We start from the raw sequence: 112,822 nt of genomic DNA, 5'->3' as shown, positions 1-112,822 counted from the left end.
GACGTCGTGGTACTCGGCGAACTTCCCGGCGTCCTGCGCGCACGCCGCGGCGTTGGCCGCCTTCAGGGAGCCGGTGCCGCGCATGTTGCCGTCGATCAGGGTCACCAGGTGGTACTCGACATTGAGCAGCCCCCTGTTCTCCAGGTCGTGGACGGTGTCCCGGTAGTTGTCCTCGAAGGCCTTGCAGGCGGGGCAGCGGAAGTCCTCCCAGACGACGAGGGTGGACTTGGCGCCCTCCTTGCCCGTCCGGATGGCGAGCGCGTCCTTGCCCGTGGCCCCCGAGGGGGCGGCGACGGGGCCCGCCCCTGACTTGTCGCTCTTGCCGGTGTTGGCCGCGATCACGCCGACGACGGCGGCCAGGCCGAGTACGCCGACCACCGCCCCGCCGACCAGGAGGGCGCGCCTGCGCTTGTCCTTCTTCTTCTGCTGCTCGCGCTCCGCCTGGAGTCGCTCCCGGGCCGATCGTTTCGTCGCATCGCGGTTCGCACCGTCGTTCTTCTCGCTCACGTTCCGCCAAACGAAGCGGGGAGGCACTCGCGTGCCTCCCCGCTCCCGATTCCACCCGATCGGGCTACAGAACCCCGTTCCGGGCCCGTCCCGCGTCAGGACCTGCGTACGCCTTCCGCAAGGTCGCCCGCCAGGGCCCGCACGGCCTCCAGGCCCGAGGGCAGGTCCGGCGCGTCCAGCAGCAGCTTCACGAAGGCCGAGCCGACGATCACACCGTCGGCGAAGCCCGCGACCTGCTTGGCCTGGACGGCGTTGGAGACGCCCAGGCCCACGCAGACCGGGAGCTCGGTCGTGGCGCGGGTGCGGCGGACCAGTTCCTGGGCCTCCTGGCCGACCGACTCGCGGGTGCCGGTGACCCCCATGAGGGAGGCTGCGTAGACGAAACCGGAACCGGCCGCCGTGATGGTGGCCAGGCGCTCGTCCTTGCTGCTGGGGGCCACGACGAACACGGTCGCCAGACCGTGCTTCGCCGCGTGCTCGCGCCACAGCGCGGACTCCTGGACCGGCAGGTCGGGCAGGATGCAGCCGGCACCGCCGGCGGCGGCGAGCTCGGCGGTGAACCGCTCGACGCCGTAGCGGTCGATGGGGTTCCAGTACGTCATGACCAGGATCGGGACCCCGGTGGCCTCGAAGGCCTCGCGCACCGTGCGCATCACGTCCGCGATCTTGACGCCGCCGCGCAGGGCGATGTCGTCGGCGGTCTGGATGACGGCGCCGTCCAGGACCGGGTCGCTGTGGGGCAGGCCGATCTCCACGACGTCGGCGCCGCCGGCGATGACGGCCTTGACGGCCTCGATGCCGCCGTCCACGGTCGGGAAGCCGGCCGGGAGGTAGGCGACGAGGGCGGCGCGGTCCTCGGACGCGGCCTTGGCGAGGGTCTCGCCCAGCAGCTGAAGGTTTCCCGTGCTCACTTGTTCTCCCCCTCGGGCTCCGTGCCGTCGTACAGCCCGAAGTAGCGGGCCGCCGTGTCCATGTCCTTGTCGCCGCGGCCGGACAGGTTGACCACGATCAGGCCGTCCGGGCCCAGCTCCCTGCCCAGGTCGAGCGCGCCGGCCAGGGCGTGGGCCGACTCGATCGCCGGGATGATGCCCTCGGTGCGCGACAGCAGGCGCAGGGCCTGCATGGCGGCGTCGTCGGTGACGGCGCGGTACTCGCCGCGGCCGCTGTCCTTGAGGTAGGAGTGCTCGGGGCCGATGCCCGGGTAGTCCAGGCCGGCGGAGATGGAGTAGGGCTCGGTGATCTGGCCCTCCTCGTCCTGGAGGACGTAGGAGCGGGAGCCGTGGAGGATGCCGGGCTCGCCCGCGGTCAGGGTGGCCGCGTGCTCGCCGGTCTCCACGCCGTGCCCGGCGGGCTCGAAGCCGACGAGGCGGACGTCCGCGTCGGGGATGAAGGCGTGGAAGAGGCCGATGGCGTTGGAGCCGCCGCCGACGCAGGCCGCGACGGCGTCGGGCAGGCGTCCGGCGCGCTCCAGGATCTGGCGGCGGGCCTCGACGCCGATGACGCGGTGGAAGTCGCGGACCATGGCCGGGAAGGGGTGCGGGCCGGCCACGGTGCCGAAGAGGTAGTGGGTGCGGTCCACGTTGGCGACCCAGTCGCGGAAGGCCTCGTTGATGGCGTCCTTGAGGGTCCGGGAGCCGGACTTCACGGCGATGACCTCGGCGCCGAGCATCCGCATGCGGGCCACGTTCAGGGCCTGGCGCTGGGTGTCGATCTCGCCCATGTAGATGGTGCATTCGAGGCCGAAGAGGGCGCAGGCGGTGGCGGTGGCGACGCCGTGCTGGCCGGCGCCGGTCTCGGCGATGACGCGGGTCTTGCCCATGCGCTTGGTGAGCAGCGCCTGGCCCAGCACGTTGTTGATCTTGTGCGAGCCGGTGTGGTTGAGGTCCTCGCGCTTGAGGAAGATCCGGGCGCCGCCGGCGTGCTCGGCGAAGCGGGGGACCTCGGTCAGGGCGCTGGGGCGGCCCGTGTAGTTGACCATGAGGTCGTTGAGCTCGGCGGCGAAGGCGGGGTCGCCCTTGGCCTTCTCGTACTCGACGGCGACCTCGTCGACGGCGGCGACGAGGGCCTCCGGGATGAACTTGCCGCCGAAGTCGCCGAAGTAGCCCTCGGCGTTCGGGACGCGACCCTCCGGGTCCGGGATGAAGAACGAGCTGGTGGACATGCCACTACTCCTACGTGGTGCGGAATGCGATGCCGACGGGTGGCTGGGATGCACCGTATTGCGCCGTCGGTCCGTCGCCCGCGCACCCCGCTGGAGGGGGTGGGGGCACGGACGGAGCGGCCCTCGCCGGGAGCCGGTGGCCCGGGGCGCGGGGCCGTACGCGGTCGGCCGCGCCGGCACCCGGGGGTGCCGGACGGGCGGAGCCGTCGTTACAGCGCGGCTCCGCCGCGCCATCGCATGCCGTTGACCTGACCGGGCTCGGAGCCGATCACGTAGCGCACCCGCCGGCCGTGGACGCGCCGGGCCGGGGCGCGGCAGCCGCGGGGGCGGCAGCCGCGCGCCAGGGGCGCGTGCGCCGTCGGCACGCCGGCCGGGGCGTGGCCCGGGCGGGTGCGGACGGAGGGGCGGGAGGGGGCCATGGGAGGGGTCAGCTCCGGCCGTGGCGCAGGGCGGGGTGGGCTCCGGCGGCGACGAGGTCGGCCACGGCCGCCTTCGGGTCGCGGCCGGTGACCAGGGACTCGCCGACGAGGACGGCGTCGGCGCCCTCGTTGGCGTAGGCGATCAGGTCGTGGGGTCCGCGGATGCCGGACTCGGCGACCTTCACGATGTGGGGCGGGATCTCGCCGACGACGCGCTCGAAGGTGGAGCGGTCGACCTTGAGGTCCTTCAGGTTGCGCGCGTTGACGCCGATGATCTTGGCGCCGGCGGCGACGGCCCGCTCGATCTCCTCCTCGTCGTGGACCTCCACGAGCGGGGTGAGGCCGATGGACTCGGCCCGCTCGATGAGGGAGACGAGGGCCTCCTGGTCCAGCGCCGCCACGATCAGCAGCACGAGGTCGGCGCCGTAGGCGCGGGCCTCCCACAGCTGGTACGCCGTGACGATGAAGTCCTTGCGCAGGATCGGGATGTCGACGCGGGCGCGGACGGCCTCCAGGTCGGCCAGCGAACCGCCGAAACGGCGCTGTTCGGTGAGGACGGAGATGACCGCCGCACCGCCCGCCTCGTAGTCGGCGGCGAGCCCGGCCGGGTCGGCGATCGCGGCCAGCGCGCCCTTGGAGGGGCTGGAGCGCTTGACCTCGCAGATCACCTTGACGCCGTCGCCGCGCAGGGCCGCGACGCCGTCCTTGGCCTGGGGCGCCTTGGCGGCACGCTCCTTGAGCTCGTCGAGGCTCACGCGGGCCTGCCGTTCGGCAAGGTCTTCGCGGACCCCTTCGATGATCTCGTCGAGCACACTCACGCGAGCGGCCCCCTTCCGGGTCGATGACGTTCGGCCGCCTTGCGGACACGTACCACTGCAAGGTCAGCACTCAAATGGTATCCGCAGGTCGCCACGGCCTCCGCACGGACTTCGGCGTTTCCCAGGGACTGGACACTCGGAATATGGGCTTCCTCCAGTCCCCCTGCGGGCCCCCCAAGGGGTCAGGGGGCCAAAGCGGAACCGATCGGTAGGTTCCGGACGATCGTGAAAGCCAGCAGCAGGGAGCCCAGGGCCCACCACCAGACCGGCCTCAGGACGATCCGGGGCGCCGGGCCGCCGCGGAAGGCCCGCACCAGCCACAGCGCCGTGAAGGCCACGAAGACCAGGTAGGCGGCGACGGCCGCGGCGTTGTCCCCGAGGGCCGTGACCAGGTCCCCCCGCGCGAAGGCGTGCGCGCTGCGCAGCCCTCCGCAGCCGGGGCACAGGACGCCCGTCAGCCGGAACAGCGGGCAGACCGGGTAGTGGCCGGGCTCGTTGGGGTCCACGGCGCCCACGTACGCGAAGGCCGCCACGACCCCCGCCAGGGTGAGCACCGGAGCGGACAGGCGGCGCGCCCGGGAGGCCCGCGGGGGGCCCGGGACGGGCGCCGGGCCCGGGCCGTGCGCCGGGCCCGGCAGCGGCGGGGCGGCCGGACCGGGGGGACTGCTGGAGGCGCTGCTGGAGGCTTCCACCCGCTGATTCTCTCCGCTCATGACGAAAGGCGCAGCCCGACCGGGCCGCGCCTTTCGTGCGCCAGGGGTCCGGCTCAGGCCTTCGCGGCGAGCTGGTTGGCGGCGATGACCTCGGCGAGGTCGCGGTAGGCCGGCTTCGGCGCGCCCATGCCCGCGGCCTTCATCGCGAGGCCGACGACACCGCCGAGCGCGACGACGACCATGCCCGCCCAGAACCCGACCGGGTTCGCCATCACCATGAAGGCGCCGGAGATGCAGAAACCGATGAAGGAAATGACGACACCGGTCCAGGCGGCCGGGGTGTGTCCGTGGCTCGTGCCCGCCATGAGTTGCTCCTCGTTGATCTGTCGGGCGTGACGTCTCGCACGCTCGGTGCCATTGTCGCGCACGCGGCGTGCGCGTTCCCCAGCGGGTGGCCCGTCCCGGGGACGGGACGGGCGCGGGAAGCGGTCCCCCGGGGGCGTGCGCCCGCGGCCGGGGTCTCAGCCGGTCGGGTCCTCGCCCCGGTCCAGGGCCTTCCACAGGTCCTCGGGCCGGTCGGGGTCCACCGCCGCGGGCGTACGCCTGCGGGGGCTGCCGTCCCGCTCGTAGCGGCCCCCCATCGCGGGCCAGCTCCGGCCGAAGCGCAGGGCCAGCAGCCCGGCGAGCAGGATCAGGGCCGCGCCCGCGGCCGTGATGTACGGCCAGGCCGTATGGCTGAGCTCCACCACCCGTGCGGCGGTGTCGGCGGTCGCCACGGCGGCCCGCTCGTCCAGCGCCCGGCGGTCGTCGGCGGCGGCCACCGCCGACAGCCCCGCGCCCAGGCCGCTCAGCGCGAGCAGCCCGGAGACCAGCAGGCGGCTCCGGCCCCGTACGGCGAACACGGCCACCAGGGCCGCGAGGCCGACGATGGCCAGGGCCGCCGGCAGGCCGGTCACGGCCCGCCCGTCGGCGGTCAGCGGGAGCGAACCGCCCCCGACGGCGGCGCTGCCCTTGGCCCAGACGCGGCCGGAGGCGAGCAGGACGACGGTGGCGCCGAGCGCGCCGAGCAGCAGGGCGACGGCCACCGTGCGGCGGCCCGCGCCGCTCTCGGGGGCGTCGGCGTTCGGGGACAGGGGTACGGCACTCACGTACCCCACTATCCCCTACGCCCTCAGCCGCGGTGGAGGCGGTTCGCCGCTCCCACCGCCCGGAGCACGGCGGCGGCCTTGTTCCGGCACTCCAGGTCCTCCAGCTCGGGCACCGAATCGGCGACCACGCCCGCCCCGGCCTGGACGTACGCCGTCCCGTCGCGCAGCAGCGCCGTACGGATGGCGATGGCCGTGTCGGAGTCCCCGGCGAAGTCGAGGTAGCCGACGCAGCCGCCGTACAGGCCCCGGCGGGAGGGCTCCAGCTCCTCGATGATCTGCATGGCGCGCGGCTTGGGCGCGCCGGAGAGGGTGCCGGCCGGGAAGCAGGCGGTGAGCACGTCGAAGGCGGTCTTCCCCTCGGCGACCCGCCCGGTGACGGTGGAGACGATGTGCATGACGTGCGAGTACCGCTCGATCGACATGAAGTCGACGACCTCCACCGAGCCCGGCTCGCAGACCCGTCCGAGGTCGTTGCGGCCGAGGTCGACGAGCATCAGGTGCTCGGCGCGCTCCTTGGGGTCGGCCAGCAGCTCCTCGGCGAGGTCGTTGTCCTCCTGCGGGGTGGCGCCGCGGTGCCGGGTGCCGGCGATCGGGTGGACCATGGCCCGCCCGTCCTCGACCTTCACCAGCGCCTCCGGGCTGGACCCGACCACGTCGAAGCCGTTCTCGAAGCGGAAGAGGTACATGTACGGCGACGGGTTGGTGGCCCGCAGGACGCGGTAGACGTCCAGCGCGGACGCCCGGCAGGGGGTCTCGAACCGCTGCGAGGGCACCACCTGGAAGGCCTCTCCGGCCCGGATGCGCTCCTTCACGTCCTCCACCGCGGCCTGGTACTTCTCGCCGCCCCACAGGGCGTCGAAGGGCGGCAGCTCGGACTCGGGCAGCGCGGCGGGCGCGTAGGGGGCGGGACGTGCGAGGTCGGCCTCCATCGCGTCGAGCCGGGCCACGGCGTCCGCGTACGCCTCGTCCACGCCCGTGTCGAGGTCGTTGTGGTTGATCGCGTTGGCGATGAGCTGGACCGTGCCGTCCCAGTGGTCGAGGACCGCCAGGTCGGAGGTGAGCAGCATGGTGAGCTCGGGGAGCTTCAGGTCGTCCTCGGTGTGGTCGCCGATGCGCTCCAGGCGGCGGACGATGTCGTAGCCCAGGTAGCCGACCATGCCGCCGGTGAAGGGGGGCATGCCGCCCGCCAGGTCGCGCGGCGTGTGCAGGGCCTCGACGGTGGCGCGCAGGGCTTCCAGGGGGTCGCCGTCGACGGGGACGCCGACGGGCGGGGTGCCGATCCAGTGGGCCTGCCCGTCCCTGGCGGTGAGGGTGGAGTCGCTGCGCACGCCGACGAAGGAGTAGCGGGACCAGGAGCGGCCGTTCTCGGCGGACTCCAGCAGGAAGGTGCCGGGGCGTTCCGCGGCCAGCTTGCGGTAGAGCCCGACCGGGGTGTCCCCGTCGGCGAGCAGCCGGCGGCTGACGGGGATGACACGGCGGTCGGCCGCGAGCTTGCGGAAGGTCTCGAGATCCATGGGGTGGGACCCTAACTGGCTAGTCGGCGTCGCTGAGCAGGACATCGGCGTCGAAGCAGGTGCGCGCGCCGGTGTGGCAGGCGGCCCCGACCTGGTCGACCTTGACGAGCACGGTGTCGGCGTCGCAGTCGAGGGCGACGGACTTGACGTGCTGGTAGTGGCCGGAGGTGTCGCCCTTGACCCAGTACTCCCGGCGGCTGCGGGACCAGTAGGTGCAGCGGCCGGTGGTGAGGGTGCGGTGCAGGGCCTCGTCGTCCATCCAGCCGAGCATGAGCACCTCGCCGGTGTCGTACTGCTGGGCGATGGCCGGGACCAGGCCGTCGGGGGAGCGCTTGAGGCGGGCGGCGACGGCGGGGTCGAGGGGGGACGTACTCATGGGCCCCATTGTGCCGCGCCGCGGGACCCGTTATGGATCTCCGTCCGCCTGATGGGCAGCCGCGGGGCGGCTTCCGGCCGTAGGCTGGCCGGCATGTCTACCCATGCGAAGCGCGAACGCCTGCTCTTGGCCGATCTGTTGGAGGCCGCCGGGCCGCAGGCCCCGACGCTGTGCGAAGGCTGGACCTGCCGGGAGCTGGCCGCGCACGTGGTGGTCCGCGAGCGCCGGCCGGACGCGGCGGGCGGCCTGGTGCTGAAGGCCCTCAAGGACCGCCTCGACCGGGCGATGGCCGAGTACGCGGCGAAGCCGTACGAGGAGCTCGTCCAGCTGATCCGCACCGGTCCGCCGAAGCTGTCCCTGTACGCGCTCAAGCAGGTCGACGAGGCGGCGAACGCGGTGGAGTTCTACGTGCACGCCGAGGACGTCCGCCGGGCCCAGCCTGACTGGTCGCCCCGGGAGCTGGACCCGGTCTTCTCGGACGCGCTCTGGTCCCGGCTGGAGCGGCTCGCCCGGCTGACCGGCCGCCGCTCGCCGGTGGGCCTGGTGCTGCGCCGCCCGGACGGGCGTACGGCGGTGGCGCGCAAGGGCGTGCCGGTGGTGACGGTGACGGGCGAGCCGGGCGAGCTGACGCTGTTCTGCTTCGGCCGCCAGGCCGCCGCCTCGGTGGACCTGGAGGGCGACCGGGAGGCCGTGTCCCGCCTGACGGTGGCCCAGCTGGGCATCTGAATCCTCGACGCGCCGCCCGCGGGCGGGTCACTGCGCGTGTCCGACCGCCCGGCGGAGCACGGTACCGCCGGGCCGGTGAAAACGGGCATGGCGCCCCCGGGGAAAAGGTTTCCGCACGCCTCCCCGTCCCTACGCTCCGTCACGGATGCCGACCGGTTCGGTGTCGTCCCCGTGGAAGGAACGGAAGCCCCCATGCGTCTTCGCACCACCGCCGCCGCCCTCGCCGGAGCCCTCGCGCTGGTCCTCCCCGCCGGAGCCCAGGCGTTCGCCGACGACGGCAAGGCCCTCAACTACGTGTACGTCGACCAGAGCAACGCCGAGAAGAACGGCCAGATCAAGGACATGGGCGCGGACAAATGCCACGCCCTGCCGTCCGCCGCGTCCAACGTCGTGGAAGCGGTGAACGAGACCGACTCGGTGGCCCTGCTGTTCGCGGAGGAGGAGTGCGGCGGCGAGCCCGTCGCCACGCTCCAGCCGGGCGAGAGCGCCGGTGACTTCCACGCCACCTCCGTGGTCTTCCAGCAGGCGCGCAAGCCGGAGCAGCAGCAGGCGGACAAGCAGCAGAAGCCGGAGCAGGAGCAGCAGGAGCACGACCAGCACGGGCAGCAGGACGGCGCGGACTCCTTCGACGACGTCCGCTAGCCGCCCGGCCGCCCGGCCGGGGGACCCGGGGAGCTCCCCCGCGTCCCCCGGCCGGTGCGGCGGTCAGCGGACCGGGTGGCCCGCCTCGCGCAGGGTCGCCTTGACCTCGGAGATCCGCAGGTCGCCGAAGTGGAACACCGACGCCGCGAGCACCGCGTCGGCGCCCGCCTCGATGGCGGGCGGGAAGTGCTCCAGCCGGCCGGCGCCGCCGGAGGCGATCACCGGGACGGTGACGTGCTTGCGGACGGCGGCGATCATCTCGGTGTCGTAGCCGTCCTTGGTGCCGTCGGCGTCCATGGAGTTCAGCAGGATCTCCCCGGCGCCCAGCTCGGCCGCGCGGTGCGCCCACTCGACGGCGTCGAGGCCGGTCCCCCGGCGGCCGCCGTGGGTGGTGACCTCGAAGGAGCCGGACCCGGTACGGCGGGCGTCGACCGACAGCACCAGCACCTGGCGGCCGAAACGCTCGGCGATCTCCCGGATCAGCTCGGGGCGGGCGATGGCGGCCGTGTTCACGCCCACCTTGTCCGCACCGGCCCGCAGCAGCTTGTCCACGTCCTCGGCGGTGCGCACGCCGCCGCCGACCGTGAGCGGGATGAAGACCTGCTCGGCGGTCCGGCGCACCACGTCGTACGTGGTCTCCCGGTTGCCGGAGGAGGCGGTGATGTCGAGGAAGGTCAGCTCGTCGGCGCCCTCGGCGTCGTACAGCCTGGCCATCTCCACCGGGTCGCCGGCGTCGCGCAGGTTCTGGAAGTTGACGCCCTTCACGACGCGGCCGTTGTCCACGTCCAGGCAGGGGATCACCCGTACGGCGAGGCTCATCGCGCGACCTCCTTGAAGGCCTCGACCTCCACCTCGACGACCATGCCCGGGTCGACGAAGCCATTGACGATGATCATGGAGGCGGCGGGGCGGACGGTGTCGAAGAGGGTCTTGTGGGCGCGGCCCACCTCGTCGACGTCCCGGGCGTGGGTGAGGTACATCCGGGTGCGGACGACGTGCTCGGGGCCCATGCCGGCCTCGGCGAGCGCCTTGAAGGCGACCTCGAAGGCCTTGACCGTCTGGTCGTAGGGGCCGCCCGCGTCGGCCGCGGTGCAGCCGGAGACCAGGACCAGGCCGTTGGGGAGGGCGACGGCGCGGGAGTAGCCGATCACGTCCTCGTAGGGGCCGCCGGAGGAGATCCGGCGTACGTCGGAGGAGCTCATGCGCGGACCGCCTCCAGCGCCTCTTCCAGGGTGAAGGCCTTGGCGTACAGGGCCTTGCCGACGATGGCGCCCTCGACGCCCAGGGGGACGAGCCCGGACAGGGCCCGCAGGTCGTCCAGGGAGGAGACCCCGCCGGAGGCGACGACGGGCCGGTCGGTGGCCGCGCAGACGTTCTTCAGCAGCTCCAGGTTGGGGCCGCTGAGGGTGCCGTCCTTGCCGATGTCGGTGACGACGTAGCGGGCGCAGCCCTCGGAGTCGAGGCGGGCGAGGGTCTCGTAGAGGTCGCCGCCCTCGCTGGTCCAGCCGCGGCCCTTGAGGGTGGTGCCGCGCACGTCCAGGCCGATGGCGATCCGGTCGCCGTGCTCGGCGATGGCCTTGGCGGCCCACTCGGGGGTCTCCAGGGCGGCGGTGCCGAGGTTGACGCGGGTGCAGCCGGTGGCGAGGGCCGCGGCGAGCGATGCGTCGTCGCGGATGCCGCCGGACAGCTCGACCTTGATGTCCATGGCGCGGGTGATCTCGGCGACCAGGGCGCGGTTGTCGCCGGTGCCGAAGGCGGCGTCCAGGTCGACGAGGTGCAGCCACTCGGCGCCGGAGGCCTGCCAGGCGAGGGCCGCCTCCAGCGGGGAGCCGTAGGAGGTCTCGCTGCCGGAGACCCCGTGCACGAGGCGCACGGCCTGGCCGTCGCGGACGTCGACCGCGGGGAGGAGTTCGAGCGTGGGTGCGGTCATCACAGGGTCTCGATCCAGTTGGTGAGGAGCTGGGCGCCGGCGTCGCCGGACTTCTCGGGGTGGAACTGGGTGGCCCACAGGGCCCCGTTCTCCACCGCCGCGACGAAGCGCTCGCCGTGCGTGGCCCAGGTGACCTTGGGGCCCCTGATCCTGGGGTTGGTGACCTCCAGGGTCCAGTCGTGGGCCGCGTAGGAGTGGACGAAGTAGAAGCGGGCGTCGGCGTCCAGGCCGGCGAAGGCCTGGCTGTCGGCGGGCGCCTCGACGGTGTTCCAGCCCATGTGGGGGACGACGGGGGCCTTCAGCGGGCCGACCGTGCCGGGCCACTCGTCCAGGCCCTCGGTCTCCACGCCGTGCTCGATGCCGCGCTCGAAGAGGATCTGCATGCCGACGCAGATGCCCATGACGGGCCGACCGCCGGAGAGCCGGCGCCCGATGATCCAGTCGCCGCGGGCCTCCTTGAGGCCCTGCATGCAGGCGGAGTAGGCGCCCACGCCGGGCACGAGGAGGCCGTCGGCGTCCATGGCCCGGTCGTAGTCGCGGGTGATCTCGACGTCCGCGCCGACGCGCGCGAGGGCGCGCTCGGCGGAGCGGACGTTGCCGAAGCCGTAGTCGAAGACCACGACGTTCTTCGTTGCGCTCATTCCCAAATCCCCTGGATTCGCAGGATCCCCGCGGCCAGGCACATGGCGGAGCCGAGGGCGAGCAGGAGGATCACCGACTTGGGCATCTTCTGCTTCTGGAAGGAGTAGACGCCCCCGGCCAGGAACAGGCCGAGGACGATCAGGACGGTGTTGAGGCCGTTCACGTCTAGAGGGCGCCCTTCGTGGAGGGCAGGATGCCGGCCGCGCGCGGGTCGAACTCGGCGGCGTAGCGCAGGGCGCGGGCCAGGGCCTTGAACTGGCACTCCACGATGTGGTGGGCGTTGCGGCCGTACGGGACGTGGACGTGCAGGGCGATCTGGGCCTGCGCGACGAAGGACTCCAGGATGTGGCGGGTCATCGTCGTGTCGTACTCGCCGATCATCGGCGCCATGTTCTCGGGCTCGGTGTGCACGAGGTAGGGGCGGCCGGAGAGGTCCACGGTGACCTGGGCGAGGGACTCGTCCAGGGGCACGGTGCAGTTGCCGAAACGGTAGATGCCGACCTTGTCGCCGAGGGCCTGCTTGAAGGCGGCGCCCAGCGCGAGGGCGGTGTCCTCGATCGTGTGGTGGCTGTCGATGTGCAGGTCGCCGTCCGTCTTGACCGTGAGGTCGAAGAGGCCGTGGCGGCCGAGCTGGTCGAGCATGTGGTCGTAGAAGCCGACGCCCGTCGAGACGTCGACCTGCCCGGTGCCGTCGAGGTTTATCTCGACGAGGACCGAGGTCTCCTTCGTGGTGCGCTCGACCCGTCCGATGCGGCTCATGCCTGCTGCTCCTTCTTCAGTGCGCGAACCGCTTCCAGGAACGCGTCGTTCTCGGCCGGGGTGCCCGCGGTGACCCGCAGCCGGCCCGGTACGCCGTTGTCCCGGACCAGGACGCCCTGGTCGAGGATCTTCTGCCAAGCGGTGTGGGAGTCCTCGAACTTCCCGAACTGGATGAAGTTCGCGTCGGACTCCGTGACCTCGTAGCCGAGGGCCCGCAGCTCCTCGACGAGGCGGTCCCGCTCGGACTTGAGCTGCTCGACGTAGCCGAGCAGGGTGTCGGTGTGCTCCAGGGCGGCCAGGGCGGTCGCCTGGGTGACGGCGGACAGGTGGTAGGGCAGGCGCACCAGCTGGACGGCGTCGACCACGGCGGGGTGCGCGGCCAGGTAGCCCAGGCGCAGGCCGGCGGCGCCGAAGGCCTTGGACATGGTCCGGGAGACCACCAGGTGGGGGCGGCCCTCGATCAGCGGGAGGAGGGAGTCGCGGTGGCTGAACTCGACGTACGCCTCGTCCACGACCACCAGGGACGGCTTGGCCGCCTGGGCGGCCTCGTAGAGGGCGAGGACCGTCTCCGCCCCGACCGCGGTCCCCGTGGGGTTGTTGGGCGAGGTGATGAAGACGACGTCGGGGGCGTTCTCCGCGATGGCCTGCTCGGCGGCCTCCACGTCGATGGTGAAGTCCTCCCGGCGGGGGCCGGAGATCCAGCCGGTGCCGGTGCCGCGGGCGATCAGGGCGTGCATCGAGTACGAGGGCTCGAAGCCGATCGCCGTGCGCCCCGGGCCGCCGAAGGTCTGGAGCAGCTGCTGGAGGACCTCGTTGGAGCCGTTGGCGGCCCAGACGTTCTCCATGGCCACCGGGTGCCTGCCGGTGCGGGTGAGGTACGCGGCCAGCTCGGTGCGCAGCTCGACCGCGTCCCGGTCGGGGTAGCGGTTGAGGGTGCGGGCGGCCTCGGCGACGCGCTCGGCGATGCGGCGCACCAGGGGCTCGGGGAGCGCGTAGGGGTTCTCGTTGGTGTTCAGCTGGACGGGGACGTCCAGCTGGGGGGCGCCGTAGGGGGTCTTGCCGCGGAGCTCGTCGCGGATGGGCAGGTCGTCGATGCCGAGGGTGCTCACTGGTTCGGCACCTTCCATCCGAAGCGGGCCTTCAGGGCGGCGCCGTGCGCGGGCAGGTCCTCGGCCTCGGCGAGGGTGACCACGTGGTGGGTGACCTCGGCGAGCGCGTCGCGGGTGTAGTCGACGATGTGGATGCCGCGCAGGAAGGACTGCACGGACAGGCCGGAGGAGTGGCAGGCGCAGCCGCCGGTGGGCAGGACGTGGTTGGAGCCGGCGCAGTAGTCGCCGAGGGAGACGGGCGCCCAGGGGCCGACGAAGACCGCGCCGGCGTTGCGGACGCGGGCGGCCCACGCCGCGGCGTCGGCGGTCTGGATCTCCAGGTGCTCGGCGCCGTAGGCGTCGACGACCTTGAGGCCGGCTTCCAGGTCGTCGACCAGGACGATCGCGGACTGCTTGCCGGCGAGGGCCGGCTTGATCCGGTCCTCGACGTGCTTGGTGGCCGCGACCTGGGGTTCCAGCTCCTCCTCGACGGCGTCCGCGAGCTCGGCGGAGTCGGTGACGAGCACGGCGGCGGCCATCGGGTCGTGCTCGGCCTGGCTGATCAGGTCGGCGGCGACGTGCACCGGATCGGCCGTGGAGTCGGCGAGGACGGCGATCTCGGTCGGGCCGGCCTCGGTGTCGATGCCGATCTTCCCGGTGAAGTAGCGCTTGGCGGCGGCGACCCAGATGTTGCCGGGGCCGGTGACCATGTTCGCGGGGGCGCACTCGTCGGTGCCGTACGCGAACATCGCGACGGCCTGGGCGCCGCCGGCCGCGTACACCTCGTCCACGCCGAGCAGTGCGCAGGCGGCGAGGATGGTGGGGTGCGGCAGGCCGCCGAACTCCCTCTGCGGAGGGGAGGCGAGCGCGATGGACTCGACGCCGGCCTCCTGGGCGGGGACGACGTTCATGACGACGGACGAGGGGTACACGGAGCGGCCGCCGGGCGCGTACAGGCCGACGCGCTCGACCGGAACCCACTTCTCGGTCACGGTTCCGCCGGGGACCACCTGGGTGGTGTGCTCGGTGCGCCGCTGGTTGCGGTGGACGATCCGGGCGCGCCGGATGGACTCCTCCAGGGCGGCGCGGACGGCCGGGTCCAGCTGTTCCAGGGCGGCCGTGAGGGCCTGCGCGGGTACCCGGACCTGCGTGAGCTCGACGCCGTCGAACTTCCGCGCGTACTCGATCAACGCCGCCGTGCCACGATGATGGACGTCCTCGCAGATGGGCCGCACCTTCTCCAGGGCGGCTTCCACGTCGAACTCGGCACGGGGCAGCAGATCGCGCAGGGCGCCACCCTCGGGGAGGGCGTCACCGCGCAGGTCGATACGAGAGATCACCCCCCAATTCTCTCAGACCGGCTCCCACCACCGTCCGCCCGTATCACTGGCTGATACACGCCCCGGACGTCACCGCCTCCCTCTAGCGTTCCCCTACACGGAGATGACGGCGGGGGGCTGCCATGGCGGACACGCAGGCACGGGTGCACGCGGACGGGCGTCCGGACGACCTCACGGAGCCCGAGCGGCGCATGTGGGAGACCTTCCGGGCGGGCACGGTCTGCGATCTGAGCGCCCGCTCGGCCGAACGGGACGACCCGCACGAGGGGCCGCCCTGGGGCCCCGAGCGGCGGGTCCGGGCGGCGGTGGTGGCCCACCTGCTGCTCGCCGGGCCCGCGCCGGTGCCCGGCCGGGTCGGCTGCCTGAAGCTGCGCGGCGCGCAGATCACCGGCCGGCTGGACCTGTCCGGCGGCACGGTCGCCCCGTACGTGGAGATCCGCTCCTGCCGCTTCGACCAGGAGGTCCAGCTGTCGGAGACCCGCTTCGGCACCCTGCGGCTCGACAACTGCGCGGTCCCGCGTCTGGAGGCGGCCCGGCTGCACACCGAGGGCGACCTGCACCTGGCGCGCTGCCGGGTGGCGCGGGGGATCCGGCTGACCGACGCGCAGATCGGCACCGACCTGCTGCTCGGCGGCTCCGTCGTGCAGCGGGACGGGCGGGGGCGGGCGATCGCCGCCGACGGGCTGGTGGTCGCGCAGGACCTGCAGGCCGATCTGCTGGAGACGAACGGCGAGGTCAGCCTGCGCGGGGCCCGGGTCGGCGCCTCGATGAGCCTGCGCGGGGCCCGGCTGCGCAACCCGTACGGCCGGCGCGCCCTGAACGCCCCCACCCTCACGGTCGAGCGCACCCTCTACCTGACCTCCGCCGCCCTGGGGCCCGCGACCGGGGACCCGTCGCGCCCGTACGACTGGAGCGCGACCCCCACGCGGGGCGTCCCGACGCGGCCGTTCGAGTGCCGGGGCGGGCTGCGGCTCGACGACGGCCGCTTCGGGGACTCCGTCGACTTCCACTCCGCCCGCTTCGAGCTCCGACCGGAGCAGGAGGTCGCGCTGCGGCGGATCCAGACGCCGGAGCTGCGCTTCGTCGGGGAGGCGCCGGAGCAGGGCCGGGTGGTGCTGTCCGGGGCGAAGGTGGTGCGGCTGGTGGACCGCTCGACGAGCTGGCCCGGTCCGGGCCGGCTGTCCATGGAGGGCTTCGTCTACGAGACCCTCGCGCCCCGGGGGCACTTCCCGCTGGCGCGGCGCCTGGAATGGGCCGCCGCGGCCGGCCCGGACTACTCGCCGGAGCCGTACGAGCGGCTGGCCGCCGTCCTGAGGGCCCGCGGGGAGGACGCGGACGCCCGCGAGGTGCTGCTGGCCAGGGAGCGCCGGCGGCGGGCCACGCTGTCGCCCGCCGGGCGGGCGTGGGGGTACCTCCAGGACTGGACGGTGCTCTACGGGTACCGGCCGGGGCGGGCGGCGCTGTGGATGGCGGTCCTGTGGGCGGCGGGCACCCTGCTGTTCCTGCGGCACCGCCCGGAGCCGCTCAAGGCGGACGAGCACCCGGCCTGGAACGCGGCCCTGTACGCCCTCGACCTCCTGCTGCCGGTGATCGACCTGGGCCAGGAGGGCCAGTGGAAGGCGCAGGGGGTCTGGCAGTGGGCGTCGGCGGCGCTGGTCCTGCTGGGGTGGATCCTGGCCACGACGGCGGCCGCGGGCGCGTCGCGGCTGCTGCGGCGGGGGTGACGGCCCGGCCTCCGCGGCCACTACCCTGTGGGTCGTGACCACCGTTCGCCTGCCCCTCTTCCCACTGAACTCGGTACTGTTCCCGGGCCTCGTGCTGCCGCTGAACGTCTTCGAGGAGCGGTATCGCGCCATGATGCGCGAGCTGCTGAAGCTCGGTGAGGACGAGCCGCGCCGGTTCGCCGTCGTGGCGATCCGCGACGGCCGGGAGGTGGCGCCGACCGCGCCCGGGCTGCCCGACCCGACGGCCCTGCCCGAGAAGGGCCCGGCGGCGGGCTTCGGCGCCGACCCGATCCAGGCGTTCCACCGGGTGGGCTGCATCGCGGACGCGGCGACGATCCGGGAGCGGGAGGACGGCAGCTTCGAGGTCCTGGCCACGGGTACGACGCGGGTGCGGCTGCTGTCGGTCGACGCGTCGGGGCCCTTCCTCGTCGCCGAGCTGGAGGAGCTCGCGGAGGACGCCGGGGAGGGTGCGGGCGCCCTGTCCGAGGGGGTGCTGCGGGCCTTCCGCAGCTACCAGAAGCGGCTGGCGGGGGCGCGGGAGCGGTCCCTGGCGGCGGCGCCGGACCTGCCGGACGAGCCGTCGGTGGTGTCGTACCTGGTGGCGGCCGCGGCCGTGCTGGACATCCCGGCGAAGCAGCGCCTCCTCCAGGCGCCGGACACCGCGACGCGGCTGGCGGAGGAGCTGAAGCTGCTCCGTACCGAGACGGCGGTGATCCGCCACCTCCCGTCCCTTCCCGCGGTGGACCTGACCCGCGCCCCGACGAGCCCGAACTGAGGCCATGGCGAAGAAGAAGCAGCAGACGGCCGGTACCCCCGCCATCACGGCGCTGACGGCGTCCGGCGTCGCGTTCACCACCCACGCCTACGAGCACGACCCGTCGCACCCCTCCTACGGCGAGGAGGCCGCCGAGGCCCTGGGCGTGTCGCCGGAGCAGGTCTTCAAGACCCTGGTCGCGGAGGTCGACGGGGCGCTGACGGTGGCGGTGGTCCCGGTGTCGGGGTCCCTGGACCTGAAGGCGCTGGCGGCCGCGGTGGGCGGGAAGCGGGCGGCGATGGCCGACCCGGCCCTGGCCGAGCGCACCACGGGGTACGTCCGGGGCGGCATCTCTCCGCTGGGGCAGCGCAAGCGGCTGCCGACGGTCCTCGACGCCACCGCCTCCGGCCACGCCACCATCTGCGTCTCGGCGGGCCGCCGGGGCCTGGAGGTCGAGCTGGCCCCGTCGTCCCTGGCGACCCTCACGGGTGCGGTACTCGCCCCGATCGCCCGCGCCTAGCGCCCCGGGAACGAGGAGGGGCGGGGCGGGGAGCGGAACGGCCCTCAGCCCTGCGGCGGCTTGGAGTCCGCGTGGACGTGGGGCGGGGGGTACGTGCCCTCCCAGGGGGAGGGGACGGGGTCCCGGGGGCCGAAGGCGGCCGTCAGGCACAGGTGGGTCAGGGTGGCGGCCATCGGCCAGCCCAGCAGCACCCCGTACGCCAGCAGCTGGAGCGGCGCGTCGAACGGCACCCCCTCGCCGGCCTTGGCCGCCGCGACGGCCACGTCGGTGCCCGGCCCGAGCCAGAGTCCCATCCGCCATCCCAGCAGGGCGGCGAAGCACGAGCCGACGGTGAGGCCGATCACGAGCGCGACGCCCCCGCGCCGCCGCCACAGGAAGACCGCGAGCCCGCTCAGCGCGCCCAGGCCGAGCGACAGCAGGAAGAAGGTGCCGTCGGCGCCGATCCGGCCCTCGCCCTCGGTGTTCTTCAGGAAGACGGCCTGGCCGTGGGCGACGTACTGGACGCGCGGCGCGAGCCATACCCACAGCAGTGCGAGGAGCGCGCCGGAGGCGCCCACCAGCAGGGTGATGGCGGCCCCGTCGCGGACGTCCGCCGGGGTGACGGCGGGCTCCTGGTCGGGGAGGCCGGCGGGCGGCGGAGGCGGCGGCATCGGGGTCACGGCTTCGGTCACCCCCACATCGTGCCAGGTCTTGTAAAGGAGGGACCGCCCGGCCGTGGTGTCAGCGGACCGCCGCCCGCCGGTACGCCCAGGTGGCGACGGCGAGGGAGAGGACGCCCACCGCGGCGCACACGCCGAGGTCGGCGAGGACCGCGGCCCAGTCCGGGTGCGGGGCGAAGGTCCGGGCGAAGGCCTCCACCCCGTACGTGGAGGGCAGCAGGTCGCGCGCCCAGACGACGACCCCGGGCATCCGCTCGGCGGGCAGCACCCCGAGCAGCAGCGCCGCGGACATGCCCAGCTGTCCGGCCAGGGTGGCCAGCTCCTGCCGGGGTGCCAGCAGGCCCAGGGCCGCGCCGAGCCCGGCCAGCGCGGCCCCGGCCAGCGGCACCACCGCGGCCAGGATCCACAGCCCGCCCAGGGGCAGCCCGAAGAGCACGCACCCGAAGACGGCGGTCACCAGGGTCCCCGGCAGGGTGAAGGAGGCGTACGCGGCGGCCGCGCCCAGCACCACGGAGGCGGGCGGGACCGGCAGGGTGGCGTAGTGGTCGAGTCCGCCGCCGGCCCGGAGCTGGCCGAAGTACTGGGCCAGGAGGTTGAGGGCGACGAAGGCGACGACCAGGACCGAGGAGCCGGCGACGACCGCCCGCGCCTCGGAGCCGCCGTCGACCACGCCCCGCATCAGGACCATGATCCCGACGGACTGGAAGGTGGCCACGAAGAGCAGCGGGATGCGCGACACCCGCGCCCGGGACAGCTGGGCGCGGTAGACGGCCGCGAGGGCGGGGAGCAGCCGCGCCCGGGGGCCCAGGGCGGCGGGGGCGGGGGCGGCAGCGGCGGTCACGACTTGACCAGACCCTTCATCCGACCGCCCAGCGCGAGGTACACGTCCTCCAGGCTCGGCGTGGCCAACGTGAAATCGTCGAGGGCGGCGAAGGCCTTGCCGCCGGTCACGGCGGCGACGGCGGCGCGGGCCTCGTCCTGGCCGAGCCGCAGCACCCAGCGGCGTCCGGACTCGGCGGCCAGCGGGGCCAGCGCGGCGACCTCGGGCACCTCCAGCGGGGCGGCGGTGCGCCACACCAGCTCCAGGCGGACCTCGTCGGAGACCCGGGCCTTGAGGCCGGCCGGGGTGTCGCAGGCGATGACCCTGCCCTGGTCGATGACGGCGACCCGGTCGAGGACCGTCTCCGCCTCGATGACGTTGTGGGTGACCAGCAGCACGGTGGTGCCGGTGCGGTCGCGGCGCCGGTCGACGGCGGCCCAGACGGCGCGCCGGGCGACCGGGTCCATGCCGGTGGTGGGTTCGTCGAGGACGAGCAGCGGCCGCTCCCCCACCAGCGCGGCGGCGAAGCAGGCGAGGCGCCGCTGGCCGCCGGAGAGCTTCTTCAGGGGGCGCCCGGCGATCCCGGTCAGGTCGAGCTCCTCCAGGACCTCGTCCCGTGCGGCCCGGGCGGCGCGGGTGTCGAGGCCGCGCAGCCGGCCGGTGGTCTCGGCGGCCAGCGCGACGGTGAGCTCGTCGAGGGCGGTGGACTCCTGGCCCAGGTAGGCCAGGAGGCGCGAGGCCCGCTCGGGGTGGCGGACGATGTCGTGGCCCAGCAGGGTGACGGAGCCGGCGTCGGGGCGCAGCAGCCCGGTCAGCTGGCGGACCAGGGTGGACTTGCCGGCGCCGTTGGGGCCGAGGAGTCCGAAGATCTCGCCGCGCCGGACTTCCAGGGAGATCCCGTCGGTGGCCCGGGTCTCGGGCAGGGCGGGCGCGCCGCGCCGGCCGCGTACGGCGGGGTACGTCTTGACGAGGTCACGCACCGCGCAGACCACCCCGGAAACCGCCCCTGCGGCCTCTGCCGTGGTGTGCCCTGCCTGTGCTGTGCCCGTACTCACGAGGGAGCAGCCTACGCGGCTTCCGCCCCTACTCGGCCGCCGGGGTCATCGGCGCCACGGATACGGAGGCGCCCGCTCCGCCCACGTGCTCGGCCGCGGCGCGCACGTCGATCTCCCTCCAGAACCCGGCGCGGATGGCGTAGCGGTCGTGCTCGTCGATCTGGTCGTCCTTGTGCGCGAGGAGCCCGAAGCGGGCGGCGTAGCGCAGCAGCTCCCCGTCGATGCGGTGCGGGACGCGCGGGTACATGGTGGCGAGCTTCTGCAGGTGGACGGCTTCCGGGAGGCGTTCCATCCAGCGGCGGGCGAAGACCTGTCCGACCTCGAACGGGTCGCCGCCGACGGTGGTGATGTCCTCCTCGCGGTCGGCCCAGCGCTGTTCGGCGCTGGTGAGCTGGGCCAGGGTGGGCAGGGAGGCGGTCTCGGCGGGTTCGCCCAGCGGGCCGGGGCGGTCGATCCAGCCCTTGTCGGAGGACCAGCGCAGGGCGCTGCCGGCCGGACTGGCGGTGGGGTGGGCGTGGGCGGCGTGCCCCTGGCCGGGGGCGCGCAGGGCGGCGAGGTCCTTGGGGGTGGGAACGGAGGGCTTGGGTCCCTCGCCGGCGGGTGCCGGGACGGCCGGGGCTCCGGTCGCGGAGGGTGCGGGGGCGGGCGGGGCGCCGTTGCGGGCGGCCTCGGCGAGCGCGGCCTCGGGCAGCGGGGCGGAGAGGATCGCGGCGATCTCGGGGCGCGGGGCGGGCGGCGGGGGGCAGAGTCCGGCGAGGTCCCGGGCGCGGACGGCGCGGGTGATCCAGGCGCGGTCGAGGACGCGGCGCTCGTCGGCCTCGGCGACGAGGTCCTCGGACTGGTTGTAGTCCCCGTCGGCGGCCTGGACGGCCCACAGGTGGACGGCGACGCCGTGTTCCTTGGCGGACATCAGCCCGGGCAGCAGGTCGCCGTCGCCGGTGACGAGGACGACGTCGGAGCAGGCGCGGTTGCGGGCGAGTTCGGTGAGCTCGGCGTGCATGGCGGCGTCGACGCCCTTCTGGGCCCAGCGGCCGTCGCTGCGGGTCAGGGCGCCCAGGCGGACGGTGACGCGGGGCATGACGCGCAGCCGGCGGTGCTCGGGCTGGGGCACCCGGTCGGGGGCGCCGTCGAACCAGTAGATCCGCAGGAGGGGCTGCTGGGTGTCGGCCTCGGCGCGCTCGCGCAGGCCCTGGATGAGGGCGGAGTGGTCGACGGTGATGCGGGAGCGCGAGGGTTCACCCGCCAGGAGGCTCGCGGCGGCGCCCAGCAGGTATCCGGCATCCACCAGGACGACGCAGCGGTCCACGCGTTCCACCCTCTTCCGTGGGGGTCCTCGACAGGTTTTCCCCGAGTCTGCCCGACCGCAAGGGCGTTGACGGCCGGAACTGGATCACCGGCGTGGCGTATCTCCCGGGAAGCCCCGCGGGAGGGGCCACTACGCACGGCAATGATCCAAAATGCGCGCTTTGTTGCGGTGTGTGAGGGTGAAGGCGGCCCTGGCCCCTACACCCCCCACGGAGGCATCCCATGGCCAAGAACAAGAACCAGAAGCAGCCGGCGAAGCAGCAGCCGCGCTCGGGCGGGCAGGACATGCCGAAGGGCTCGACGGAGACCTCGGACGACCGCCCGTCGCAGTCGCCCAGTCCGCTGGACATGGCGCACAAGAGCAAGTCGAAGCGCTTCGGCCACAACTGACGCCTCCGCGCGAACGGTGACAGCGGAAGGGGGCCCGCCCCGGCAGTGCCGGGGCGGGCCCCCTTCCCGTGCGTGCGGCGGGCTCTTCGCCCGTCCGGGCTAGCCGGCCAGGCAGGAGGGGCCGAGCAGCACCTTGAGGTCGCCGAAGAGGGCCGGGTCGGGCTGGACCCGGTGCCGGTCGAGGCGCAGCACGGTGGTGGTGCGCGGTCCCTGGAGCTTGATCCGCACCTCGGTGTTGCCCTTGTGGTGGCGCAGGATCTCGCCCAGTCGGGTGACCATCGGCGGGGTGACCTTGACGGTGGGGATGGTGAGGACGACGGGGGCGTTGGTGCCGGCGGAGGAGAGGTCGGGGACCATCATCTCCATCGCGACCAGGCGGGGGACGTCCTCGCGCTTGTCGAGGCGGCCCTTGACGAAGACCACGGTGTCCTCGACCAGCTGGGTGGAGACGAGCTGGTAGGTGGCCGGGAAGAACATGCACTCGATGGAGCCGGCGAGGTCCTCGACGGTGGCGATGGCCCAGGCGTTGCCCTGCTTGGTCATCTTGCGCTGGAGGCCGGAGATGATGCCGCCGATGGTGACGACGGCGCCGTCGGAGTGCTCTCCGCCGGTGAGCTGGGAGATGCCGGCGTCCGTCTTGTCGGAGAGGACGTGCTCCAGGCCGAAGAGCGGGTGGTCGGAGACGTAGAGGCCGAGCATCTCGCGCTCCTGGGCGAGCAGGTAGGACTTCTCCCACTCGACGTCCGAGAACTCCACGTCGAGGCCGAACCCGGGCTCGCTGCTCTCCTCGTCACCCATTCCGCCGAAGAGGTCGAACTGTCCCTCGGCCTCCTTGCGCTTGACCGCGACCACGTTGTCGATCATCGATTCGTGGTGGGCGACCAGGCCCTTGCGGGTGTGGCCCATCTCGTCGTAGGCGCCGGCCTTGATCAGCGACTCGATGGTGCGCTTGTTGCAGACGACGGCCTCGACCTTGTCGAGGAAGTCGGGGAAGGAGGAGTACTTCCCCTTGGACTTCCTGGTCTTGATGATCGAGTCGACGACGTTCTGGCCGACGTTGCGGACGGCGGTCAGGCCGAAGAGGATCACGTCGTCGCCCTGGGCGGCGAAGTTGGACTCGGACTCGTTGACGTTCGGCGGGAGCACCTTGATGCCCATGCGCCGGCACTCGTTGAGGTAGATCGCGGACTTGTCCTTGTCGTCCTTGACCGAGGTGAGCAGGCCCGCCATGTACTCGGCGGGGTAGTTCGCCTTGAGGTAGGCGGTCCAGTAGGAGACCAGGCCGTACGCGGCCGAGTGGGCCTTGTTGAAGGCGTAGCCGGCGAAGGGGACCAGGACGTCCCAGAGGGCCTGGATGGCCTGGTCGGTGTAGCCGTTCTTGCGGGCGCCCTCCTGGAAGATCGTGAAGTTCTTCGCGAGCTCCTCGGGCTTCTTCTTGCCCATGACGCGGCGCAGGATGTCGGCCTCGCCGAGCGAGTAGCCGGCGATGATCTGGGCGGCCTTCTGGACCTGCTCCTGGTAGACGATCAGGCCGTAGGTGACCGCGAGCACCTCTTCGAGCGGCTTCTCCAGATCCGGGTGGATCGGGGTGATCTCCTGCTGCTTGTTCTTGCGCAGGGCGTAGTTCGTGTGCGAGTTCATGCCCATCGGGCCCGGGCGGTAGAGCGCGGACACGGCGGAGATGTCTTCGAAGTTGTCGGGCTTCATCAGGCGCAGCAGGGAGCGCATGGGGCCGCCGTCGAACTGGAAGACGCCGAGGGTGTCGCCGCGGCCGAGGAGCTCGAAGGTCTTGGGGTCGTCGAGCGGGAGGGCCAGGAGGTCGATGTCGATCCCCTTGTTGGCCTTCACCATCTTGACGGCGTCGTCCATGATCGTGAGGTTGCGCAGGCCGAGGAAGTCCATCTTCAGCAGGCCGAGCGACTCGCAGCTCGGGTAGTCCCACTGGGTGATGGTCACCTGGTCCGTGTGCCGGACCCAGACGGGCACGTGGTCGGTGATCGTCTCGCTGGACATGATCACGCCGGCGGCGTGCACGCCCATCTGGCGGACCAGGCCCTCGACGCCGCGGGCGGTGTCGATGACCTTCTTCACGTCGGGCTCGTTCTCGTACATCCCGCGGATCTCGCCGGCCTCGCCGTAGCGGGGGTGCGAGGGGTCGAGGATGCCGGAGAGCGGGATGCCCTTGCCGAGGACGTCGGCGGGCATGGCCTTGGTGAGGCGGTCGCCCATGGCGTACGGGTAGCCGAGGACGCGGGCGGAGTCCTTGATCGCGTTCTTGGCCTTGATGGTGCCGTAGGTGCCGATCATGGCGACCTTGTCCTGGCCGTACTTCTCCGTGACGTACCGGATCACCTCGACGCGCCGACGCTCGTCGAAGTCGATGTCGACGTCGGGCATGGAGACGCGCTCGGGGTTCAGGAAGCGCTCGAAGATCAGGCCGTGGGTGAGCGGGTCGAGGTCGGTGATGCCCATGGCGTACGCGACGATCGAGCCGGCCGCGGAGCCTCGGCCGGGGCCGACCGCGATGCCCTGGTTCTTGGCCCACATGATGAAGTCGGCGACCACGAGGAAGTAGCCGGGGAAGCCCATCGAGATGATCGTGTCCATCTCGTACTCGGCCTGCTTCATCCGGTCGTCCGGGATGCCTCCGGGGTAGCGGCGGTGCATGCCGCGCATGGTCTCCTCGCGGAACCAGCTGACCTCGGTGTGGCCCTCGGGGATGTCGAACTTCGGCATGAGGTTGCGGAACTTGAACATGCCCTCGGTGTCGACCTGCTCCGCCACCAGCCTGGTGTTGGCGCAGCCCTCCTGCCAGGCGTCCGAGGAGTCGATGGCGTACATCTCGTCCGTGGACTTCAGGTAGTAGCCGGAGCCGTCGAAGCGGAAGCGGTCCGGGTCGGAGAGGTTCTTGCCGGTCTGGATGCAGAGCAGGGCGTCGTGGGCGCCGGCCTCGTGGGCGTACGTGTAGTGGGAGTCGTTCGTGACCAGCGGCGGGATGCCGAGCTTCTTGCCGATCTCCAGCAGCCCGTCGCGGACCCGGCGCTCGATCTCGATGCCGTGGTCCATCAGCTCCAGGAAGTAGCGGCCCTCTCCGAAGATGTCCTTGTAGTCCGAGGCCGCCTTGACCGCCTCGTCGAACTGGCCCAGGCGCAGTCGCGTCTGCACCTCGCCGGAGGGGCAGCCGGTGGAGGCGATCAGGCCCTCCGACCACTGGGCGATGGTCTCCTTGTCCATGCGGGGCCACTTGGTCAGCCAGCCCTCGGCGTAGGCGTCGGAGGACAGCCGGAAGAGGTTGTGCAGGCCGGTGCTGTTCGCCGCCCAGATCGTCTTGTGCGTGTAACCGCCGGAACCGGAGACGTCGTCCCGCTTCTGGTGCGGCTGGCCCCACTGGATGCGCCGCTTGTTGCGTCGGGACTCGGGCGCGACATACGCCTCGATACCGATGATCGGGGTGATCCCGGCCTTCTGGGCGGAGTGGAAGAAATCGTACGCGCCGTGAAGGTTTCCGTGGTCGGACATCGCGATGTGCGACATGCCCATTTCATTGCAGGCGGCGAACATGTCCTTCAGCCGAGCGGCACCGTCCAGCAGCGAGTACTGGGTGTGGACGTGCAGGTGCGTGAACGGCGTCTTGGACACGGTGGGGGCCTCCGGAGGAGAGAGGGGCGGCAGCTATGAATCCTACGTCCCACGAGTGACAGATCCGGGGCACGGAGCGATACGGTCGGGCGTTGCAGAACCAGGAACACACGTCCGACGTCCAGTCGGTCAGAACCCGTACCACCCCGTGCACCAGGAGGCATCCGCCATGGCGGTTCCCGAGACGACCGACGAGCAGCGCGCCGAGCAGATACTCGATGTGTTCGACACCGCTTTCGGTGAGCTGCTCGCCGCCGACCCCTCGGCCTTCCAGGTCAAGTTCCGGAAGATGGCGGCCTCGGCCTTCGCCTTCTACCGGGGCACGGCCTGCCTCTTCTACGCCGACCTGGAGCGCGACCGCCACGGCGGCCCCTTCCTGGACGAGCGCACCGGCCGGGTCTGGATCCACGGCGACCTCCACGCCGAGAACTTCGGCACGTACATGGACTCCAACGGCCGGCTGGTCTTCAACGTCAACGACTTCGACGAGGCCTACGTCGGCCCCTTCACCTGGGACCTCAAGCGCTTCGCCGCCTCCGTCGCCCTGATCGGCTACACCAAGGCGCTCAGCGACGAGCAGATCAGCTCCCTGGTGCGGACCTACGCGGCCGCCTACCGCGAGCGCATCCACCAGCTGGCGACGGGCGCCAAGAACGAGGAGGTCCCCTCCTTCACCCTGGACACCGCCGAGGGCCCCCTGCTGGGCGCCCTGCGCGACGCCCGCGCGCGCACCCGCTTCGCCCTGCTGGACTCGATGACCGAGATCCGCGACCACGAGCGCCGCTTCTCCGAGGGCGGCGGGGCCATCGAGCTGGACGCGGCCACCCGCTACAAGGTGCTGGCCGCCTTCGACGGGTACCTGGAGACCCTCCCGGAGGAGTCCCTCGTGCGCCCGGACTCCTACCGGGTCAAGGACGTGGTGGGCCGCCGGGGCGTCGGCATCGGCTCGGCCGGGCTCCCCTCGTACAACATCCTGCTGGAGGGGCACAGCGACGCCCTGGAGAACGACGTCGTGATCTACCTCAAGCAGGCGCAGACCCCGGCCGTCTCCCGGCACGTCACCGACCGGGCGGTGCGCGAGTACTTCCAGCACGAGGGGCACCGCACGGTGATCTCCCAGCGGGCCCTCCAGGCGCACGCCGACCCGTGGCTGGGCTGGACCGAGCTGGACGGGGCCGGGCAGCTGGTCGCGGAGGTCTCCCCGTACGCGGTGGACCTGGACTGGTCGGACCTGGACGACCCGGAGGAGATCGCGGCCGTGGTCGCGGACCTCGGCCGGGCCACGGCCACCATGCACGCCTCGGCCGACGAGGCGGAGAGCGGCCAGTCCCTGGTCCCCTTCTCCACCGAGCGCGCCATCGACGCGGCGATCGCCGCCGACGAGGAGGGCTTCCCGAAGCTCCTGGTCGACTTCGCCCACGCCTACGGGGCCCGGGCGCGCGCCGACCACCAGATCTTCGTGGACCTCTTCCGCAACGGCCGGATCATGCCGTAGGCCCTGCGGGGCCGGGACCCGGTGCGGGGGCCGTGCACCGGCCGGATCGGGGGGCGGGATCCGGCCGACAGGGCACCCCGTCCCCGCGCCCTCACAGGAACCCATGACAGACTCGCGGCGATGGACATATCAGGGGCGAGGATCCGGGGGCTGCGGGCCGCGCTGTTCAGCGCGCTCGTCGTGCTGCTCTCGGCGGGCTCCCACGTGCTCCTGTCCCGGGTGCCGCTGCCGCCCGCGCTGATCGGCGGCGCCTTCGCCGGGGTCTTCGCGATCGCCTACTCCCTGGCCGGCCGCGAGCGGGGCTTCGGGCCGATCGCCGGGCTGCTGGTCCCGCTGGAGCTGGCGGCCGACACGGTCTTCACCGCCGGGCAGCGCGTCTGCTACGGCCCCGCCGGCGGGCCGGTCTCCGGGCCGCTGCACGCGCTGGGCCTGGACGGGCTCTGCGGCGGGACCCCGGTGGGCGGGCGGCTGGCCGAGGTGGCCGGGCCCGCCGGCGATCCGGCCGCGCTGCTGGCCGCCCCCGGGCCGTGGACGCCCTGGCTGCTGCTCGGCGCCCACGTCGGCGTCGGGCTGCTCGCCGCCGCCTGGCTGCGCCGCGGCGAGCGGGCCCTGGTGCGGCTGCTGCGCGCCGTGGCCGCCTTCGCCTTCCGGCCGCTGCTGCTGGCCGCCGCCTCGGCGGCGGCCGGGCCCGGCCGGGCCCGGCGGGCGCTGCGCCCGCCGCTTCCGGGCACGGCGGCCCGCACCCGCTTCCCCGCGCACTCCGTGGGCCGGCGGGGACCTCCCGTACGGACGGCGCTCGCGAGCGCCTGACCGTACGCAGGACAGTCCCCTCCCACCCACCTCCCACGGAGATCACCATGAGTTCCCGCAACAGCCAGCAGAACAAGGCCGCCGCCCGCGAGAAGCTGCGCGTCGAGCGCGAGAAGCAGGCGAAGAAGGACAAGGCCCGCCGCCAGGTGTTCGTGGCCGGCGGCGTCGTCGCCGCCCTCGCCCTGGCCGGCGGCGTCGGCTACGCGGTCGTGCAGTCCAACCAGCCCGGCTACTGGGAGAAGGCCGCCACGGCCACGCTGGTCAAGCCGAAGAACACCGAGGGCGAGGACGGCCTGACCGTGGTCATCGGCAAGCCCGAGGCGAAGAAGACCCTGGAGCTCTACGAGGACCCGCGCTGCCCGGCGTGCGCCGCCTTCGAGCAGTCGGTCGGCGAGCAGGTCAAGAAGGACGTGGACGCGGGCAAGTTCAAGCTCCACTACTACGGCGCCACCTTCATCGACAACGGCGCCAAGGGCGAGGGCTCGAAGAACGCGCTGAGCGCCCTGGGCGCGGCGCTGAACGTGAGCCCGCAGGCCTTCCTCGACTACAAGGCCGCCCTCTACTCCAAGGCGCTGCACCCCGACGAGCGGGTCGACAGCTTCGCCAAGGACGACTACCTGCTGAAGGTCGCGGACACGGTCCCGGCCCTCAAGGGCAACGCCGAGTTCAAGAAGGCCGTCGAGGACGGCACCTACGACCGGTGGGCGATGGACATGTCGAAGGCCTTCGACAAGTCCGGCGTGACGGGCACCCCGACGCTGAAGATGGACGGCAAGAAGATCGACACCCCGGCCACCCCGGAGGCGTTCACCGCGGCGATCGACAAGGCGCTCGCGGGCTGACCGGCCGGCAGGCGGGCCCTTCCTCCGCATTACCGCCGATAACGGGCGGGCGAACTCCCAAAGTTCGCCCGCCCGTTGTCGTTCAGTGACTGTTCCCGGCCACATACCGATCAGTAATATGACCACCCGTGACCAGTCATCTCACCCCCCTTTCCCCTGCGGCGGATTCCGCCGCGGGCGCGGCGCACCCGCGCCGCCGCACGGTCGTCCTGGCCGCCGCCGCCACGGCGGCCCTGGCGCCGATCGCCCTGGGCGCCACCACCGCCCGGGCGGCCGGGTCCGCCCCCGCCTTCCTGCACGGCGTCGCCTCCGGCGACCCGCTGCCCGACGGCATCCTGCTGTGGACGCGCGTCACCCCCGCCCCCGAGGCCGTCCCCGGCTCCGGCCTGGGCCCGGACACCGCGGTGGGCTGGGAGGTGGCCGAGGACAAGGCCTTCTCCCGCGTGGTCGCGCGCGGCTCCGCCACCGCGAGCGCCGCCTCCGACCACACCGTCAAGGTGGACGTGCGCGGCCTGCGCCCGCACACCCCGTACTGGTACCGCTTCACCGCCGGCGCCACCGTCTCCCCGGTCGCCCGCACCCTGACCGCCCCCGCGGCCGACGCGAGCACCGCCGGCGTGCGCTTCGGCGTGGTCTCCTGCTCCAACTGGGAGTCCGGCTACTTCTCGGCGTACCGGCACCTGGCCGCCCGCACCGACCTGGACGCGGTCCTGCACCTGGGCGACTACATCTACGAGTACCAGACCGGCGAGTACCCGGCGGCCAAGTACGTCGTACGCCAGCACGAGCCGAAGAACGAGATCATCACGCTGGCCGACTACCGCACCCGGCACGGCCAGTACAAGACGGACCGCGACGCCCAGGCGCTGCACGCGGCCCACCCCATCGTGGCCATCTGGGACGACCACGAGTTCGCCGACAACGCCTGGTCCGGCGGCGCCACCAACCACACCCCGGCGACCGAGGGCGACTGGGCGGCCCGCGCGGCCGCCGCCAAGCAGGCGTACTTCGAGTGGATGCCGGTGCGCGCCTCCATCGCGGGTACCGTGTACCGTCGCCTGCGCTTCGGCAACCTGGCCGACCTGCACCTGCTGGACCTGCGCTCCTTCCGCTCGGAGCAGGCCAAGGCCGGCAGCGGTGCGGTGGACGACCCGGAGCGCACCATCACCGGGCGGGCGCAGCTGGACTGGCTGAAGGCCGGCCTGGCGGGCTCCACGGCCGCCTGGAAGCTGGTCGGCACCTCGGTGATGATCTCGCCGGTGGCCTTCGGCTCGCTCCCCGCGCACCTGCTCCAGCCCCTGACGCACCTGCTGGGCCTGCCCGAGGGCGGCCTCGCGGTCAACACGGACCAGTGGGACGGCTACACGGACGATCGCAAGGAGCTCCTGGGCCACTTGAAGGACCGGAACATCAAGAACACGGTGTTCCTGACCGGCGACATCCACATGGCCTGGGCGAACGACGTCCCGGTGAACATGGCGACCTACCCCGGTTCGGGCACGGTGGCGACCGAGTTCGTGGTGACCTCGGTGACCTCGGACAACATAGACGACACGCTCCACGTGCTGCCGCACACGGTCTCCCTGGTGGCGGAATCGGCCATCAAGGCCGCGAACTGGCATGTGAAGTGGCTGGACATGGACTCGCACGGCTACGGTGTGCTGGACGTGACGGCCGAGCGCTCACAGATGGACTACTACGTGGTCTCGGACAAGCGGCGCCAGGACGCGACCTCGTCCTGGGCCCGTTCGTACCGCACCCTGAACGGCACGCAGAAGGTGGAGCGGGTCGACCAGCCCGTCCGCTGATCTTCCTGACATACCGTCAAATCTCTTGCGCAACGGGGCTCCTGGTGCAGACCAGGAGCCCCGGATGTACCCCAGGCAACAAATCTTTAACTTCCGGGTACTTGCGAAGTGAATGACATGCACACATAAACTTCCGGCCAGCGTGAGGAAATACCTCACCCCCCACCACGCTTGCCGAGGAGTCACCGTGCGCGCTGTTGCCCGCATATCCCCCCTTCTCCGCCGCCGCCTCATGGGTACGGCCGTCCTGGCCTCCACCCTGGCGTTCGCCCCGCTGACGGCCCCCACCTCCGTCGCCGCGGCCCCCAAGACCGGCGCCGAGGCCTGTGCCGAGCAGGGCTCCGCCCCTGCCAACGCCCGTGTCGCGAAGCCCAAGGACAACCACGCGGCCGAGCCCAACGAGCTGTCCGAGGCCCAGACCAAGGCCATGGACGCGGACCTGACGAAGAAGCTCAGCCAGATGCAGCTGTCGCCGCAGCAGGTCTACGGCGCCCGCGAAGGCATCAGCTCCGTGGCGGCCGCCACCACCATCCCGGTGTACGTCCACGTGATCACGAACGGCACCCAGGGCAAGCTGACCGCCACGGACATCACCAACCAGATCAACGTCCTCAACGCCGCCTACAGCGGCAAGGGCAACGGCAACGTCGACTCCGGCTACCAGTTCTCCCTGGCCGGCACGGACTACACCGACAACGCCACCTGGTACAACGTCTCCGACGGCACCCAGGCCGAGACGGACATGAAGAACGCCCTGCGCAAGGGCGGCAAGAACGCGCTCAACCTCTACACCGCCAACCTCGGCGGCGGCCTGCTCGGCTGGGCGACCTTCCCGAGCTCCTACGCCTCCGCCCCGAAGATGGACGGCGTGGTCATCCTCAACTCCTCGCTGCCCGGCGGCTCCTCCGCCAACTACAACGAGGGCGACACCGCCACCCACGAGGTCGGCCACTGGATGGGCCTGTACCACACCTTCCAGGGCGGCTGCTCGGGCAGTGGCGACTCCGTCTCCGACACCCCGGCCGAGAAGAGCGCGGCCTTCGAGTGCCCGACCGGCCGTGACTCCTGCACCACCAAGGCCGGTGTGGACCCGATCCACAACTTCATGGACTACACGTACGACTCCTGCATGTACCAGTTCACCGCCGGCCAGGTGTCGCGCATGAAGAGCATGTGGAGCGCCTACCGCGCCTGATCGCGCGCACCGCTCCGCACACGACAGGGCCCGGCGCTCCCAGCGCCGGGCCCTGTCCCGTTCCCGCGTCCCCTACAGGCTGTCGAGGAACGCCAGCGCGATCCGCCAGACCTCCCCGGCGGCGTCCGCGTCGTAGTCGTCCAGGTCCGGGTCCGTGAACAGGTGCCCGGCACCCGGATAGCTGTGGATCTCCACGTCGGCCCCGGCCCGCCGCATCCTCAGGTACCAGGCGGTCAGCCAGTCGTGCGTCTCGAAGGGGTCCGGGTCCGCCATGTGCAGCTGCACCGGCAGTTCGTCGGCCGAGGCGCCGTCCTCCAGGTCCGCCGTGCCGTGCAGGAGCAGCAGCCCGCGCGCCTTGTCGTCGGCCAGCGCCAGGTGCTGGGCGACGGAGCCGCCGAAGTCGAAACCGGCGTAGACCAGGCCCTGGTCGGAGAAGGGCGCCGAAGCCAGCACCGCCCGCTTGAGCAGCTCGTCGCGGCCCACCTCCTCCAGGTGGGCCACGCCCTCCTCGAACGTCTCGAACGTACGGCCCTCGAAGAGGTCGGGCACCTGGACCCGGTGTCCGGCGGCGCGCAGCCGGTCGGCCGCCGCGTGCACCGCGGGCCGCAGCCCGTACGTCGAGTGGAAGAGCATGATGTTCATGGGTCCCATCGTGCCATTGCCCGGCGAAGGGGGGAGTCCGGCGGCGCCCGGTGGATAGGTTCTCCCGCATGGAGATGGAGAACGTCCTGCGTCCCGCCGCCGCCGTCTGCGCCGCACTGCTCCTCACCCTGCTCGCCGGCCGGCTCCTCGACCTGCTGCTGCGCCGGGCCGACGCCCGGCACCCCGAGACCCCGCTGTGGGGGCTGCTGCGCCGCTGCGTCCCGCCCTTCCGGCTCGTCCTGGCCACGGCCGCGTTCCAGGCCGCGTACCGGCCGGCGCACGTCCTGCCCGCCCACGCGGGCGCCGTGGGCCACGTCCTGACCCTGGTGCAGATCGCCTCGACGGCCTGGCTGCTCGTCCGCATCGCCACCGCGGTCGTCGACTCCGCCTGCGCCCGCTACGCCGCCTCCGCGCCGGACGACGCGCGGGTGCGGCGGGTGCGCACCCAGGTCGCGCTGATCCAGCGGGTGCTCACCGCCGTGGCCGTCGTGGTGGCCGCCGCCGCGATGCTGCTGACCTTCCCCGCGATGCGCACCCTCGGCGCCTCGGTGCTGGCCTCGGCCGGCGTCCTCGGCATCGTGGCCGGCATCGCCGCCCAGGCCTCCCTCGGGAACCTCTTCGCCGGGCTGCAGATCGCCTTCGGCGACACCGTGCGCATCGGGGACACGGTGGTCGTGGACAAGGAGTGGGGCACCGTCGAGGAGATCACCCTGACCTTCCTCGTGGTCCGCACCTGGGACGAGCGCCGCATCACGATGCCGGTCTCGTACTTCACGAGCAAGCCGCACGAGAACTGGTCCCGCGGCGGCTCCCAGATCACCGGGACGGTGCTGTGGCACCTGGACCACTCGGCGCCGGTCGCCCTGATGCGGGACAAGCTCGCGGAGCTCCTCAAGGACATCCCCGAATGGGACGGCCGCACCGGCGGCCTGGCCGTGACGGACACCACACCCAGCACGATCGTGGTCCGCGCCGTGGTCACCGCCAAGGACGCCGGCGACCTGTGGACCCTGCGGTGCGCGGTCCGCGAGCAGCTGATCGCCTGGCTGGCGGCCGAGCACCCGCACACCCTCCCCCGCGCCACCCCGCCGGAGCCCGCCCCGGACCGCAGCCCCTAGGCGCTCCGCAGACTGCGGACGTCCAGGTGCCGCAGCACCCGGTCGACGATCTCCGGGTCGGCACCCGGCTCGCTGCGGGCCGAGAGCACCTCGTGGCGGGCGGCGGACATCATCTCCCGCTGGATCCGCTGGACCTGCCGGATCCGCTCCACGCGCTTCGCGTACGCCTCCCGCCGCTCCTCGTCGACCAGGTCGGGGCTGATCCTCGCCCCCACGTCGTACGCGCGCCGGTACAGGACCTCGACCAGGTCCTCCGGGAGCTCCTCGACCTCCTCGATCTCCCTGAGCCGCCGCTTCGCCGCCTTCGCCGCGCGCAGCGCGAGCGCCCGCTCGGTGTCCCGTTCGGCGTCCGTGTCGGCCTCCACGCCCAGCCGCCGCACCAGCCAGGGCAGGGTCAGCCCCTGGAACACCAGGGTGGCCATGATCACGGCGAAGGCGGTGAAGATGATCTCGTCCCGGTCCGGGAAGGGGTCCCCGGCGTCCGTCCTGAGCGGGATGGCCAGGGCCAGCGCCACCGAGGCCACCCCCCGCATCCCCGCCCACCACATCACCACGCTCTCCCGCCAGCTCAGCGGGATCTCCTCGTCGTAGTCGCGCCGGCCGTGGAGCTTCTTCGCCAGCCAGCCCGCCGGCAGCAGCCACGCCAGCCGCACGGCGACCACCACGACGACCACGGCGGCGGCCCATCCGGCCATCTGCCACTCGCGGCCCTTCGCGACGCCGAAGACGTTGTGCAGCTCCAGCCCGATCAGCCCGAAGGCCACGCCGGTGACGAGGACGTCGATGACCTCCCAGAAGGTGTGCCCGGCCAGGCGCCCCAGCACGTCATCGGCGTCGGTGGCGTACTCGGCGAGGAACAGGGCGGTGGTCAGGACGGCCAGCACCCCCGACCCCTGGAGCTCCTCGGCCACCACGTACGAGACGAACGGCACCAGCAGTGTCAGGCCGATCTGGAGGGTGGCGTCGCCGAGCCGGTCCATCAGCCGGTTCGTGGCCCAGCCGAGCGCGAGCCCGACGGCCACGGCGACCACCGCGGACAGGACGAACTCTCCGAGCGCGGCGGGCCAGGAGAAGCTGCCGCTCACCGCGGCGGCGATGGCGACGTGGTAGAGGACGATCGCGGTGACGTCGTTGAAGAGCCCCTCGCCCTCCAGGATCGACACCATCCGGCGCGGCATCCCGAGCGACCCGGCCACCGCGGTGGCCGCGACGGGGTCGGGCGGGGCCACGAGCGCGCCGAGCGCGACGGCCGCCGCGACGGGCAGCCCGGGGACCACGGCGTTCGCGACGGCGGCCACGGCGGCGGTGGTCACGAAGACCAGGGCCACGGCCAGCAGCAGGATCGGCCGGACGTTGGCCGCGAACTGCCGCCAGGAGGTGCGCTGCGCGGAGGCGTACAGCAGGGGCGGCAGCAGCAGGGGGAGGATGTACTCGGGCGGGATGTCCACGTTGGGCACGGCCGGCACCAGCGCCAGCACGACCCCGCCGAGGGTCATCAGCACGGGGGCGGGCAGCCCCAGCCGGTCCCCGAGCGGGACGGTGACGACGGCCCCGAGCAGCAGCACGAAGAGCAGAGCGAGCTGATCCACCCGCTACACCCTGCCAGGAGGCCGCGCCGCACCCGGGGATTTGGGCCCCCGCCCCGCAGGGCCGCCTACTGGCTCTCGGCCCGGATCACGTCCAGGGCGTGCTGGAGGTCCGCCGGGTAGCCGCTCTCGAACTCCACCCACTGGCCGTCGGCCGGGTGCTCGAAGCCCAGCCGCACGGCGTGCAGCCACTGGCGGGTGAGGCCGAGGCGCTTGGCGACGGTCGGGTCGGCCCCGTAGGTCAGGTCGCCCACGCACGGGTGCCGGTGCGCGGACATGTGCACGCGGATCTGGTGCGTGCGCCCCGTCTCCAGCTTGATGTCCAGCAGCGACGCCGCCCGGAACGCCTCGATCAGGTCGTAGTGGGTGACCGAGGCCTTGCCGTCCTGGGTCACCGCCCACTTGTAGTCCGCGTTGGGGTGGCGCCCGATCGGCGCGTCGATGGTGCCGCTCATGGGGTCCGGGTGGCCCTGGACCAGCGCGTGGTACCGCTTGTCCACGACGCGCTCGCGGAACTGGTTCTTCAGCGAGGTGTAGGCGCGCTCCGACTTGGCCACGGCCATCAGGCCGGACGTGCCGACGTCGAGGCGGTGCACGATGCCCTGGCGCTCGGACGCGCCCGAGGTGGAGATCCGGTAGCCGGCCGCGGCGAGGCCGCCGATGACGGTGGTGCCGGTCCAGCCGGGGCTCGGGTGGGCCGCGACGCCCACCGGCTTCATGATGACCACGATGTCGTCGTCGTCGTGGACGATCTCCATGCCCGGGACCGGCTCGGCCACCAGCTCGACCGGCCGCGGCGGGGCGGGCATCTCGACCTCGAGCCAGGCGCCGCCGTGGACGCGCTCGGACTTGCCGACGACGCTGCCGTCGACCGAGACCTTCCCCTCCGAGGCCAGTTCGGCCGCCTTCGTCCGGGAAAAACCGAACATACGGGCGATGGCGGCGTCGACGCGCTCGCCTTCCAGGCCATCGGGAACGGGCAGGGTGCGGATCTCGGGAATCGTACTCACCCGTCGAGTATGCAGGACTCGGCGGAAGACCATTCCCGCGCGAGCCCCGCCCTCAGTCCTTGTGGACGGTGCCGTCCGGGTCCAGGCCCCTGAAGGAGAGCAGGACGATCAGGATGCCGCCGCACACGATCGCCGAGTCGGCGAGGTTGAAGACGGCGAAGTGGGCCGGCGCGATGAAGTCGACCACCGCGCCCCGGAACACGCCCGGCGAGCGGAAGATCCGGTCGGTCAGGTTGCCCAGCGCGCCGCCCAGCAGCAGCCCCAGGGCGATCGCCCACGGCAGGCTGTACAGCTTGCGGGCCAGCCGGATGATGACCACGATCACGGTCGCCGCGATCACGGTGAAGATGATCGTGAAGGCCTCGCCGAAGCCGAAGGCCGCGCCGGGGTTGCGGATGGCGTCGAACTTCAGCAGGTTCCCGACGATCTCGATCGGCGGCTGGTGCTCCAGCCGGGCCACGACCAGCATCTTGCTGCCGAGGTCGAGGAGGTACGCCAGCACCGCCACGACGAGCAGCGCCGTGATCCGCCTGCGCCCGCGGGGCGCGGCGGGCTCCGACTGCGGCTCGGCGTCGTCCCCGACCTCCGGCGTACCGATGATGCGCTCCGCCTCTGCCACGTGAGTCCCTCGAACTAGCCCGATCCCGACGAGACACGAGAGTACGTCAGGGTGCGTAGGTCCTGGCTAGTGCCGTCGCTCCTGCCTCTGCTTGCAGTCCACGCACAGCGTGGCGCGCGGGAAGGCCTGCATGCGCGCCTTGCCGATGGGCTTGCCGCAGTTCTCGCAGAGCCCGTACGTGCCCGCCTCCAGCCGTTCCAGGGCCCGCTCGGTCTGCTCCAGCATGGAGGTGGCGTTCGCGGCGAGGGCCAGCTCGGACTCCCGCGTGATGTTCTTGGTGCCGGTGTCGGCCTGGTCGTCGCCCGCGCCGTCGCCCGAGTCCCGCATCAGGCCCGAGATGGCCATCTCGGAGGCCTCCAGCTCCACGCGCAGCCGCATCACCTCGGAGAGCAGCTCCGTACGGGCCTCCGCGACCTCCTCGGCGGTCCAGGGCTCCTCCCCGGGGCGTACGGCGAGCTCGCCGGGGGTGGCGGCCGCGGGGCCGCCCGCCGTGTCCTCGGCCGTCTTGCGGGCCGCGCCCGCGGTCTTCTTCGCAACCACTTTCCGAGCTCCCGTCTTCCGCGCGGCCGGGGCCGCCCCGTCGACCTCCGCCGGGGCCTTCTCGGCCGGAGTGTTCCCGGCGGCCGTCTTCTTCGCCGCCGTCTTCTTCGCCGCCGTCTTCTTCGCGGGGGCCCGCCCGGCCGTGTCCTTCGCGGCCGCCGCCTCCTTCGCGGCCGTCCCGGCCGCCGCCTTCCTCGCCGCGGGCTTCCCGGCGGCCGCCCTCCCGGCCGGGGCCTCCTTCGCGGCTGCCTTCCCCGCCGGGGCCGCCTTCGCGGCGGCGGCCTTCTTCGCCGGGGCCGCCTTCCTCGCCGGGGCCTTCTTCTCCTCCGGAGCGGCCCGCTCGGCGGCAGCCGTGGAGCCCGGCACCGCAGCCACCTCCCGTGTCGCCGTCTTCTTCGCCACCATGGCCGCGGCCCCTTTTCACCGGATGTGGCCTTTTTAGCCAAATCGTGCCGGAACGATAAATCGCCTCCGACCCCACGGCAACGGGGCACGCGTCCATCGAGGTCAACCTGCATCCGTTGTGCCCAGCGGGAGCCCCCGTAATCCGCCCCGCCCGCCCCGGCGGGTCCCCGGCCCGCCCGTCGGGCCGTCCGGGTCACGCCGCGGCCCCTCCCGCGACCCGCCGCGCCCCGCCGTAAACCGGTCTGCCGAGCCGCGCCCCGGCCCGTACACTGGGCGCAGCGAGAGGCATGGATGGGGACGAGTAGCGTCGGACGCAGCCAGGAGCGACCCGGGGACGGTGAGAGCCCGGGGGCGAGCGCGACGTGAAGGATCACCCCGGAGCCGCCGGAAGAAAGCCCGCACGGGGTTCCCGTCGGGCCGGTAGAACCGGCTTCGCACCCCAATGAGGGGGCCGCCGGACCCGTCCGGAGGCCAAGGAGGGTGGTACCGCGGGAGCAGCAGACGCTCTCGTCCCTCCGGACGGAAGTGACACACCCGCCGGAGGAAGAGTTCAGCCTCATGACCACACCGCCGCAGTACCGCCCGGTACCCGCCCAGGTCGACCTGCCCGCCCTCGAACACGCCGTCCTCGACTTCTGGCGCGAGAGCAAGACCTTCGCCAAGACGCTGGAGCAGTCCGAGGGACGCCCCGAGTGGGTCTTCTACGAGGGCCCGCCCACCGCGAACGGCATGCCCGGCGCCCACCACATCGAGGCCCGCGTCTTCAAGGACGTCTTCCCCCGCTTCCGCACCATGCGCGGCTACCACGTGGCCCGCAAGGCCGGCTGGGACTGCCACGGCCTGCCGGTCGAGCTCGCCGTCGAGAAGGAGCTCGGCTTCAACGGCAAGCAGGACATCGAGGCGTACGGCATCGCCGAGTTCAACGCCAAGTGCCGTGAGTCCGTGACCCGCCACACCGACGCGTTCACCGAGCTCACGACCCGCATGGGCTACTGGGTCGACCTGGACGACGCGTACCGGACCATGGACCCCGAGTACGTGGAATCGGTGTGGTGGTCGCTGAGGGAGATCTTCAACAAGGGCCTGCTGGTCCAGGACCACCGCGTCGCCCCCTGGTGCCCGCGCTGCGGCACCGGCCTCTCGGACCACGAGCTGGCGCAGGGCTACGAGACCGTCGTCGACCCCTCCGTCTACGTCCGCTTCCCGCTGACCTCCGGCCCCCTCGCCGGCGAGGCGGCCCTGGTCGTGTGGACCACCACCCCGTGGACCCTGGTCTCCAACACCGCCGTCGCGGCCCACCCCGAGGTCACGTACGTCGTCGCCACGGACGGCAACGAGAAGCTGGTCGTCGCCCAGCCGCTGCTGGAGAAGGCGCTCGGCGAGGGCTGGGAGGCCACCGGCGAGAGCTTCACGGGCAAGGAGATGGAGCGCTGGACCTACGAGCGCCCCTTCGCCCTCGTCGAGTTCCCCGAGCCCGAGGCCGCGCACTACGTGGTCAACGCCGAGTACGTCACCACCGAGGACGGCACCGGTCTGGTCCACCAGGCCCCGGCCTTCGGCGCCGACGACCTCGCGGTCTGCCGCTCGTACGGCATGCCGGTCGTGAACCCGGTCCGCGCCGACGGCACCTTCGAGGAGGAGGTCCCGCTCGTCGGCGGCGTCTTCTTCAAGAAGGCCGACGAGAAGCTGACCGCCGACCTCGACGCGCGCGGCCTGCTCTTCAAGCACATCGCCTACGAGCACAGCTACCCGCACTGCTGGCGCTGCCACACGGCCCTGCTCTACTACGCGCAGCCGTCCTGGTACATCCGCACCACCGCCGTCAAGGACGCGATGCTGCGGGAGAACGAGAAGACCAACTGGTTCCCGGACTCGGTCAAGCAGGGCCGCTTCGGCGACTGGCTGAACAACAACATCGACTGGGCGCTCTCCCGCAACCGCTACTGGGGCACCCCGCTGCCGATCTGGCGCTGCGAGGAGGACCACCTCACCTGCGTCGGCTCGCGCGCCGAGCTGAGCGAGCTGTCCGGGCAGGACCACTCCGCCCTGGACCCGCACCGCCCGTACATCGACGACGTGACCTTCGCGTGCACCGCCGAGGGCTGCGGCCTGACCGCCGTCCGCGTCCCGGAGGTCATCGACGCCTGGTACGACTCGGGCTCGATGCCGTTCGCGCAGTGGGGCTACCCGTACAAGAACAAGGAGATCTTCGAGAAGCGCTACCCGGCGCAGTTCATCTCGGAGGCGATCGACCAGACCCGCGGGTGGTTCTACACCCTGATGGCGGTCGGCACCCTGGTCTTCGACAAGTCCTCCTACGAGAACGTGGTCTGCCTGGGCCACATCCTCGCCGAGGACGGCCGCAAGATGTCCAAGCACCTCGGCAACATCCTCCAGCCGATCCCGCTCATGGACCAGCACGGCGCGGACGCGGTGCGCTGGTTCATGGCGGCCGGCGGCTCCCCGTGGGCGGCGCGGCGCGTGGGCCACGGCACGATCCAGGAGGTCGTCCGCAAGACGCTCCTCACGTACTGGAACACGGTGGCCTTCCAGGCCCTGTACGCGCGGACGTCCGGCTGGGCCCCCTCGGAGGCCGACCCGGCGCCGGCGGACCGCACGGTGCTGGACAAGTGGCTGCTGTCCGAGCTGAACACCCTCGTCTCCGAGGTCACGGAGGCGATGGAGTCGTACGACACCCAGCGCGCCGGCAAGCTGCTGTCCGCCTTCGTCGACGACCTGTCCAACTGGTACGTGCGCCGCTCGCGCCGCCGGTTCTGGCAGGGCGACAAGGCGGCGCTGCGCACGCTGCACGAGGTCGTCGAGACGGTCACCCGGCTCATGGCCCCGCTGACCCCCTTCATCACGGAGCGGGTCTGGCAGGACATGGTCGTCCCGGTCACGCCGGGGGCCCCGGAGTCGGTGCACCTGTCCACGTGGCCGGCGGCGGACGCCTCCGCGATCGACCCGACGCTCTCCCAGCAGATGCTGCTGGTCCGCCGCCTGGTGGAGCTGGGCCGGGCCACGCGCGCCGAGTCGGGCGTCAAGACCCGCCAGCCCCTGTCGCGGGCGCTGGTCGGCGCGGTCGGCTTCGACGCGCTGTCGCCGGAGCTCCAGGCCCAGATCACGGAGGAGCTGAACGTCTCCTCGCTGGCCTCCCTCTCCGAGGTGGGCGGCTCCCTGGTGGACACGACGGCGAAGGCCAACTTCCGGGCGCTGGGCAAGCGGTTCGGCAAGGGCGTGCAGGACGTGGCGAAGGCGGTGGCCGCGGCCGACGCCGCCGCCCTGTCCCTCTCGCTGCGCTCCGGCTCGGCGGTCGTGACGGTGAACGGCGAGGAGGTGACCCTCACCCCGGAGGAGGTCATCATCACCGAGACCCCGCGCGAGGGCTGGTCGGTGGCCTCGGACTCCGGTGCCACGGTCGCGCTCGACCTGGAGATCACCCCGGAGCTGCGGCTGGCGGGCCTGGCCCGTGACGCGATCCGGCTGATCCAGGAGGCCCGCAAGAACTCCGGCCTCGACGTGGCGGACCGCATCGCCCTCCGCTGGTCGTCCACGTCCGAGGAGGTCGTCACGGCCCTCACGGACCACGCGGCCCTGATCGCGGACGAGGTCCTCGCGACGGACTTCGCCTCCGGAGAGGCCGACGCCTCGTACGGCGCCCCGTTCGAGGACGAGCCCCTGTCCCTGACGTTCCGCCTCCGCAAGGCGTAGCCCTCCGGCCCACCGAAGCGGCGCCCTCCCCGTGCGGGGGGCGCCGCTTTCGTGTCGTCTCCCCTCCCCGCCCTTCCACCGTTCCCGCCTCAATCGCCGGCGGGGCCGGTTCCAGCCCCGCCGGCGATTGAGGCGCGGGGGTCTGGGGGCGGAGCCGGCGCCGCGGGCACCCGCACCCCCGGGAACGGAAACGGGCCGGGCCCGGTGCCCCCTCAGGGGAACCGGGCCCGGCCCGTAGAGACTGCCGACGGCTACGTCAGTTGTCGTCCTCGTCGATCAGGAAGCCCCGCATGGGAGACGGCGCCTGCTGCATCGGCTGCGGCGCGGCCGGCCGCACCGGAGCCATCGGCTGCGTCATCGCCGGGGACATCTGCTGCTGCCCGCCGTAGGACGGACCACCGCTCATCGGGGAGGGGCCGCCCATGGGGGACGGGCCGCCCATCGGGGACGGGCCACCCATGCCCATGGCGCCGGCCGGAGCCATCGACGGGGACGGCGACGGCGGCAGGGCCGGGCCGGCCGGGGTGCGCGGCGGGGCCAGCGAGTCGTCGGCCTGGGTCTCCAGCTGGCGCAGCTGCGACTCCAGGTAGGACTTCAGACGCGTACGGTACTCGCGCTCGAAGCCCCGCAGGTCCTCGACCTTGCGCTCCAGCGTGGCGCGGGCGGACTCCAGGGAGCCCATCGCGACGCGGTGCTTCTCCTGGGCGTCCCGCTCCAGCGCGTCGGCCTTGGCGCGGGCGTCCCGCTCCAGGCCCTCGGCGCGGGAACGCGCCTCGCCGACGATCTTGTTGGCCTCGGAGCGGGCCTCCGCGATCGCCTGGTCGGCGGTCTGCTGCGCGAGCGACAGGACGCGGGCGGCGCTGTCGCCACCGGGGCCCTGCTGCGGCAGCTGCGGCTGCTGCATGGGCTGCATCTGCTGGCCCATCGGCTGCATCTGCTGCCCCATGGGCTGCATCTGCTGGCCCATGGGCTGGCCGAGCTGGTTCTGGCCGCCCATCGACTGCTGCTGCATCTGCTGCGGCATGGGCTGCTGGCCCATCTGCTGCTGCGGCGCCATCGGGTGCTGGCCACCCATGGACTGCTGCTGCATGGGGCCGCCCATCGGGCCCGGACCCTGCGGTCCGTGTCCGCCGGGGCCCGGGGGAAGCTGGGGCTGGCCGCCCGGCAGCTGGGGCTGGCCGCCCGGGAGCTGCGGCGGACCCATCTGCGGCTGCTGCGGCTGCGGCGGGCCGGATATGGCCGCGGGCACGGGGGCACCCGGGCCTCGCTGGTCCTGGGGCTCCGGCTTGCGCATGTTCGCCTGCTGCTGGCTCTGCGCGGCGGCTCGCGTGGCGGCGGCCAGCTTCGCGCGCAGGTCCTCGTTCTCGCGCAGCAGGCGCGTCAGCTCGGCCTCGACCTCGTCGAGGAAGGCATCGACCTCGTCCTCGTCATAGCCTTCTCGCAGGCGGACGGTCGTGAACTGCTTGTTCCGCACGTCCTCGGGAGTCAGCGGCATGTCTTCTTCACCTCTACGTAGTCGTCGGCAGTCGGCAGGACCGTATCGGGACTGTCCCCGCAGGCACGGGGGAGCTCATCGTTCACACGCTTCTCGCAGCGGTGCTCACGAAGCTGATGAGGATGTAAACGATGATCATCAGAACGAAGAAGGACAGGTCGAGCGCCACGCCCCCGAGACGCAACGGCGGGATGAACCGCCGCAGGAGTTTGAGCGGTGGATCGGTGACAGTGTAGGTGGCCTCCAGAACGACCACCATCGCCTTGCCGGGTGTCCATGAACGTGCGAACTGGAACACGTAGTCCATGACCAGTCGGAAGATCAGCACGATGAGGAAGCACATCAGCGCGATGTAGACCACCTGCAGTGCGACGCCCATCCCGCGCTTCCCTCTCCCCTGCTCCCGCTCTGTTCCCGGCCCCGTATCTGACGGATCGGTCTAGCTTTGGTTGAAGAACCCGCCCTCCGCGATGCGGGCCTTGTCCTCCGCCGTGACATCGACGTTAGCAGGCGACAGCAGGAACACCTTCTGTGTCACGCGTTCAATACTGCCGTGCAGACCGAAGACGAGGCCGGCCGCGAAGTCGACCAGACGCTTCGCGTCGGTGTCGTCCATCTCCGTGAGATTCATGATCACCGGGGTGCCCTCACGGAAGTGTTCCCCGATGGTACGGGCCTCGTTGTAGGTCCGGGGGTGCAGCGTCGTGATGCGGTACGGCTCCCGCTCGGAGACGACCTTGGGCATGATCACGGGGGCGTTCTTCTCCAGGTTGGTGCGGTCAGGTGTGATGGATGCCACGGGGGCAATTCGCGCAGGACGTCCGTTTTCTGACGGAATTGGGAGGGGTTCGCGCGGCGCCGGCGGCTGCACTGCTCGTACCGGTTCGTCCGTTACGGGCGATTGGTGCACGGGCTGCTGTCGCCGGTCCCTCTCCCGGGGGCGCTCGGGCTCCGGCTCGGGCTCGAATTCGTCATCGGGGTCGTACCCCGGGTTGTCGTACCGGTCGTCCTCCACGAGGCCGAGGTAGACCGCCATCTTGCGCATCGCGCCGGCCATTCTCCGAGTCCTCCGCTCTGTGGTGGATCGCCCTGTCGCAGGTGTCGCTGTGTCACCAAAGTCACCAACTGCCCGCGATCCACGTGGTCTGTCCGCTCATCTGCGGAAATGACCATATTTTCTGCTGTGGTCCGACTTTCTTCGCGACGTTACCCGAGCCGGGGTCTCGCGCCGAGTACCGCAGTGCCGACGCGCACATGTGTCGCACCGGCCAGTACGGCCTGTTCCAGGTCGGCGCTCATTCCTGCCGACACCATCGTGGCAGCCGGATGGTCCGCCCGCAGGCCGGATGACAATTCCATCATCCGCTCGAAGGCGGCCCGTTCGCGTCCCGCGTAGCGGCCGGCGAGGGGTGCGACGGTCATGAGGCCGTCGATCCGCAGCCCCGGCGCCCCGGCGACGAGATCCGCCAACTCGGCCATCTGCTCCGGCGCGGCACCGCCCCGGGTCCCGCGCTCCCCCGACTCGGCGTCGAGGGCGATCTGCACGAGGCAGCCGATCTCCCGCCCCTGCGCCACTGCGGCGGCCGAGAGCGCCGTGACGAGCCTCGGCCGGTCGACCGACTGCACCACCTGCGCGTATCCCGCCACGGAACGGACCTTGTTCGTCTGCAACTGGCCCACGAAGTGCCAGTTCAGGGACAGATCCGCGCAGGCCGCAGCCTTGGGAGCGGCATCCTGGTCGCGGTTTTCCGCCACATGACGGACGCCCAGGTCCGCCAGGAGGCGTACGTCGGTCGCCGGGTAGGTCTTGGTGACCACGATGAGGGTCACCTCGTCCCGGGGGCGGCCGGCCGCCGCGCAGGCGGAGGCGATCCGCTCCTCCACCCGCGCGAGGTTCTCGGCGAGCTCGGCCTTACGATCCGTCATCAGTCAGTCCAACCAGACATATCCGGCAAGCCGCCCGGTCACCCGGTCGCGGCGGTACGAGAAGTGGTCCCGCGACTCCAGTGTGCAGACCGGGGAGCGGTGTCCCTGCGCCACCCCCGCCTCCGCGAGCTGCGCGTGCACCCCGGCGACCACGTCGACGGCCGGCGTCCCCCAGCTGGTCTCGGCCCACGCGGCCGGCACCACCCCGGCGACCGCCTCCCGCATCTCGGCCGGCACCTCGTAGCAGCGCCCGCAGACGGCGGGGCCGGTACGGGCGACGATGCGCGCGGGGTCGGCGCCGAGGGCCACCATCGCCTCGACGGCGGCGGGCACCACCCCGGCCACCAGCCCGGGCCGCCCGGCGTGGGCGGCTCCGGCGACCCCGGCGACGGGGTCGGCCAGCAGCACGGGGGTGCAGTCGGCGGTGAGCACGGCGAGGGCGAGGCCCCGACGGGCGGTCACCACCGCGTCCACCGAGGGGATGTCCGCGGCGGAGCCCCAGGGCCCGTCGACCACGGCCACGTCCCGCCCGTGCACCTGGTTCATCCAGACCACCAGGTCCGGGTCGATGCCCAGCTCCTTCGCGGCGGCCGCCCGGTTCGCGCGAACGGCGGCCGGGTCGTCGCCGACCGCGCCGCCGAGATTGAGCTCCTCGTACGGAACGGCGCTCACCCCGCCCCACCGGTCGGTGAAGGCGAAGTGGGCGCCGCTCTCGTGATGCTGCTCCAGCGTCACTTCAAGAAGTCCGGAACGTCCAGCTCTTCGGCCGGGCTGTCCTGGTAGGGCCGGGCCGTCGGGACCTGCGGCGGGGCCGGCGCGGTCTCGACCGGGATCTCGACCGGGGCCGGGGGCTCCTCGCGGGGCGTCACGGTGCCGAGTCCGCCGAAGGCCGGGCGGACCGGCTCGGGGGCGCGGACCGGCGCGGGGGCCGGCTCCTCGCGCTTGGTGGACGCGGCGCCGATGACGTTGTCCCGGCGGGCCGGGGGCTGGCCGCCGTCGAAGCCGGCCGCGATGACCGTGACCCGGACCTCGTCGCCCAGGGCGTCGTCGATGACGGCGCCGAAGATGATGTTGGCCTCGGGGTGCGCGGCCTCGCTCACCAGCTGCGCGGCCTCGTTGATCTCGAAGAGACCGAGGTCCGAGCCGCCGGAGATGGAGAGCAGCACGCCGCGGGCGCCGTCGATGGACGCCTCCAGCAGCGGCGAGGAGATCGCCATCTCGGCCGCGGCCACGGCGCGGTCGTCGCCGCGGGCGGAGCCGATGCCCATCAGGGCCGAGCCGGCCTCGGACATCACGGACTTGACGTCGGCGAAGTCGAGGTTGATCAGGCCCGGGGTGGTGATCAGGTCGGTGATGCCCTGGACGCCGCTGAGCAGCACCTGGTCGGCCGACTTGAAGGCGTCGAGCACCGAGACCTGGCGGTCCGAGATGGACAGCAGGCGGTCGTTGGGGATGACGATGAGGGTGTCGACCTCTTCGCGGAGCTCGGCGATGCCGTCCTCCGCCTGGTTCGCGCGGCGCCGGCCCTCGAAGGTGAACGGGCGGGTGACCACGCCGATCGTCAGGGCGCCCAGCGAGCGCGCGATGTTGGCGACGACGGGCGCGCCGCCCGTGCCGGTGCCGCCGCCCTCGCCGGCGGTGACGAAGACCATGTCGGCCCCCTTGAGGACCTCCTCGATCTCCTCGCGGTGGTCCTCTGCCGCCTTGCGGCCGACGGCCGGGTTGGCTCCGGCGCCGAGGCCCCGGGTGAGTTCGCGGCCGACGTCGAGCTTGACGTCGGCGTCGCTCATCAACAGCGCCTGGGCGTCCGTGTTGATGGCGATGAACTCGACGCCCTTGAGACCGACCTCGATCATTCGGTTGATGGCATTGACACCACCGCCGCCGACACCGATGACCTTGATGACTGCGAGGTAGTTCTGCGGTGCTGCCACGTCGAAGGCCTCTCGCCTCGAGTTACGTGTCGCCGCCTCGCAGGCCTGCGGTGCGACGACTGATGCCGAAATGTGGGACGGTCCGCTACGCGCCGACCCGAACCCTAACCCTGAAGTTTAGGGTTAGGAGTGTGTCTGTTCCTTGGACTCTTCCGAACAGGACACTAAGTCGACAAGTAGCGCGTGTTCAACGAACACGCCGAACCTCCCGTTTTTCTTTTCACCCTATGTGATCACCCGTATCGGTGGCCAACCAGGGTGCGTCGGTGCTCGACCCGACGTCAACTCCCGGACACCGCCGGGGCCGTGGGAACGCTCACGTCGAAGTGCTCGGCCCTGGGCGCGGCTTTCAGCAGGGCGGTCAGCGCCCGGCCTTTGGCCTCACCCAGTTCGCCGCTCCCCCACACCACGGTGCGGCCCTTCGTCAGCTCCAGCACGACCGAGTCGAACGACCCCACCTTGACCTGCAACGTCTCCTTCGCGACTGCGTCGGGAAGGCTTCCCGCGATGCCCACCGCCTCCCGCAGCAGCCGCTCCTCGTCGAAGCGGCGCGCGCTCGGCGACCGGTCCGCGGCCATTTCGAGGAGCGGAACGCCGACGGGTGCTTTCGCAACCGTGTCGAACCGCGCACCCGTCGCGTCCACTTCGATGAAGTCCGTGCCCTTTTTGATGAGCAGGACCGGTTTGCGTTCCGTCACTTTCAGCCCGATCCCGTGCGGCCAGGCCCGCACCACATCGACCGAATCGATGCGGGACAGCCGGGCGCGCACCCGGCCGGCGATCTCGTCGGTGTCCACGCTGACCAGCGGGGCGCCGACGGGCACGGCCGCGGCGGACAGGACCTGCTCGGGGGTGAGCACCTCGGTGCCGGATGCCGTGACCTTCTCCACACGCAGCCAGGAGGACCCGTAGAGGGCCCAGGCGGCGCCCCCGGCGAGCAGCGCCGCCGCCGCGAGGGTCACCAGCAGGCGGACCCGGCGCGGCCTCCCGCCGCCGAACCGGCGCGGGCCGGCGCCCTTCGGCGACTTGGGCGGCCGGGGCGGCTTGGGCGCTCCCGCACCCCTGCCGCCCTTGCCCGCCCGGCCGGACGGTCCGCGTCGTGCCGTCGTCGCTCCGGCCACTGATGCGCCTCCTGGGTCAGCGGTTACCCGCGTGCGGCCGCGATCGCCTCGTGGACGAGGCCGACGAGGATCTCGTCGGCGTCCCGGCGGCCGAACTCGGCGGCGGCGCGGGACATCTCGTACAGGCGGTGCGGATCGGACAGCACCGGGAGGACCTGGCCCAGCACCCAGTCGGGCGTCAGTTCCGCGTCGTCGACGAGGAGGCCGCCGCCGGCCTTGACCACCGGCTGGGCGTTGAGCCGCTGTTCGCCGTTGCCGATGGGCAGCGGTACGTAGGCGGCCGGCAGTCCGACGGCGGAGAGTTCGGCGACGGTCATCGCGCCCGCGCGGCACAGCATCATGTCGGCGGCGGCGTACGCGAGGTCCATCCGGTCCACGTACGGTACCGGGACATAGGGCGGCATCCCGGGCATGTTGTCGACACGCGGCAGTTCGTTCTTCGGACCGACCGCGTGCAGGATCTGGATCCCGGAGCGCTGGAGGGCCGGCGCGGCCTGCTGGATGGTCTCGTTGAGGCGGCGGGCGCCCTGCGAGCCGCCGGAGACGAGCAGCGTCGGCAGGTTGGGGTCGAGGCCGAAGGCGGCCCGCGCCTCGGGGCGCACGGCGGAGCGGTCGAGGGTGGAGATGGAGCGGCGCAGCGGGATGCCCACGTAGCGGGCGCCGCGGAGCTTGCTGTCGGGGGTGGAGACGGCGACGGCGTGCGCGTAGCGGGAGCCGATCTTGTTGGCCAGTCCGGGCCGGGCGTTGGCCTCGTGGACGATGATCGGCACCCCGAGCCGTTTGGCGGCCAGGTAGCCGGGCAGGGCCACGTAGCCGCCGAAGCCGACGACCACGTCGGCCTTGGTGCGGACGAGGATCTCCTCGGCGGCCTTGATGGTGCCGCGCAGCCGCCCGGGGACGGTGATCAGCTCCGGAGTGGGCTTGCGGGGCAGCGGCACGGCGGGGATCAGGCCCAGCTCGTAGCCGCGCTCCGGCACGAGGCGGGTTTCGAGTCCGCGCTCCGTGCCGAGGGCGGTGATGCCCACGGTCGGGTCCTGCCTGCGCAGGGCGTCCGCGAGGGCGAGCGCCGGCTCGATGTGGCCGGCGGTCCCCCCACCGGCGAGTACGACATGCACCGAAATTCACCGCTCTCCGGACGGACGCCTCTTGACGCGCCGTCTCATCGACTTCCATATCGGCCCGCTCCGCCGCCAGCCGCCTCTCGGCTGCCGCATCGCGAGCGCCGCGCGCGCCGCCGGCTCCTCCCGCGCGAACGCGATGAGCAGTCCGACCGCGAACATGGTCGGCAACAGGGCGGACCCCCCGTAGGAGAACAGCGGGAGGGGCACCCCTGCGATCGGCAGCAGACCGAGCACCGCACCGATGTTGATCACGGCCTGGGCCGTGATCCAGGTGGTCACGCCTCCCGCGGCATACCGTACGAAGGAGTCCTCCGTGCGTCCGGCCACGCGGATACCCGCATAGCCTAGAGCCGCGAACAGGGCGAGCACCGACAGCGTCCCCGCCAGGCCCAGTTCCTCACCGGTGATGGCAAAGATGAAGTCGGTATGGGCTTCGGGCAGTTGCCCCCATTTTTCCACACTCGCACCCAGGCCGGAACCGAACCATCCGCCGGATGCGAGGGCGTAGATCCCGTGTACGGCCTGCCAGCAGAGGTCGTTCCTGCCCGGTTCCGTCGCCCCGATGCAGGCGAGCCGGTCCATGCGGTGCGGGCTGGTCTTGATGAGCAGTGCGACGATCACACCCGCGAAGGCGAGCACTCCGGCGAACAGCCGCGTCGGCGCCCCGGCGAGCCACAACAGGCCGAACAGGACGGCTCCGAGGATCATCGCGGTGCCCATGTCCCCGCCGAGCATGATGAGCCCGAGCAGCAGGAAGGCGACCGGGACCAGCGGCACCAGCAGGTGCTTCCACTGGGTCAGGAGCCCCTTGTCGCCCTTGCGGGCCAGCAGGTCGGCGCCCCAGAGGATCAGCGCCAGCTTGCCGAACTCGCTGGGCTGGAGCATGAACGGGCCGCCCAGGGAGATCCAGTTCTGGTTGCCGTTGATGGAGACCCCTATCCCGGGGACCTGGACCAGGACCATCAGGAACAGGGTGCCGGCGAGCACGGGGTAGGACAGCGCCCGGTGCAGCTTGACCGGCATGCGGGAGGCGGCCAGCAGCAGGACGCCGCCGATCACGGCGGCCAGGAACTGCTTCTTGAAGAAGTAGGCGTCTCCCAGGCCCAGCTGGAGGGCCTTGATCATGGACGCCGAGTAGACCATCACCAGGCCCAGCACGGTGATGAGCAGCGAGCTGCCGAAAATCAGGTAATAGGCGGTGAGCGGGCGGTCCCAGGCCTTGGTCAACTGCCGCCGCGTGCGCCGCAGCCGCTCCAGCGGCCCGCCCCGGGCGGGCCGCTTGGCACCGGGGGCGGGACGTTTGCGGCCCTGCGCCTTGACGGCGGGGGGCCGCCGTCCCGGCAGCATCTGTCTGGCCGGCATCTGTGATCTTCCCCTCCACTCGTACGAGGCGAGCAGCCGGCCGGGGGAACCTGTCGGGCGCCCTCGGCTAGGCCGTGTCCGCGGCGCTCCCGGAGGCGAGTTCGCGCACCGCGTCGGCGAACGCGTCGCCCCGCTTGTTGTAGTTCGCGAACATGTCCATCGAGGCGCACGCGGGCGCCAGCAGGACGGTGTCTCCGGGTTCCGCGAGCCGGGCCGCTTCCCGGACCGCTGCGAGCATCGCCCCAGTGTCGGTCCGTTCGAGGTCGGTCACCGGGACCTCGGGCGCGTGTCGCGCCAGCGCCTCGGCGATGAGCGCCCGGTCGGCGCCCATGAGCACCACGCCCCGCAGCCGCTTGGCGGACTTCTGCACGAGCTCGTCGAAGGTCGCGCCCTTGGCGAGGCCGCCGGCGATCCAGACGACCGGCTCGAAGGCCGCCAGGGAGGCCTCCGCGGCATGGGTGTTGGTCGCCTTGGAGTCGTCGACGTAGCGGACCCCGTCGACCTCGTCCACGTACGCCACGCGGTGCGCGTCGGGGCGGAAGTCGCGCAGCCCGTCGCGCACGGCGCGCGGCTCGACGCCGAAGGCGCGGGCCAGGGCCGCCGCCGCGAGGGCGTTGGCGATGTTGTGCGGGGCGGGCGGGTTGACGTCGTCGACGTGCGCCAGCTCCTGCGCGTTCTTCTGCCGGTCCTGCACGAACGCCCGGTCGACCAGGATCCCGTCGACCACGCCGAGCATGGACGGGGCCGGGGCACCGAGGGTGAAGCCGATGGCCCGGCAGCCCTCCTCGACGTCGGCCTCCTCGACCAGGCGCTCGGTGGCCGGGTCGGCGACGTTGTAGACGCAGGCGACCGTGTTGCCCTCGTAGATGCGGCCCTTGTCGGCGGCGTACGCCTCCATGGAGCCGTGCCAGTCGAGGTGGTCGGGGGCCAGGTTGAGGACGGCCGCCGAGTGGGCGCGCACGGAGGGCGCCCAGTGCAGCTGGTAGCTGGAGAGCTCCACGGCGAGGACGTCGTACGTCTCCTCGCCGGTCACCACGTCGATGATGGGCGTGCCGATGTTGCCGACGGCCGCGGTGCGCAGACCGGCGGCCCGCAGGATCGAGGCCAGCATCTGGGTGGTGGTGGTCTTGCCGTTGGTGCCGGTGATGGCCAGCCAGGGGGCGGCGTCCTCGCCGCGCAGCCGCCAGGCGATCTCGACGTCGCCGACGACGTCCACGCCGGCCGCGGCGGCGGCCGCGAACAGGGGGCTGTCGGGCTTCCAGCCGGGCGAGGTGACGACGAGGTCGGTGCCCTCGGGCAGGGTCTCGGCGTCGCCGAGGCGCACGGTGACGCCCTTGGCCTCGGCCTCCAGCTCGGCGGCCCGGGCCCGGTGGCCCTCGCTGTCCCCGCCGTCGACGACGGTCACGACGGCGCCGAGGCCGGCCAGGGCGCGGGCGGCGCTGATGCCGCTCACGCCGAGGCCGGCGACGGTGATGTTCCGGTCCTGCCAGGGGGTCACTTGTCCGCTGCCCATCCTGCGTAGAAGAGGCCGAGACCCACGATCACGCACATGCCCTGGATGATCCAGAAGCGGACCACGACAAGGACTTCTGACCAGCCCTTGAGTTCGAAGTGGTGCTGGAGCGGGGCCATTCGGAAGACTCGCTTGCCGGTCAGCTTGAAGGAGCCGACCTGGATGACGACCGACATCGTGATGAGCACGAAGAGGCCGCCGAGGAGCGCCATCAGGAACTCCGTGCGGGAGCAGATGGCGAGACCCGCGAGCGCGCCGCCGAGCGCGAGCGAGCCGGTGTCGCCCATGAAGATCTTGGCGGGCGAGGTGTTCCACCACAGGAAGCCGAAGCAGGCTCCCATGAGGGCGGAGGCGACGACCGCGAGGTCCAGCGGGTCGCGGACCTCGAAGCAGGCGTTGGGGTTGGTCAGGGTCACCGCGTTGGCGCAGGACTCCTGGTGCTGCCAGACGCCGATGAAGGTGTAGGCGCCGAAGACCATCACGGCGGCGCCGGTGGCGAGGCCGTCCAGACCGTCGGTCAGGTTCACGCCGTTGGACATGGCCAGGATCATGAAGAGGGCCCAGACCACGAACAGCACCGGGCCGATGGCCCAGCCGAAGTCCGTGACGAACGACAGCTTGGTCGAGGCCGGGGTGAGCCCGCGCGAGTCCTTGAACTGGAGCGCGAGCACGGCGAAGGCGATGCCGACGATCAGCTGGCCGGCCATCTTGGCCTTGGCCCGCAGACCGAGCGAACGCCGCTTGACGATCTTGATGTAGTCGTCCAGGTAGCCGACCAGGCCCATGCCCGCCATCAGGAAGAGCACCAGCAGGCCCGAGAAGGAGGGCTCCTCGCCGGTGATGACCTTCGTCAGGGCGTACGCGATGAGCGTGGCCAGGATGAAGGAGATACCGCCCATGGTGGGCGTGCCCTTCTTGCCCGCGTGGCCGCGGGGGCCGTCGTCGCGGATGAACTGGCCGTAGCCCTTGCGGGCCAGCAGCTTGATCAGCAGCGGGGTGCCGATGACGGTGAGGAACATGCCGATGACACCGGCGAACAGGATCTGCCTCATCGGCCGGCGACCTCGCCCTCGCCCTCGAGCAGCGCCAGCGCCACCCGCTCCAGACCGACCGACCTGGAAGCCTTCACCAGCACGACGTCCCCCGGGCGCAGTTCTCTGCGCAACAGGTCGACCGCCGCCTGCGCGTCGGACACGAGCACCGACTCCTCACCCCACGAACCCTCGTTATATGCGCCCAGCTGCAGCCAGGACGCTTCCCTGCCCCCGACTGCCACGAGCCTGCTCACGTTGAGCCGGACGGCAAGCCGCCCCACCGCGTCGTGCTCGGCCAGCGACGCGTCACCGAGCTCGGCCATGGGGCCGAGCACCGCCCACGTACGTCCCCCGTCCTCCTTGCCGGCACCGCCCATGGCGGCCAGTGCGCGCAGGGCGGCCCGCATGGATTCGGGGTTCGCGTTGTAGGCGTCGTTGACGATCGTGACGCCGTCCGCCCGCTCGGTGACCTCCATGCGCCACCGGGACAGGGTGCCCGCCCCGGAGAGCGCCGTGGCGATCTCCTCGGCTGACATGCCCAGGACATGAGCGACGGCGGCCGCGGCGAGCGCGTTCGACACGTGGTGCTCACCGTACAGGCGCAAGGTCACATCGCTGCACCCGGTCGGTGTGTGGAGTGTGAAGGAGGGCTGTCCCGCGGGGGTCATCCGCACTTCTGTGGCGCGTACGTCCGCGTCCTCGGCCTCGCCGAAGAGGACCGTACGGGCCTTCGTGCGGCCGGTCATCGCGCGCACCAGCAGGTCGTCGGCGTTGAGGACGGCGACCCCGCCCTCGGCCTCGCTCGGGAGGGCCTCGACCAGCTCTCCCTTGGCCTGGGCGATGGCCTCGCGGCCGCCGAACTCGCCGATGTGGGCGGTGCCGACGTTCAGGACGAGGCCGATGCGCGGCGGGGTGAGCCCGGTCAGGTAGGCGATGTGCCCGATGCCTCGGGCGCCCATCTCCAGGACCAGGTGCCGGGTCTCCGCGGTGGCCTTGAGCGCCGTGAGCGGCAGGCCGATCTCGTTGTTGAGGGAGCCCGGCGTCCACACGGTGGGCGCGTGGTGCTGCAGCACCTGGGCGATCAGGTCCTTGGTGGAGGTCTTGCCGGCCGAGCCGGTCAGGGCGACCACGTCGGTGCCGAGGCGTCCGACGACGGCGCGGGCGAGGGCCCCGAGCGCCTTCTCGACGTCGTCGACCACGATCGCCGGGACGCCGACCGGCCGGGCGGCCAGGACGGCGGCGGCGCCGGCGGCGACCGCGCGCTCGGCGTAGTCGTGGCCGTCGACGTGCTCGCCGGCGAAGGCGGCGAAGAGGCTGCCGTGCTCCACCTGGCGGGAGTCGATGACGACCGGGCCGCTGATCAGGGCGGAGGGATCGGGTATGTCGTGGGGCCGCCCGCCGGTGATGTCGGCGATCTCGGCGAGGGAAAGGGCGATCACGGGTTCACCTCGGCCTGTCGGACGATGCGCTGCTGGTTCTCGATGGCCGCGCGGAGCACGGCGCGGTCGTCGAAGGGGCGTACCACGCCCGCGGTGTCCTGGCCCTGCTCGTGGCCCTTGCCCGCGACGAGGACGGTGTCGCCCGCCTCGGCGCGCGCGACGGCGGCGGCGATGGCCGCGGCCCGGTCGGCGTCGACGAGGACGGCGGCGCGCTCCTCGGCGGGGACGGAGACGGCGCCCTCGAACATCGCGGCGAGGATCTTCAGCGGGTCCTCGGAGCGCGGGTTGTCGGAGGTCAGGACGGCGGTGTCGGCGTACCGGGCCGCGGCGGCGCCCATCGGGCCGCGCTTGGTGGTGTCGCGGTCGCCGCCGCAGCCGAGGACGATGTGCAGCCGGCCGGTGGTGACCTCGCGCAGGGCGCGCAGCACCGACTCGACGGCGTCGGTCTTGTGCGCGTAGTCGACGACGGCCAGGTACGGCTGGCCCGCGTCGACGCGCTCCAGGCGGCCGGGGACGCCGGGGACCGCGGCGACGCCGTCGGCGGCGGTCTGCGGGTCGAGTCCGGCGGCGGCGAGGGTGACGACCGCGGCGACGGTGTTGGCGACGTTGAACGGGCCGGGCAGCGGGGCCTTGGCCCGTACGCGCTGTCCCTCGGGCCCGACCAGGGTGAGGGTGGAGTCCATGTGGCCGCTGACCACGTCCTCGGCGCGCCAGTCGGCGGCCGGGTCGCCGGCGGCGGAGAAGGTGACGACCGGGATCGCCGACTCCTTGGCGAGGCGGCGGCCGTACTCGTCGTCCACGTTGACCACGCCCAGGCGGGCGCGGCGCTCGGTGAAGAGCTGCGCCTTGGCCTGGAAGTAGTCCTCCATGTCGGAGTGGAACTCCATGTGTTCCGGGCTGAGGTTGTTGAAGACGGCGACGTCGAAGACGCAGCCGTCGACCCGGCCGAGCACCAGGGCGTGGCTGGAGACCTCCATGGCGACGGCCTCGACGCCGCGTTCGCGCATCACGGCGAACAGGGCCTGGAGGTCGGTGGCCTCGGGGGTGGTGCGCTCGGACTTGATGCGCTCGTCGCCGATGCGCATCTCGACGGTGCCGACCAGTCCGGTGGCCCGTCCCGCCGCGCGCAGACCGCCCTCGACGAGGTACGCGGTGGTGGTCTTGCCGGAGGTACCGGTGATGCCGAGCTGGAGCAGGGCTTCGCCGGGGCGGCCGTAGATCTCGGCGGCGAGCTCGCCCATCCGGCCGCGCGGGTCCTCGACGGCCAGCACGGGCAGGCCGGTCGCGGCGGCGCGTTCGGCGCCCTGCGGGTCGGTCAGCACGGCGGCGGCGCCGAGGGCGGCGGCCTGGGCGGCGAAGTCGGCGCCGTGCAGCCGGGCGCCGGGCAGGGCCGCGTAGAGGTCGCCGGGGCGCACGGCACGGGAGTCGTGCGTGATGCCGGTGATCTGAGCGGAGCCGGACTCGGGCAGACCCAGCAGGCCGGCCAGCCCGCCCAGGGGGGTCGGGCGGGCGTTCACGGGCCGGGGCGCTCCCGGCGGCGCTGCCGGGGCGTCTTTCTGGGCGGTTCTGGGCTGATCAGCGTGGGGCACGGCGGTGAGCGTACCGGGCGCGGCGGGCCGCTCGCGAAGCGAGGGCCCGTCCTGGGCGGCTTCGGCCGTCTGGTTCCCGGGTTTCGGGGTGATCGTTGTCACTGATGGAGCCTCACGCGTGGGTGGTGGGACGGTCGGTTCGCCGTCAGGGCTGGGGACTGGGCTGCGCGCTGTTGGGGGCGGCGGGCGGCTGGCCGGTTCCGTAGGTGACCGGGAGGCCGGCGGGGGCCGTTCCGGTGGGCGCGACCTGGAGGGTCTTGAGTGCGAACTCCATGACCGTCTTGTAGATCGGGCCGCAGATCTGGCCGCCGAAGTAGCTGCCCTTGGTGGGGTTCTGGATGGCGCAGTAGACGGTGATCCGCGGGTTGTCGGCGGGGGCGAAGCCGGCGAAGGAGGCGGTGTAGCCCTTGTAGCGGCCGGTGGCCGGATCCACCCGGTTGGAGGTGCCGGTCTTGCCGCCGACCCGGTAGCCGGGGATCTTCGCCTTGGTTCCGGTGCCCTCCTGGTCGTCGACCACGGACTCCAGCATCTCGGAGAGGCTCTTGGCCGTCTCCTGGCTGATGACGCGGGTCCGTTCGGGCGCCGGGGCCGGGGTGAAGCGGCCGTCGGGGCCCTTGGTGCCGCGGACCAGGGTCGGGGTGATGCGGACGCCGCCGTTGGCGACGGTGGAGTAGACGGAGGCCGCCTGCATCGCGTTGAGGGACAGGCCCTGGCCGAAGGGGATCGTGTACTGCTGCGAGGTGGACCAGGCCTCCGGCTTGGCGAGGATGCCGCGGGACTCTCCGGGGTAGCCGAGGCCGGTGGGCCGTCCGATGCCGAACCGGTCCAGGTAGGAGTACAGGACCTTGTTGGCCTCGGGCTGGGTGGCGCCGAGCTGGCCGGTGGCCAGGATGGTGCCGATGTTGGAGGACTTGGCGAGGACCCCGTTGAGGGTCAGGTACCAGGTGGGGTGGTCGACGTCGTCCTTGAAGAGCCGGTCGCCGCGGTGCAGCCGGTTGGGGACCTCGACGTGGGTGTCGGGGGCGGCCTTCTTCTCCTCCAGGACGGCGGCCATGGAGATCACCTTGGCGGTGGAGCCGGGCTCGTACACGTCCTGGAGAGCGGCGTTGCCCATGGCGGTGGAGCGGGCCCGGGTCAGGTCGTTGGGGTCGAAGCCGGGGGCGTTGGCCATGGCGAGGACCTCGCCGGTGCGGGTGTCCTGGACGACGACGTAGCCGCGGTCGGCGCCGGACTTCTCGACCTGCTCCGCGATGGCGCTCTGGGCGGCCCACTGGATGTCGCGGTCGATGGTCAGCTCGATGTCGTCGCCGGGCACGGCGGGCTTCTCGTGGGACCCGGCGGTGGGCACGCGGCGGCCGCCGGACTGGGCGTAGGTGATCTCGCCGTCCTTGCCGGCCAGCTTCTTGTCGAGGGCGGACTCCAGTCCGCCGCCGCCCTTGCCCTCGGCGTTGACGTAGCCCAGTATCCCGGCGGCGAGGTCGCCGCCCGGGTACACGCGCTTGCTGCTGTTCTCGTTGAAGACCCCGGCGATGACGTTGGCGCCCGGCCCGTTGCGGCGCTTGTCGGCGGCCGCCTTGTCGGCGAAGAGCTTCTTGAGGTCCTTGATCTGGTTCCAGACCTGGGGGGTCTGCCGGCGGGCCAGGACCACGTAGCGGGTGTCCTTGGTCTTCAGCCGGGCGGCGATCTCCTTGGCGTCCTTGCCGAGGATCGGCGCGAGGAGGGCGGCGGCCTGCTCGGGGGCGTCGGGGGCCTTGCTCTCCTGGGGGGTGAACATCTTCGGGTCGGCGGTGATGTCGTACGCGTCGACGCTGGTGGCCAGGGCGACGCCCTTGCGGTCGGTGATCTCCCCGCGCTCGGCGGCCAGGACGTAGCTGGCGAAGCGGTTCTCGGTGGCCTTGGCGGAGTACGCGGAGGCGTCGACGGCCTGCACCTGGAGGAGCCGGACGACGAAGGCGAGCATCACGAGGGTGAGCCCGACGCCGACCAGGCGCAGCCGCGGCCTGGGGCTGCCGAGCCGGATCGTGTGCGGGGTGCGCTGCGCGGGGGGCCGCGCGCCGGTGCGGGGCCTGCCCGGGCCCGGTACCCGTCGCGGGGGCTCCTTGGGGCTCACCGACGGGCTCCGGGGTCCGGCGGCGGCCGGTGGGGAAGGGGCGGGGCGGGGAGAAGCCCCGCTGGGGTCCGCGTCACGAGGTCACCTGCCTGGGGTCGGGGTAGGCGGCGGGGTCCCGCTCGGGGCCGGCTGGGCCGGACCGTCCGGGTTCTGCGTGGCGGCCGGGGCCGAGGACGGCGCCGGGCTGGGGGGCGCCGGGGACGGCGGCGGCGGGGCCTCGGCCGTGGCGGGGGTGCCGGCGGTCTTCCCGTCGGGGCCGAGGAAGACGGGGCTGCCGCCGGGCACCAGGCCCAGCTCGCGGGCCCGCCGCTGGAGGGCGTCGGGGGCGGAGTAGCCGTCGACGTCCCGCTGGAGCGCCTGCTGCTCGTCGGTCAGCGCGGTGGTCTCCTTCTTGAGCCTGCTCAGCTGGAAGGAGCCCTGGTTGAGCGCCGAGTTCAGCAGGAGCAGGCTGATCAGGCCGCCGGCCAGCAGCGCCACGACCAGCAGCACGAACGGCATCCTCGCCGCCTGCCGGGCGCCCGCGGGGCCGGCCCCGGCGGGGCGGGGCCGTACGAGGCGGGCTGCCTGCCCGCGGGTCAGCGTGGCCACCTTCCCGGCCCGCCCCGCCTTCCCGGCCTTGGTCACCGCTGTGCCTCGCGGATGCGCTCGACGCCGCGGAACCGTGCCGGGGCGGCCCGCCGGTTCTCGGCGATCTCCTCCTCGGTGGGCAGTTCCGCGCCGCGGGTGAGCAGCTTCAGCCTCGGCTGGTACTTCTCGGGTACGACGGGCAGCCCGGGCGGGGCGGTGGAGGTGGCGCCGGCGGTGAAGACCTGCTTGACGAGCCGGTCCTCCAGGGAGTGGTACGACAGGACCGCGATCCGCCCGCCGACCGAGATCCGGTCGACGGCGGCGGGGATGGCCCGCTCCAGGCCGGCGAGCTCCCCGTTGACCTCGATGCGCAGGGCCTGGAAGGTCCGCTTGGCGGGGTTGCCGCCGGTGCGCTTGGCGGCCTGGGGCAGCGCGTCGCGGATCAGCTCGACGAGGCGGGCGCTGTTGGTGAAGGGCTCCTTCGCGCGCTCGCGCACGATCGCCGAGACGATCCGCTTGGCCTGCTTCTCCTCGCCGTACTGGCGCAGGATGCGGACCAGCTCGCCGGGGGCGTAGGTGTTGAGGACCTCGGCGGCGCTGATGCCGGTCGTCTGGTCCATGCGCATGTCCAGGGGTGCGTCCTGGGCGTACGCGAACCCGCGGTCGGCCTCGTCGAGCTGCATCGAGGAGACGCCGAGGTCGAAGAGGATCCCCTGGACGGCGGGCAGCCCCAGGCCGTCGAGGACCTCGGCGAGGTCGGCGTAGATCGCGTGGACGAGGGTGGCCCGGTCGCCGAAGGGCGCGAGCCGCTCGCCGGAGAGCCGCAGGGCCTCCTTGTCGCGGTCGAGGCCGATCAGGCGCACCTCGGGGAACCGGGTCAGCAGGGCCTCGCTGTGGCCGCCGAGGCCGAGCGTGCAGTCGACGACGACGGCCCCCGGCCTCTCCAGCGCCGGGGCCAACAGGTCCAGGCACCGCTGGAGCATCACCGGGACATGTCGGGACTCGCTAGTCAAAGCGCCCTCTCAGATAACGGCGCGGCAGGCATACGCCGCGCCGCGCACGCGGAGTGTTACCAGGGGGCCGGGCGGCCGGTGGGGCCGGGCTCCGGCCGGTTCGCGTCACTTTAGTGCAACGCCCGCCCCGGTCAACGAACCGCCCCGCGCGCGGTGCGCCCCCGCTCCGGCGCACCCGCAAAAGCCGCGAATCACCCGGACGGCGGCCTCCTTCCCACCCTTGTGGGTTAGCTCACAACAAGCATCGTTGACCTTCTTTGTGCATCCCCGCCCCCTGCCCGGACAGCCCGCGACCACTACCGTCGTAGGCATGACGACTTCCGCATCCCTGCCCGCACACCCCGCGTCCGCGGCATCCGGCGGCGACTCCGTCACCGACAGGCTCGTCGCGGCCAACCGCCGCTACGCCGCGGAGTTCGCCGACCCCGGCATGGACGCCCGCCCCGTCCTGCACGTGGCCGTCGTGGCCTGCATGGACGCCCGTCTCGACCTGCACAAGGCCCTCGGCCTGGAGCTCGGCGACTGCCACACCATCCGCAACGCCGGCGGGGTGGTCACCGACGACACCATCCGCTCGCTCACCATCAGCCAGCGCGCCCTGGGCACCCGGACCGTGATACTGATCCACCACACCGGCTGCGGTCTCGAAAGCCTGACCGAGGACTTCCGGCACGAGCTGGAGGACGAGGTCGGCCAGCGCCCCGCCTGGGCGGTGGAGGCCTTCCGCGACGTGGACCAGGACGTGCGCCAGTCCATGCAGCGGGTTCGCACCAACCCGTTCCTGCCCCACCGGGACGATGTGCGAGGCTTCGTCTTCGACGTGCACACCGGGCTCCTGCGGGAGATCGATCCGGCCACCTGAGTGACACAGCGCCGGACGCCGTCAAGAATGCGGTGGGGCGTCGCCCGGAACCCCTCCGGGGCGGCGTCCGTGTTTCGGGGTGGGCCGGACCGTGTGCCATGCGCGTCGGCCCTGGGAAAGGGCCGAGGAGAACCAGGTGACCACGTACGACGACCGAGCGAGCCTCGCTGATCTGACCAGCACGGCCGAGCGGGTCCGCCAGTCGGTCGAGCGCGTGATCGAGGGCAAGCCCGAGGTCGTCCGCCTCGCGCTGGTGGTCCTGCTGGCCGAGGGCCACCTGCTCATCGAGGACGTGCCCGGCGTCGGCAAGACGATGCTGGCCAAGACCCTGGCCAAGTCCATCGACTGCTCGGTCCAGCGCATCCAGTTCACCCCGGACCTGCTGCCCTCGGACATCACCGGCGTCAGCATCTACGACCAGCAGCGCCGCGAGTTCGAGTTCAAGCCCGGCGCGATCTTCGCCCAGATCGTCATCGGCGACGAGATCAACCGGGCCTCCCCCAAGACGCAGTCGGCGCTGCTGGAGTCGATGGAGGAGCGCCAGGTCACCATCGACGGCACCACCTACGCCCTGCCCAGCCCCTTCATGGTCGTCGCGACCCAGAACCCGGTCGAGATGGAGGGCACCTACCCCCTCCCCGAGGCCCAGCGCGACCGCTTCATGGCCCGCGTCTCGGTCGGCTACCCCAGCCCCGAGGCCGAGCTGGAGATGCTCGACGTGCACGGCGGGCTCTCCCCGCTCGACGACCTCACCGCCGTCGCGCACGCCCACGACGTCGTCAAGCTGATAGACGCCGTCCGCGAGGTGTACGTCGCGGCCCCCGTCAAGCGCTACGTCGTCGACCTGGTCTCCGCCACCCGCAGCCACCCCGACCTGCGCCTGGGCGCCTCCCCCCGCGCCACCCTGCACCTGCTGCGCGCCGTGAAGGCCTCCGCCGCCCTGTCCGGCCGCGACTACGTGCTGCCCGACGACGTCCAGCAGCTGGCCGCGCCCGTCCTCGCGCACCGCCTCCTGCCGACCGCGCAGGCCCAGCTGAACCGGCGCACCGCCGAGCAGGTCGTCCACGACATCCTCCAGCGCACCCCGGTGCCCGCCTCGCACACCCGCGGCGAGGTGCCGCCCGGCGCGGGCGCCCGGAGCTTCTGATGGGCGCCGGTGCCCCGCACGGCGCCGGCGGGCAGGCCGGGAACCCCGGAGGGGTGCGCGCCTCGCTGTCCGGGCTGACCACCCGGGGCCGCTCCTTCCTCGCGGCCGGGGCCGCCGCGGCCGTCTGCGCGTACGTCCTCGGGCAGGGCCAGCTGCTGCGGGTCGGGCTGCTGCTCGTCGTCCTCCCGCTGATCTGCGTCGTCGCCCTGCACCGCACCCGCCAGCAGGTCACCGCCGGCCGCCGGCTGAGCCCGCCGCGGGTGCCCGCCGGCGGCGAGGCCCGGGTGCAGCTGCGGTTGGAGAACGTCTCCCGGATGCCCACGGGGCTGCTCATGCTCCAGGACCGGGTGCCCTACGTCCTCGGGCCCCGCCCCCGCTTCGTGCTGGACCGGGTCGAGCCCGGCGGCCGCCGCGAGGTGTCCTACCGGGTCCGCTCCGACCTGCGCGGCCGCTATCCGCTGGGCCCGCTCCAGCTGCGGCTGACCGACCCCTTCGGGATGGTCGAGCTGACCCGCTCCTTCAGCGCCTACGACACCCTCACCGTCGTCCCGCGCACCCAGCCCCTGCCCGCGGTCCGGATGACCGGCGAGGCGGGCGGCCACGGCGACGGCAACCGCCGCTCCCTGGCCCTGGCCGGCGACGACGACGTGATCCCCCGCACCTACCGGCGCGGCGACGACCTGCGCCGGGTCCACTGGCGCTCCACCGCCCGCTACGGCGAGCTGATGGTCCGCCGCGAGGAACAGCCCCAGCGCAGCAAGGCCACCGTCCTGCTGGACACCCGCCACCTCGCCCACGAGGGCGCCGGCCCCGACTCCGCCTTCGAGTGGGCCGTGTCGGCCGCCGCCTCCACCCTGCTGCACGTCCTCGAACAGGGCTTCGCGGCGCGGCTGCTCACCGACACCGGGGACTCGGTGCCCGGCGCCGGCGCCTTCGCCGGCGGGACCTCCGGCGCGGGCCCGGAGTCCGCCGAGGCGGCCGGGCTGATGATGGACACCCTCGCGGTCGTCGGCCACTCCGAGGGCAGCGGCCTGGGCCGCGCCTACGACGCCCTGCGCGGCGGGACCGGCTCCGGCTCCTCCGGCGGCGACGGACTGCTGGTCGCGTTCTTCGGCGACCTCGACGACGAACAGGCCGAGATGGCGGCCCGGATGCGCCAGCGCAGCGCGGCCGCGCTCGCGTTCGTACTGGACCCCGCGCTGTGGACCGGGGCGCCCTCGCGGGTGGAGGAGCGGCTGCGCAGGCTGCGGGACGCGGGCTGGACGGCCCTGGCCGTCCCGCCCGGCGCATCCTTCCCCGAACTGTGGCGACAGGCCGGAAACGCCCCCCTCGGCATGCGGACCCCCGGAGGCACGGTATGAGCGGGCGGGCGCGCGTGACGCTCTTCGCGGCACTGGCGACGCTGCTGACCTCCTGGTCGCTGGCCCCGCTGGTGGAGACCTCCGGCTGGCTGCTCCAGGCGGCGCTGCTGCTGGCCGTGCAGGCCGCGGTGGGCGCCGGGGCGCGGCGGGTGCCGCTCGCCCGGTGGCTGACCGTGGGCGCGCAGCTGCTGGTGTCGCTGCTGCTGCTCCTCTTCCTCTTCGCGGGGAAGGCCGAGTCCACCGGGAGCGGGCCGCTGGCCTTCCTGGTCACCGACTTCGCCGGGCTGTTCCAGCAGGGCGTGCGGGACGTGGGCGAGTTCGCCATACCGGCGCCGCTGACGGACGGCATCCGGCTGCTGCTGCTCGCCGGGGTGCTGGCGATCGGGCTGCTGGTGGACTTCCTGGCGGTGACGATGCGGACGGCCGCGGCGGCCGGGCTGCCGCTGCTGGCGCTGTACTCCGTCGCCGCCGGGCTCTCGGCCGGGCGCGGCCAGACCTGGCTCGCGTTCCTGCTGGCCGGCGCGGGCTACCTGATGATGCTGCTGTCGGAGGGCCGCGACCGGCTCGCCCAGTGGGGCCGGGTCTTCGGCGGGGCCCCGGGCGCCCGTACGCCCGCCTCCGCCGGCTCCGGCTACGGGGCCAACGGGGCCGGGGGCACCCGCGCCGTGGCCCCCGTGCGCACCGGGCGGCGGATCGGCGCGGTCGCGCTGGGCCTGGCCCTGGCGGTGCCGGCCGCGCTGCCGTCGCTGGGCGGCGGGATGCTGGGCAACCAGGGCGAGGAATCCCCGTCGGCGGGCGGGGGCGGCGGCACCATCTCGGCGGTGAACCCGCTGGTCTCGCTGCAGAGCAGCCTGAACGCGCAGGACAACCGGGTCGTGATGAAGTACCGCACGGACAGCCCGCAGCTCGGCGAGCAGTACCTGAGGATCCTGGCGCTCGACGAGTTCAACGGGGTCAAGTGGGAGGCGTCCGCCCGCCCGCTGACGGACGTCCCGCAGCGGCTGCCGAACCCGTCGGGCCTCTCCGAGGAGGTCCGGGCGACCGCGGTCGAGGTGCGCACCACCGTCTCGGCGGCGGACACGTACGCCCAGCGCTACCTGCCGATGCCGTACCCGGCCACGCAGGTCGACATCGGCGGGAAGTGGCGCTTCGAGCCGGCCGGCCGGACCCTGGTCGGGGACCAGCTGGCCAAGGACCGCTTCCAGAACGTGCAGGGCGCGCAGTACACCGTCCGGAGCCTGCTGCTGCGGCCCACGGCGGAGCAGCTCCAGTCCGCGCCGCCCGCCAACGCGGGGGTGCACGCGGAGTACACGAAGCTGCCGGACAACCTGCCGCCGGTGGTGGCGGAGACGGCGCGGCGGGTGACGCAGGGCGCGAAGGACGACTACGCGCGGGCGGTGAAGCTCCAGGACTTCTTCGCCGTGACGGGCGGCTTCCGCTACGACACGAAGGTGTCCTCGGGCACGGGTTCGCAGGCCATCGTCCGCTTCCTGGAGGACAAGGAGGGCTTCTGCGTCCACTTCGCCTTCTCGATGGCGGCGATGTCGCGGACGCTGGGCATCCCGGCGCGGGTCGCGGTCGGTTTCACCCCGGGCGAGAAGCAGTCCGACGGCACGGTGAACGTCTCCATGCGGGACGCGCACGCCTGGCCGGAGCTGTACTTCGAGGGCGTGGGCTGGACCCGGTTCGAGCCGACGCCCCGCTCGGGCATCACGGTGCCGGAGTACAGCCGCCCCGAGGCCCCGGCCCCGCAGCCGTCCGCGTCCTCCGCGGCGCCCTCGGCGTCGGCGTCGGCTCCGGCGCCCGCGCCCTCGCAGGCCGAGGCGTGCCCGCCGGAGCAGAAGAAGCTCGGCGAGTGCGGCGGTCCGGTGGCCGGTCAGGGCACCGGGTCCGGGTCCGGCGGGGTGTCGGCGGGCGCGGTCCTCGGCTGGACCGCGGTGGCGCTGGTGGCGGCCGGGCTGCCGCTGCTGCCCCTGCTGTGGCGGCGCCGGGTGCACCGGCGGCGGCTGGGCACGGGCGACGTACTGGCCGCCTGGCGGGAGCTGGGCGACTGCGCCTGGGACGTGGGCATCCCGCCCGACGAGGCGCTGTCGCCGCGCGGCGCGGCCGGGCGGGTCGTCCTGCTGGGCCGGCTGGAGGGCGGGGCCGCCGAGGCGGTGCACCGGGTGGCGGGCGCGGTCGAGCGGGCGCTGTACGCCCCGCCCGGCGCGGACGTCTCGTACCCCGGGCTGGCCGCGGACGTCGTCGCGGCCCGGGCGGCGCTGCTGGCCGGGGTCGGCCGCGGGGCCCGGCTGCGGGCGCTGCTGCTGCCTCGGTCGGGGGCGCGGGTGGCCGCCGCGGTGTCGGCCCGGCTGTCGGCCGGGTCGGCGGCCCTGGCCCGCCTGGGCGGCCGCGTCCGCTTCCCGCTCCGCAACCGGGGCTGAGGGGCCGGGCGGCCGCCGCGCGGCCGGCGTTCCGCCGCGGCGGGGCTGACGGGCCGGCGTTCCGCCGCGCGGAATCCGGCCCCGCCGGCGATCGGGGCGGAGACGGGAAAACGCCGGTGCGGCCGGGCTCGTTCCCCCCGAGCCCGGACGCACCGGCGTTCTGTTTCCCCGGGCGGTGGCCGGTCCGCTCCGCGGCCCCGTGTCCGCGGTGCGGTCCGACCCGCCCTTGTCCCCAACCCCCAGTCTGCTGTTTCCGCAGGTGGGAGCCCATCCGTACGCGTACTCATCTGTGCGCCTAGGTACGGATACTCAGTTCTACGCCGCCCGGCCCCCCGGGCGGCACCGCCGACCGGGGGTCACCGGCTCCCGCTCACGCGCCCCCGCAGCAGCAGCGACAGCGCCGAGTGGACGTCGTCCAGCGAGCGCTCGCTCTGGAAGGCCTGCCAGTCGAGCGCGGCCACCAGCACCATCCCGACCAGCGCGGCCGCCGTCAGCGGCACGTCGATCTCGGCGCTGAGCTCGCCGCGCTCTACGCCCTCGCGCAGCACCGACTCGACGACGGCCACCGCCTGGCCCCGGACCACCATCAGGGTGCCCTGCCAGGCACGGTTGGTCCGCCAGAGCTCGGCGACGTAGAGCTGGGTGAAGGCCGGGTAGCGGTGGATGAAGACCAGGCCAGCCCGGATCATCGCGTCGAGGGCCTCGATGCGGCTGCCCCCGCGCGCCTCCGTCTCGTCGGCCGCCGCCCGCAGCGAGGCGGTCAGCAGACCCACCCCGTGCCGCAGGAGCTCCTCGAAGAGCTCGGTCTTGCTCGCGAAGTTGTAGTAGACGGTGCCCTTGGCCACGCCCGCCCGTTCGGCGATCTCGTCGACCGTGGTCGCGGAGAAGCCCTGCTCCGCGATGAGGGTGACGGCCGCTTCGTACAGCTTCTGTCGCGTGGCCTGCCGCCGGGCCCCGCCGACGGTGGTGCTGCTGCTTTCCATGGCGCTGATTCTCACAGGTCAACAGCCCCTTACAGGCTCAGTTCCGGGTGCAGCCGGTCCATCGTCCACACCTGCTTGCCGCGGGCGGCGAGGGCGGTGAGGGCCAGCGCGCCGGCCGTGAAGGCGACCAGGACCAGGCCGCCCTGCCACACCGGGGTGAGGTCCCCGCCGGTGATGAGGCGGCGCAGGCTCGCGACGATGTACGACATCGGCAGGTACGGGTGGATGGCGTTGAAGAAGTCCGGGCTGGTCTGGACGGGGTAGGTACCGCCCGCCGAGGTCAGCTGGAGCATCAGGACGGCGAGCACCAGGATGCGGCCGGCGGCGCCGAACTTGGCGTTGAGCCACTGGATGATCGCCGCGAAGCAGGCGGTGACCAGGACCAGGAACCCGATGGTCAGGGCCGGGTGGGCCATCTTCAGGCCGAGGCCCCAGTGCAGTACGGACATCAGCGCGCCCACCTGCGCGGCGCCGAGGCCGACCACGGGCAGCCAGCCGGCGAAGGCGATCCGCCAGGCGGAGGCGCCGGCGGCCAGGGCCCGCTTGTTCATGGGGGCGATCAGCATGTAGGCGACCATCGCGCCGACCCACAGGGAGAGCGGGATGAAGTACGGGGCGAAGCCGGTGCCGTAGTTGGGCGCCTTGTGCAGGGGGTCGCTGGCGAGCTGGACCGGGTCGGCCATGACCTGCGTGCGGGCGTCGCGCTGCCGCTGGTCGTAGTCCGGGATCTTGCCGGCGCCGTCGTGGAGGCCCCCGGCGAGTTCGCCGGTGCCGTCGACCAGCTTGACCATGCCGCCGCCCAGCTGCTGGGCGCCGTCGCCGAGCTTGCCGACGCCCTCGCCGAGCTTGCCGGAGCCGCCGGCGGCGGAGCCGATGCCGTTGTGGAGCTTGACCATGCCGTCGGCGACCTTGTGGGCGCCGTCGTTGAGGGCGTTGGCCTGGGCCACGGCCCCGTTGAGGTCGCCGGCGAGGCCGGGGGCCTTGTCGGCGAGCTCGCGGGCCTTGTTCTCCAGGTTGGTCAGCTGCTCCTTGAGCTTGGCGAGGTCGCCCTTGGAGTTGCCGAGGACGGTGTTCACGTCGGCGGTGAGCAGGGCGGCCTCGGCCGCGTCGTCCTTGATCTTCTTCTGGGCCTCGCAGAGACCCGCGGGCAGCTGGGGGGCCGGCTTGGCGCAGTACTGGTTGTAGGTGGAGTCGGCGAAGCCCGACAGGCGCTTGGCGGCCGCGGCGGCGCCCGGGGCGTGTTCGGCCGCCTTGTCGAGGTGGTTGTTGACGACGTGGGCGGTGTCGGCGACCAGCTTGGCGGTGTCCGCGAGGTTCTTGGGGTCCTTGACGAACGGGCGGGCCTTGTCGGCGGCGCCGTTCGCCAGGTCGGCGACCTTCTGGGTGCCCTCGGCGATCTGGCGCGTACCGGTCTCCAGCTGGCCGGCGGCCGAGTTGAGCTTGTTCAGGCCCCCGGTGAGCTCGCCGGACTTCTCCTTGGCCGTGTCGAGGCCGTCGGCGAGGTCCTGGGCGCCCTGCCGGGCCTTGCCCGCGCCGTCCTTGAGCTTGTCGGCGCCGTCGGCGGCCTCGGCGGTCTTGCCGTGCAGGTCGGAGAAGGAGACGAAGATCTTGTCCAGGAACTTGCGGGAGGCCTTGGTGGAGGCGGCCGAGCGGACCTCGGAGAAGACGGTGCGCGAGATCGAGCCGACGATGTAGTTGTTGGCGTCGTTCGTGCGGACCTGGAGGGCCCCGGTGGTGGGGTCGGCGCCGCCGCTGGAGGCGACCTTCTCGCTGAAGTCGGCGGGCATGGTCAGGGAGAGGAAGTACGTCCCGTCCTCCAGGCCCTTGGCCGCCTCGTCGGCGCTGACCACGCGCCAGTCGAAGGTCTTGCGCTCGCGCAGGTTCCTGGTGATCTCACCGCCGACGTCGAGGTGCTCGCCGCCCACGGTGGCGCCCTTGTCGGCGTTGACGAGGGCGACGGGGACGTGGTCGAGGCGCTTGTACGGGTCCCAGAACGACCAGAGGTACAGGGCTCCGTAGAGCAGGGGCAGCAGGAGCAGCGCGACGAGGGCGGCCCGGGGCAGCTTCCCCCGCCCGAACCGCTTCAGCTCAAGCGCGGCCAGTTTCGGCGAGCGCATCGTCCGCCCCCTTCGTGTCGTCGTCTGCGGCTGCGGCTGCGTCGGTTCCGGTGCCGGTTCCGGTGCGGTCCGCGGCCTTGGTGTCCGGGTCGGTGTCCGGCTTCGCGTCCGGCTTCGCGTCCGGCTTCGCGTCCGGCTTGGTCTTCGGCTTGGTTGCCGGCTTCGCGGCCGGCTTGGTCAGGGAGGGCGCGGCGGCCTTCTCCCCGGGTTCCGTTCCGGCTTCCGGTTCCGCCGGGCCGGAGGCGCCCCAGGTGACCTTCCGGGTCCCGGCGCGGGGTGCCGCGGCCCGCTCCGGGGCGGGCGCCGCCTCGGCCGGCGGGCCCGTGCGGACCACCGTGGCGTCGTCCGGGGCCTCGCTGCACACCGCGACGACGGTGGTCCCCCGGGCGGCGACCGCGCGGAGCATCGCCCAGGCCTCGGCGCGTTCGGCGTCCGAGAGCTTGAGGTCGAGGTCGTCGAGGGCCAGCAGCCGGGGGCCGCCCAGCAGGGCGATGGCCACGGACAGCCGGACGGCCTCCAGCCGCTCCAGGTCCCGTACGGAGGTGCGCGGGCCCTTGGGCAAGGCGGCCGGGTCGAGCCCGACGACGGCCAGGGCCTCCTCGATCCGGGCCGGGGCCGGGGCGCGGTGCGCGCCGCGCGGGCGCAGCAGGGCGCGCACGGGGGCTTCGTAGCGCCGCTGGAGCATGGCGCCCTCGCGCAGCTGCTCGGCGACGGTGAGCGCCTGGTCGAGGTCGTTGACCCCGGGGACCGGGCCGAGTGCGGCGATCCGGCGGACCGCGGCCATCTTCTTCGGCAGGCGGTGGCGGCCGATCTCGGCGTGGCCCTCGGTGGCCTTCATCCGGCCGGTGAGGGCGAGGAGCAGGCAGGTGCGGCCGCTGCCGGAGGGCCCTTCGACCGCGATGAGCGACCCGGGCGCGGCGTCGATGCCGACGTCGCGGAAGACCCAGCCGCGCGGGCCCTTGAGTCCGAAGCCCTCGGCCTTGACGGCGGCTCCGTGCGGGCTGTCCACGCCCTCCCCCTTCTTTTGAACTGACCAGTCAGTTCAAAAACTAGCAGGTGCCGGACCAAGGCCGGTACAGCAGGGGGACTTTGGGGGTAAAAGCACAGGTCAGGGCGATTGTCAGTGGGGGGCGCCACGATGGATCCACGCAACCGCGGACGCACCAACCGGCATCACCGCCGAGCACCACGCAACGACAGGAGGTTCGTCATGGCCACACCGTCCCCGTCCCCTGTCCACCCCGTCCCGCGCAGGGCGGCCGCACCCCCGGCCGCCCTGGACCTGCTCGCCAAGGCCCGCAGCGGCCTGGCCGAGGCCGCCCTGCTGCCCCGGCCCAACGAGCGGTACGCCACCGCCCACCTCGCCGCCCTGCGCACCGCCGCGGCGGTGCTCGCCGCCCGCGGCAGGCCCGAGCCCGTCAACCCGAGGCGGCGGCCCAGGATCCGCAGCGCGTGGGAGGTGCTGCCGGAGATAGCGCCGGAGCTGGCCGAGTGGAGCGCCCTGTTCGCCTCCGGCGCCGCCCGCCGGGCCCGGGCCGAGGCGGGCATACGGGACGCGGCCACCGGCCGGGACGCCGACGACCTCGTCCGGGAGGCCGGGATGTTCCTGCGCCTGGTGGAGCGGATGCTCGCGCTGCAGCCCGTGGCTCAGCCCCTGCCGCAGCCCCGTCCGGAGCGTCCGGACGCGGGATGAGCTGCGCGGTCGGCCGAGGCAATAGGGTGGGGCACGCACCGCACCCCGCCACCCATGCCGCCGAGGAGTCATCAGCCGTGTCGGACACTTCCCGCCCCCGCGCCTCCCTCCGCACCGCCGTGGTGTGGGAGGTCCTCAAGGAGGCCCTCGACCGCCGGGTGAAGGCGACCGGGCGGGATGTGCTGGACGTCCTCGACACCGGCGGCGGCACCGGCAGGTTCGCCGTGCCCGTCGCCCGGCTCGGCCACCGCGTGACCGTCGTCGACCCCAGCCCGAACGCGCTGTTCGGGCTGGAGCGCCGGGTCGCCGAGGAGGGCGTCGCCGACCTGGTGCGCGGGGTCCAGGGCGACGCCCAGGGCCTGCTGGACGTCGTCGAGCGGGACGCCTACGACGTGGTGGTCTGCCACGGCGTGCTGGAGTACGTGGACGACCCGGCCGAGGGCGTGGCCAACGCCGTCGCCGCGCTGCGCCCCGGCGGCGTCCTCAGCCTGCTCGGCGCCGGCCTGGGCGGGGCCGTCCTGGCGCGGGCGCTGGCCGGGCACTTCACCGAGGCCCGCACCGCGCTCACCGACCCGGCCGGGCGCTGGGGCGCCGGCGACCCGGTGCCGCGCCGCTTCACCGCCGAGCAGCTGGCGGAGCTCGTCGGCGGGGCCGGCCTGGAGGTCGGCGCCGTGCACGGCGTGCGGATCTTCGCCGACCTGGTGCCCGGCGTGCTGGTGGACACCGAGCCCGGCGCGGTGGAGGCTCTGCTGCGCCTGGAGGAGGCCGCCGCCGAGCTGCCCGCCTTCCACGCCGTGGCCACGCAGCTGCACGTCCTCGGCGAGAAGCCCGCCTGATCCGCGGGCCGGGCCGGGGCGACCTCCCCGAGACCCCTCCGTTTCCTCGCCGTGACCCGTATGATCGAACCACCGCTCGGCATGGCGGACCGCTCATTGGGGAATAACCGCCCCAGTGACCGCGCTGGTGACGGTACGTTTCACTCAGTGCTCGTCTACGCAGTGGTTTTCTCGCTCAGCGATTTGCAGAATGTGGCGTAGAGGGCGGGTATCACGGGGGCGATTCCCCGCCTATCCTGAAGGGGACCCCTGGTCGCTACCCCCCGCGACCGACGGATGAGGAGGACTCCCGTGCCGCTCTCGGAGCACGAGCAGCGAATGCTCGAGCAGATGGAGCGAGCGCTGTACGCCGAAGACCCCAAGTTCGCGACAGCGCTTGAGGGCAGTGGACTGCGCACGTACACCCGGCGACGGGTCTACCAGGCAGTCGTAGGCATTGTGGTGGGTATCGCGCTCCTCATGACCGGTGTGATCTGGCAGGAAGTGCTCTGGATCAGCGTGGTGGGATTCCTCGTCATGCTGGCCTGTACGGTCCTCGTGGTCACCGGTTGGCGCAAGGCACCCAAGCCCGGCGAGCAGCCCGTCTCCGGAAGTGCAGGCGGTTCGGCCCGCGGGCAGAACCGGCAGCGTCGGTCGATGATGACCAGGATCGAAGAACGGTGGCAGCGCCGCCGTGACGAGCAGGGGCACTAGCCCCCGCACCCGTTTTCCGTCCGCTGAGGGGACGGCCGCGCGATGGCGGCCGTCCCCTCACGGTTTTCCGCCGCCGATTCCCCCGCCCGGACTCCCCGGCCCCCCGTGCTGCGGCATGATGCCGGTGTGAGTGTGCTCCCCCTGGTCTTCACCAGCGGCTGGGCCAGCGGGATCAACGCCTACGCCGTGGTCCTCCTGCTCGGCCTCTTCGGCGCGACCGGCCTGACCGACGAGGTCCCGGCCTCCCTCCAGCGCACCGACGTGCTCGTCGTGGCGGGCGTGCTGTTCCTGTGCGAGGCCGTCGCGGACAAGATCCCGTACGTGGACTCCGTCTGGGACTCCGTCCACACCGTGATCCGCCCGGCGGCCGGGGCCGTGGTCGGCGCGCTCCTGGCCGGGCAGAGCGGCTCCCTGCCCGAGATCGCCGCCGGGGCCCTGGGCGGCTCCACCGCGCTGGCCAGCCATCTCGTCAAGGCCGGCACCCGGATGGCCGTCAACACCTCCCCCGAGCCGTTCAGCAACGTCGTGCTGAGCGGCGCCGAGGACCTCGGGGTGGCCGGCATCGTCACCTTCGCCATGTTCCACCCGGTGGCCGCCGCGGTCGTCGCGGCCGTCCTGCTCGCCGCCGGCATCGCGCTGCTCGTCTACCTCTGGAGCCGGATCCGCCGCTTCTGGCGACGACGGGCCCAGCGCCGCGAGGAGAAGCGGATGGGGGCGGTCCGGGGGGCACCGCCCCACTGAGCCGCTGACCTCGCTCGATGGGCGCGGCGCCCGCTCGATAGGCTCAGCGCCATGGCAAGAATTGCGGTGATCGGCGCCGGCATGGGCGCGATGGCGACGGCGGCGCGGCTGGCGGTGGCGGGCCACGGGGTGACGGTCTACGAGCGCGGCTCCACGTACGGCGGCGCGCTGGGCCGCTACGAGCGCGACGGCTTCGCCTTCGACACCGGACCGGGGCTGCTGCACCTGCCCGCCGTCTACCGCGACCTGTTCGTGAAGACCGGCAAGCGGCCGCTGGAGGAGTGCGTCGGCATGGTCCAGGTGGACCCGGCCGTCCGGCACGTCCTCGACCACGCCTCCGTCACCCTCCCCGGCACCTCCCGGGGCGGGGTCGCCGCCGCCCTCGACGGGGCCTTCGGCGCCGGCGCGGGCGAGCGCTGGAACGACCTGCTGGGCCGCGCCCGCGACACGTGGGACGCCACCCGGCGCCCCCTGCTGGAGGAGCCGCTGCGCCCCGACTGGCAGGTCCTGGGCCGCGACCCCTACCCGGCGCTGCGCGGGAGCGGCCTGCTGCGCCGCCGCCAGCCGACCCTGGCCGAGGTGGCCCGGCGCGAACTGGGCGGCGGGCTCGGGGAGCTGCTGCGCGGGCGGGTCCTGGCGTACGGGCTCGACCCCGACTCGGCGCCCGCCTCCGCGGCGGCCCTGCCGTACATGGAGCAGACCTTCGGCAGCTGGTACGTCCGGGGCGGCATGCGCGAGCTGGCCACCGCCGTGTACGAGCGCTGCCTGGAGCGGAAGGTGGAGTTCGTCTTCGGCGCCCCCGTGAAGGGCGTCCTGGCCCGGGACGGCCGGGCGGCCGGGGTCCGGCTGGCCGACGGCACCGAGGCCGAGGCCGACTCCGTGGTCTGCGGCATCGACCCGAGGCAGCTCCCGGCCGGCTCGGTGTCCTGGCCGCGCGGCAGCGTGCAGGCCCGGGGCGGCTCGGTGCCCGGCCGGCTGACCCTGATGCTCGCCCTGCGCGGCGGGCGGCCCGAGGACGCCGTCCACCGCACGCTGGTGCACTCCCCCGGCTCCGCCGCCGTCCAGCTGGTCACGGTGCTGCGGCCGGACGACCCGTCCACCCGGCCCGACGCGGACCACGAGGCGGTCACCGTCAGCGCCGTGTGCGGTCCCGCCGGCGGGTCGGCGGTCCCGGACCCGGAGAAGCTCCTGGACCTGGCCGCACGGGCCGTCCCCGACCTGCGCAAGCGGCTGCTGTGGCAGGAGGTGCGCACCCCGGCGCACGTGGAGGCGGCCACGGGCGCCCTCGGCGGCTCGGTGCCCGCCCCGGCCCTGCCCGGCGACGGGGGGCGCCTGCTGTACCCGGCCAACGCGACGGGGCTGCCCGGGCTGTACCTCGCGGGCGGCTGGGCGCACCCGGGCGGCGGACTCGCGCACGCGGGGATGACGGGGGCCCTGGTGGCCGGCCTGATCGTCGAGGGGGCGGACTTCCGCGGCTCGCAGTGAGCCCGGCGTGGAACGGGGGAGGGGCCGGCTCGTACGAGCCGGCCCCTCCCCCGTTCCACGTCAGTAGCGGTACTGCCCGTACTCGCCGTTGCCCTGGTACGGGTACCCCTGCGGCGGCTGCTGCTGCGGGTCCTGCTCCGGGTAGGGCTGCGGGGCCGCGTCGGTGGCGCGCTGCTGCGGGACCCAGACCCCGCCGGGCGGGGTGTCCATGGAGTACTGCTGCTGCGCGGGGTCGGTGTACTGCGGGTAGTCGTACGTCTGCCCCGGGGCGACCGCGCCGCCGGTGCCGATGTACGGGTCCGAGTAGGCGGCGTAGACCTGCTGTCCGCCCGCCGGGTAGCCGCCGGTGTAGTCATATCCGCCCTGGCCCTGCCCGCCGTCGTAGTAGGCGGCCTGCTGCCCGGCGTCCTGCCCGTCCGGGGCGAACGGGGAGGCGAAGGCGGCGGTGGCGTCCGGCTGCTGGGGGGCGAAGCTCTGTATCCCGTACGAGCCGGTCTCCTCGGGCACCGGCTGCGGGGTGAAGACGTTGCGGTCGTCCTGGTCGTCCCGGTCGGCGGCGTCGTCACGGGAGGGGGCGGGGCCCTGGGAGCCGTACTCCAGCCCGGTCACCTCCAGCGCGGGCTCCGGGCGCGGCGCGGCGCCCCCGGAGCGGCGGCGTCTGGTCCTGCCCTCCGGGCGTGCGGGCTCGGCGCCCTTGCCCTTGCGCAGAGCCCAGCCGGCGACGAAGCCCTTGCGGAAGGAGAGCGTCACCAGGGTCTGGCCCACGGCGAAGGCGACCGCGCCGACGGCGATGACCAGCACCGACGGCAGCACGACCCCGGCCACGACGCCGAGGAACCCGGCGAAGGCGAGCAGGCGCCAGCGCAGCCGGGCCTTGTACTGCATCAGGACCTCGGCAAGCAGCCACAACGCGACGAAACCGAACGCGATGTAGAGGACCGTCATTCCCATGCAAGGCCCCTCTCGGTACGGCCGTACCGCGCGGGAAACGGGAGACGGCCGATCAGGCCCGCTGGTGCAGGCCCAGGTTCTCGTAGATCTCGAGGGTCGCCGTGGAATTGTTCAGCGTGATGAAGTGCAGTCCGGGTACACCTTCGGACAGCAGCCGCGCGCAGAACTCCGTGGCGAACTCGATGCCAATGGAGCGTACAGCGGCCGGATCGTCCTTGACGGCGAGCATGCGGTCTTTCACGGCGTCGGGGAAGACCGCATTGCTCAGCTGGGGCAGCCGGTCGAGCTGCTTGATGCCCACAACAGGCATGACCTCGGGGATGATCGGGGTCTCGCAGCCGGCCTTCTGGGCGCTGTCGCGCAGCCGCAGATAATTCTCCGGATCGAAGAACATCTGGGTGATGGCGTAGTCCGCACCGGCGCGGCACTTGTCCACGAAGTGTCGGATGTCCGTGTCCCAGTCCTCCGAGCGCGGGTGCATCTCGGGGAAGGCGGCGACGCCGACGCAGAAGTCGCCGGACTCCTTGAGCAGGCGCACGAGGTCGGCCGCGTAGTCCACGCCCTCGGGATGCTTGACCCAGGGGCCCATGGGGTCGCCCGGCGGGTCCCCGCGCAGCGCGAGCATGTTGCGGATGCCGGCGTCGGCGAACTGGCCGATCACGTGGCGCAGCTCGGCGACGGAGTGGTCGACGGCGGTGAGGTGCGCGACGGGTGTCAGCGTGGTGTCGGCGGCGATCTGCTCGGTGGCGCGGACGGTGCCGCCCCGGGTCGAGCCTCCGGCCCCGTACGTGACGGAGACGAAGCTCGGGGAGACCGCCTCGATCCGGCGGAGCGCGTTCCAGAGGTTGCGCTCGCCCTTCTCGGTCTTGGGGGCCCAGAACTCGAAGGAATACGAGGCTCCGGACGCGAGGAGGTCGCGGACCGTGTGTGCGCGGTCCGACCAGGTGGAAGCGGTACCAAGGGCCATACGGGCAGGTTAGACGCGCCCCGGCGGACGCCGAAGCGCTGTCCACCCCTTGGACGGATTTTTGGACACCTCGGCGCGCGCCCCGGCCGGGCGCGAGTTCCGCGCGAGCACGGTTCGAGGGGCCGCCGCCCGGGACGGGTCCGGGCGGGCCGGGCCCTGGCGGGGCGGGTCCGGGGCGGGTCCGGGGCCTCAGCCGAGGCGGGCGCGGACGCGCTTCGCCAGCTCGGCGGCGGCGGCGCCGGGGTCGGAGGCCTCGGTGATGGCGCGGACGACCACGACACGGGTGGCCCCGGCGTCGAGGACCTCGTCCAGGTTGCCGGCGTCGATGCCGCCGATGGCGAACCAGGGGCGGTCCTGGTCCAGGGAGGCCGCGTGGCGGACGAGGTCCAGGCCGGGGGCGTGGCGGCCGGGCTTGGTGGGGGTGGGCCAGCAGGGGCCGGTGCAGAAGTAGTCCACGCCCGGCTCGGCGACGGCGGCGTCGACCTCGGACTCGGAGTGGCAGGAGCGCCCGATCAGGACCTCCGGGCCGAGGATCGCGCGGGCGGCGGGGACGGGGATGTCGCCCTGGCCCAGGTGCAGGACGTCGGAGCCGATGGCGTGCGCGACGTCGGCGCGGTCGTTGACCGCGAGGAGCTTGCCGTGCCGGCGGGCGGCCTCGGCGAAGACCCGGAGGTGTTCGAGTTCCTCACCGGCCTCCATGCCCTTGTCGCGGAGCTGGACGACGTCCACCCCGCCGGCCAGGACGGCGTCGAGGAACTCGGGGAGGTCTCCCTGCCGCTTTCGGGCGTCCGTGCACAGGTAGAGCCGGGCGTCGGACAGCTGCTGCATGGGAGTACCCCTCTGGTGGTGGCGGTGTGCGGGCGGGCCGAGGCTACCCCGCCGGCCCGCACACCCGTGGATCAGCCGGTCAGAGGGCGAGCGCCTGGGCGCGGCGCTTCACCTCCGTGCCGCGATTCTCGCGCAGCGCCTGCACGGGGGTGCCGGGCAGGGTGGGGTCCTCGGTGAAGAGCCACTCCAGCATCTCCTCGTCGGAGAAGCGGTCGTCGCGCAGCACCGTGAGCAGGCCGACGAGTCCCTTGACGACCTTGTCGCCGTCGATGAACTGGGCCGGAACCTGCAGGGCGCGGTTCTCGCCCCGGCGTACGGCGATCAGCTGCCCTTCCTTGACCATCTGGCGGACCCGGGTCACCTCGATGTCGAGCATCTCCGCGATGTCGGGGAGGTACAGCCACGAGGGGACGAGGGCATCGATCTTTGCGTCAATCTCGGTCACGGGGACAAGCCTGCCACCTCGGCGGGACACCCGGTACCCGGCCCCGTCCGTCCGGGTCCGTCCGCGTAGGCGGGGATCCGCCCGGATCAGGGTCCGCGCCCGGTTGCGGGCCCGGCCGCGCGGCGGCGGGCCGGGCCCCGGGGCGGTGTCAGGCGGCGGCCGACTTCAGCGGTACGCCCGGGTCGGCGACCTTGGCCGGATCCACGGGGGCGCCCGACTCGATCAGCTTCCGCCCCTGGGCCAGGTCGCGGGGGCGGCCGACGGCCAGGACCGCGACGAGGGCGTCCCCGCGCAGCCAGCACACCGACCAGGCGTCCCCGTCCGGGTCGCCGCGCCACAGCAGGGCGTCGGCGCCGCCGTGGTGGCCGGCGTACTGCACGAAGCGGCCGAACTGCTCGGACCAGAAGTAGGGCACGGGGTCGTAGGCCTGTACGGCCTCCCCCGCGACGATGTTCGCCGCGACCGTGCGCGGGCCCTGGAGGGCGTTGTCCCAGTGGTGGACCAGCAGCCGGGTCCCGTAGCGGGCCGACGGGAAGGAGGAGCAGTCCCCGACGGCGTACACCCCGGGCAGGGAGGTGCGCAGGTGGGCGTCGGCGGTGACGGAGCCGTCGGGGCCCCGCTCGACGCCGCTGCCGTCGAGCCAGTCGGTGGCGGGCCGGGCGCCGACGCCGACGACGACGGCCCCGGCGGGCAGCTCGCGGCCGTCCGCGAGGAGCACCCGCCCCTCCTCGACGGCGGCCACCCGGGCGCCGGTGAGCAGGGTGGCGCCGGCGCCCTGGTACCAGCGGGCCATCGGGGCGGCGACCTCGGCGGGCAGGGCACCGGCGAGGACCCGGTCGGCCGCCTCGACCACGGTGACGGCGCAGCCGGCCTCGCGGGCGGCGGTGGCGAACTCGGCGCCGATCCAGCCGGCCCCGACCACGACGGTGTCGGGGGCGGCGGCCAGGACCGGGCGCAGCCGGGCGGCGTCGTCGAGGGTGCGCAGCAGGTGGGCGCCGGGGACGCCGCCGGTGCCGGGCAGGGTCAGGGGCGTGGCTCCCGTGGCCAGGACGAGGACCTCGTACGGGACCGGTCCGGCCTCGGTGTCCAGCTCGTGGTCGGCGGCGCGCAGGCCGGTGACCTCGGTCCCCAGGCGGAGCGTGATGCCGAGGCCTTCGAAGTCGACGTCGAAGGCCGAGTCCTCGGCCTTGCCGAGCAGTACCGCCTTGGACAGCGGCGGGCGGTCGTAGGGCTGGTGGGGTTCGGCGCCCAGCAGGGTCACGGGGCCGGTCCAGCCCTGTTCCCGCAGGGCCACCGCGGTCTGCACCCCGGCCATTCCGGCGCCGACGATCACGACACCGGGCTTCGTCTGTTCCGTCTGCTCACTCACACGGCCAGCCTAGTCACCTGACGACCCGTCAGGAAACTGGGGGCGGGGCGCCACAGGGAGGCAGCCTTACCCGCCACCGGCCCCGGGGTTACGCTGGCCACCGTACCTATCGCGGGAGTCCGGGCGCACCGGGCTGAGAGGGAGGCTGGCCGGCCTCCGACCGTACGAACCTGATCCGGGTCATGCCGGCGAAGGGAGGGGCTGGACGCCCATGCACGCATCCGACAAGGGATCCGACCACCGGGGCTGCGACGTCCTCGTCATCGGTGGCGGGATCATCGGCCTGGTCACCGCCTGGCGGGCGGCCCGCAGCGGCCTGCGCACCGCGCTCGCCGACCCCGACCCCGGCGGCGGCGCCGCCCGGGTCGCGGCCGGCATGCTCGCCGCCGTCACCGAACTGCACTACGGCGAGGAAACCCTGCTGGGGCTCAACCTCGCCTCCGCCGCCCGCTACCCGGACTTCGCCGCCGAGCTCTCCGAGGCCAGCGGCGGCATGGACCTCGGCTACCGGGCCTGCGGCACCCTGGCCGTCGCCCTCGACGCCGACGACCGCCTCCACCTGCGGGAACTGCACGCCCTCCAGCGCCGCTGCGGCCTGGAGTCCGAGTGGCTCACCGGCCGCGAGTGCCGCCGCCTGGAGCCGATGCTGACCCCCGGGGTGCGCGGCGGGCTGCGCGTCGACGGGGACCACCAGGTGGATCCGCGCCGACTCGCCGCCGCACTGCTGGCCGCCTGCGAGCGGGCCGGGGTGGAGATCCACCGGGCGGCCGCCCGCCGGCTGCTCGTCACCGCCGACCGGGCCTCGGGGGCGCTGCTCGACGACGGCACCGGGCTGCGCGCCGACCAGGTGGTCCTGGCCGCCGGCTCGCTCAGCGGCCGGCTGGAGGGCGTACCGGAACAGGTGCTGCCGCCCGTACGGCCGGTCAAGGGGCAGGTCCTGCGGCTGGCCGTGCCGCCCGCCTTCGCGCCGTTCCTGTCCCGGACGGTACGGGCCGTGGTGCGCGGCAGCCACGTCTACCTGGTCCCGCGCGAGAACGGCGAACTCGTCGTCGGCGCCACCAGCGAGGAGCTCGGCTGGGACACCACCGTCACCGCCGGCGGGGTCTACGAGCTGCTGCGCGACGCGCACGAACTGGTCCCCGGCATCACCGAGCTCCCCCTGGTCGAGACCCGGGCGGGGCTGCGCCCGTGCTCCCCGGACAACGCGCCGCTGCTGGGCCCCAGCGACCTGCCCGGTCTGCACCTGGCCACCGGCCACTACCGCAACGGGGTGCTGCTGACCCCGCTCACCGGCGACGTGATGGCGGAGCTGCTGACCACCGGCGCCGTGCCGGAGATCGCCCGCCCCTTCAGCCCCCGCCGCTTCTCCTCCACCCGTCAGGAGTCCCCCGCATGACCATCTCCGTCAACGGCGAGCCGCGCGAGCTCGCGGCCGGCACCACCCTCGACGCGGTGGTCGCCACCCTGACCACCGCCCCCTCCGGCGTGGCCGCCGCCCTCAACGAGACGGTCGTCCCGCGCGGACAGTGGCCGCACACCGCGGTCGGCGACGGCGACCGGGTCGAGGTCCTCACCGCGGTCCAGGGAGGCTGAGCGCCATGGCCGACGACCTGTTCACCCTGGGCGGCCGGACCTTCTCGTCCCGCCTGATCATGGGCACGGGCGGCGCCCCGAGCCTGGAGGTCATGGAACGCGCCCTGATCACCTCCGGCACCGAGCTCACCACGGTGGCCATGCGCCGCCTGGACCCGACGGTCCAGGGCTCCGTCCTGTCCGTTCTGTCCCGGCTCGGCATCGCGGTCCTCCCGAACACGGCGGGCTGCTTCACCGCCGGCGAGGCCGTCCTGACGGCCCGGCTCGCGCGGGAGGCGCTGGGCACGGACTGGATCAAGCTGGAGGTGGTCGCGGACGAGCGGACCCTCCTGCCGGACGGGGTCGAGCTGCTGGACGCGGCGGAGGTGCTGGTCGACGAGGGCTTCACGGTCCTCCCCTACACCAACGACGACCCGGTGCTGGCCCGCAGGCTGGAGGACGCGGGCTGCGCGGCGATCATGCCGCTGGGCTCCCCCATCGGCTCCGGGATGGGCATCCGCAACCCGCACAACTTCGAGCTGATCGTGGAGCGGGCCGGGGTGCCGGTCATCCTGGACGCGGGCGCGGGGACGGCCTCGGACGCCGCGCTGGCGATGGAGCTCGGCTGCGCGGCGGTGATGCTGGCCTCCGCGGTGACCCGTGCGCAGGAGCCGGTGCTCATGGCGGCGGCCATGCGCGACGCCGTCTCGGCGGGCCGGCTGGCCCACCGCGCGGGCCGCATCCCCCAGCGCCGCTTCGCGGAGGCCTCGTCCCCGCGGGAGGGCCGCGCCGCTCTGGACCCGGAGCGCCCGGCGTTCTGAGGGCCCGCCGCGAACCCCCCGCCCCCCCGCCCACGTCACAGGTGCGCTGCAAGGCGTGGACACCCCGGCCGGGGGTGGTGGGGGCCCTCGTAGAATCGCCGGGTGGATACGACCCTGGATGACCCCCTCGTCGGGCGCGTGCTCGACGGCCGCTACCGCGTCGACGCCCGCATCGCCGCAGGCGGCATGGCGACGGTCTACCGGGCCCTCGACACCCGCCTCGACCGCGTCCTCGCACTGAAGATCATGCACCCGGACCTGGCCGCCGACGCCGCCTTCGTCGACCGCTTCATCCGCGAGGCGAAGTCCGTGGCCCGCCTCGCCCACCCCAACGTGGTCGGGGTCTTCGACCAGGGCACCGACGGCCCGTACACGTACCTCGCCATGGAGTACGTCTCCGGCTGCACCCTGCGCGACGTCCTGCGCGAGCGCGGCGCGCTCCAGCCGCGGGCCGCGCTCGACATCCTCGAACCGGTCCTCGCCGCGCTCGGCACCGCCCACCGCGCCGGCTTCGTCCACCGGGACATCAAGCCCGAGAACGTGCTGATCGGCGACGACGGCCGGGTCAAGGTCGCCGACTTCGGCCTCGTGCGCTCCGTGGACGCCGCCACCCACACCACCGGCTCCGTCCTCGGCACGGTCTCCTACCTCGCCCCCGAGCAGATCGAGGACGGGGTCTACGACACCCGCGTGGACGTCTACGCCTGCGGCGTCGTGCTGTACGAGATGCTCACCGGCTCCAAGCCGCACACCGGCGGCACCCCCGCCCAGGTGCTGTTCCAGCACCTCAACGAGGACGTCCCGCCCCCGTCGGCCGCCGTCCCGGGGCTGCCCGCCGCGCTCGACGAGCTCGTCGCCCAGGCCACCGCCCGCACCCCCGGGCTGCGCCCCGCGGACGCCGCCGCCCTGCTGGGCCTGGCCCGCGAGGCGCGGGCGCGGATCGGCGAGGCCGAGCTGGACGCCGTACCTCCGCAGGCGCGGGCCGCCGAGCGGTCCGCAACCGAGGACCGCACCAGCGTGATCCCGCGCCCGGTCGCGGGGCAGGCGCAGGAGCAGTCCGTGCACCACACCTCGCGCCTGGAGCGGCCGCACGTACCGGAGCCCCCGGCTCCCCCGGCCGCCCGCCGGCAGCGCCGGGGCACGGTCCTCGTCATCGCGGGGATCCTGCTCGCCCTGGGTCTGGGCGCCGGCGTCTGGTACATCAACTCCGGGCAGTTCACCAAGGTGCCCAACCTCCTCGGCAAGACGGAGGAGCAGGCCAGGACGGAGCTGTCCGCCGCCGGGCTCGGCGTCAAGAAGGTCGACCGGAAGTTCAGCGAGGCCTTCGAGCGCGGCACGGTCATGAACTCCGACCCCGCCGGCGGCAAGCGGATCCGCGGCAACGGCGCGGTGACCCTCACCGTCTCCCGCGGCCCCGAGCTGGTCAGCGTGCCCGATCTGAAGGGTCGGCCGCTGGAGGAGGCCAAGGCCGAGCTGACGAAGGCGGGGCTGGCCCCCGGCATCGTCACCCAGGCCTTCAGCCAGGACGTGGCCCAGGGCTCGGTGATCGGCACCGACCCGGCCGGCGGCCAGAAGCGGGCCCCCGACACCGCCGTCTCCCTCCAGGTCAGCAAGGGCCGCCCGGTCCAGGTCCCGGCCGTCACCGGCCAGTCGGCCGACCAGGCGCGGGCGGCCCTGGAGGCCCTCGGTCTGAAGGTCGAGACGGCCCCCGACCAGGTCAACTCCCCCGCGCCCGCCGGTACGGTCGCCAACCAGTCGATCGGCGCGGGCACCCAGGCCGCCACCGGGGACACGGTCACGCTGACCCTCTCCAAGGGCCCCCGGCCGGTGCAGGTCCCGAACGTGGCCGGCCAGGACGTGGACGCCGCCCGCAAGGCGCTGGAGGCCCTGGGCTTCAAGGTGAAGGTGGAGCGCCCCTTCCTGTCCTTCAGCAGCACGGTGGACACGCAGTCGGTGCCCGCCGGACAGAGCGTCCCCGAGGGCAGCACGATCACCATCAAGACCAAGGGGCTCTGAGCACCGTTGTCACGCAATCCCGTGGGCGGGCACGTGCCCGTCGCCGGCGGGCTGGCCTCCGTGGGCCTCGCCTACGCCCGTGAGATGGGCGCAGAGGCCGTCCAGGTCTTCGTGGCCAACCCGCGCGGGTGGGCCACCCCGACCGGGAACCCGGCGCAGGACGAGCTGCTGCGCGCGCAGTGCGCCGAGGAGTCGATCCCGGTGTACGTGCACGCCCCGTACCTGATCAACTTCGGCTCGCACACCGCGGCGACCGTCGAGAAGTCGGTGGAGTCCCTGCGGCACTCACTGCGCCGGGGCCGGGAGATCGGTGCGCTCGGGGTGGTCGTGCACACCGGCTCGGCGACCGGGGGCCGTCCGCGTGAGGAGGCGTACGCGCAGGTCAGGGAGTACATGCTGCCGCTGCTGGACGAGCTGACCCACGAGGACGACCCCTTCCTGCTGCTGGAGTCCACGGCCGGCCAGGGCTCCTCGCTCTGCTCGCGCACCTGGGACTTCGGCCCGTACTTCGAGGCCCTCGACCACCACGAGAAGCTCGGCATCTGCCTGGACACCTGCCACATCTTCGCGGCGGGCCACGACCTGGCGGAGCCGGGCGGCACCAAGCAGACCCTGGACCTGCTGGCGGACACGGTGGGCGCGGGCCGGCTCAAGCTGATCCACGCCAACGACTCCAAGGAGGGCGTCGGCGCCCACAAGGACCGGCACGCCAACATCGGCCAGGGCCACATCGGCCGGGAGGCCTTCGCCGAGCTGTTCTCCCACCCCGAGACGGACGGCGTCCCGCTGATCATCGAGACGCCCGGCGGCAAGGAGGGGCACGCCGCGGACGTGGCCCTGCTGAAGGAGCTGCGCGAGCTGCACTGACCGCTCCCCGATTCCTTGAGGAATACCCCTGGGGGGTATACGGTTCCACCAGTCGGCGGGACCGCTGCCCGGCGTTCCGCCAGACCTCCAGGGGGTTGTCATGACGCAGGCGCACGAACATCACGAGCACCACGCACATCACGAGAACCACGACCACCACGCACACACCGAGCACCAGCAGCACGCCGGGCACGCCCACGCCCACGGCGGCGGCCCCGTCGGCTGGGGGACGGCGGCCCGGGCCACGCTGCACTGCCTGACCGGATGCGCCATCGGCGAGGTCCTCGGCATGATCGTCGGCACCGCCCTGGGCTGGGGGAACCTTCCGACGATGGTCCTGGCGATCGTCCTCGCGTTCTTCTTCGGCTACGCCCTCACCCTGCGCGGGATCCTGGCCGCCGGCGTGGACCTCCGCTCGGCCGTCCGGGTGGCGCTGGCCGCGGACACCCTCTCGATCGCCGTCATGGAGCTGATCGACAACGGCGTCATCGCCGTCTGGCCCGGGGCCATGGACGCCCACCTCTCGGAGGCGCTGTTCTGGACCGCCCTGGCGATCTCGCTGGCGCTCGCCTTCGTCGTGACCGCCCCGGTCAACAAGTGGATGATCGGCCGCGGCAAGGGCCACGCCGTCGTCCACCAGTACCACCACTGAGGGCGGTCACAGCTCCGGACCGTCGCCGGGCCCCTCCTGGTACGAGTAGCGCTGCTCGCGCCAGGGGTCGCCGATGTTGTGGTAGCCGCGCTCCTCCCAGAAACCGCGGCGGTCGGCGGTCATGTACTCGATGCCCCGCACCCACTTGGGCCCTTTCCAGGCGTACAGGTGCGGGACCACCAGGCGCAGCGGGAAGCCGTGTTCGGCCGTGAGCGGTTCGCCGCCCATGTGGGTGGCGAAGACGGTCCGGTCGGAGGCGAAGTCGGCCAGCCGCAGGTTGGAGCTGAAGCCGTACTCGGCCCACACCATCACGTGCGTGGCCTGCGGGGCCGGAGGGGCCAGGGCGAGGATGTCGCGGGCCATCACCCCGCCCCACTCGGCGCCCAGCATGCTGAACTTGGTGACGCAGTGCAGGTCGGCCACCACCGAGTCGAACGGCAGCGCCGCGAACTCCTCGTGGTTCCAGCAGTGCTTCTCGCCGTCGGCCGTCGCCCCGAAGACGCGGAACTCCCAGCGGTCCGGCTTGAACTTGGGCACGGGACCGTAGTGGGTGACCGGCCAGCCCCTCTGCAGCCGCTGCCCCGGAGGAAGCTCCAGTTGCTCTGCTCCCGGAGATTCCCGGCTTTCCGGCTGACCCATGCCTCCATGGTGACAGACGTGGCGGGGTGGTCACGACCAGGTACGAGCCGAAACGGGCAAGTCACGGTAACTCCGACTAAGGAGGCACTTACTGGACGGCCCCCTACGGCGGTGCAAAGATGCGCGCACTGCCCAGTCACCTAGCTGACATTGCCTGGAAGGAGCCTCTGCGATGCAGGGCGACCCCGAGGTCCTCGAGTTTCTGAACGAGCAGCTGACCGGCGAGCTCACGGCCATCAACCAGTACTGGCTGCACTACCGCATCCAGGACAACAAGGGGTGGACGAAGCTCGCCAACTACACCCGTGCCGAGTCCATCGACGAGATGAAGCACGCGGACAAGCTCACCGAGCGCATCCTGATGCTCGACGGGCTCCCGAACTACCAGCGGCTCTTCCACGTGCGGGTCGGCCAGACCCTGACGGAGATGTTCCAGGCGGACCGGCAGGTCGAGGTGGAGGCGATCGACCGCCTCAGGCGGGGCATCGAGGTCATGCGCGGCAAGGGGGACGTCACCTCGGCGCGGCTCTTCGAGGAGATCCTGGAGGACGAGGAGCACCACATCGACTACCTCGACACCCAGCTGGAGCTGATCGAGAGCATCGGCGAGGCGCTCTACATCGCCCAGCTGATCGAGCAGCCGGAGAGCTGAGGGCGGGAGGGACCAGGGGCCCGGTGGGCGCCCGGCGCCCGGAGGTTAGGCCGCGTCGGCCAGGACGGGCTGCGCGGCCCCGGGGGCCGGGCGGGGCGCGGAGGCGAGGACGGCCGCCGCGTCGCCCTTCTCCACCAGCTCCCGGCGCGGGCACGCGCCACGGCCCAGGAGGCCCTGGATGGTCCGCACGCAGGAGCCGCAGTCCGTGCCGGCCTTGGTGACCGAGGCGATCTGGCGGGGGGTGCAGGCCCCGGCGGCCGCGTGTTCCTTGACCTGCTTGTCGGTGACCCCGAAGCAAGAGCAGACGTACACGCGGTTCACCTCCCTGGGCGGAATGGTCCTTGCAGCCATCCCCTGTGCGGTGAGGCTTACCTAACCGTACCCAAAGTTAGGGTTGCCTAAAAGACCCGGGAACGCGGATGGGGCGCGGATCACATCGATCCGCGCCCCGTCGGCAGGTGCCGCCTACTGGTCGCGGTACATCTCCGCCACCAGGAACGCCAGGTCCAGGGACTGGCTGCGGTTGAGACGCGGGTCGCAGGCCGTCTCGTAGCGCTGGTGCAGGTCGTCGACGAAGATCTCGTCGCCGCCGCCCACGCACTCGGTGACGTCGTCACCGGTGAGCTCGACGTGGATGCCGCCCGGGTGGGTGCCCAGCGCCTTGTGGACCTCGAAGAAGCCCTTGACCTCGTCGAGCACGTCGTCGAAACGGCGCGTCTTGTGGCCGGAGGCCGCCTCGAAGGTGTTGCCGTGCATCGGGTCGGTGACCCAGGCGACGGTCGCACCGGACGCGGTGACCTTCTCGACCAGCTCGGGGAGCTTGTCGCGGACCTTGTCGGCGCCCATGCGGACGACGAAGGTCAGCCGGCCCGGCTCGCGCTCGGGGTCCAGGCGGTCGATGTACGTCAGCGCCTCGTCCACCGTGGTGGTCGGACCGAGCTTGATGCCGATCGGGTTGGCGATCTGCGCGCAGAACTCGATGTGCGCGTGGTCCAGCTGACGGGTGCGCTCACCGATCCAGACCATGTGGCCGGAGGTGTCGTACAGCTTGCCGGTGCGGGAGTCCGTACGGGTGAGGGCGCCCTCGTAGTCCAGCAGCAGGGCCTCGTGCGAGGAGTAGAACTCCACCGCCTTGAACTCGGCCGGGTCGGTGCCGCAGGCCTTCATGAAGTTCAGCGCGTTGTCGATCTCCCGCGCGAGCTGCTCGTAGCGCTGCCCGGACGGGGAGGACTTCACGAAGTCCTGGTTCCAGGCGTGCACCTGGCGCAGGTCGGCGTAACCGCCGGTGGTGAAGGCGCGCACCAGGTTCAGCGTGGAGGCCGAGGCGTGGTACATGCGCTTGAGGCGCTCGGGGTCCGGGACGCGGGCCTCTTCGGTGAAGGCGAAGCCGTTGACGGAGTCGCCGCGGTAGGTCGGCAGGGTCACGCCGTCGCGGGTCTCGGTGTCCTTGGAGCGCGGCTTGGAGTACTGGCCCGCGATGCGGCCGACCTTGACGACGGGCACGGAGGCCGCGTAGGTCAGGACGGCGCTCATCTGGAGCAGGGTCTTCAGCTTGGCGCGGATGTGGTCGGCGGAGACGGCGTCGAAGGCCTCGGCGCAGTCGCCGCCCTGCAGCAGGAACGCCTCGCCCTTGGCGACGGCTCCCAGGCGGGCGCGCAGCTGGTCGCACTCGCCCGCGAAGACGAGCGGAGGATACGACTCGAGGTCCGCGACGACAGCGCGCAGGGCCTCGGCATCGGGGTACGAAGGCTGCTGCGCCGCGGGAAGGTCTCGCCAGGTCGCCTTGGCGGCGAGGGCGTGGTTTTCAGCGTTCACGGTCACCTCGTACACATTACGGCGTCATTCGCCGTGTCCGGCCGGACGCCCACCTGGTGAGACGGTGTCGTTCGAAGGTCCACGGAGCCCAGATGAACGGAATTCAAGGTTCACATGCCGGAAGAGGCGGGATGCGGCAGGAGGACGGCGGCGTGGGCTAAGGTGCCTCCCATGTACGCGCTCTCCGTCCAGAACTGGTGGTGGTCCGCTCCCGGCGGCCCACCCCTCGTGCGTACCCACTGACACGAGCGAAGCGAAGGCCGCCCCGAGGGGCGGCCTTCTGCGTGCACCGGCACGGGCCGCCCCTCCTCCCGACACCCCACCGGAAGGACGCCCGCCCCATGCCCCAGTCCGAGTTCTCCCTCGCCCGGCTCCTCGACGACGACGCCCCGCCCTTCGCGCTGCTGCGCCGGCGCACCCCCGGCCGCGACCACGACACCGTCGAGGTGCTGCTGGGCCCGGTCCACACGGCCGACCGCCTCGCCGACCTGCCCGTCCGCGCGCTGCCCACCCTGGCCCTGGTCCCCTTCCGCCAGATCCGCGAGCGCGGGTTCGACGTCCGCGACGACGGCACCCCGCTGGCCGTACTGGCCGCCGAGGAGGCCTACGAGGTCCCGCTCGCCGAGGCGCTGGCCGCCCTCCCGGCCCACGGCGTACGGGTCGACGGCGGCGGCTTCGACGTCGGCGACGAGGAGTACGCGGCCACCGTCGAGCGGGTGGTCCGCGACGAGATCGGCCGGGGCGAGGGCGCGAACTTCGTGATCCGGCGGACCTACCGGGGCCGGATCGACGGCTTCGGCCGGGCCGACGCCCTGGCCCTGTTCCGGCGTCTGCTGGAGGGCGAGCGGGGGGCGTACTGGACGTACGTGGTCCACACCCCGGACCGCACCCTGGTCGGGGCCAGCCCCGAGGTCCACGTCCGCATGACGGGCGGCACGGTGGTCATGAACCCCATCAGCGGCACCTACCGGTACCCGGCCGGCGGCCCGACCGCCGAGTCGCTCCTCGCCTTCCTCGGCGACCGCAAGGAGACCGAGGAGCTGTCGATGGTGGTCGACGAGGAGCTGAAGATGATGTGCACGGTCGGCGACATGGGCGGGACCGTCGTCGGACCCCGGCTGCGGGAGATGGCCCACCTCGCGCACACCGAGTACGAGCTGCGCGGACGCTCCTCGCTGGACGTCCGGGAGGTGCTGCGGGAGACCATGTTCGCGGCGACGGTGACGGGCTCGCCCGTGCAGAACGCCTGCCGCGTGATCGAACGGTACGAGGACGGGGGCCGCGGCTACTACGCGGGCGCGCTGGCGCTGCTGGGGCTGGACCCGGCCGGCGGCCAGACCCTGGACTCCCCCATCCTGATCCGCACCGCCGACATCGCCCCGGACGGGGCCCTGCGGGTGCCGGTCGGGGCCACCCTGGTCCGCCACTCCGACCCGCTCGGCGAGGTGGCCGAGACCCACGCCAAGGCCGCCGGGGTGCTGGCCGCCCTGGGCGTACGGGAGGCCGCGCCCCGGCCCGCCCGCGGGACGACGGGCGCCCGGCTGGCGGACGACCCCCGGGTGCGGGCGGCGCTGGCCTCGCGGCGGGCGGACCTGGCGCCGTTCTGGCTGCGGATGCAGGAGCGGCTGCCCGCGACGGACGGGCACGCGCTGGTGGTGGACGGCGAGGACACCTTCACGGCGATGCTGGCGCACGTGCTGCGGGCGGCGGGTCTGTCGGTGGCGGTGCGCCGCTACGACGAGCCGGGGCTGCGGGAGGCGGCGCTGGCCTGGGAGGGCCCGATCGTCCTGGGCCCGGGCCCGGGGAACCCGGCCGACGCGGCGGACCCGAAGATGCGGACGCTGCGCGCGCTGGCGGGCGAGCTGCTCGCCTCGCACCGGGGCGGTCTGCTCGGGGTCTGTCTGGGGCACGAGCTGCTGGCGGCGGAGATCGGGCTGCCCCTCGTCCGCAAGGCGGAGCCGGCGCAGGGGGCGCAGGTGCGGATCGACCTCTTCGGCAGGCCGGAGGTCGTCGGCTTCTACAACACGTACACCGCCGCCTGTGATGCGGAGGCGGCCGCCGAGCTGGCGGCGCACGGCGTCGAGGTCTCCCGGGACCCGGTCACGGAGGAGGTCCACGCCCTGCGCTGCGCGGAGCGCGGCTTCGCGGGCGTCCAGTTCCACCCGGAGTCCGTCCTCACCCTGCGGGGAGCGCCGCTCGTGCGCGACCTGGTCCGCTCCCTGACCCCGGTGGGGCGGCGGGCGTGACGTCCGCCCGGGTCCGGCCGGCGGTCAGGCCGGACCCGGGACCAGGGTGTTGTCCGAACGGCGTCCCGCCAGGTAGTCCGCCACGTTGCGGACCGTCGCGTCGATGATCTGCCCCACCGCCTCGTGCGTGTAGTACGCCTGGTGGGAGGTGACCAGGACGTTCGGGAAGGTCATCAGCCGCGCGAGGGTGTCGTCGGGCACCGCCTCCAGGGACTTGTCCTGGGAGAAGATCCCCGCCTCCGCCTCGTACACGTCCAGCCCCACCCCCGCGAAACGGCCCGCGCGCAGCTCTCCCACCAGGGCCTCCGTGTCGACGAGTCCGCCCCGGCTGGAGTTCACCAGGATCGCGTCGTCCTTCATCGCCGCCAGCGCGGCCGCGTCGACGAGGTGGCGGGTCGCCTCCAGCAGGGGCACGTGCAGGCTGACCAGGTCCGCGGAGGCGAACAGCTCCTCCTTCGCCACGTACTCCATGCCCAGCTCCACGCACGCCGGGTTCGGCGCGAGGTCCCAGCCCAGCAGCCGCATCCCGAACCCGTGCGCGATCCGGGTGAAGGCCTCGCCGATCCGGCCCGTGCCCAGCACCCCCGCCGTCCGCCCCCGCATGTCGCGGCCCATCAGGCCGTTCAGCCGGAAGTCGAAGTCCCGGGTGCGGTTCGAGGCGCGCACGATGCGCCGGTTCACGGCCATCGCCAGGGTCCAGGCGAACTCGGCGACCGAGTACGGCGAGTAGTACGAGACCCGGCTGACGGTCAGGCCCAGCCGCCGCGCCGCGTCGAGGTCGATGTTGTTGAAGCCGGTGGACCGCTGGGCGATCAGCCTCGTCCCGCCCGACGCCAGGACGTTCAGGACCCGGACGCCCAGGTCGGCGTTGACGCTGGAGGAGACGATCTCGTACCCGGCGGCGATCGGCGCCGTGTCCTCGCCGAGGCCGACGTCGAGGCAGCGGACCTCGTGCCGCCCCGCCCCCGCGAAGGCCCGCTCCAGGAGCGGCCCCTCGTCGGCGGTCACTCCGAAGGCCAGGATCTCCACGCTCGCTCCCACAGGTCGGACCACGGGTCGTTCCATCGCTCTCGTCACGATACGACCCGCGGTCCGGTCCCCCGCAGAGGCGGGGCGGCGGCTCAGCCGAAGAAGACGCCGGCCTCCTCGTACAGCTTCGGGTCCACCGTCTTCAGCTTCGCCGTCGCCTCGGCGATCGGGACGCGGACGATGTCCGTCCCCTTCAGCGCGACCATCTTCCCGAAGTCCCCGTCGCGCACCGCGTCGATCGCGTGCAGTCCGAAGCGGGTGGCCAGCCAGCGGTCGAAGGCGCTCGGGGTGCCGCCGCGCTGGATGTGCCCGAGGACCGTGGTCCGGGCCTCCTTTCCGGTCCGCGCCTCGATCTCCTTGGCCAGCCACTCCCCCACGCCCGACAGCCGGACGTGCCCGAAGGAGTCCCGGGAGACGGCGTCCTTGAGCACCAGGTCGCCGTCCTTGGGCATGGCCCCCTCCGCCACCACCACGATCGGCGCGTAGCTGGCCTTGAACCGGGAGGTCACCCAGGCGCAGACCTGGTCCACGTCGAAGCGCTGCTCGGGGACGAGGATGACGTTCGCGCCGCCCGCGAGTCCCGAGTGCAGGGCGATCCAGCCGGCGTGCCGGCCCATCACCTCGACGACCAGCACCCGCATGTGGGACTCGGCCGTGGTGTGCAGCCGGTCGATGGCCTCCGTCGCGATGCCGACGGCCGTGTCGAAGCCGAAGGTGTAGTCGGTGGCCGACAGGTCGTTGTCGATGGTCTTGGGGACGCCGACGCAGGGGATGCCGTACTCCTCGTACAGCCGGGCGGCCACGCCCAGGGTGTCCTCGCCGCCGATCGCGATGAGCGCGTCGACCTCGGCCTTGGCGAGGTTCTCCTTGATCGCGCGGACCCCGTTCTCCGTCTTGAACGGGTTGGTGCGCGAGGAGCCGAGGATGGTGCCGCCGCGGGGCAGGATCCCGCGGACGGCGGGGATGTCGAGCGGGACGGCGTCCCCCTCGACCGGTCCCCGCCAGCCGTCCTTGAACCCGACGAACCCGTATCCGTACTCCTGGACGCCCTTGCGGACGACGCCCCTGATCACCGCGTTGAGCCCGGGGCAGTCGCCGCCGCCCGTGAGCACTCCGACCTTCATGGAATCTCCCTTCGCCATGACGGCCACGCTAGTGGTGACACAGGTCACACCGACGGGTCTGGAAAAGGCAATTCCGGTGGAATTACGAGGCGTTGCGTACGCGTGTTCACTCGTAAGGGGAAGTAAGTACGACCGGTGCGGCCTTGCGCGTCCCCCTTACGCGTCGTCGAGCCCGCGCTCGATCGCGTACCGGACGAGCTCCACCCGGTTGTGCAGCTGGAGCTTGCCCAGGGTGTTCTGCACGTGGTTCTGCACCGTCCGGTGGGAGATCACCAGCCGCTCCGCGATCTGCTTGTACGACAGCCCCTTGGCCACCAGCCGCAGCACCTCGGTCTCCCGGTCGGTCAGCTGCGGGGCCTTCGGCTCGTCGGCCGCGGCCGGCACCGGGTCGGCGGCCAGCCGCCGGTACTCGCCGAGGACCAGCCCGGCCAGGCCCGGGGTGAACACCGGGTCGCCGGCCGCGGTGCGGCGGACCGCGTCGATCAGCTCCTGGGCCCCGGCGGACTTCATCAGGTAGCCGGTCGCCCCGGACTTCACCGCCTCCAGCACGTCCGCGTGCTCCCCGCTCGCCGACAGCACCAGCACCCGCAGCGCGGGATCGGCGCCGACCAGCTCCTTGCACACCTGCACCCCGGGCATCCCGGGCAGGTTGAGGTCGAGGACCAGCACCCGCGGGGCCGCGGCACGGGCGCGGCGCACCGCCTCCGGCCCGTCCCCGGCGGTGGCGACCACGTCGAACCCCGCGGCGGCCAGGTCGCGGGCCACCGCGTCCCGCCACATCGGGTGGTCGTCGACGACCATCACCTTGATGTCGTGGAGCTCGCCGCCGCCGCTGACGCTGTCGTTCACTGGGTCCTCCCCCTCGGTACTTTCAGTTCCACTTCGGTGCCCTGCCCGGGGACGGACACCAGCTCGGCGCTGCCGCCGAGGTCGCGCAGCCGGCCCCGGATGGACAGGGCCACGCCCATCCGCCCCTCGCCCTCCGCCTGGTCGAGCCGTCCGGCCGGGATGCCCGGGCCGTCGTCCCGCACGGTCACGATCACCTCGTCGCCCCAGTCCTCGACCAGGATCCAGGCACGGGCCCCCTCCCCCGCGTGCCTGCGCACGTTGTCGAGGGCGGCGCCGACGGCCGCTGCCAGCTCCCGCGCGGCGGGCGCGGGCAGCGGCACCGGGGTGCCCGGCTCGGCGAAGCTCACCCGGGAGCCGGCGTGCGGGGCCAGCAGGGCGCGCAGGTCCAGCTCGCCCTCGTCGGCGCCCGGCTCCTCCACCTCGTAGGCGTCCACCCGCGCGCCGAGCGACTCGTCGCGCGAGACCCGGGAGGGGCGGACCAGCCCGCTGGAGACCAGCGTGCGCAGCGCCACCTCCTGCTCGCCGGCCATCCGGCCCAGCTCGGCCGCCTCCCCGCCCAGCTCGGTACCGCGCCGCTGGACCATGGCGAGGACCTGGAGGACCCCGTCGTGGATGTCCCGGGCGAGGCGCTCGCGCTCGCGGGTGGCGGCCTCGATCTCCAGGGCGCGGGCGAGCGTCGCCTCACTGGCCCGGGCGACCTCGACGACGTAGCCGAGGGCGATGGAGGCCACCCAGACCAGCAGCACGTTGTGCAGGGTGTCCCGGGTGGGGTCGCCGCCGTGGATGGCGATGTTGGCGACGGCCACGAAGGTCGAGGCGATCCCGGCCCAGCGCCAGCCGCCCTTGAGGGCGAAGGCGAGCACCGAGCCCGCCGTCCAGATGCTGGGCAGGGTGGGGCCGCCCGCCTGGATGCGGGCGTGGGTGTCGGCGAGCGGGGTGAGGGCTATGCCGGCGAGCGCGACGGTGAGGTCGGCCGCGAGGAAGCCCCGGGTGCAGCGCGCCGCGCTGCCCACCCGGCGGTGGGTGGCCGCCGTCCAGACGACGAGGACGGCGAGGTAGCCGGCCGCGACGCCGGGGCGGGGGAAGTCCTTGTACGCGGAGGCGAACAGCAGGACCGCGTAGACCATGGTGAGCAGCCGGTACGCGGTCAGGGCCCGCCACAGCGGCTGCTCCACCGACATGCGCACGACGCGCTCGCGCTTCGTCGCCATCTCCCCCACCCCCGCCGCGCGGACGGCACCGGCCGCCCGCGGGGACTACTCCGCGCCCTTGTCGCCCTTGGCGGCGTCCTTGGCCGCGTCCTTGGCGGCCTTCTCCGCGTCCGCGATCTGCCGCTTGGCGGCCGTCGCGTAGATGTCGACGTACTCCTGGCCGGAGAGCTTCATGATCTCGTACATGACCTCGTCGGTCACCGAGCGGAGGATGAAGCGGTCCCCGTCCATGCCCTGGTAGCGGCTGAAGTCCAGCGGCTTGCCGATCCGGATGCCCGGACGCATCAGCTTCGGGACCACCTTGCCGGGCGGCTGGATCTTCTCGGTGTCGATCATCGCCACCGGGATCACGGGCGCGCCGGTGGCCAGCGCCACCCGGGCCAGACCGCCGGGCTTGCCCCGGTAGAGGCGGCCGTCGGGTGAACGGGTCCCCTCGGGGTAGATACCGAACAGCTCCCCGCGCTCGATGACCTCGATGCCGCTCTTGATGGCGGCCTCACCGGCACCGCGCGCACCGGAGCGGTCCACGGGCAGCTGGCCGACGCCCTTGAAGAAGGCCGCGGTCAGCTTGCCCTTGACCCCGGGGGAGGTGAAGTACTCCGCCTTCGCGATGAAGGTCACCTTCCGGTCCAGCACGGCCGGCAGGAAGAAGGAGTCGGAGAAGGACAGGTGGTTGCTCGCGAGGATCGCCGGCCCCTCCGCGGGAATGTTCTCGAGGCCCTCCACCCACGGCCTGAAGGCGAGCTTCAGGGAACCGCCGATGGAGAACTTCATTGCGCCGTAGATCAACTCGAAAGCCTTCCTGTGTCTGTCGAACAGACCTTATCCCCTGCCTCCACCGAGAGCGCCCGACGACCCTGGTCGGTGTCATCCCGGTCGCGTACCGTGAAGTCACACAGCGCGACGCACCCGTACGCACCCGTACCCCGCGCGCGTCATGGTCATCGTCGAGTCGAAGTCCTCACCAACAAGGAGACTGTGGTGCCCGTCCTCCCTGGAGCAGAGCCGTTCCGCCACGAGGGCGGGGAGGTGGGCGTGCTCCTCTGCCACGGCTTCACCGGTTCCCCGCAGTCGCTGCGCCCCTGGGCCGAATACCTGGCCGAACGCGGGCTGACGGTCTCGCTGCCGCTGCTGCCGGGGCACGGCACGCGCTGGCAGGACATGCAGCTCACCGGCTGGCAGGACTGGTACGCCGAGGTGGACCGGGCGCTGCGGGAGCTGCTGGAGCGGTGCACGCAGGTGTTCGTGTTCGGGCTGTCGATGGGCGGAGCGCTGACCCTGCGGCTGGCCGCCAAGCACGGGGACGCGATCAGCGGCATCGTGCTCGTCAACCCGGCCAACAAGGTGCACGACCCGATGGCCGTGGCCCTCCCCGTGGCCAAGCACTTCATCCGCTCCACGCCGGGGATCGCCAGCGACATCGCGAAGCCGGGCGCGGCGGAGGTCGGATACGACCGGGTCCCGACGAAGGCCGCGCACTCGCTGCGGAAGTTCTTCCAGCTGGTGGACACCGAGCTGCCGCAGGTCACGCAGCCGGTGCTGCTGCTCCACAGCCCCCAGGACCACGTGGTCCCGCCGGTGGACTCGGAGCGGATCCTGGCGCGGGTGTCGTCGACGGACGTCACCGAGACCCTGCTGGAACAGAGTTACCACGTGGCGACGTTGGACCATGACGCGGAGCGGATCTTCGCGGACAGCTATGCGTTCGTCGGGCGGCTCGCGGAGAGCGTCGGCAGGGAGGGGGCGGCCAGCGGTGGCTGAGCACGAGGAGTCCGCCGGGGGCGTGCCCCCGCTGGACGAGGAGGCGGCCTGGGCCGCGATCGTCGCCGGGTACGGGCAGGAGCCGCCGGACCCGCCGGGGGCGCGCCCGTTCCGGCCGATCGAGAACCTGATGCTGCCGGAGGAGGACGTCCAGCCGGAGCCGCCGGCCGCCGCTCCGACGGCACTGGGCGGCTCGGTGGTCTTCGCCCCGGGCGTCGGCCTCGGCCCGCGCGACCACGCGCCGGCCGAGCCGAAGGACGAGGACGCGGCGGGGGACGCCGCCGACGAGGGCCACTTCGTCCCCCCGGAACCGCCGGAGCTCCCGCCGGCGGACACCACGGCGAAGTTCGCGTGGCTGGCCGTGGTCGGCGGCCCGGTCCTGCTCCTGCTGGCGGTGCTGCTGCAGTGGGACATGACGTGGTGGCTGACCACCCTGGGCATCGGCGGCTTCCTGGGCGGCTTCGCCACCCTGGTGGCCCGCATGTCGGGCGACACGGACGACGATGACGACGACCCGGGGCGCGGCGCGGTGGTGTAGCCCGGCTCGCCGGGTGCCGGCGGGGCGGCGGTGCGGGCCTCCCCGACGGCCCTCTCGGCGGCGGGCCCGCCATCTCCCCCTCGCGGCGTCGGGGGCGGGTCCGGAGGGCGGGGCGGTTACGCTCCCGCGCTCAGGTGCAGGGCCGCCAGGACCGGGAGGTGGTCCGTTGCCGTGCGGAGGTCCTGGGGCGGGAGGCCCGTCGGGACTCCGCAGGCGAGGACCTCCACGCTGCGGGAGGCGAACACCGCGTCGATGCGGCGGGTGGGCGCGGCGGAGGGGAAGGTGTTCCCGCCGCCCCAGGGGGCGGCCGTCCAGCAGTCCTGGAGGGCGTCCGACAGGCGGCCGAAGGCGGGGCCGCCCGGAGCCTCGTTGACGTCGGCGGCGGCGATCGCGTGCGGGGCGTCCAGGGCCCGGACCCGGTCGAGGAGGAGGTCGGCCTGGGCGGCGCGCTCCGTCGCGTCCAGCGACAGGTGGGCGCTGACGACCCCCACCCGCGCGGCGCCGAAGCGGACCACCGCCGTCGCGAAGCCGCGCCGGTGGAGTCCGGGGGTGAGGGGGAGCAGGACGTCCTCGGTCCGCTCCACGAAGGCCCGGAGCGAGCACAGCAGCAGCGGACCGGCCGCGGTCGCTCCGCCGCCCAGGACCACCAGGTCGGTCTTGGCGGCCAGCCGCGCCGCGTGCTTGCGCCAGCGGAAGAACCTCGGGGCCTCCTGGACGAAGACCAGGTCCGGGGCGCAGGCCCGGATCACCCGGGCCAGGGCCTCCTCGTCGTCGCGCAGCGAGCGGACGTTGTAGCTGAGGACCCGGATCACGGCGGACCCGTCCGGCTCGGTCACGGACCCGGGCAGTGCGCCGGGCACCGCGTCGGCGTCGGGCAGCGGATGGGGCTGGGGCAGCGTGTCAGGCACCATGCACCGCAAGATACGCAGCCGCCCGCCGCTCCCACAGGGGGCGCGGCGGGCGGCTCCAGACCTTCCCGAGTGCGTCTCAGCCCTGGCGGGCCAGGTCGGCCGCGCCCACCAGGCCGGCCTTGCCGCCGAGCTGCGCGGCCAGCACCTGGGCGTGCGGTCGCCAGGCGCCGCCGATCAGCCAGCGCTTGAAGGACTTGCGGATCGGGTCGAGGACGAGATCGCCCTCGTCGGAGACGCCGCCTCCGACGATGAACGCCGAGGGGTCGAAGAGGGAGGCGAGGTCGGCCAGGCCCGCGCCGGCCCAGCGGGCCAGCTCGCGGAAGGAGTCGACGGCCACCGGGTCGCCGGCCCGTGCGGCCTCGCTGATGTGCTTGCCCTCGATGCCCTCGGGGGTGCCGTCGCCCAGTCCCAGCAGGACCGCCGCGTTCTCGGGGGTGGCGTTGGCGCGCTGCTTCGCGTAGCGGACGAGCGCGCGGCCGGAGGCGTACTGCTCCCAGCAGCCCTGGCTGCCGCAGCCGCACAGCAGGCCGTCGGGGACGACCCGGATGTGGCCGAACTCGGCGGCGACGCCGAAGCGGCCGCGGCGCAGCTTGTTGCCGATGATGATGCCGCCGCCCAGGCCGGTGCCGAGCGTGATGCAGATGACGTCCTCGTGGCCCTGGCCGGCGCCAAAGCGGTATTCGCCCCAGGCCGCGCAGTTCGCGTCGTTCTCGACGACGACGGGCAGGCCGATGCGCTGCTCGACCTTGTCCTTGAGCGGCTCGTGCCGCCAGTTGATGTTCGGTGCGAAGAGCACCGTCGCGCGCTTGTCGTCCACGTATCCGGCGGCGCCGATGCCGACGGCGTCGATGGTGTGGTTGCTGCTGACCTCGGACACGGCGGCGCAGATCGCCTCCGTCACGCCGTCCGCGGTCGGCGGGGTGGGCACCTTGTACGTCTCAAGGATGGTGCCCTCTTCGTCGACCACGCCGGCCGCGATCTTCGTGCCGCCGATGTCGACGCCGATGGTGAGTCCCATTAGTCCCTCGGTTTTCCGGTCAAGCCCCGCCACGGCCAACCGTACCCGAGGCGGGCGGAGGATCAGTCGAGATCGATCCGCTGCGCCGGGCCCTCGTCGGGTCCCCCGTCGTCGCCGTCGGTGTGCTTGCGGGGGGCGGGGGGCTCGTCCCGGGTCCAGCGGCGTTCGTGGCCCTCGACGGCCGAGCGGTAGGCGGCGAGCAGCTCCGATCCGGCCGCCGCGAGGTGGCCGAAGACCTCCGGATTGCGCTCGATCACGGGCTTGGCGGCGGTCCTGGCCTGGTTGACGAACTGGCGTACGGCGCCCTGGGCGGCTGCGGCGAGCTCCGGGTTGTTGAGGGCGGAGACCTTGTCGGCGACGGCGCCGAAGAGCTTGAACAGCTCCTCGGCGGCGGTGCCGGTGGCATCGCCCGCTCCCCCGGCCTGCTCGCGCTCCGCACGGCGGCGCTCCCGTTCGGCGGCGAGGTCCTCGGCGCAGGCCTTCGCCCAGGCGTCGTCGTCGGTGGGGCGGTCGGTGGCCTCGCTCATGGCGGACTCTCCTGCGGCGGCTGCGGTAGGGGCTACTTCCGACGGTACCCGAACGGAGGTACGCAGGTCAGCGCGCCCGTGGCCACAGCTGCGGGTCGGGGGTGAAGCGGACGCGGAGCACCCCGTCGACGAGGGCGGCGCCGGAGACGGTGCAGCGGCGCAGGGCGGAGGGGAGGGAAACGGTCCTGCGGTGCGGGCCGACCGCGAGGAGCAGTTCGTCGCCGCGCCGGACCAGGTCGAGCTCGTCCTTGCAGGCGCGGGGCAGCGGGACCGCCCAGACGAGTACCCCGTCCTCGGCGAGCCGGTCCTCGACGGCCCAGCGGGCGCGGGGGGCGGGGGCGGGGGCCGGGGCCATGCCGTGGGCGGCGGCGAGCTCGCCGGGGTCCCGGGGGTCCCGGCCGAGGTGCCCCAGGGGGACGACCGGCAGGCCCCGTCGCCACTCCTCCAGGTACCGCCCCTGCTGGGCGGCGAGCCCGGCCACCCACGGGTCGGCGGAGTCCGCCGGGACGAGCCGGTTGGCCACCAGGTCGCGGACGGGCAGCTCGTACAGGGCGAGGCCGAGCAGGCCGGTGCGCAGGGCGGCGTCGGCGGCGGGGCCGGGTTCGGCGACGAGGCGGACGCCGGTGGTGGGGGCCTCGACGACGGCCTGGACGGCGGCGAGCTCCTCGTCCCAGCGGGCGGCGGTCTCGTAGAGCCACTGGGCGGGCATGGGGACCCCGGCGAGCTGGGCCAGTACGGGGCGCAGGGCGCGGGCCGCCTGGCGCTCCGCGGGCAGCAGCCGGGCCAGGTAGCGGCGCAGCTGGGCGGGGAGGGCGAGGGTGGTGAGGGCCTGGTGCAGCGGGGGCATGTCGACGACCACGAGGTCCGTGCCGGGCGCGGCGGCGGCCCGGCGCAGGCCGCGGAGCAGGGCGAACTGCTCGGCGCCGGGGAGTTCGGTGAGTTCCTCGGCGCCGAGCGGGCTGCCGCCGAGCATCCCGAGGAGGGTGGCGCCGCGCTCCTGGAGGGCGGCGAGCTCGGTGCGGAACTCCTCGCCGGAGTCGATGCGGGCGAGGCGGAGCCGGTCGGGGGCCGGGGCGCCGTGCCAGGGGTCCTCGCCGCACAGCAGGAGCACCCGCTGTCCGGCGCGGGCCGCGGCGAGCGCGGTGGCGGCGGCGACGGTGGTCCGGCCGGCGCCGCCGGGGCCGGTGACGAGGAGGGTGTGCGGCATGCGGTGCTCCGGGTCGTAGATCATCCTCCCCTGCACGCTACGCCGCCCGGCGGCGGGTCCGGACCGGGGGGCGTGCGGCCCCGCTCTTCGCCCCTTCCCCCGGGGCTCCGCCCCGGACCCCGCGCCTCAAACGCGGGCGGGGCCGGAATTTCGCTGCGCGAAATCCAGCCCGCGCGGCGTTTGAGCGCACCAACCGGTCAGGCGCCGGATTCGACGCGCTTCTTCAGGCCCGCCAGGGCGCGGTCGATGATGACCTTCTCCGCCTTGCGCTTGATCATGCCGAGCATGGGGATCTTGACGTCGACCGTCAGCTGGTAGGTGACCTCCGTGCGCCGCCCCCCGTCCAGCGGGGCGAGCCGGTAGGAGCCGTCCAGCTGGCGCAGCATCTGGGACTTGTGGAGGGTCCAGCCGACCTCGTCCTCGCCCTTCCAGCTGTAGGACAGGGTGTGGTCGTCCTTGATCGCGCCGGCGTCCAGCAGCAGCCGCACCTTCTCGGCTCGGCCCTCGGCGTCGGTGGAGAGCACCTCGGCCTCCTTCACCTCGCCGGTCCACTCGGGGTAGCGGGCGAAGTCGGCGATGACGGCCATGACCTCGGCCGGCGCGGCCTCGATCGTGATGCTCGAGCTGGTGTGTTCCGCCATCGCGGTCGCTCCTCCGGGGGTACCGCCCAGCGGTGGCTGGGGGAGAGTGTTCGGCAAGGGTGCGGGGGCCTCCGGCCGCCGCACGAAGGCTACCGCGCGCGCATGCCCCGCCACTGCGGCACCCTGGCCCACGGGCGCGCGGTCACCATTCCAGGGCCCACGGCCGGCCCGTCGCCGCGAAGTGGCCCACGTTCACGCACTCCGTGGCCCCGATCCGCATCCGCCGTGCCAGCGGCTGGTGGACGTGCCCGAAGAGGGCGTGGCGCGGCCGGGTGCGGCGGATCGCGGCCAGCAGGGCGGCGCTGCCGCGTTCGAAGCGGCGGGCGACCGTGTCGTAGCAGAGCTCGGGGACCTCCGGCGGGATGTGGGAGCACAGGACGTCGACCTCGCCGAGCGCCTCCACCTTCGCCGCGTACTCGTCCTCGTCCACCTCGTACGGGGTGCGCATCGGCGAGGGCAGTCCGCCGCCGACGAAGCCGAAGACGCGGCCGCCGATCTCCACGCGCTGCCCGTCGAGGACGGTGGTGCCGGGTCCGGCGTACTCGTGCCACAGGCCGGGGATGTCGACGTTGCCGTAGGTGGCGTACGTCGGGGTGGGGAAGGCGGCGAACATCTGCGCGTACTGGCGGCGCACGGCTTCCTCGATCATCCGTTCCCGGTCCAGCCCGTCCCAGAGCCGGCGGCCGAATTCGCGCGCCTCGGCGAAGCGGCGGGCCGTGCGCAGCTCGACGATGCGGTGGGCGTTCTCGACGCCGAAGAGGTCGGGGAAGATGCCGCGCGAGTGGTCGGCGTAGTCGAGGAAGAGGACCAGGTCACCCAGGCAGACGAGGGCGTCGGCGCCGTCGCCGGCCCTGGCGAGCGCGTCGGTGTTGCCGTGGACGTCGCTGACGACGTGGACCCGTGTACGCCTCTTGCTGGCACCCATGCCCGCCACCCTAGGGCTGCCCGTGCCCGGCGGGTAGAGGGGGGCTCGCAGGCGGCCGGACCTGCGGTTACTTCCGAGTCCTGGAGGCGGTCGACTACTGTCGGCAGCGCTGTGGCGGCGTTTGCGATGCACGGCGAAGTCCAGAATGTGACGCACGGAACATCTGGCCGGTTCCCTCTATCGGGAACCCACTACCGGTGGGTAACGTCCGGTCGGTCCACACGGTGGCGATGGCGCCCAGAGGAGCAGCAGTCTTGCGCGAGTTCAGCCTTCCGGCCCTGTACGAGGTCCCGTCGGACGGGAACCTGACGGATCTCATCCGCCGCAACGCCGCCCAGCACCCAGACACCGCCGTCATGAGCCGCAAGGTCGACGGCCGGTGGCAGGACGTCACGGCGACGGAGTTCCTCGCCGAGGTGCGCGCCGCCGCCAAGGGCCTGATCGCGGCGGGCATCCAGCCCGGCGACCGGGTCGCGCTGATCTCCCGCACCCGCTACGAGTGGGTCCTGTTCGACTTCGCGATCTGGAGCGCGGGCGCGGTCACCGTGCCGGTCTACGAGACCAGCTCCCCGGAACAGATCCAGTGGATCCTCGGTGACTCCGGCGCCGTCGCCGCGATCGTGGAGAGCCCGGGCCACAACGCGGCCGTGGACGCCCTGCGCGACCGGCTGCCGGAGCTGCGCGAGGTCTGGGAGATCGAGCAGGACGCCTTCGGCGCGCTGAAGGCCGCCGGCGCCGACGTCGCGGACGCCGACGTGGACGCCCGCAGCTCGCTGGCCAACGCCGACGACCCGGCCACCATCGTCTACACCTCGGGCACCACCGGCCGCCCCAAGGGCTGCGTGCTGACCCACCGCAACTTCTTCGCCGAGTGCGGCAACGTCGTGGAGCGCCTGAAGCCGCTCTTCCGCACCGGCGAGTGCTCGGTGCTGCTGTTCCTCCCGGCCGCGCACGTCTTCGGCCGCCTGGTCGAGGTCGCGGCGGTGCTGGCGCCGATCCGGCTGGGCTGCGTGCCGGACATCAAGAACCTCACGGACGAGCTCCAGTCCTTCCGCCCGACGCTGATCCTGGGCGTGCCGCGCGTCTTCGAGAAGGTTTACAACTCGGCGCGCGCCAAGGCCCAGGCCGACGGCAAGGGCCGGATCTTCGACGCCGCCGCCGAGACGGCGATCGCGTACAGCCGGGCGCTGGACCTGCCCTCGGGCCCGTCCTTCGGCCTGAAGCTGAAGCACAAGATCTTCTCCAAGCTGGTCTACAGCAAGCTGCACGCCGTCCTCGGCGGGCGCGGCGAGTACGCGATCTCCGGCGGCGCCCCGCTGGGCGAGCGGCTCGGCCACTTCTTCCGCGGCATCGGCTTCACGGTCCTGGAGGGCTACGGCCTGACGGAGACCTGCGCGGCCACGGCGTTCCTGCCCTGGGACAAGCAGAAGATCGGCACGGTCGGCCAGCCGCTGCCGGGCTCGGTGCTGCGCATCGCCGACGACGGCGAGGTGCTGGTGCACGGCGAGCACGTCTTCAAGGAGTACTGGAAGAACGAGGCGGCCACCGCCGAGGCGATGTCCGACGGCTGGTTCCACACCGGTGACGTCGGCACGCTCGACGAGGACGGCTACCTGAGGATCACGGGCCGCAAGAAGGAGCTCATCGTCACGGCGGGCGGCAAGAACGTCGCCCCCGCCGTGATCGAGGACCGGATCCGGGCCCACGCGCTGGTCGCCGAGTGCATGGTGGTCGGCGACGGCAAGCCGTTCGTGGCGGCGCTGGTCACCATCGACGAGGAGTTCCTCGGCCGGTGGGCCGCGGAGAACGGCAAGCCGGCCGGGTCGACGGCGGCGGACCTGCGCGAGGACGCGGACCTGATGGCCGCCGTCCAGAAGGCCGTGGACGACGGCAACGCGGCGGTCTCCAAGGCGGAGTCGGTGCGCAAGTTCCGCATCCTCCCCTCCCAGTTCACGGAGGAGTCCGGCCACATCACTCCGTCGCTGAAGCTCAAGCGCAACGTGGTGGCGAAGGACTTCGCGGACGAGATCGAGGCGCTGTACCGCCCCTGACCCCGGTCAGCGCGGGTCCTCGGCCAGGATCCGCTCCATGTTCCGCTCGGCGAGGGCCGTGATCGTCACGAACGGGTTCACGCCGAGCGAGCCGGGGACGAGCGACCCGTCGAGGACGTAGAGCCCCCGGTACCCCTTGACCCGCCCGAAGGCGTCCGTGGCCTCGCCGAGGACGCAGCCGCCCAGCGGGTGGTAGGTGAAGGTGTCGGCGAAGGCCTTGTTCTCCCCGAACAGGTCGTAGCGGTACATGGTGAAGTTCCTGAGGTTGATGCGGTCGAAGAGGTTCTTGGCCGCCGCCACCGACGGGGCGTTCTGGTCCCGGGTCCACTGGAGCCGCGCCGAGTCGGTGGCGGCGTCGTAGGTGAAGTGCCCGCGCTCCGGGTTCTTCGTGATGGCCAGGTACATCGAGATCCAGTGCTCGATGCCCATCGGGAGCGGGGCGATCTCCGCGAAGACCGGGTTGGCCGCGTTGTCCCAGTCGTCGATGCCGAGGGCCGGCATGGTGGCCTGGTTGGCGCCGACCGTGTCCCAGAGGTGGTTGGCGCGGGCGGTCATGACGTTGCCGTTGGTGCCCCAGTTCCGCCCGACCCGGTCGCTCAGCGCGGGCAGGGCGCCGGTCTCGCGGGCGCGCAGCAGGATCTCGGTGGTGCCGAGGCTGCCGGCACCGAGGAAGAGCCGGTCGCAGCCGAGTTCGCGGACCTGGGTGACCTTGCCGGTGACGTCGCTGGTCCGGACGGTGAGGACGTATCCGCCGGCGGGGTCCTGGCGTACGGCGACCACGCGCTGCATGGTCTCGATGGTGACGTTGCCGGTGCCGAGGGCGGCCGCGAGGTAGGTCTTGTCGACGCTCTTCTTGCCGTGGTTGTTGCCGTAGATGACCTCGCCGGCGAGCGCGGACTTCGCGGCGGTGCCGGCGGCCTCGCGCTGCATGTACCCGAAGTCGTAGACGTTGGGCACGAAGGTGGTCCTGAGGCCGGTGTTCTGGGCGTGCTTGCGGGAGATCCGGGCGAAGCGGTACCACTCGGTGGACTCGAACCAGTCGGGGTCGACGGTGTTGACGCCGAGCATGGCGCGGGCGCGCGGGTAGTAGGTGCCGTACATCTCCTCGGCGTCGACCTGGGGCAGCACCTCGGAGAAGTAGCTGCGGCGGGGCGTGGGCGCCATGCCGCCGTTGACGAGGGATCCGCCGCCGACGCCGCGGCCGACGTAGACGGACATGTCGCCGTAGTTCACGCGGTCCAGGACGCCGGGGTAGGGGCTGATGTCGCGGTTGACGACGTCGAGCCAGAGGAAGGTGGCGAGGGGGGCCTCGGTGCGGGTGCGGTACCACATGGACCGCTGGTCGGGGGCGCTGGTGGACGGGAAGACCTTCCCGTCGGGCCCGGGGGTGTCCCACAGCCGCCCCATTTCGAGGACGACGGTGCGGATGCCGGCCTGTCCGAGCCTGAGCGCCGCGACGGCGGACCCGTAGCCGGAGCCGACGACGATGGCGGGCGCGTAGCGGGCGGCGGGCGGGGCCTCGGCGGCGGTGGCGGTGGTGAGGCCGATGCGGGTGAGGCCGAGGGCGGCGGCGGTGCGGAGGGCGTTGAGGCCGAGTTGACGGCGCGTCAGGTTCGGTGTCATGGGCGCATGATGGGCGGATTCCGCCGAAGCGGCCATAAGGCGGGGTGCCACGCATCTGAGTGACAGTCAGCCGTGTCGCTCCGCCGAGGGGGAGGGTTGCTCTCGCCGCCCCGCCCTTCGCCCGATCGAGGCGGAAACGTCCGCCTCGATCGCCGGCGGGGCCGTGAACGGCCCCGCCGACGGTCGAGGCCTGGGGTCCGGGGGCGCCGGCCGCGCCCCCGGCCCGGCTACAGCAGGTCCCGCAGCCGCTCCGCCAGGAGGTCCCAGCGCCACTTCTCCTCGACCCAGGCGCGGCCGGCCGCGCCCATCCGGGCCCGCAGCTGCGGGTCCTGGAGGAGCGGGACGATGCGGTCCGCCGCCTCCTCGGGGTCGCCGCCCCGGACCACCCACCCGGTCTCGCCGGAGAGCACCGCGTCCGGCGCCCCGCCCGAGTCCCCCGCGACCACCGGCAGGCCCGTCGCCGACGCCTCCAGGTAGACGATGCCGAGGCCCTCCACGTCCAGTCCGCCCCGCCGGGTCCGGCAGGGCATCGCGAAGACGTCCCCCGCCCCGTAGTGGGCCGGCAGTTCGGACCAGGGGACGGCGCCCGTGAAGACCACCGAGCCGGCGACCCCCTTCGCGGCGGCCAGCGCCCGCAGGTCCGCCTCGTACGGGCCGCCGCCCACGACCAGCAGCACCGCGTCCGGCACCTGCGCCAGGATCCGCGGCATCGCCTCGATCAGCGTGTCCTGCCCCTTGCGCGGGACGAGCCGCGAGACGCAGACGACCACCGGGCGGTCGCTGAGCCCCAGCCGGGCCCGGACCCCGGCACCGCCGGAATCGGGGTGGAAGGTCTTCTCGTCCACTCCCGGCGGGAGTTGGACCATGCGCGCCGCCGCCCGGTCCGTCACCGCCGAGGCGATCCGCGAGCGGGTGTACTCGCCCAGGTAGGTGAGGGTGTCCGTGCCCTCGCCGATCCGCCGCAGCAGCTGCCGCGCGGCCGGCAGCTGGGCCCAGCCCGCCTCGTGCCCGTGGGTGGTGGCGACCAGTCTCCGGGCGCCCGCCCGGCGCAGCGCCGGACCCATCAGGCCCAGGGGGGCGGCCGCCCCGAACCACACCGACTCGCAGCCGTGTTCGCGCAGCAGGGACACCGCCCGCCGGGTCACGCGGGGCGTCGGCAGCAGCATCGTGGTGCGGTCGCGCACCACGGTGAAGGGCTGCTCGGCGTCGAAGGCGGCGGTGGCCTCCCGGCCCTCCGCGCCGTGCTTCCAGGTGGAGGCGTAGACGACGACCCGCTCGGGGTCCAGCCGCAGCGCCATGTTGTGCAGGAAGGCCTGGATGCCGCCCGGGCGCGGCGGGAAGTCGTTGGTCACGATCAGCGTCTTGTGCATCCCCGCCAACGTACCGGACGGCTACCCGAGCTCCGTCCGCAACTCCTCCCGCCAGGCCTTCGTCAGGGCGGCCGGGTCCGTGCCCAGGGCCTGGCCGAGGGCGGTAGGCAGCGGTGCGCGGCCGGCGTCCTCGTAGAGCCGGACCAGGGCGGCGTCCCCCCAGCGGTCGGCGACGAGCCGGCAGGCGAGCCAGGCGCCCTCGTAGGCCCGGGCCATCGCCTCCTGGTCGCCGCCGAAGGCGAAGGCCCCGTCGTCCGGGAGGGCGGCCGGGAGGTCGCCGCGGCGGACGGACCGCGCGAGGGCGGGGGCGGCCTGCGCCGGGCCGAGGGGGCCCTGCCGGTACGCCGCCCAGTCCGCGAAGCCCTCGGAGAGCCACTGCGGGGTCCGGGCGGTGGTGGCGGTGCGGGTCGCGACGTGGGTGGTCTCGTGGGTGAGGACGATCTGCCGGCCGGCCTGCGACAGCTGCGCGTACCCCTCCGGGTTGACCACCACCCGGTCCGCGGGGGCGGGGCCGCCGCCGGTGGCGCCGGTGGTGACGGCCCCCATGCCCCGGTAGGCGTCGGCCGGCCGCCCCAGCAGCGCCGCCATCGCCTCCAGCGTGCCGGGGACCAGGACCACCACCCGCCCCGCCCACGGCCGCGGCCAGGCGGCGCTCACGGCCGGGACCGCCCGGTCGGCCTCGGCGGCGAGGCCGGAGAGGGTCTGCGGGCTCTGGCCGACGCCGAGCACGAGGGAGTGCGCTCCCCGTACGACGGCCACCTCCCCCTGGTCCCACAGCTGCGGCGGGGCCCCGGGGGCGGGCCGGTCGGCGGTGACCCGCCAGGCCGTGCCGCCGTCGGCGCCGGGGTCCCGGGCCAGTTCCACCTCGCGGGCGGACCCGGCCGGGGCGGTGTCGTAGCCGGCGAGGCGGTAGCGCAGCTCGGCGCGCGCGAAGGCGCGGGAGCCGTCCTGCCGGACCGAGGTGACCTCGTAGGCCCAGCCCTCCAGCGGGATCCCGGCGAGCCGCGCGGGCGGGGCCGCCGCCCAGTCGGCCACGGCCCGGCGCACCCGCCCGTCGACGGGCGGGGCCGGCGCCGCGCATCCGGCCGCCGCCGCGAGCAGGCACAGGGCCGGCACGAGGAGGCGCAGGAAGGCGCGGCGGAGGGGATCCATCCGCCGATCGTACGCAGGGCGGGGGTCAGGGCCGGGTGACGGAGGACACCGGCATCATCCCGACGGGGTCGTAGCGGACCCGGGCGCCGGGGTAGGGGGCGTGGATCACCTGGCCGTTGCCGACGTACATGGCGACGTGGCTGGCGTCCGAGCGGTACGTGACGAGGTCGCCGGGCTGGGCCTGCGAGAGCGGCACCTGCCGGCCGGCGTGGCGCTGCGCCTGCGAGGTGCGCGGCAGGGAGACCCCCGCCTGGCGGTACGACCAGACCATCAGCCCGGAGCAGTCGAAGCCGGAGGGGCCGGTGGAGCCCCACACGTACGGCTTGCCCACCGCGGCGCGGGCGGCCATCACGGCGGCCATGGCCCGGCCGGAGGCGCGGCCGGCGCCCGCGGGGACGCCGGGCAGGTCCGGCAGGGCGTCGGCGCGGCCGCCGGAGCGGGAGGCCCGCTCGAAGTCGGCGCGCTCCTCGGAGGGCATGTCGTCGAGCAGCCTGCGGGCGGCGGCGAGCTTGGCCGTGACGGCGCGCTTCTGGGTGGCCACCTCGGTGCGCAGGGTCTCCAGTTCGGCGAGCTTGCGGGAGGCGTCCTGGCGCTGCTGGCCGATCCGGCGCTGCTCCTCGCGCAGTTCGGCGAGCTGCCTGGCCTGGCGGCCGCTGAGGCGGTCGAGGACGGCGGCCTTGTCGAGGTAGGCGCCGGGGTCCTCGGAGAGCATCAGCTCGACGGTGGGGTCGAGGCCGCCGGAGCGGTACTGGGCCCCGGCGAAGGTGCCGAGGACGCCGCGCATGGTGTTGACGCGGTCCTGGGCGCGGGCGACGGCGTCCTGGGCGCGGCCGATCTCGGCGCGCAGGGCGTCGGCCTTCTCGCCCGCCCGGTTGAACTTCTCGGTGGCCTGCTCGGCCTCCTCGTAGAGCCGGTCGACCTGGGCGCGGGAGCTCGCGGGGGGATCCTCGGGGAGGGCCGGGGCGGCGCCGGCGGGTGCGCCGCTCAGGGCCACGGCGGCGGTGGCCGCGGCTGCGGCGGTGAGGACGGCGGCCCTGGCGTTCCGGTCGGGGCCGCCGCTGCCGGGCCGGCGATGGGACGCCACGTGGCACCGCTCCCTTGTGCTGCGCGGGTCCGGGTCCGCCCCCGTGGACGGCCGTGTGCCGGGTTCCGCGCTGGCAGACAGTAGCGGCGCGGTCACGCGGCGGCCAACGCCCGCCGGCGGGCGCTCACGCCGGCGCCCCGCCTCTGACGCAGGTCATGGGCGGGGCGCGGGGTCAGGGCGGGTCCGCGCAATTCGCCCGGATGGGCGGTGTGCGGCGGGTGCCCGGGGGGCGGGGAGGGTCAGCCGACGCGGACGCCGAACTGGAAGGGCATGTTGCTCATGGCCTCGTAGCGCACGCCGCCGGTCGGGTTGGAGGCGTGGAAGACCTGGCCGTTGCCGGCGTAGAGGCCGACGTGGTGCAGGTCGCTGTAGAAGAAGACCAGGTCGCCGGGCTGGAGCTCGCTGCGGCCGATGCGGGTGCCGTCGTTGACCTGGGTGTAGGTGGTGCGGCTGATGCTGACGCCGGCCTGGCCGTAGGCCCACTGGGTCAGGCCCGAGCAGTCCCAGGAGTTGGGGCCGGTGTCGCCCATGTGGTAGGCGTCGCCCTCCTGGGTGATGGCGGCGGCGAGGGCGGCTCCGGCGCGGCCCGAGCCCTTCGCGGCGCCGGGCTTGGCGCCCGTACCGCCGCCGGCGGCCTTCGCGGAGGCCGCGCCGTCCTTGGCCGCGTCGCTCTTGAGCTCGCTGCGCTCCTCGGCGGTCAGCGAGTTGAGGAGGGCCTGGGCGTCGGAGAGCTTGCTCTGGGAAGCGGCCTTCTGCTCGGCCAGCTCCTTGCGGACGGCGGCGAGGTCGGCGAGCTTGCCCGTGGCTTCCTGGCGCTTCTGCGCGAGGCTGCGCTGCTTGGCCTGGATCGCCGTTATCTGCTCGACCTGCTTGCCGCTCAGCTGCTGGAGCGTGGACGCCTTGTCGAGGTAGGTGTCCGGGTCGCCGGAGAGGAGGAGCGCCACGGTCGGGTCGATGCCCTCCCCGCGGTACTGGGCGGTGGCCATGGAACCGAGGGCGTTGCGCAGGGAGTTGACCTCGTCCTGGCCGCGCGCCACCTGGTCCTGGAGCTGCGCGATCTCCTTCTCCAGCTTGTCCTGCTGCTCCTTGGCCCCGTTGAACTTCTCGGTGGCCTGCTCGGACTCCTCGTAGAGGGCGTCGACCTTGGTCTTGACCTCGTCCTTGTTCGGCTTGTCCGGTGCGGGTGCGGCCATGGCCGACTGGGAGGAGAGGGCGACGGCCGCGGTGGCGAGGGCGGTGAGGACGCTGACGCGGGTGCGGGTCGGCGGCTTGGGTCGACGGTGGGACGCCACGGACGCGAGCTCCTTCTTCCTGGAGCCGCCGAAGACGGTCGCACACTCGGCAGCGCGCCTCCGCCGACACCCCGAATGGGTGTCCTGCCGAACGAAGGTTTGAGCAGACCCTAGTGACCCGTCCGTGATCAGTTCAAATCCCGGAACGTAAAAATCCGCTGCCCTTCCGGCTTCTTTACCCGGGGCGCACGCTGCGTGCCGCCCCCCTGACGATGCGTCCCCCCCCACGCACCGTCAATTCGGGCATCCCGCGCAGTCGTTACATCAGGCGCAAGATCCGCGCAGTACTACGAAACGCGCGCGAGCCGCTTGAGCAGCAGCGCCGACGCCACCGGCCGGGCCCCCGCCTTCGCCACCCCGTCGGCCACCTCGCGGTCGGTGGAGACCACCACCACCGGACGGCCGGGCGGCTCGGCCCGCACCAGCTGGCGGATCAGCTCGTCCGCCGTCACCCCGGCCTTGGAGAACAGCACCCGCACCCCGCGCGGCGGCGCGAGCAGCACCGGCGCCGCCAGCTCCGCCCCGTCGAAGACGCACGTCATCTCGGCGCCGGTCTGCGCGGCCAGCATCGACAGCCCGCCCAGCAGCCGCAGCCGCTGCTTCTCCAGCGGCATCGTCGGATAGCCGGTCTTCGTCACGTTGTAGCCGTCGACCACCAGGTGCGCCTGCGGCAGCGCCAACAGCTGGTCCAGCAGCGCCGGATCGGTCTCCGACAGGGCCCGCGCCGCGATGTCCTTCGGGGTCATCCGGCCCGGCTCGACGGCGTCCACGGTGTCCGCGGGCCGCGTCGAGACCGGCGGCAGCGCCAGCTCGCGGCGCAGCCCCGCCGCCGCGTCCAGCACGGTGTCCAGCAGCAGCCGCAGCCGCATGTCCTCGACGCTGCGCCCCTCGCGGGTGGCCCGGCGCGCGGTCTCCAACGCCGACTCCGCCTCCGCCAGGCGGGACTTCAGCCGCCGGGACTCGCTCTCGGCCGCGGCCACCTGGGCGGCCGCCTCACCGCGGATCCCGTCGATCTCGCCGCCGAGCTTGCGCAGGGCCGCCTCGCCCCGCTTGACGTCGCTCAGGGCGCTGCGCAGCTTGCGCTGAAGCGATTCCGCTTCCTTGCGGGCGGCGTCCAGCTCGGCCCGCACCTGCTCACCGCCGCTGCGCTGGGCCTCGCGCAGCTGGGCCAGCTCCTCGCGCAGCCGCTCCAGCTCGCGCCGGTTCTCGTCGTCGACCCGCTCGGCGTCGGCGCGCTGCGCCTCCTCGCCCGCGGCGGCCACCAGCTTGACCCAGCCGGCCGGACGCAGCACGTACGCGGCGGCCGCCACGTCCAGCGGGTCCGCGGCGGCCGGCGGGGCACCGGACTCCAGCGCCCCGGCCAGTTCCGGCTGCGCCTCGCGCACCTTCTCCGCGACCCGGCTGCGGAAGACCCCGTCGCTCTCCACGGCGGCGGCCATCGCGTTGCCCGCGAACTTGGCGCGCCGGGTCGGGGTGAACCGGGCGTACTGGCGCAGCTGCGCCGGGAGGTCGGCGACCGTCAGGCCGCCGAAGGCGTCCGAGACGAGCGAGACGACCCGGCGCCGCACGCCTTCCGGCAGCGGGCGGTCGAGGACCTCCGCGGCGTCGCGGGCCGCGTCGGCCGGCCCGGCACCGCTTGCTGGCTCCACAATCCGTCACCCCTACCGTGATCTCCTGCGGGCCCGGCTCCGTCAGGAGTCGGTGCCCGGCCTGTCGACGAGCTCGATCTGGTCCACCGCGTTGCACCAGCGGCAGCGGACCGACTCGATGGTCTCACTGACCACCTCGCGCTCCTCGACCTTGGGCTCCCCGGCGAGGTCGAGGTGGACGTACTCCACCACCTTCGACGATCGGGTGACATCGAACCGCGTGAGGTTGCCGCACAGGGTGCAGCGCCACCGGGTGGTGTCGGTCGGCAGGGGAACCGTCGTCATCGGGCCGCTCTCTCCTTCGTAGCTCGTTCAATTAAAGCCTTCCGCGGCGGTCGCAGGACCGCAGCACGTAACCCTACGGCCTGGCACCACCCTCAGGGGGGTCCACCTGCGTCATGCTCTTTCCCATGATCGTAAAGTGGCGGGCCGTGCGCGAGGCCGCCCGGGGCCCCGTGGTCACGTACGCGCTGATCGCCGGCTGCTGCGCGGCGTTCCTGACGAGCCCGGCCTCGGGCCTGAACCCGTCCTTCGGGACCGGTGACCGGCTGATGGCGACGGGGACGGCCTACTTCCGGCACTGGGGCGTGGTCCCGGACGAACTCTTCTCGGGGGCGGTCCGCCCCCTGCTGACCCCGCTGACGGCGCTCTTCGTCCACGGCAGCTGGCTGCACCTGCTCGGGAACATGCTCTTCCTCTACGTCTTCGGCGCCATGACGGAGGAGCGGATGGGCCGGCCGGCCTTCCTCGTCTTCTACCTCTGCACCGGCTACGTGGCCCTGGCGGTCTACGCGGCGGCCAACGCCTCCTCCGACCAGACCCTGGTCGGGGCGTCCGGCGCGATCTCGGCGGCGCTCGGCGCGTTCCTGTGCCTGTTCCCCCGGGCCCGGGTGACGAGCCTGTTCCCGTTCCTGCTGTTCCTGCCGCTGCGGTTCCCGGCGTGGATCGTGCTGATGTTCTGGTTCGGGCTCCAGTGGCTGGCCGCGCACCGGGCGGGGAGCGGGCCGGGAGTGGCCTACCTCGCCCACGTGGTGGGCTTCTCCGTGGGGTTCTGCTACGCGTGGGCGCGATATCGCCGTACGACT

General features: G+C 73.2%; 108 protein-coding genes and 1 riboswitch (2 of these 109 only partly in view). Of the genes, 35 read left to right on the top strand and 73 right to left on the bottom strand.

What is annotated here, in order from left to right; all coding sequences use genetic code 11:
• The 10 genes from ACIRBY_RS10690 to hisI all read right to left on the bottom strand — a co-directional run.
• Positions 1–507 carry the 5' portion of a DsbA family protein gene (locus ACIRBY_RS10690; RefSeq protein ID WP_403899015.1) on the bottom strand. The gene continues 429 nt to the left of window position 1, outside the view, so the window shows 507 of its 936 coding nt (coding positions 1–507); the start codon lies at positions 505–507; its stop codon lies off the left edge, out of view.
• A gap of 95 nt (positions 508–602) precedes the next feature.
• Positions 603–1,418, bottom strand: coding sequence for a tryptophan synthase subunit alpha (gene trpA / locus ACIRBY_RS10685; RefSeq protein ID WP_403899012.1), 816 nt, complete (start codon positions 1,416–1,418; stop codon positions 603–605).
• A complete protein-coding gene (gene trpB, locus ACIRBY_RS10680) occupies positions 1,415–2,668 on the bottom strand; it encodes a tryptophan synthase subunit beta (RefSeq protein WP_403899009.1) in 1,254 nt (417 codons plus the stop codon). Before trpB ends, trpA begins: the two co-directional genes overlap by 4 nt.
• Positions 2,669–2,877: 209 nt before the next feature.
• Positions 2,878–3,087 (bottom strand): tryptophan biosynthesis modulator TrpM, encoded by a 210-nt coding sequence (trpM, locus tag ACIRBY_RS10675; RefSeq protein WP_366451385.1) that lies wholly within the window; start codon positions 3,085–3,087, stop codon positions 2,878–2,880.
• Between the two features lie 8 nt (positions 3,088–3,095).
• The gene (trpC, locus tag ACIRBY_RS10670; protein ID WP_045950211.1) at positions 3,096–3,905 is read right to left on the bottom strand and encodes an indole-3-glycerol phosphate synthase TrpC; all 810 of its coding nucleotides are present in this window, start codon (positions 3,903–3,905) and stop codon (positions 3,096–3,098) included.
• Between the two features lie 182 nt (positions 3,906–4,087).
• A complete protein-coding gene (locus tag ACIRBY_RS10665; RefSeq protein ID WP_403899004.1) occupies positions 4,088–4,618 on the bottom strand; it encodes a DUF2752 domain-containing protein in 531 nt (176 codons plus the stop codon).
• A gap of 53 nt (positions 4,619–4,671) precedes the next feature.
• The gene (locus tag ACIRBY_RS10660; protein WP_403899001.1) at positions 4,672–4,923 is read right to left on the bottom strand and encodes an HGxxPAAW family protein; all 252 of its coding nucleotides are present in this window, start codon (positions 4,921–4,923) and stop codon (positions 4,672–4,674) included.
• Positions 4,924–5,079: 156 nt separating this feature from the next.
• The gene (locus ACIRBY_RS10655; protein ID WP_403898998.1) at positions 5,080–5,715 is read right to left on the bottom strand and encodes a TIGR02234 family membrane protein; all 636 of its coding nucleotides are present in this window, start codon (positions 5,713–5,715) and stop codon (positions 5,080–5,082) included.
• A gap of 14 nt (positions 5,716–5,729) precedes the next feature.
• Positions 5,730–7,220, bottom strand: coding sequence for an anthranilate synthase component I (locus ACIRBY_RS10650; RefSeq protein WP_403898994.1), 1,491 nt, complete (start codon positions 7,218–7,220; stop codon positions 5,730–5,732).
• 19 nt (positions 7,221–7,239) lie between these two features.
• Positions 7,240–7,605, bottom strand: coding sequence for a phosphoribosyl-AMP cyclohydrolase (gene hisI, locus ACIRBY_RS10645; protein WP_042818641.1), 366 nt, complete (start codon positions 7,603–7,605; stop codon positions 7,240–7,242).
• A gap of 84 nt (positions 7,606–7,689) precedes the next feature.
• Here hisI and ACIRBY_RS10640 point away from each other — a divergent pair, with 84 nt between their 5' ends.
• Positions 7,690–8,322 carry a TIGR03085 family metal-binding protein gene (locus tag ACIRBY_RS10640; RefSeq protein WP_403898990.1) on the top strand — a complete coding sequence of 211 codons (633 nt, stop codon included), beginning with the start codon at positions 7,690–7,692 and terminating at the stop codon, positions 8,320–8,322.
• 192 nt (positions 8,323–8,514) lie between these two features.
• On the top strand, positions 8,515–8,964 hold the full coding sequence (locus ACIRBY_RS10635; protein WP_403898987.1) for a hypothetical protein: 450 nt from the start codon (positions 8,515–8,517) through the stop codon (positions 8,962–8,964).
• A gap of 63 nt (positions 8,965–9,027) precedes the next feature.
• On the opposite strand, the gene hisF is transcribed toward ACIRBY_RS10635, so the two are convergent.
• Genes hisF through hisD form a run of 8 tightly spaced genes read right to left on the bottom strand, consistent with a single transcriptional unit; the run spans position 9,028 to position 14,723 of the window.
• The gene (gene hisF, locus ACIRBY_RS10630) at positions 9,028–9,783 is read right to left on the bottom strand and encodes an imidazole glycerol phosphate synthase subunit HisF (RefSeq protein ID WP_042818645.1); all 756 of its coding nucleotides are present in this window, start codon (positions 9,781–9,783) and stop codon (positions 9,028–9,030) included.
• Positions 9,780–10,166 carry a RidA family protein gene (locus ACIRBY_RS10625; RefSeq protein ID WP_403898983.1) on the bottom strand — a complete coding sequence of 129 codons (387 nt, stop codon included), beginning with the start codon at positions 10,164–10,166 and terminating at the stop codon, positions 9,780–9,782. Before ACIRBY_RS10625 ends, hisF begins: the two co-directional genes overlap by 4 nt.
• Complete coding sequence (priA, locus tag ACIRBY_RS10620) at positions 10,163–10,894, bottom strand: bifunctional 1-(5-phosphoribosyl)-5-((5-phosphoribosylamino)methylideneamino)imidazole-4-carboxamide isomerase/phosphoribosylanthranilate isomerase PriA (RefSeq protein WP_403898980.1); 732 nt, start codon at positions 10,892–10,894, stop codon at positions 10,163–10,165. Before priA ends, ACIRBY_RS10625 begins: the two co-directional genes overlap by 4 nt.
• Positions 10,894–11,535, bottom strand: a complete 642-nt coding sequence (gene hisH / locus ACIRBY_RS10615; protein ID WP_403898977.1) for an imidazole glycerol phosphate synthase subunit HisH — start codon at positions 11,533–11,535, stop codon at positions 10,894–10,896. Before hisH ends, priA begins: the two co-directional genes overlap by 1 nt.
• On the bottom strand, positions 11,532–11,699 hold the full coding sequence (locus ACIRBY_RS10610; RefSeq protein ID WP_403898975.1) for a hypothetical protein: 168 nt from the start codon (positions 11,697–11,699) through the stop codon (positions 11,532–11,534). Before ACIRBY_RS10610 ends, hisH begins: the two co-directional genes overlap by 4 nt.
• A gap of 2 nt (positions 11,700–11,701) precedes the next feature.
• On the bottom strand, positions 11,702–12,295 hold the full coding sequence (gene hisB, locus ACIRBY_RS10605) for an imidazoleglycerol-phosphate dehydratase HisB (protein WP_403898972.1): 594 nt from the start codon (positions 12,293–12,295) through the stop codon (positions 11,702–11,704).
• Entirely contained in the window at positions 12,292–13,404 is a 1,113-nt protein-coding gene (locus ACIRBY_RS10600) for a histidinol-phosphate transaminase (protein ID WP_403898969.1), read from the bottom strand. Before ACIRBY_RS10600 ends, hisB begins: the two co-directional genes overlap by 4 nt.
• Positions 13,401–14,723 carry a histidinol dehydrogenase gene (gene hisD / locus ACIRBY_RS10595; RefSeq protein ID WP_403898966.1) on the bottom strand — a complete coding sequence of 441 codons (1,323 nt, stop codon included), beginning with the start codon at positions 14,721–14,723 and terminating at the stop codon, positions 13,401–13,403. Before hisD ends, ACIRBY_RS10600 begins: the two co-directional genes overlap by 4 nt.
• Positions 14,724–14,845: 122 nt before the next feature.
• Here hisD and ACIRBY_RS10590 point away from each other — a divergent pair, with 122 nt between their 5' ends.
• Genes ACIRBY_RS10590 through ybaK form a run of 3 tightly spaced genes read left to right on the top strand, consistent with a single transcriptional unit; the run spans position 14,846 to position 17,721 of the window.
• A complete protein-coding gene (locus tag ACIRBY_RS10590; protein ID WP_403898963.1) occupies positions 14,846–16,447 on the top strand; it encodes an oxidoreductase in 1,602 nt (533 codons plus the stop codon).
• A 34-nt stretch (positions 16,448–16,481) separates the two neighbouring features.
• Positions 16,482–17,222 (top strand): LON peptidase substrate-binding domain-containing protein, encoded by a 741-nt coding sequence (locus ACIRBY_RS10585; RefSeq protein WP_403898960.1) that lies wholly within the window; start codon positions 16,482–16,484, stop codon positions 17,220–17,222.
• Positions 17,223–17,226: 4 nt separating this feature from the next.
• Positions 17,227–17,721, top strand: a complete 495-nt coding sequence (gene ybaK, locus ACIRBY_RS10580; RefSeq protein ID WP_403898957.1) for a Cys-tRNA(Pro) deacylase — start codon at positions 17,227–17,229, stop codon at positions 17,719–17,721.
• Positions 17,722–17,765: 44 nt separating this feature from the next.
• On the opposite strand, the gene ACIRBY_RS10575 is transcribed toward ybaK, so the two are convergent.
• From ACIRBY_RS10575 to ACIRBY_RS10560, 4 genes are read right to left on the bottom strand one after another with little or no spacing between them, the layout of a single operon-like run.
• Positions 17,766–18,392: a hypothetical protein gene (locus ACIRBY_RS10575; protein WP_403898954.1), complete on the bottom strand. Its 627-nt coding sequence runs from the start codon at positions 18,390–18,392 to the stop codon at positions 17,766–17,768.
• 49 nt (positions 18,393–18,441) lie between these two features.
• Positions 18,442–19,221, bottom strand: a complete 780-nt coding sequence (locus tag ACIRBY_RS10570) for an ABC transporter permease (protein WP_403898950.1) — start codon at positions 19,219–19,221, stop codon at positions 18,442–18,444.
• On the bottom strand, positions 19,218–20,255 hold the full coding sequence (locus ACIRBY_RS10565; protein WP_403898947.1) for an ABC transporter ATP-binding protein: 1,038 nt from the start codon (positions 20,253–20,255) through the stop codon (positions 19,218–19,220). The genes ACIRBY_RS10570 and ACIRBY_RS10565 overlap by 4 nt, the downstream gene beginning before the upstream one ends.
• A 28-nt stretch (positions 20,256–20,283) precedes the next feature.
• On the bottom strand, positions 20,284–21,570 hold the full coding sequence (locus ACIRBY_RS10560) for an NYN domain-containing protein (protein WP_403898944.1): 1,287 nt from the start codon (positions 21,568–21,570) through the stop codon (positions 20,284–20,286).
• Between the two features lie 212 nt (positions 21,571–21,782).
• Here ACIRBY_RS10560 and ACIRBY_RS10555 point away from each other — a divergent pair, with 212 nt between their 5' ends.
• Positions 21,783–21,950 carry a hypothetical protein gene (locus ACIRBY_RS10555; protein WP_366451407.1) on the top strand — a complete coding sequence of 56 codons (168 nt, stop codon included), beginning with the start codon at positions 21,783–21,785 and terminating at the stop codon, positions 21,948–21,950.
• 99 nt (positions 21,951–22,049) lie between these two features.
• On the opposite strand, the gene dnaE is transcribed toward ACIRBY_RS10555, so the two are convergent.
• On the bottom strand, positions 22,050–25,589 hold the full coding sequence (dnaE, locus tag ACIRBY_RS10550) for a DNA polymerase III subunit alpha (protein WP_403898940.1): 3,540 nt from the start codon (positions 25,587–25,589) through the stop codon (positions 22,050–22,052).
• Positions 25,590–25,758: 169 nt separating this feature from the next.
• Here dnaE and ACIRBY_RS10545 point away from each other — a divergent pair, with 169 nt between their 5' ends.
• The 5 genes from ACIRBY_RS10545 to ACIRBY_RS10525 all read left to right on the top strand — a co-directional run bounded on the left by ACIRBY_RS10545 (position 25,759) and on the right by ACIRBY_RS10525 (position 31,739).
• Positions 25,759–27,084 carry a DUF2252 domain-containing protein gene (locus ACIRBY_RS10545; RefSeq protein WP_403898937.1) on the top strand — a complete coding sequence of 442 codons (1,326 nt, stop codon included), beginning with the start codon at positions 25,759–25,761 and terminating at the stop codon, positions 27,082–27,084.
• Positions 27,085–27,204: 120 nt separating this feature from the next.
• Positions 27,205–27,894, top strand: coding sequence for a hypothetical protein (locus tag ACIRBY_RS10540; RefSeq protein WP_403898934.1), 690 nt, complete (start codon positions 27,205–27,207; stop codon positions 27,892–27,894).
• A gap of 47 nt (positions 27,895–27,941) precedes the next feature.
• Positions 27,942–28,736, top strand: coding sequence for a DsbA family protein (locus ACIRBY_RS10535; RefSeq protein WP_403898931.1), 795 nt, complete (start codon positions 27,942–27,944; stop codon positions 28,734–28,736).
• Between the two features lie 128 nt (positions 28,737–28,864).
• Positions 28,865–30,544 (top strand): alkaline phosphatase D family protein, encoded by a 1,680-nt coding sequence (locus tag ACIRBY_RS10530; protein WP_403898928.1) that lies wholly within the window; start codon positions 28,865–28,867, stop codon positions 30,542–30,544.
• 232 nt (positions 30,545–30,776) lie between these two features.
• Entirely contained in the window at positions 30,777–31,739 is a 963-nt protein-coding gene (locus ACIRBY_RS10525; protein WP_403899588.1) for a zinc metalloprotease, read from the top strand.
• Between the two features lie 72 nt (positions 31,740–31,811).
• Here the strand turns inward: ACIRBY_RS10525 and ACIRBY_RS10520 are convergent, their stop codons facing one another.
• Positions 31,812–32,390 carry a dienelactone hydrolase family protein gene (locus tag ACIRBY_RS10520; RefSeq protein WP_403898925.1) on the bottom strand — a complete coding sequence of 193 codons (579 nt, stop codon included), beginning with the start codon at positions 32,388–32,390 and terminating at the stop codon, positions 31,812–31,814.
• A gap of 65 nt (positions 32,391–32,455) precedes the next feature.
• On the opposite strand from ACIRBY_RS10520, the gene ACIRBY_RS10515 reads away from it, so the two are divergent.
• The gene (locus ACIRBY_RS10515; RefSeq protein ID WP_403899585.1) at positions 32,456–33,499 is read left to right on the top strand and encodes a mechanosensitive ion channel family protein; all 1,044 of its coding nucleotides are present in this window, start codon (positions 32,456–32,458) and stop codon (positions 33,497–33,499) included.
• On the opposite strand, the gene ACIRBY_RS10510 is transcribed toward ACIRBY_RS10515, so the two are convergent.
• The 4 genes from ACIRBY_RS10510 to ACIRBY_RS10495 all read right to left on the bottom strand — a co-directional run bounded on the left by ACIRBY_RS10510 (position 33,496) and on the right by ACIRBY_RS10495 (position 37,254).
• On the bottom strand, positions 33,496–35,088 hold the full coding sequence (locus ACIRBY_RS10510) for a Na+/H+ antiporter (RefSeq protein ID WP_403898922.1): 1,593 nt from the start codon (positions 35,086–35,088) through the stop codon (positions 33,496–33,498). The two genes, ACIRBY_RS10515 and ACIRBY_RS10510, sit on opposite strands and share 4 nt — an antisense overlap.
• A 65-nt stretch (positions 35,089–35,153) precedes the next feature.
• Positions 35,154–36,095, bottom strand: a complete 942-nt coding sequence (locus ACIRBY_RS10505; protein WP_403898919.1) for an RluA family pseudouridine synthase — start codon at positions 36,093–36,095, stop codon at positions 35,154–35,156.
• 52 nt (positions 36,096–36,147) lie between these two features.
• Complete coding sequence (gene lspA / locus ACIRBY_RS10500) at positions 36,148–36,714, bottom strand: signal peptidase II (protein WP_403898916.1); 567 nt, start codon at positions 36,712–36,714, stop codon at positions 36,148–36,150.
• Positions 36,715–36,780: 66 nt separating this feature from the next.
• Positions 36,781–37,254, bottom strand: coding sequence for a TraR/DksA family transcriptional regulator (locus ACIRBY_RS10495; RefSeq protein ID WP_403898913.1), 474 nt, complete (start codon positions 37,252–37,254; stop codon positions 36,781–36,783).
• A 70-nt stretch (positions 37,255–37,324) separates the two neighbouring features.
• Here ACIRBY_RS10495 and ACIRBY_RS10490 point away from each other — a divergent pair, with 70 nt between their 5' ends.
• Both ACIRBY_RS10490 and ileS read left to right on the top strand, forming a co-directional pair.
• The gene (locus ACIRBY_RS10490; protein ID WP_403898910.1) at positions 37,325–37,696 is read left to right on the top strand and encodes a hypothetical protein; all 372 of its coding nucleotides are present in this window, start codon (positions 37,325–37,327) and stop codon (positions 37,694–37,696) included.
• A gap of 521 nt (positions 37,697–38,217) precedes the next feature.
• Positions 38,218–41,370 carry an isoleucine--tRNA ligase gene (ileS, locus tag ACIRBY_RS10485; protein ID WP_403898907.1) on the top strand — a complete coding sequence of 1,051 codons (3,153 nt, stop codon included), beginning with the start codon at positions 38,218–38,220 and terminating at the stop codon, positions 41,368–41,370.
• Positions 41,371–41,626: 256 nt separating this feature from the next.
• Here the strand turns inward: ileS and ACIRBY_RS10480 are convergent, their stop codons facing one another.
• From ACIRBY_RS10480 to rsmH, 16 genes are all read right to left on the bottom strand, one after another.
• Positions 41,627–42,865, bottom strand: a complete 1,239-nt coding sequence (locus ACIRBY_RS10480; RefSeq protein WP_042809000.1) for a DivIVA domain-containing protein — start codon at positions 42,863–42,865, stop codon at positions 41,627–41,629.
• 82 nt (positions 42,866–42,947) lie between these two features.
• Entirely contained in the window at positions 42,948–43,244 is a 297-nt protein-coding gene (locus ACIRBY_RS10475) for a YggT family protein (protein WP_030155988.1), read from the bottom strand.
• A 60-nt stretch (positions 43,245–43,304) separates the two neighbouring features.
• Entirely contained in the window at positions 43,305–43,922 is a 618-nt protein-coding gene (locus tag ACIRBY_RS10470; RefSeq protein WP_042809001.1) for a cell division protein SepF, read from the bottom strand.
• A gap of 149 nt (positions 43,923–44,071) precedes the next feature.
• Positions 44,072–44,791 carry a YggS family pyridoxal phosphate-dependent enzyme gene (locus ACIRBY_RS10465; protein WP_403898902.1) on the bottom strand — a complete coding sequence of 240 codons (720 nt, stop codon included), beginning with the start codon at positions 44,789–44,791 and terminating at the stop codon, positions 44,072–44,074.
• A gap of 3 nt (positions 44,792–44,794) precedes the next feature.
• Complete coding sequence (pgeF, locus tag ACIRBY_RS10460) at positions 44,795–45,526, bottom strand: peptidoglycan editing factor PgeF (protein ID WP_403898899.1); 732 nt, start codon at positions 45,524–45,526, stop codon at positions 44,795–44,797.
• A complete protein-coding gene (gene ftsZ / locus ACIRBY_RS10455) occupies positions 45,523–46,725 on the bottom strand; it encodes a cell division protein FtsZ (protein ID WP_007263607.1) in 1,203 nt (400 codons plus the stop codon). Before ftsZ ends, pgeF begins: the two co-directional genes overlap by 4 nt.
• A 281-nt stretch (positions 46,726–47,006) precedes the next feature.
• Entirely contained in the window at positions 47,007–47,846 is an 840-nt protein-coding gene (locus ACIRBY_RS10450) for a cell division protein FtsQ/DivIB (RefSeq protein ID WP_403898895.1), read from the bottom strand.
• Positions 47,847–47,869: 23 nt separating this feature from the next.
• Positions 47,870–48,961 (bottom strand): undecaprenyldiphospho-muramoylpentapeptide beta-N-acetylglucosaminyltransferase, encoded by a 1,092-nt coding sequence (murG, locus tag ACIRBY_RS10445; RefSeq protein WP_403898892.1) that lies wholly within the window; start codon positions 48,959–48,961, stop codon positions 47,870–47,872.
• Between the two features lie 6 nt (positions 48,962–48,967).
• Complete coding sequence (gene ftsW / locus ACIRBY_RS10440) at positions 48,968–50,329, bottom strand: putative lipid II flippase FtsW (RefSeq protein ID WP_403898889.1); 1,362 nt, start codon at positions 50,327–50,329, stop codon at positions 48,968–48,970.
• 67 nt (positions 50,330–50,396) lie between these two features.
• Positions 50,397–51,842 carry a UDP-N-acetylmuramoyl-L-alanine--D-glutamate ligase gene (gene murD, locus ACIRBY_RS10435; RefSeq protein WP_403898886.1) on the bottom strand — a complete coding sequence of 482 codons (1,446 nt, stop codon included), beginning with the start codon at positions 51,840–51,842 and terminating at the stop codon, positions 50,397–50,399.
• On the bottom strand, positions 51,824–52,894 hold the full coding sequence (gene mraY, locus ACIRBY_RS10430) for a phospho-N-acetylmuramoyl-pentapeptide-transferase (protein ID WP_079426112.1): 1,071 nt from the start codon (positions 52,892–52,894) through the stop codon (positions 51,824–51,826). Before mraY ends, murD begins: the two co-directional genes overlap by 19 nt.
• A complete protein-coding gene (gene murF, locus ACIRBY_RS10425; RefSeq protein ID WP_403898882.1) occupies positions 52,891–54,315 on the bottom strand; it encodes a UDP-N-acetylmuramoyl-tripeptide--D-alanyl-D-alanine ligase in 1,425 nt (474 codons plus the stop codon). The genes mraY and murF overlap by 4 nt, the downstream gene beginning before the upstream one ends.
• On the bottom strand, positions 54,312–56,006 hold the full coding sequence (locus ACIRBY_RS10420; protein ID WP_403898879.1) for a UDP-N-acetylmuramoyl-L-alanyl-D-glutamate--2,6-diaminopimelate ligase: 1,695 nt from the start codon (positions 56,004–56,006) through the stop codon (positions 54,312–54,314). The genes murF and ACIRBY_RS10420 overlap by 4 nt, the downstream gene beginning before the upstream one ends.
• Before the next feature lie 43 nt (positions 56,007–56,049).
• Complete coding sequence (locus ACIRBY_RS10415; protein ID WP_403898877.1) at positions 56,050–58,014, bottom strand: peptidoglycan D,D-transpeptidase FtsI family protein; 1,965 nt, start codon at positions 58,012–58,014, stop codon at positions 56,050–56,052.
• A gap of 81 nt (positions 58,015–58,095) precedes the next feature.
• A complete protein-coding gene (locus ACIRBY_RS10410) occupies positions 58,096–58,638 on the bottom strand; it encodes a hypothetical protein (RefSeq protein WP_403898874.1) in 543 nt (180 codons plus the stop codon).
• Positions 58,635–59,594 carry a 16S rRNA (cytosine(1402)-N(4))-methyltransferase RsmH gene (gene rsmH, locus ACIRBY_RS10405; RefSeq protein WP_403898871.1) on the bottom strand — a complete coding sequence of 320 codons (960 nt, stop codon included), beginning with the start codon at positions 59,592–59,594 and terminating at the stop codon, positions 58,635–58,637. Before rsmH ends, ACIRBY_RS10410 begins: the two co-directional genes overlap by 4 nt.
• Positions 59,595–59,904: 310 nt before the next feature.
• Here rsmH and ACIRBY_RS10400 point away from each other — a divergent pair, with 310 nt between their 5' ends.
• From ACIRBY_RS10400 to ACIRBY_RS10385, 4 genes are all read left to right on the top strand, one after another.
• Positions 59,905–60,456 carry a beta-class carbonic anhydrase gene (locus tag ACIRBY_RS10400; protein ID WP_403898868.1) on the top strand — a complete coding sequence of 184 codons (552 nt, stop codon included), beginning with the start codon at positions 59,905–59,907 and terminating at the stop codon, positions 60,454–60,456.
• A gap of 136 nt (positions 60,457–60,592) precedes the next feature.
• Positions 60,593–61,603: an AAA family ATPase gene (locus tag ACIRBY_RS10395; RefSeq protein ID WP_403898865.1), complete on the top strand. Its 1,011-nt coding sequence runs from the start codon at positions 60,593–60,595 to the stop codon at positions 61,601–61,603.
• Complete coding sequence (locus tag ACIRBY_RS10390; protein WP_403898862.1) at positions 61,603–62,964, top strand: DUF58 domain-containing protein; 1,362 nt, start codon at positions 61,603–61,605, stop codon at positions 62,962–62,964. Before ACIRBY_RS10395 ends, ACIRBY_RS10390 begins: the two co-directional genes overlap by 1 nt.
• Positions 62,961–65,387, top strand: a complete 2,427-nt coding sequence (locus tag ACIRBY_RS10385; protein WP_403898858.1) for a transglutaminaseTgpA domain-containing protein — start codon at positions 62,961–62,963, stop codon at positions 65,385–65,387. Before ACIRBY_RS10390 ends, ACIRBY_RS10385 begins: the two co-directional genes overlap by 4 nt.
• A 356-nt stretch (positions 65,388–65,743) precedes the next feature.
• Here the strand turns inward: ACIRBY_RS10385 and ACIRBY_RS10380 are convergent, their stop codons facing one another.
• From ACIRBY_RS10380 to ACIRBY_RS10370, 3 genes are read right to left on the bottom strand one after another with little or no spacing between them, the layout of a single operon-like run.
• On the bottom strand, positions 65,744–66,370 hold the full coding sequence (locus tag ACIRBY_RS10380) for a TetR/AcrR family transcriptional regulator (RefSeq protein ID WP_403898855.1): 627 nt from the start codon (positions 66,368–66,370) through the stop codon (positions 65,744–65,746).
• A gap of 29 nt (positions 66,371–66,399) precedes the next feature.
• Entirely contained in the window at positions 66,400–68,487 is a 2,088-nt protein-coding gene (locus ACIRBY_RS10375) for a YhgE/Pip family protein (protein ID WP_403898852.1), read from the bottom strand.
• On the bottom strand, positions 68,459–69,496 hold the full coding sequence (locus tag ACIRBY_RS10370; protein WP_403898849.1) for an ATP-binding cassette domain-containing protein: 1,038 nt from the start codon (positions 69,494–69,496) through the stop codon (positions 68,459–68,461). Before ACIRBY_RS10370 ends, ACIRBY_RS10375 begins: the two co-directional genes overlap by 29 nt.
• A 201-nt stretch (positions 69,497–69,697) precedes the next feature.
• Here ACIRBY_RS10370 and ACIRBY_RS10365 point away from each other — a divergent pair, with 201 nt between their 5' ends.
• The 5 genes from ACIRBY_RS10365 (at position 69,698) to ACIRBY_RS10345 (ending at position 73,935) form a co-directional block, all read left to right on the top strand.
• Complete coding sequence (locus tag ACIRBY_RS10365) at positions 69,698–70,180, top strand: SAV_6107 family HEPN domain-containing protein (RefSeq protein WP_403898846.1); 483 nt, start codon at positions 69,698–69,700, stop codon at positions 70,178–70,180.
• 77 nt (positions 70,181–70,257) lie between these two features.
• A complete protein-coding gene (locus ACIRBY_RS10360; protein WP_403898843.1) occupies positions 70,258–71,016 on the top strand; it encodes a class I SAM-dependent methyltransferase in 759 nt (252 codons plus the stop codon).
• A gap of 291 nt (positions 71,017–71,307) precedes the next feature.
• A complete protein-coding gene (locus ACIRBY_RS10355; RefSeq protein WP_042819942.1) occupies positions 71,308–71,709 on the top strand; it encodes a DUF3040 domain-containing protein in 402 nt (133 codons plus the stop codon).
• A gap of 126 nt (positions 71,710–71,835) precedes the next feature.
• Positions 71,836–72,450: a DUF4126 domain-containing protein gene (locus ACIRBY_RS10350; RefSeq protein WP_403898840.1), complete on the top strand. Its 615-nt coding sequence runs from the start codon at positions 71,836–71,838 to the stop codon at positions 72,448–72,450.
• 51 nt (positions 72,451–72,501) lie between these two features.
• Complete coding sequence (locus tag ACIRBY_RS10345) at positions 72,502–73,935, top strand: phytoene desaturase family protein (RefSeq protein WP_403898837.1); 1,434 nt, start codon at positions 72,502–72,504, stop codon at positions 73,933–73,935.
• A gap of 60 nt (positions 73,936–73,995) precedes the next feature.
• Here ACIRBY_RS10345 and ACIRBY_RS10340 read toward each other — a convergent pair whose 3' ends face one another.
• The 5 genes from ACIRBY_RS10340 to ACIRBY_RS10320 all read right to left on the bottom strand — a co-directional run bounded on the left by ACIRBY_RS10340 (position 73,996) and on the right by ACIRBY_RS10320 (position 78,495).
• On the bottom strand, positions 73,996–74,886 hold the full coding sequence (locus ACIRBY_RS10340) for a hypothetical protein (protein ID WP_403898834.1): 891 nt from the start codon (positions 74,884–74,886) through the stop codon (positions 73,996–73,998).
• Positions 74,887–74,938: 52 nt separating this feature from the next.
• Positions 74,939–75,853 carry a methylenetetrahydrofolate reductase [NAD(P)H] gene (metF, locus tag ACIRBY_RS10335; protein ID WP_403898831.1) on the bottom strand — a complete coding sequence of 305 codons (915 nt, stop codon included), beginning with the start codon at positions 75,851–75,853 and terminating at the stop codon, positions 74,939–74,941.
• Positions 75,854–76,042: 189 nt separating this feature from the next.
• Positions 76,043–76,681: a thiamine phosphate synthase gene (thiE, locus tag ACIRBY_RS10330; RefSeq protein ID WP_403898828.1), complete on the bottom strand. Its 639-nt coding sequence runs from the start codon at positions 76,679–76,681 to the stop codon at positions 76,043–76,045.
• A gap of 79 nt (positions 76,682–76,760) precedes the next feature.
• Positions 76,761–77,126: an Rv2175c family DNA-binding protein gene (locus ACIRBY_RS10325; RefSeq protein ID WP_267035306.1), complete on the bottom strand. Its 366-nt coding sequence runs from the start codon at positions 77,124–77,126 to the stop codon at positions 76,761–76,763.
• Between the two features lie 148 nt (positions 77,127–77,274).
• Complete coding sequence (locus tag ACIRBY_RS10320; protein WP_403898825.1) at positions 77,275–78,495, bottom strand: NAD(P)/FAD-dependent oxidoreductase; 1,221 nt, start codon at positions 78,493–78,495, stop codon at positions 77,275–77,277.
• Between the two features lie 101 nt (positions 78,496–78,596).
• Positions 78,597–78,709: riboswitch (TPP riboswitch) on the top strand.
• Between ACIRBY_RS10320 and thiO the strand changes: the two genes are divergently transcribed.
• The 6 genes from thiO to ACIRBY_RS10290 all read left to right on the top strand — a co-directional run bounded on the left by thiO (position 78,707) and on the right by ACIRBY_RS10290 (position 84,423).
• Positions 78,707–79,891, top strand: a complete 1,185-nt coding sequence (gene thiO / locus ACIRBY_RS10315) for a glycine oxidase ThiO (protein WP_403898822.1) — start codon at positions 78,707–78,709, stop codon at positions 79,889–79,891. (Overlaps the previous riboswitch by 3 nt.)
• Positions 79,888–80,088 (top strand): sulfur carrier protein ThiS, encoded by a 201-nt coding sequence (gene thiS / locus ACIRBY_RS10310; protein WP_403898819.1) that lies wholly within the window; start codon positions 79,888–79,890, stop codon positions 80,086–80,088. Before thiO ends, thiS begins: the two co-directional genes overlap by 4 nt.
• Before the next feature lie 5 nt (positions 80,089–80,093).
• Positions 80,094–80,888: a thiazole synthase gene (locus ACIRBY_RS10305; RefSeq protein ID WP_403898816.1), complete on the top strand. Its 795-nt coding sequence runs from the start codon at positions 80,094–80,096 to the stop codon at positions 80,886–80,888.
• 102 nt (positions 80,889–80,990) lie between these two features.
• On the top strand, positions 80,991–82,904 hold the full coding sequence (pknB, locus tag ACIRBY_RS10300; protein WP_403898813.1) for a Stk1 family PASTA domain-containing Ser/Thr kinase: 1,914 nt from the start codon (positions 80,991–80,993) through the stop codon (positions 82,902–82,904).
• A gap of 6 nt (positions 82,905–82,910) precedes the next feature.
• Positions 82,911–83,771 carry a deoxyribonuclease IV gene (locus tag ACIRBY_RS10295; protein ID WP_403898810.1) on the top strand — a complete coding sequence of 287 codons (861 nt, stop codon included), beginning with the start codon at positions 82,911–82,913 and terminating at the stop codon, positions 83,769–83,771.
• Positions 83,772–83,871: 100 nt separating this feature from the next.
• Positions 83,872–84,423 (top strand): DUF4396 domain-containing protein, encoded by a 552-nt coding sequence (locus tag ACIRBY_RS10290; RefSeq protein WP_403898807.1) that lies wholly within the window; start codon positions 83,872–83,874, stop codon positions 84,421–84,423.
• A 6-nt stretch (positions 84,424–84,429) separates the two neighbouring features.
• On the opposite strand, the gene ACIRBY_RS10285 is transcribed toward ACIRBY_RS10290, so the two are convergent.
• On the bottom strand, positions 84,430–85,062 hold the full coding sequence (locus ACIRBY_RS10285; RefSeq protein ID WP_403898804.1) for a sulfite oxidase-like oxidoreductase: 633 nt from the start codon (positions 85,060–85,062) through the stop codon (positions 84,430–84,432).
• Positions 85,063–85,234: 172 nt separating this feature from the next.
• Between ACIRBY_RS10285 and bfr the strand changes: the two genes are divergently transcribed.
• On the top strand, positions 85,235–85,714 hold the full coding sequence (gene bfr / locus ACIRBY_RS10280; protein ID WP_403898801.1) for a bacterioferritin: 480 nt from the start codon (positions 85,235–85,237) through the stop codon (positions 85,712–85,714).
• A 45-nt stretch (positions 85,715–85,759) separates the two neighbouring features.
• Here the strand turns inward: bfr and ACIRBY_RS10275 are convergent, their stop codons facing one another.
• Positions 85,760–86,026, bottom strand: a complete 267-nt coding sequence (locus tag ACIRBY_RS10275) for a bacterioferritin-associated ferredoxin (RefSeq protein WP_403898798.1) — start codon at positions 86,024–86,026, stop codon at positions 85,760–85,762.
• A gap of 153 nt (positions 86,027–86,179) precedes the next feature.
• On the bottom strand, positions 86,180–87,544 hold the full coding sequence (locus tag ACIRBY_RS10270) for a class II 3-deoxy-7-phosphoheptulonate synthase (RefSeq protein WP_403898795.1): 1,365 nt from the start codon (positions 87,542–87,544) through the stop codon (positions 86,180–86,182).
• Between the two features lie 326 nt (positions 87,545–87,870).
• On the opposite strand from ACIRBY_RS10270, the gene ACIRBY_RS10265 reads away from it, so the two are divergent.
• Positions 87,871–89,775, top strand: a complete 1,905-nt coding sequence (locus ACIRBY_RS10265) for an anthranilate synthase family protein (RefSeq protein WP_403898792.1) — start codon at positions 87,871–87,873, stop codon at positions 89,773–89,775.
• A gap of 24 nt (positions 89,776–89,799) precedes the next feature.
• Here ACIRBY_RS10265 and ACIRBY_RS10260 read toward each other — a convergent pair whose 3' ends face one another.
• The 5 genes from ACIRBY_RS10260 to ACIRBY_RS10240 form a co-directional block, all read right to left on the bottom strand.
• On the bottom strand, positions 89,800–90,804 hold the full coding sequence (locus tag ACIRBY_RS10260) for a 2-hydroxyacid dehydrogenase (protein ID WP_403899583.1): 1,005 nt from the start codon (positions 90,802–90,804) through the stop codon (positions 89,800–89,802).
• A gap of 92 nt (positions 90,805–90,896) precedes the next feature.
• A complete protein-coding gene (locus ACIRBY_RS10255) occupies positions 90,897–91,928 on the bottom strand; it encodes a 6-phosphofructokinase (protein ID WP_403899580.1) in 1,032 nt (343 codons plus the stop codon).
• A gap of 156 nt (positions 91,929–92,084) precedes the next feature.
• Complete coding sequence (locus ACIRBY_RS10250) at positions 92,085–92,729, bottom strand: response regulator (RefSeq protein ID WP_403899577.1); 645 nt, start codon at positions 92,727–92,729, stop codon at positions 92,085–92,087.
• A 44-nt stretch (positions 92,730–92,773) separates the two neighbouring features.
• Positions 92,774–93,988 carry a MacS family sensor histidine kinase gene (gene macS, locus ACIRBY_RS10245; RefSeq protein WP_403898789.1) on the bottom strand — a complete coding sequence of 405 codons (1,215 nt, stop codon included), beginning with the start codon at positions 93,986–93,988 and terminating at the stop codon, positions 92,774–92,776.
• Positions 93,989–94,033: 45 nt separating this feature from the next.
• Positions 94,034–94,762, bottom strand: a complete 729-nt coding sequence (locus tag ACIRBY_RS10240) for a lysophospholipid acyltransferase family protein (RefSeq protein WP_403899574.1) — start codon at positions 94,760–94,762, stop codon at positions 94,034–94,036.
• 207 nt (positions 94,763–94,969) lie between these two features.
• Between ACIRBY_RS10240 and ACIRBY_RS10235 the strand changes: the two genes are divergently transcribed.
• A complete protein-coding gene (locus tag ACIRBY_RS10235) occupies positions 94,970–95,749 on the top strand; it encodes an alpha/beta hydrolase (RefSeq protein WP_403898786.1) in 780 nt (259 codons plus the stop codon).
• Entirely contained in the window at positions 95,742–96,287 is a 546-nt protein-coding gene (locus ACIRBY_RS10230) for a hypothetical protein (RefSeq protein WP_403898783.1), read from the top strand. Before ACIRBY_RS10235 ends, ACIRBY_RS10230 begins: the two co-directional genes overlap by 8 nt.
• 116 nt (positions 96,288–96,403) lie before the next feature.
• On the opposite strand, the gene ACIRBY_RS10225 is transcribed toward ACIRBY_RS10230, so the two are convergent.
• From ACIRBY_RS10225 to ACIRBY_RS10200, 6 genes are all read right to left on the bottom strand, one after another.
• Positions 96,404–97,198, bottom strand: coding sequence for an endonuclease/exonuclease/phosphatase family protein (locus tag ACIRBY_RS10225; RefSeq protein WP_403898780.1), 795 nt, complete (start codon positions 97,196–97,198; stop codon positions 96,404–96,406).
• Positions 97,199–97,274: 76 nt separating this feature from the next.
• Positions 97,275–98,216 (bottom strand): ROK family glucokinase, encoded by a 942-nt coding sequence (locus ACIRBY_RS10220; RefSeq protein WP_403898777.1) that lies wholly within the window; start codon positions 98,214–98,216, stop codon positions 97,275–97,277.
• Between the two features lie 62 nt (positions 98,217–98,278).
• Entirely contained in the window at positions 98,279–98,743 is a 465-nt protein-coding gene (locus ACIRBY_RS10215; protein WP_403898774.1) for a DUF5304 family protein, read from the bottom strand.
• A gap of 67 nt (positions 98,744–98,810) precedes the next feature.
• Entirely contained in the window at positions 98,811–99,974 is a 1,164-nt protein-coding gene (locus ACIRBY_RS10210) for an ArsA family ATPase (RefSeq protein ID WP_403898771.1), read from the bottom strand.
• A gap of 173 nt (positions 99,975–100,147) precedes the next feature.
• Complete coding sequence (locus ACIRBY_RS10205; RefSeq protein WP_403898768.1) at positions 100,148–100,591, bottom strand: SRPBCC family protein; 444 nt, start codon at positions 100,589–100,591, stop codon at positions 100,148–100,150.
• Between the two features lie 142 nt (positions 100,592–100,733).
• Positions 100,734–101,516: a metallophosphoesterase gene (locus tag ACIRBY_RS10200; RefSeq protein ID WP_403898765.1), complete on the bottom strand. Its 783-nt coding sequence runs from the start codon at positions 101,514–101,516 to the stop codon at positions 100,734–100,736.
• Positions 101,517–101,770: 254 nt separating this feature from the next.
• Here ACIRBY_RS10200 and ACIRBY_RS10195 point away from each other — a divergent pair, with 254 nt between their 5' ends.
• Positions 101,771–103,567, top strand: a complete 1,797-nt coding sequence (locus ACIRBY_RS10195; RefSeq protein WP_403898762.1) for an AMP-dependent synthetase/ligase — start codon at positions 101,771–101,773, stop codon at positions 103,565–103,567.
• 6 nt (positions 103,568–103,573) lie between these two features.
• Here ACIRBY_RS10195 and ACIRBY_RS10190 read toward each other — a convergent pair whose 3' ends face one another.
• From ACIRBY_RS10190 to ACIRBY_RS10160, 7 genes are all read right to left on the bottom strand, one after another.
• The gene (locus ACIRBY_RS10190; RefSeq protein ID WP_403898759.1) at positions 103,574–105,190 is read right to left on the bottom strand and encodes a GMC oxidoreductase; all 1,617 of its coding nucleotides are present in this window, start codon (positions 105,188–105,190) and stop codon (positions 103,574–103,576) included.
• Between the two features lie 227 nt (positions 105,191–105,417).
• Positions 105,418–106,560 (bottom strand): glycosyltransferase family 4 protein, encoded by a 1,143-nt coding sequence (locus ACIRBY_RS10185; protein WP_403898756.1) that lies wholly within the window; start codon positions 106,558–106,560, stop codon positions 105,418–105,420.
• 21 nt (positions 106,561–106,581) lie between these two features.
• Positions 106,582–107,712 (bottom strand): hypothetical protein, encoded by a 1,131-nt coding sequence (locus ACIRBY_RS10180; RefSeq protein WP_403898753.1) that lies wholly within the window; start codon positions 107,710–107,712, stop codon positions 106,582–106,584.
• A 25-nt stretch (positions 107,713–107,737) separates the two neighbouring features.
• Positions 107,738–108,796: an NlpC/P60 family protein gene (locus ACIRBY_RS10175; RefSeq protein WP_403898750.1), complete on the bottom strand. Its 1,059-nt coding sequence runs from the start codon at positions 108,794–108,796 to the stop codon at positions 107,738–107,740.
• A gap of 239 nt (positions 108,797–109,035) precedes the next feature.
• A complete protein-coding gene (locus ACIRBY_RS10170) occupies positions 109,036–110,088 on the bottom strand; it encodes an NlpC/P60 family protein (protein ID WP_403898747.1) in 1,053 nt (350 codons plus the stop codon).
• Between the two features lie 287 nt (positions 110,089–110,375).
• Positions 110,376–111,740, bottom strand: a complete 1,365-nt coding sequence (locus ACIRBY_RS10165; protein WP_403899571.1) for an NYN domain-containing protein — start codon at positions 111,738–111,740, stop codon at positions 110,376–110,378.
• Positions 111,741–111,779: 39 nt separating this feature from the next.
• Positions 111,780–112,022: a hypothetical protein gene (locus ACIRBY_RS10160; RefSeq protein ID WP_042813634.1), complete on the bottom strand. Its 243-nt coding sequence runs from the start codon at positions 112,020–112,022 to the stop codon at positions 111,780–111,782.
• 113 nt (positions 112,023–112,135) lie between these two features.
• Between ACIRBY_RS10160 and ACIRBY_RS10155 the strand changes: the two genes are divergently transcribed.
• Positions 112,136–112,822, top strand: the 5' portion of a protein-coding gene (locus ACIRBY_RS10155) for a rhomboid family intramembrane serine protease (RefSeq protein ID WP_403898744.1). Its footprint extends 48 nt past the window's final position; only the first 687 of its 735 coding nucleotides appear in the window; it begins with the start codon at positions 112,136–112,138; its stop codon lies beyond the right edge, outside the window.

Origin of the sequence: Streptomyces sp. NPDC096136, from assembly GCF_044763325.1 — a bacterium.
Taxonomy (GTDB): domain Bacteria; phylum Actinomycetota; class Actinomycetes; order Streptomycetales; family Streptomycetaceae; genus Streptomyces.
Note: the sequence above shows the minus strand (reverse complement) of the source record. Positions and strands in the feature narration are given on the sequence as shown.

Coding starts and splice junctions, on each gene's coding strand:
- ftsW (WP_403898889.1), bottom strand. CDS start 50,329: ATGCCGGCCAGACAGATGCTGCCGGGACGGCGGCCCCCCGCCGTCAAG.
- ACIRBY_RS10480 (WP_042809000.1), bottom strand. CDS start 42,865: ATGCCGCTGACTCCCGAGGACGTGCGGAACAAGCAGTTCACGACCGTC.
- ACIRBY_RS10625 (WP_403898983.1), bottom strand. CDS start 10,166: ATGAGCTCCTCCGACGTACGCCGGATCTCCTCCGGCGGCCCCTACGAG.
- ACIRBY_RS10345 (WP_403898837.1), top strand. CDS start 72,502: ATGGCAAGAATTGCGGTGATCGGCGCCGGCATGGGCGCGATGGCGACG.
- ACIRBY_RS10515 (WP_403899585.1), top strand. CDS start 32,456: ATGGAGAACGTCCTGCGTCCCGCCGCCGCCGTCTGCGCCGCACTGCTC.
- ACIRBY_RS10385 (WP_403898858.1), top strand. CDS start 62,961: ATGAGCGGGCGGGCGCGCGTGACGCTCTTCGCGGCACTGGCGACGCTG.
- trpB (WP_403899009.1), bottom strand. CDS start 2,668: ATGTCCACCAGCTCGTTCTTCATCCCGGACCCGGAGGGTCGCGTCCCG.
- ACIRBY_RS10380 (WP_403898855.1), bottom strand. CDS start 66,370: ATGGAAAGCAGCAGCACCACCGTCGGCGGGGCCCGGCGGCAGGCCACG.
- ACIRBY_RS10660 (WP_403899001.1), bottom strand. CDS start 4,923: ATGGCGGGCACGAGCCACGGACACACCCCGGCCGCCTGGACCGGTGTC.
- ACIRBY_RS10545 (WP_403898937.1), top strand. CDS start 25,759: ATGGCGGTTCCCGAGACGACCGACGAGCAGCGCGCCGAGCAGATACTC.
- bfr (WP_403898801.1), top strand. CDS start 85,235: ATGCAGGGCGACCCCGAGGTCCTCGAGTTTCTGAACGAGCAGCTGACC.
- ACIRBY_RS10185 (WP_403898756.1), bottom strand. CDS start 106,560: ATGCACAAGACGCTGATCGTGACCAACGACTTCCCGCCGCGCCCGGGC.
- ACIRBY_RS10210 (WP_403898771.1), bottom strand. CDS start 99,974: ATGATCTACGACCCGGAGCACCGCATGCCGCACACCCTCCTCGTCACC.
- hisF (WP_042818645.1), bottom strand. CDS start 9,783: ATGAGCCTCGCCGTACGGGTGATCCCCTGCCTGGACGTGGACAACGGC.
- ACIRBY_RS10255 (WP_403899580.1), bottom strand. CDS start 91,928: ATGAAGGTCGGAGTGCTCACGGGCGGCGGCGACTGCCCCGGGCTCAAC.
- ACIRBY_RS10590 (WP_403898963.1), top strand. CDS start 14,846: ATGGCGGACACGCAGGCACGGGTGCACGCGGACGGGCGTCCGGACGAC.
- mraY (WP_079426112.1), bottom strand. CDS start 52,894: ATGAGGCAGATCCTGTTCGCCGGTGTCATCGGCATGTTCCTCACCGTC.
- ACIRBY_RS10190 (WP_403898759.1), bottom strand. CDS start 105,190: ATGACACCGAACCTGACGCGCCGTCAACTCGGCCTCAACGCCCTCCGC.
- ACIRBY_RS10665 (WP_403899004.1), bottom strand. CDS start 4,618: ATGAGCGGAGAGAATCAGCGGGTGGAAGCCTCCAGCAGCGCCTCCAGC.
- ACIRBY_RS10650 (WP_403898994.1), bottom strand. CDS start 7,220: ATGGATCTCGAGACCTTCCGCAAGCTCGCGGCCGACCGCCGTGTCATC.
- priA (WP_403898980.1), bottom strand. CDS start 10,894: ATGACCGCACCCACGCTCGAACTCCTCCCCGCGGTCGACGTCCGCGAC.
- ileS (WP_403898907.1), top strand. CDS start 38,218: ATGACCACACCGCCGCAGTACCGCCCGGTACCCGCCCAGGTCGACCTG.
- ACIRBY_RS10375 (WP_403898852.1), bottom strand. CDS start 68,487: ATGCGCTCGCCGAAACTGGCCGCGCTTGAGCTGAAGCGGTTCGGGCGG.
- ACIRBY_RS10160 (WP_042813634.1), bottom strand. CDS start 112,022: ATGACGACGGTTCCCCTGCCGACCGACACCACCCGGTGGCGCTGCACC.
- ACIRBY_RS10215 (WP_403898774.1), bottom strand. CDS start 98,743: ATGAGCGAGGCCACCGACCGCCCCACCGACGACGACGCCTGGGCGAAG.
- ACIRBY_RS10285 (WP_403898804.1), bottom strand. CDS start 85,062: ATGGGTCAGCCGGAAAGCCGGGAATCTCCGGGAGCAGAGCAACTGGAG.
- thiE (WP_403898828.1), bottom strand. CDS start 76,681: ATGCAGCAGCTGTCCGACGCCCGGCTCTACCTGTGCACGGACGCCCGA.
- thiS (WP_403898819.1), top strand. CDS start 79,888: ATGACCATCTCCGTCAACGGCGAGCCGCGCGAGCTCGCGGCCGGCACC.
- ACIRBY_RS10470 (WP_042809001.1), bottom strand. CDS start 43,922: ATGGCCGGCGCGATGCGCAAGATGGCGGTCTACCTCGGCCTCGTGGAG.
- ACIRBY_RS10225 (WP_403898780.1), bottom strand. CDS start 97,198: ATGGTGCCTGACACGCTGCCCCAGCCCCATCCGCTGCCCGACGCCGAC.
- ACIRBY_RS10525 (WP_403899588.1), top strand. CDS start 30,777: ATGGGTACGGCCGTCCTGGCCTCCACCCTGGCGTTCGCCCCGCTGACG.
- hisB (WP_403898972.1), bottom strand. CDS start 12,295: ATGAGCCGCATCGGACGGGTCGAGCGCACCACGAAGGAGACCTCGGTC.
- ybaK (WP_403898957.1), top strand. CDS start 17,227: ATGGCGAAGAAGAAGCAGCAGACGGCCGGTACCCCCGCCATCACGGCG.
- macS (WP_403898789.1), bottom strand. CDS start 93,988: ATGGCGACGAAGCGCGAGCGCGTCGTGCGCATGTCGGTGGAGCAGCCG.
- ACIRBY_RS10240 (WP_403899574.1), bottom strand. CDS start 94,762: ATGAAGTTCTCCATCGGCGGTTCCCTGAAGCTCGCCTTCAGGCCGTGG.
- ACIRBY_RS10265 (WP_403898792.1), top strand. CDS start 87,871: ATGCCCCAGTCCGAGTTCTCCCTCGCCCGGCTCCTCGACGACGACGCC.
- ACIRBY_RS10340 (WP_403898834.1), bottom strand. CDS start 74,886: ATGGGAATGACGGTCCTCTACATCGCGTTCGGTTTCGTCGCGTTGTGG.
- ACIRBY_RS10640 (WP_403898990.1), top strand. CDS start 7,690: ATGTCTACCCATGCGAAGCGCGAACGCCTGCTCTTGGCCGATCTGTTG.
- ACIRBY_RS10250 (WP_403899577.1), bottom strand. CDS start 92,729: ATGGTCGTCGACGACCACCCGATGTGGCGGGACGCGGTGGCCCGCGAC.
- ACIRBY_RS10635 (WP_403898987.1), top strand. CDS start 8,515: ATGCGTCTTCGCACCACCGCCGCCGCCCTCGCCGGAGCCCTCGCGCTG.
- thiO (WP_403898822.1), top strand. CDS start 78,707: ATGCACGCATCCGACAAGGGATCCGACCACCGGGGCTGCGACGTCCTC.
- ACIRBY_RS10220 (WP_403898777.1), bottom strand. CDS start 98,216: ATGGGACTCACCATCGGCGTCGACATCGGCGGCACGAAGATCGCGGCC.
- hisH (WP_403898977.1), bottom strand. CDS start 11,535: ATGAGCGCAACGAAGAACGTCGTGGTCTTCGACTACGGCTTCGGCAAC.
- metF (WP_403898831.1), bottom strand. CDS start 75,853: ATGGCCCTTGGTACCGCTTCCACCTGGTCGGACCGCGCACACACGGTC.
- ACIRBY_RS10540 (WP_403898934.1), top strand. CDS start 27,205: ATGGACATATCAGGGGCGAGGATCCGGGGGCTGCGGGCCGCGCTGTTC.
- ACIRBY_RS10290 (WP_403898807.1), top strand. CDS start 83,872: ATGACGCAGGCGCACGAACATCACGAGCACCACGCACATCACGAGAAC.
- ACIRBY_RS10520 (WP_403898925.1), bottom strand. CDS start 32,390: ATGGGACCCATGAACATCATGCTCTTCCACTCGACGTACGGGCTGCGG.
- ACIRBY_RS10535 (WP_403898931.1), top strand. CDS start 27,942: ATGAGTTCCCGCAACAGCCAGCAGAACAAGGCCGCCGCCCGCGAGAAG.
- hisI (WP_042818641.1), bottom strand. CDS start 7,605: ATGGGGCCCATGAGTACGTCCCCCCTCGACCCCGCCGTCGCCGCCCGC.
- ACIRBY_RS10555 (WP_366451407.1), top strand. CDS start 21,783: ATGGCCAAGAACAAGAACCAGAAGCAGCCGGCGAAGCAGCAGCCGCGC.
- trpM (WP_366451385.1), bottom strand. CDS start 3,087: ATGGCCCCCTCCCGCCCCTCCGTCCGCACCCGCCCGGGCCACGCCCCG.
- ACIRBY_RS10200 (WP_403898765.1), bottom strand. CDS start 101,516: ATGGGTGCCAGCAAGAGGCGTACACGGGTCCACGTCGTCAGCGACGTC.
- ACIRBY_RS10205 (WP_403898768.1), bottom strand. CDS start 100,591: ATGGCGGAACACACCAGCTCGAGCATCACGATCGAGGCCGCGCCGGCC.
- ACIRBY_RS10180 (WP_403898753.1), bottom strand. CDS start 107,712: ATGGATCCCCTCCGCCGCGCCTTCCTGCGCCTCCTCGTGCCGGCCCTG.
- ACIRBY_RS10400 (WP_403898868.1), top strand. CDS start 59,905: ATGACGACTTCCGCATCCCTGCCCGCACACCCCGCGTCCGCGGCATCC.
- ACIRBY_RS10365 (WP_403898846.1), top strand. CDS start 69,698: ATGGCCACACCGTCCCCGTCCCCTGTCCACCCCGTCCCGCGCAGGGCG.
- murD (WP_403898886.1), bottom strand. CDS start 51,842: ATGGGCAGCGGACAAGTGACCCCCTGGCAGGACCGGAACATCACCGTC.
- ACIRBY_RS10475 (WP_030155988.1), bottom strand. CDS start 43,244: ATGGGCGTCGCACTGCAGGTGGTCTACATCGCGCTGATGTGCTTCCTC.
- ACIRBY_RS10465 (WP_403898902.1), bottom strand. CDS start 44,791: ATGACGGATCGTAAGGCCGAGCTCGCCGAGAACCTCGCGCGGGTGGAG.
- ACIRBY_RS10390 (WP_403898862.1), top strand. CDS start 61,603: ATGGGCGCCGGTGCCCCGCACGGCGCCGGCGGGCAGGCCGGGAACCCC.
- ACIRBY_RS10305 (WP_403898816.1), top strand. CDS start 80,094: ATGGCCGACGACCTGTTCACCCTGGGCGGCCGGACCTTCTCGTCCCGC.